Genomic DNA, 115,343 nt, shown 5'->3' on the forward strand with positions numbered 1-115,343 from the left:
CAGCGCGACATCTCGAAGGACGAGATCCGCGAGCGGCTGCTCTACCCGATGGTCAACGAAGGCGCGAAGATCCTCGATGAAGGCATGGCCCAGCGCGCGAGCGACATCGATGTGGTGTGGATCAACGGCTATGGCTGGCCGCTCTACACCGGCGGCCCGATGTTCTGGGCCGACACGATCGGGCTGGATACCGTGGTTGCGGGCCTCGAAAAGCACGGCCTGCCGGTGAGCGATTACCTGCGCAAGAAGGCCGACGCCGGCGAGAGCTTCAACTAGGCTTTTCGCTTAACCGGACACGAAAAGGCCGGCGCCCCACGCGGGGACGCCGGCCTTTTTACTGTCTGCGTTTCAGAGTTCGCTGGGCAGTTCGCGGATGTCCTTTTCGGGGTCGTCGACCAGCTGCGGCGTGACGTTCAGTTCCATCACGTTGCGCGCAGCAGGCGTGTAGGCCTTCCACTCGGGCAGCAGCGCGCTCGATGGAATGCCGGTCTTGGCGAAGGCGATCCACGCATCGCTCATCATGTCGGCCATTGTCTGCGCGTCCTCGCCCGTGCCGATGAGGGCCGCGCTCTCGACCGCGTTGTCGAACATCAGCGGGATGTCGAGCGTGTGCGGCGTGCGCAGCATTCCGCCGCCGATCGGCGTCTCCCACGTCAGGCGATAGACATAGACCGGCGCGCTCGCGGTCTTCGCCTGCTGGTCCGCCAGCAGATAGGTGCCGCGCACGAAGCGGGTGCCCATCGCGATGGCTGCGAGGTGGGTCGGCGAATAATCGGGGTAGCGCTTGCGATACGCGGCGACTGCCGCAACCGCCTGCTCGCCCATCGCCCCGGTCATCGCGTTGAGCGTGCCCTCGGTCAGCCGCCCGAACCACGGCTGCGCGGCGACGAACAAAGTCATCTCGTCCTTGTTGTAGCCGATCAGCACCGGGATATCGCGCGACTGTTCGGGCGCGGCGGGAAGGAAGGGATCGCGCGGGATGATCGTGCCATCGGCGATCGGCCCGAACTGCGGCCCGCGCCCCATCGCGCCCTCCGCCGGCGTGGCCTTGCGGACCGCCTCGACGATCTCGTCGCTGCGGACATTGCGCAGGTCTTCGAGCGTTTCGACGCCTGCCGCCTCCAGGATTTTCGCGGCGTAATCCGCCGCCTCGGCAGGCTTACCGCTGAACACGCCCGGGCCCGACTGGATCACCGCCTTGTCGAACAGGCCGTCGGCCGCAGGCATCGCCATCAGGTGGCTGACCTTCGATCCGCCTCCGGATTCGCCCATGATCGTGACGTTCTCCGGATCGCCGCCGAAGCCTGCGATATTGTCACGCACCCATTCGAGCGAGCGGACGAGGTCGAGGTTGCCGACATTGCCCGAGGCGGCGAAATCCTCACCGAACTTTTCCGCGAGGTTGAGATAGCCGAAGGCGTTGAGCCGGTGGTTGACCGTGACCACGACGACGTCGCCCTTCTCCGCCAGGTTGCGGCCGTTATAGGCGGGCCAGTTGCCCGACCCATAGGCGTAGCCGCCGCCGTGGAACCAGACCATCACGGGCCGCTTCTTCCCGTCGCCCGCCGCCGGAGTCCACACGTTGAGGAACAGGCAGTCCTCGTTGTCCATCTTCGCCTCGGTCGAGGTGGGGAAGATCGCCTGGATGCGGCGGGTCATTTCGGATTCGTTGGGTCCGCTCGCCGAATAGAGCTGCATGCACGGCGCGCCGTAGCCGGTCGCATCGGCCACGCCTTCCCACGCGGCGGGCTTCGCGGGCGGCTGGAAACGCAGATCGCCCAGCGGCGGCGCGGCGTAACGGACGCCGAGGAAGGCATCGATGCCGCCCTGCTCGAGGCCCTGGACCTTGCCTGCTTCGGTCTCGACTACCGGGGTCGCGGCGGGCGGCTCGGCACTGTCCTGCGCGGCGGCCGGAGCACCCAGCGCGAGCGTGGCGATCGATGCGAGCATCATGGCATTTCGTGTCATGTAAGGTTCCTCCCCTTGATGTGTCGTCGCGCGTGAAGGGGCGGAAAGCCGTCCACGGCCCCCGCCCCCTTGCACGACTGGTTCAGTCGATGCCGATTAGAAGCGCAGCTTCACGCCGACCTTGAAGGTGCGCCCCTTGGCGGTGCCGATGAACGGGTCGTAGCTATATTCGAGCCGCGCGGCCGGGGGATCGGTATCGAAGAGGTTCTCGATCCCGCCCTGCAGCTCCGCCTCGACCCCGGCGAGCGTCAGGTCGACCGTGGCGAAGAGATCGTGGACGAAGAAGTCGCCGATCTCGCGGCCGAAATTGGTCCCGCCGAACTCGGGCGTTTCGGCGCAGAACTGCAAGCCGTCGCAACGGTTGTCCGTCACTCCGCCGATATAGTTGCTCGACCAGGTCACGCTGACCGGATCGAACTGCAGGTTGACGTATCCGCTCGCCCGCCATTTCGACACGGTGCCCGGCGCGCGGTCGTAATTGGCATAGCCCGCCGCATCGTAGCCGGGGCTGAACAGCAGCCCGTTGAATTCGAAATCGCTGAATTCGTACTTGAGCGTGTAGGTCGCGTTCGCGCCCAGATTCAGCCGAACCGGGCCGAGGTTGGTGCGGTAGTTGACGCTGAAGTCGAGACCGCTGGTGGTCACGTCGGGGCCGTTCACCGTCTGCGTCTGCAGGCGGCTGATGTCGTTCCCGATGGTCGTGCCCTGTGTGCAGACACCGCCCGCGAAGACCACGTAGTCCACAAAAGGACTGGAGCAGTCGACCAGCTGGGTGCCGTCCTGCCCGCCGGGCGCGACGTTGGCCGCGATCGCCTGGATCGGCAGGTTGGTGAACCGCCCTTCGAATTCGTAGGTCCAGTAGTCGACGCTGAAGTTGAACCCGCCGAATTCGAGGATCGCGCCCATGTTATAGGTCAGCGCGGTTTCGGGCGCGAGCGCGGGATTGCCCACGGTGTCGGTCGCCTTGAAGTTGCCACCGAGCACGTTGATCCCCGCCACCGCGCGAACCCCGGCGGTGCCCAGATCGGCCGGCAGCGGCCCGCGGAACGTATCGCCCACAGACCCGCGCAGGGCGAGGAAATCGGTCACCTGCCAGCGGGCCGAGAGCTTGGGATTGACGGTCGAGCCCACCAGCCCGCCGTAATCCTCGAACCGAACCGCGCCGGTCAGCTCGAACCCGTCGAACACCTCCATCTGCGCCTCGGCAAACAGGGCGTAGACATCCTGCGACAGGCGCGCATCGGGATACTGGCCGAGGAAGGTGAACGCGCCGACCGGGAAGTTGGTGTCGTTCGGATCGTCGAGGCACGAGCGGTCGCCATCGATCGCACATGGATACGCTTCGGGATCGCTGAACCGGTTGAGCGGATCGGTCGCGAAATTGGTCTGCCGGAACTGGCCGCCGAAGGCATAGCCGAGCGTTCGGCCGAACACCTCGAAATCGCCGCTGAACACCGCATCGACGATAAACTGCTCTTCGGTCGCACGCGTACCACTCTGCTGGGAGAGGTAGTCGATCACTTCCTGCGAGTTCTCGTTACCCGGAACATAGGCCGGATTGGTCAGGCCCAGCGCCGGATTGCCCGGCGCGGCGTTGATGAACGGGTTGAAGTACAGGCACCCGTTGGCACCCGGCGTGGTGCCAGTGCAATTGTCGCCACCAAAGCCGTTGAGCGCGCGCTGCAAGCGGTCGCTGACCATGTCGTAGGAGAAGGCGAGGCGCGAGCTGCGGATATAGGTGCCGAAGGTTTGCAACGACAGATTGTCGGTCAGGTCGAAGTCGAACCCGGCGGAAACCCGCCACGCATCGTTGATCGCCTGCCCCCGCCCGGCTCCGCGCTCGTCGAGCGGGTTTCCGCCCAGCGCAAAGGGCCGGAACAATACGATGGACGCAAGCACCGGCGTGAACAGGCGCGGCGGGGTGCCCGGCGCGAAGGTCTGTTCAAGAAAGGCCGCATAGCCCGGGTTGCTGGCGGGCACGGTGAACGCACTCGCGCTGCCCGGGCCGTTGGGGCCCTGGGTGATCGGATAGCTCGGCGAATAGCCAAGCTCCTTCAGCTCGGTATGCGAATAGAGCGCTTCGGCGGTGAAACGGACCGTGTCGGACAGGTCGACCAGCAGCTGGCCATAGAACTGATAGCGGTCTTCTTCCTCGATCAGGTTGACGAAGGGGATGTAGCTGTAGCGGCAGACCGGGAGCGGCGCGCCGACCGCGCGGGGGAACGCACCTTCGATTCCGCCCAGCGATTCACACGCATCCAAGCGATTGCCGTCGACCGCGAGGCCCAGCGAAGTCACCCCGCGTCCGGGGATGAACCCGAGCGGTGCATAGAGGCCCGGATTGCTGAGGAAGGAATAGCCGGTGGGATTGTCCGCGTAGGGCACCTGGGTGAAATCGCGTGCGGTCGTGGGCAGTTCGGATCTGTGCTGCCAGCCCGCCCCGATCATCAGGTTGGCCGCGCCCAGATCGAACCCGGCGAGCGCGCTGAGGCGATAATTATTGTCCGACCCGTCGACGAACTCGTAATCGCCGGCCAGCTCCACCCCGGTGAAATCGCGCCGGGTGACGAAGTTGGCGACGCCTGCGATGGCATCCGAGCCGTAGGTGGAGGCGGCACCATCCTTGAGCACCTCGATCCGGTCCAGCGCGAACAGCGGGATCAGGTTGGTGTCCGCCGCGCCGTCGCCCGGCTCGGTTGCGAAGCGGCGGTTGTTGAACAGCACCAGCGTCCGCTCGCGCCCCAGGCTGCGCAGGTTGATCGAGCCGACGCCCTGGCTGCCGCCCGCGCCGTACTGGTTGGAATCGCCGAGCACCGGGCCGACCGAGGGGAGGCTCTTGATGAACTCCAGCGGGCTGTCGATCCCGCGCGCTTCCAGCTCCGCCTGACCGAACACATCGACCGGCTGCGCGCCGTCTTCGCGCTGGCCCTTGATGTAGGATCCGGTGACCACGATCGTCACATCGGGTTCGGACTCGATCTGCTCGGCAAGCTCGGGCTGGTTCTGCGCGTCGCTGTCCGGGGTGGTCTGCGCCATTGCCGCAGGCGCGAACGCCAGGGCGCACGCGGTCCCCACCATGAAGTGCGATTTACCAATCATTTCTCTCTCCCCAACATCGCCGTTTTCCGGCGTTTTTATTCGGTCGGACTATTCGTCCTGTGTGGTGGCATCCTCCTCGGGGCCGTCCGGCAGCGCGTCCGCCGGGGCCATCCGCAGACCCGCGGTTTCGATCAGCGCCGCCGAGCCACCCGGGCTGTAGGCCTGCCATGTGAAGCCGTCGGCGCACGCGAAGTCTCTCGCCCCGGGCGCCATCTTTGCGAAGGCCACCCAGCAGCCGTTGACCGTGTCGGCGAGCGCGCGGTCGGCGGCGTCGGCGCGCTCCCCGCCCCAGCTCGACCGGTCGATCGAATCGAAGGTGAACATCAGCTCGGCCGAGTGGATCGGCCCTTCGCCCCATTCGCTCGCGCGGAAGGCGGGCGTGTGGTCGAAGCGGTAGAGGAAGGCCGGTGCGCCGGTGTCTCCCGCCAGCGCGGCGAGCGTGCGCGCGGCGGCAAAACCCTTCTCGCCCCTGTTGGTGCCAACCAGTACCGGCACGTCGGTTTCCTTGCCCGCCCGCAGTGCGGCGATGGTCGATGTCGGCTTGAAAGCCGGGTCCGGCGTGAAGAAGAAGCCCGCGCGCAGCGGCTCCGAAGCGGCGAAGGTCTGCGCGGAAATGCTGCGTAACTCGTCCGCTGTCACGTCCGGGCCGATGCCGATCGTCTCCAGCGCCTCGATCGCCATGCGCTCAGCATCCGCCTCCGGGCGGTCTGGCAGCAGCAGGCTGCCCGACTGCACGATTGCCTTGTCGAACAGGCCCTTCGCGGACGGCAGCGACAGCAGGTTGACGACGATCCCGCCCCCGGCCGACTGGCCAGCGACGGTCACCTGTTCGGCATCGCCGCCGAAGGCCGCGATATTGTCCCGCACCCATTCGAGCACGGCGACCGCATCCTGCAGCGCGTAATTGCCCTGCGGCTCATCCGGGTGCTGCGCATCGAGCGCGGGATGGACGAAGTTCGCCAGCGCCCCCAGGCGGTAATTGACGCTGACCGTGATGACGCCCTGCTGCGCGTTGGCCGTCCCGTCGTAAGAGCCGAGACTGCCCGCGCCGAGGAAGAACGCACCGCCGTGGAACCAGACCAGCACGGGCGCATCCTGTGCATTCTCCGGCGCGGTGATGGTGAGATAGAGGCAGTCTTCCGACTGGGCTCCGTTCACCCCGCCGAAATTCGCGACCGTGGTGTCGGTATCGACCGGCTGGGCGCAGGGCGGTTCGTGAGCGGTCGCTGCGCGAACACCCGCCCAAGGCTCCACCGGCTGCGGAGCGCGCCAGCGATTTTCTCCTGCCGGGGCAGCGGCATAGGGCACGCCTCGAAAAACCAGTACGCCGTTTTCGCGCGATCCCATGAGGGTGCCCGCGTCGACATCGACCTCCACACCGTCGATCGGGTCTGGCATTTGAGCGCCAAGAGCCTGCGGCACTAGGCCGGTGGCAACAACGGCCAAAGCCGCCAAAAACCGCGCCATTCTCCCCTCCACATCCTTATTTCCAACCGTCATAGCGCACCATTTACAATCTAACAACAAGCATATTCGAATATCGGGTACGATATCGAGACGGATTTTTTACAAGTCTGCACACGCCATGACGGCCACCCGCGGCATGCGCGGGCAGCGGAGCCACCGGGGCGCTGTCCTACACCTCGCCATTCGCGCTAGGACGGGCTGCACCGGATGGCCGGGGACCGGATTCGAAAGGCGCCCCCCCGGAAGGGGACGTTTTCTCCCCCTGGACAGTGTGTCAGGTGTGTCAGGCTGGCGAGCGGCGCGCAGCGCTCCTGCGGCTGGACACACCGATGATGATGGGAATATCCAAGCGACCATGGAACTGACCCGCGCCGAGCTGTTCGAACGAATATGGTCCGAACCCATTGGGTCGGTCGCCGCCCGCTATGGCCTGACCGGCAATGGCCTCGCCAAGATCTGCGACCGGCTCGACATTCCGCGCCCGCCGCGATCGCACTGGACCCGCAGCGCATCCGCGCGCGACCCGCGCCCCGACCTGCCCCCCGCCCCGATCGGCCTGAGCGAGACCTTCGCCCTCGGCCAACGGCAGCCGCGCAAGTCGCCCGGCACCCGCACACGCATGACTGCCGAGGAGCGGCGTCAGCACCTGATGGACACTGCCAGCGAGCTGGCGCTCAAGGAGGGGCTGTCGGCGGTGACGATCCGCGAGGTCGCGCGGCTTGCCGGGATCAGCGAAACCCAGGTGCACAACTGCTTCGGCGGGCGGACCGAGCTGCTGCTGGCGCTCGCGCGGCGCGAGATCGCGACCCAGGAAACCCAGCGGCGCAAGCGGATCGCGCGCGGCACGAACCATCAGACCCGGGTGATGCTCTCGACCATCGGATATCTGCACGAAGCTGCGCAGCGCGGGCCCTTGCTGCAAATGCTGCTGCGCACGCCCGAGGTCCGCGACGCGCTGAAGCCCGAATGGGTGGCGCAGAGCAATGCGGCGCGCGCGCCGATCCTCCAGCAGCTGGTCGGAAAGCGCAAGATGGACCTGCAGAGCGCGCGCGCATCGACCGCCGCACTGGCTGCGGTCAGCCTCAAGGCGGGCGGTATCGTGGCGAGCAGGCGCGCGCCCTTCGCGATGGTCGAGGAAATCTGCCTCACCGTGATCATGGCCGGGGTCCACAGCGGCGACACCCTCGCCGCGGAAGCCGACTAGGTTGCCGGGGCGACCGCGAACCCGTCTACCGAGGCGGTGACCAGCCGGCGGCAGGTCGCATGCGCGGTCTCGCGATCGATCTCCCCGCCGCGCACCAGACGCGCCAGCGCCTCGGGTATCCCGGCGGTGAGTTCGAGCAGGACGAACGCCTCGCGCGGCGCTAGGCTGAGCGCACGGCGCGTATCCTCGGCAACGCGCCGCAGCAGGCGGCGAAACTGCCGCTGGCTCTCCGCGCCGAGCGGACTGTCCTGATGCCGTTCGCGCAGGATCAGCTGCAGGATCGGACCGCTCTCGATCAGGTAGTCGAGATAGGCGGCATAGGCCGCGCTGGCACGTTCGCGATAGCCCGCCTCTGCGGAATCCAGCTCGGGCAGGATCCGCGCGGCAAGCCGGTCGAGGTGCTGCAGGAACAGCGCATCGATGATCGCAGGAACGCCGTCGAAATAGACGTAGAGGAGGCTGCGGCTGACCCCCACCCGGTCGGCCACCTCGCCGAGCGAGATGTTGAGTGTCCGGCCTTCGCGGATCAGCGTCTGCGCTGCGTCGAGCAGCTGCTGCTCGCGATCACCCTCTGCCGACATGGCTTCCATAGGCCCGCTGTGCCGCGCACTCACGAAATTGGCAAGGTCGCCACCCCCACTCTCCCACGCTTTATCACTATTGGTTTGACTGTCAGAGGTCGCCTCGTCACCCTGAACGCCAAGAGAGGGAGAACCGGGGTGAGCGAGGGTATCGGCAAGGGCATGACACGGCGCGGACTTATCAAGGCGGGATCGGCGGCGGGCGCGCTGGCAGTCACGGCCCCGGCGCTGGCCGCACGCCAGGCGACCGCCGCACCGGTTGCCGAGCCATCGGAGTGGCGCGAGATCACCCCCGCTTTGACCGCCTACATCGCCGGAGCGCGGGGGCACCGCATACCCGCCGCTATCCGAGAACGCGCGCGGCTCCACATTCTCGATACGCTGGCCGCGATCGTGGCCTGCCAGCCGCTCGAAGCGGCGAAGCTTGGGCGCAGCTATGCCGCTGCCATGTCGCCCCACGGGAAAAGCCCGATCCTCGCATCGCGCCAGACCGCCTCGCCCGTCGATGCAGTGTTCGCCTCGGCGATGACGGCGCACGCGGCGGAGATCAACGACTTCATCCCCTCTGCCTATGTCCAGCCGGGCCCCGCCATCGTGCCGGTTGCGCTGGAAGCGGCGCGCCAGAACGGACGCACCGGCGCGGAGCTGGTCGGCGCGGTGACCGCGGGGTACGAAATCGCGGGCCGGCTGCCCAAGGCGATCGGCACGCGCAACCTCTACCTCGCCGGGCTCGCCAACCATGGCGTTGCCCCCACCTTCGGGGCGGCGGCCGCTGCGGCCCCACTGATGGGCCTGTCGGCGGAACAGGTCGATCACATGCTCGCCTACTGTGCGCAGCAGGCGTCGGGGTCGTGGCAATGGCTGCTCGACGTGCGACACGTGGAGAAGGCCTTCGTCTTCGGGGGCATGGGCGCGCGCAACGGGATGCAGGCCGCGCAGATGGCGAAGCTGGGCTTCACCGGCGTGCCCGCCAGCTTCGACAACGAGAACGCCTGGTTCCGCTGGCGCGCGTTCCAGGGCGAAGGCGCGGACCATGCCTCGCTGGTCGAGGGCCTGCACGAGCATTACGAATTGTCGCTCTCAGCGATGAAACGCTATCCCGTAGGCGGGCCGACACAGCCCGCCGTCCGCGCTTTGCTCGACCTGCGGCAGACCGTGCGGCCCGACGAGGTGGAGAGCATCACCGTGGCCATGCCCGGCGAGGCGGCGACTTTCGAGCGCGCCAACATGCCTGCGCTCAACATCCCCTATCTCGCCGCGATCATCATGCTCGACGGACGGCTCGATTTCGTCTCCGCGCAATCGCTCGAGCGGCAGGAGAGCGACACGACGGCACAGGCCTTCGCACGCAAGGTCACGGTGGTGCGCGACGAGGCGCAGGAGACCGGCGAAGGCGAGGACCGCACCGAGAGTGCGCGGGTCACGCTGTTGCGCAAAGACGGGACGCGCGAGGAACGCTACGTGGCCTACGTCCCCGGCTTCCCCACCCACCCGCTGTCGAAAGCCGAGGTGGAAGTGAAGGCCCACGAACTGGTCGAGCCGGTGCTGGGCACGCGCAAGGCGGATCGCCTGGTCGCGCTATGCGATGGGCTGGACAGTGCCGAGAGCGTCGATCCGATCATCGATCTGATGCGCTTCGAGAGCGCCTGACGACGGACAAAAAAGGGGGGAGCACCACGCGGATGCTCCCCCAGTCGACATGAGAGGAAGCTTACTCGGCCGCTTCGGCCAGCGCTTCGCTCTTGCGGTACATCATGTGGTCGTAGTTGGTGCGGTAGAACATGTCCTTCACCTCCTCGTCGAACCCTTCGAGCGAGGCCTCGAACTTGCCGTAAGGGTCCTTCGTGCCTTCGGGGTGCGGATAGTCGCTCGAGAACAGGTAGAGCTCGGGCGCGGAATCGCGGATCATGTGGCCCACGTCCTCATTCGGGAACGGCGTGAAGCGGACCGCGCGCTTGAGGTACTCCGACGGCATCAGATCCATGTCCTTCAGGTACTGGTCGGTCTTGTTGAACGAGTACCAGCCGTGGTCGAGCATGCGCAGGAACTCGGGCACCCAGCCCGCCCCGCTCTCGATCACGCCGCCGCGCAGATCGGGGAAGCGCTGGAACACGCCATCATAGACCATCGCGGTGAGGAACTCCTGCGGCGCGTACCACAGGCACATGAAGTCCGGGAAACGCAGGTTCTCGCCCCCGCCGTGCAGATCCGCCGCGCGCTCACGCCCGTTGTTGCGGAACTTGGCCGGCTGGGTCTTCGTGCCGGGGCCGATGTGCAGCATGAAGGGTATCTTGTTGTCCTCAAGGTACTGCCAGAACGGATCGAAATCGGGGTGCCCGGGGCTCTTGTCGCCCGCCGGCCCTGCGCTGAACATCACTGCCTTCGCACCCGCGCTCACCGCGCGCTTCGCCTCGGCAAGGCCACGCTCGGGATCGTCGAGCGGAGTGAAGGCGACGCAATCCATGCGCGCGTCGGCATCGCAGAACTCCTGCTGCGCCTTGTTGAGCGCGGTGGCCGCAGCGTAGCGCTGGTCGTCGGTTTCCGCCTTGGTGATCGCGCCCAGCCCGAAGGTGGGGAACACCAACTGGCGTTCGAAGCCGAGCCAGTCGAGCGCTTCGACGCGTTCCTCCTTGTCGAACCCGCCATAGCCGAGCCAGCCCTTGGCGCCCTGGATCGGGTTCTCGAGCGCCTTGGCGCGCGCCTCGGGGTCGTTCTTGCGCGCCTTGGCGGCGTCGATCATCTTCACGATGCGGTCGCCGCCCTCGCGCTTCGAGTACACCTCCGAATACATCTCCTTGTACTCGCCTTCGAGATGGTCGGCGAGCCAGTCCTGCGTTTCCATCGTGTGCGAATCGGCGTCGTTCACGATCCGGCCCTTGGTATAGGTCATCAGCTTCTCCCTGCGTTGTCCCGAGCACATTGTCACACTAGTTGTTACGGTGTCAACAATGGTGAGCGGAAGCGCCTGCAAAGCGAAGTTTGGCACATTTCGCCGCAGCGGCTTGCTATCGCGGGCGCGGCTGAATATCCGGTATGGAAAACTTGGGGGAGGCTCAACATCGTCGATCTTGTCAAAATCCTTGCGCTCGAGCCGGTCGATGCCGCGACCTTCGAAGGGCGCTCCGGCCCGGCCATGGGCCCGCGCCTGTTCGGCGGCCACGCCATTGCGCAGGCGCTGCTCGCAGCATCGGCGGTGGAGGATGGCGCCCGCCTGCCCCACTCCCTGCATGCCCATTTCCTGAAGGCCGGATCGAGCGCGCATCCCGTGCGCTACACCGTCACCCAGCTATCTTCCGGGCGCAGCTTCGCGGTGCGCCGGGTCGATGGCTTTCAGGACGACCGGCTGATCTTCACCATGACCGTGTCGTTCCATGTTGAGGAGGCCGGCTTCGAGCACGCGGCACCAGCCCCCTTCCCGCTCGACATCGACGCCGCACTGGGTGGCCTGAAAGCCTGGCGCGCAGGCAATACTCAGGCGGCGAGCGCTCCGATCGTCGAGCGGTTGCAGAAGCGCCCGATCGAGATCGTCCCGATCGATCCGGGGCTGCTGTTCGGTTCCGAAGGACGCGAAGCGAAGACCGCGGTGTGGATGCGGATGCGCGAGCCGACCGGGGCGGACCCGCTGCTCCAGCGCGCGCTGCTTGGCTATGCGTCGGACATGATGTTCCTGCGCAACGCGCTGCTGCCGCATGGCATCCGGCCAGGGAGCGACACTATCCAGGCCGCCTCGCTCGACCATGCGGTGTGGTTTCACGCGACGCCCGATTTCGACAAGTGGCACCTGTTCGCCACCGAGAGCCCGTGGGCAGGCCACGCGCGGGGCCTCAATCGCGGGCATTTCTACGATCTCAATGGCCGGATGGTTGCCACCGTCGCGCAGGAGAGCCTGATGCGACCCAAAAGTGATGCACGAAAGGACTCTCAATGAGCACGTCCGAGCCCGCCCTCTTCACCTTCGTCAAACTGACGGTGGCGGATATCGACGCCGCGACCACCTTCTTCGAAAGCGGCTTCGGCCTGACCCATGCCGACACGGTCGACACACCGACCTTCCGCGAACACGTGATGACCGGCGCGAAGGGTTCGACGACGATCGTGCTGTTCCACTGGAAGGATGGCCGCGCGATCGACACCGGCAATGGCTACGGCCCGGTGGGCATGGTCTCGCGCGATCTCGATGCCGACCTGGCTCGCGCCCTCGCCGCGGGGGCGAAGCAGAAAGGCGAGACCGTTCAATTCGGCCCCGCCCGCATCGCCTTCGTTCGCACGCCCGAGGGCCACGAGATCGAGATCATGCAGATGGGCACAGCAGCCACCGCAGGCTGAGGAGGAGCGCGGCGTCCAAGGGCCGCGCTCCCCAATCGCCAGGCCCTACAGCCCGCGCCCCTCGGGCAGCAGCCGCTGGAGCAGTTCGCGCTCTTCCCCGTCCGGGTCCTGCACCACCTGCGGATCGAGATCGAAGATCATCGTCGCCCGGGTGCGCGTATCATAAGTCGGCCATTGCGGCAGCGCAGGCGTGTTCGGATTGCCGGTACGCGCGAAAGCGATCCACGCATCGGCCATCAGGTCCGCCATCCGCTGCGTCTCCGCCGTGTCGGGTCCGGTATAGCTGGTCGAGCGCGCGACATTGTCGAACACGAAGGCGATATCGAGCGCGTGCGGCGTCTCCAGCCGCCCACCCTCGACCGGGGTCTTCCAGTCGAGCCGGTACATGTAGACTGGCGCTGCCTGCGCGCTCTTGCGCTCCGCCTGCAACAGCGCGGTACCGCGATAATTGCGGAAGGTCGCGACCTGGAAGAACACGTCGCTGGGATCGTAGTCCGGGTGCGCCGCGCGCATACCCGTGATGACCTCATCGACATCGGCATCGCCGGTGAAGGCCTTCAGCTTCGCGGGCAGCTGCTCCCAAGTCAGCGTGAAGTTCTCCGGGCTGCCGAGGCCGCCCTGCAGCCGCATCTCGTTGTTGTTGGTGCCGACCAGCAGCGGGATGTCGGCGCTCACCGGGTTGGCATCGGGTGCGTAAGGCTGGCGGGTCAGCGATCGGCCATCCACCACCGGGCGATAGAACGCGCCGCGGCTGCGCGACTTCATCATTGCGGCGATGAAGTCCTCGATCGGCATGGCAGCAAGTTCTTCGACACTGGAGGCACCGGCGGTGGCCATCAGATCCTTCGCCAGCGGCGTACCCACGCGCGGGGTGAAGCCTGAGAGCGACATCGAACCCGACTGCGCAATGGCGCGCTGGAACAGCCCGCGCGCACCCTCCATCGCCATCAGCGTGGAGACCTTGGCGGCACCGCCGGACTCGCCGAAGATCGTGACGTTACCGGCATCGCCGCCGATCGCGTCCGCATGGTCACGCACCCATTCGAGCGCCCTGACGATATCGAGACTGCCCAAGTTGCCGCTATCGGCATATTTCGGATCGTCGGTCAGCCCGCCGAGATAGGAATAGCCCAGCGCGTTCAGCCGATGGTTGAGCGTGACCACGACCACGTCGCCCCGCTCGGCCAGTCGCGACCCGTCGTAGCCATTGCTCGAGCCGGAACCGGTGACGTAGCCGCCGCCGTGCAGCCAGACCATGATCGGGCGCTTCTTCCCGTCGCCGAGGCCGCGCGTCCACACGTTGAGGAACAGGCAGTCTTCGCTGGTGCCGACCGTGTTCGCCCACGAGGCGAATACGGGCACGTCGGGCGAAGGGATCTGCGGGCATTCGCTGCCGAACCGGGTGGCCTCCAGCGGCTGCGACCACGGCTGCGGGTCCGCCGCGCGCTGGAAGCGTCGCCCCTCGGTGGATGCCGCGTAGCGAACGCCGCGGAAGACGTTGACCGTGCCGCTTGCGCCTTCGCGCGAGCCGACCACCGGGCCGTAACTGGTCCGAAGGAGCGGCGCGTTATTGGCCTGCGCAGCGGGCGCGTCTGCCCCCGTGGTCGCGCAGGCCGACAGCCCGAGCGCGGCGGCGGTGGCAAGGCCCGCCCAAAGTTTGCGGATCGTCATTCCCCTCTCCCTCTTGTCTCAATCTTGCGAGTAATACGGCAGCGCGGTCAGGTCGGAGGCGCGCACGCCGCGCGCCCAGGCCGCGCGCCCGACCACGAATTGCTCTTCGGGCGCATCGGTCGGCTCCAGGCCCGACGCGCGGTAGGCCGCACGCATCGCGGCGCGCGCCCTGGCATCGAGCACGGGGATCGCTCCGTCCGGCGCGTGGGGATCATGCGGAAGCAGCCCGCCATTGCCGCCCGAGAGCCACTGATAATAGCGGTTGTGCTGCCACGGATGCCCGCCCGCGCGGATGACCGGAGCCTGCATCGCGAAGAAGTGCGACAGCGCAGGCTGTATCTGCCGGGCCAGCGCATCGACCTGCGCCATGTCGCCTGCGGCAGAGGCGGCGAGCCAGCGGTTGCCGATTGGCTGCGCAGGGGTCTGCACTGCTTCGGCATTCCATTGCCCGCTCCAGTTGATGTCGAAATGACGCGCCAGCAGCGGCAGGAAATCGAGATTGACCGGCCCCATCGACAGCCGGTCGCCCAGCCGCTGGCAGAGCTGCATGGTGGATGTCAGCGAGACCGGTTGCGAGATCTTCACCGCCACCACGTTGTCGAGGTCGGCAATCCGGTCGTACACGTCGAGCGGCTGGCCTGCTGGGCCAAGCGCCGGAAACGCGCGCCGCCCGGTTGCGGCATAGAGCATGACCGGAAGCTGCGTGGCGGTGATCCGCTGCGCCATCAGATCGTGCAGCTGGGCCGCGCTGCTATCGGCTGGAAAAGTCGAGGCGAGCAGCACCAGCTGTGTCCCCAGTTCCTCCAGCGCGCCAAGCAGGCGGAGGTCCGACTCCACCTTGCCGCTGGCGATGATGCCGTGGACCGGCAGATCATCGCCCGCCTCGTCGATCAGGATGCGATGGAACTGCATCCACCGTGGATCGCCGGGGAGCGTCCAGTTGATCATCGGCAGCGTGCCCGAGAACCCCTGCGCGATCGCATGGCGCACATCGTGGCGGATCGCGTCCTCGTCCAGCGTGCGCCCGTCCTCGCGGAAGGTCGGCAGGAACAGGTTCATCAACCCGCGCAGATGCGCCTTCGCCCACACCCGCTGGGGCGAATCCGCTCTGGGCGCGAGCCGGTCGCCAGCCGGATGCTGCGCACGCAAGGTCGACGCCGCCATCAGCGCAGCCGCCCCTGCAAGCGCGCTTCGCCGCGTGATGCGCAATCGCTCCAAATCCCGCCTCTCCCACTCATCGAACCGCACACATCAAGGAACCCGGCATTTGAACGAAAACCATTCGCCCACCTTAACCGGACCTCATAGGCATACCGCATTTACGAAAAGGGCTTAACACGCAAGTTCAATTGGTTCTAGTGTCAGCGCAAACGACAAAGGGAGACTCGGGGATGATGACGCGGCGACAGACACTCGGATCGGCACTCGCGCTCGGCGCTACCGCCATGGCGCGGCCAGCATTCGCGGCGGGCATGTTCCCGATCGTGGAGACGGCGCAGGGCAAGCTGCGCGGGCTGGAATCGGGCGGGGTCTCGATCTTCCGGGGCGTGAGCTATGCTGCCGACACGAGCGGCGCGAACCGCTTCATGCCGCCGCAGCCGGTCGAACCATGGGCGGGCGTGCGCGATGCGCTGCACTGGACCGACGTCGCCCCGCAGATCCCGGGCGACCGCCGCCATACCTATGCCGACCTGATCATGGTCGATCGCAATCCCTCGGGCATGGGGGAGGACAACCTGTCGCTCAACCTGTGGTCGCCCGGGCTCGATCCCAATGCGAAGAAGCCGGTGATCGTCGTGCTGCACGGGGGCGGGTTCTACTCCGGCTCGGGCAACTCGGTCGGCATGGACGGAGAAGCGATGGCGCGCTTCACCGACAGCGTGGTGATCGCGATCAACCATCGCCTCGGCGCGTTCGGCTTCCTCCACCTCGCCGAGTTCGGCGGCGAGGAGTTCGCCACTTCGGGCACGGTGGGGATGCAGGACATCGTCGCCGCGCTGGGCTGGGTGCGCGAGAACGTGGCAGCCTTCGGCGGCGATCCAAGCCGCGTGCTGGTCTACGGCCAGTCGGGCGGCGGCGCGAAGACGAGCGTGCTGATGGCGATGCCCGGCGGCAAGGGCCTGTTCCACCGCGCGGGCGTGATGAGCGGCTCGGCGCTGCGGATGATGCCGCCCGAAATGGCGAGCGCGACCGCGAAACGGCTGATGGACGCGCTGGAGATAGCACCCGCCGACTTCCGCAAGCTGCAGGAGGTGCCGTGGACCGTCCTCCTCGAAACGCAGGCCAAGCTGGAGGCCGCCGACCGCGCCAAGGGCGAAGCGCCGCGATCCTTCGCGCCCGTCGTCGACGGGATCGCCCTGCCCCGCCACCCGTGGGACCCGGACGCGCCCGATGTATCCAGTGACGTGCCGATGATTGTGTCCTCCGTACTCGACGAGCGCGCCTACCGCATGGGCGACTTCGCGATGGACGAGGCGCGCCTGACGCAGTTCGCCCGTAAGCACCTGGGTGACAGGGCCGCCGAAGCGGTCGCCGCCTATCGGGCCGAAGACCCGGACGCCCCGCCCTTCCTGCTCGCCGCGCGGCTCGAATCCGACCTCACCTTCCGCAAGTCGGCCTTCGCGCAGGCCGAACTCAAGGCGAAGCAGGGCGGCGCGCCGGTCTGGACCTATCTGTGGACCCAGCCGAGCCCGGCGGCGGACGGCCGCTTCGGCGCGGTCCACGGGATCGACGTCGCGCCCAGCCTGTACAACACGCGCGGCGCGCTCAACGGATCGAGCAAGGAGGCCAACACGCTCGCCGCAGCCATCGCGTCGAGCTGGGCCGCGTTCGCTGCCAATGGCGACCCGAACAACGAGCGCATTCCCGAATGGAAGCCCTACTCCCCGCCCGAGCGCACGACGCTGATCTTCGACGAAGACCTCCGGGTGGAGAGCGATCCGCGCGCCAGCTTCCGCCAATACTGGAAGCCCTGAAGCCCTTAGCCTGACACACCTGACACACTGTCCAGGGGAGAGAAAACTGCCTCTCCCCACGGGCAGGCCCGGGAACCCTGGCGGAATGTCAAAGGGCAGTTTCGGCTCTAGCGCGACGAGGCGATGTAGGACAGCGTCCCACCCCGCCCGGAGGCAAACTAGCCGGCCTCGATCGTCAGGCCATCATGCTGGACTGCGCTCACGAAGCGCATCGACGACGCCGGGATCGGCGAGGGTCGAGATGTCGCCAATCTGATCGGGCTGCCCCTCGGCGATTTTTCTGAGAACCCGGCGCATGATCTTGCCCGAACGCGTCTTGGGCAGGTCGGGCGCGAACTGAATGACGTCGGGCGTGGCGAACGGTCCGATCTCGCTGCGCACCAGATCGCGCAGTTCCTGGCGCAGGGCATCGCTGCCCTCCTCCCCGGCCTTCAGTGTCACGAAGGCATGGATGCCCTGCCCCTTGATATCATGCGGCATTCCCACGACGGCGGCCTCTGCCACCAGCACATGCTCGTCGAGCGCGTTTTCGACTTCGGCGGTGCCCATGCGGTGCCCCGACACGTTGATGACATCGTCGACCCGGCCGGTGATCCAGTAATAGCCATCCTCGTCGCGCCGTGCGCCGTCGCCGGTGAAATAGGTGCCGGGGAAGGTGCTGAAATAGGTCTGGAAGAAGCGATCGTGATCACCGAAGATGGTGCGCATCTGGCCCGGCCAGCTGCGGGTGAGGACCAGATTGCCCTCCGTCGCTCCAGCCAGCACATGCCCTTCGCCATCGACCAGTTCGGGGTGGACGCCGGGAAGTGGCAGGGTCGCGCTGCCAGGCTTGGTCTCGGTCGCTCCGGGGACCGGCGCGATCAGCGCCCCACCGGTTTCGGTCTGCCACCAGGTATCGACGATCGGGCACTCCCCGCGCCCGACGATGTCATGATACCATTCCCACGCTTCATGATTGATCGGTTCGCCCACCGTGCCCAGCAGACGGATCGAGGACAGGTCATGGCGGATCACCCACCGGTCGCCCTGCCGCATCAGCGCGCGGATTGCGGTCGGCGCGGTATAGAAGATCGTCACGCCGAGGCGCTGGCTCGTCTCCCACAAACGGCCGGGATCGGGATAGTTGGGCACACCGTCGAACATGACCGTGCGCGCGCCGTTGGAGAGTGGGCCATAGACGACATAGGTGTGCCCGGTGATCCAGCCGACATCGGCGGTGCACCAGAACAGATCGTCGGCGACATCCTTACCTTCCTCAGGGCCGAACAGCAGATCATAGGTCAGCGTCGACCACAGCAGATACCCGCCGGTTGTGTGCAGCACGCCCTTGGGCTTGCCGGTCGAGCCGGAGGTGTAGAGGATGAACAGCGGATCTTCGGCGTTCATCGCTTCGGGCGGGCATTCGTCGGAAACGTTCGAACACGCATCCTCCCACCAGATGTCGCGCCCCTCGCGCATCGCCACGTCGCCACCCGTCCGCTGCATGACGATGACCGTATCGACGCCGCTCGCCCGCTCCAGCGCGCTATCGACATTGGCTTTGAGCGGAATACGCTTGCCACCGCGCGTGCCTTCGTCGGCGGTGACGACCAAGGTGGCACCGCAATCGGCGATCCGGTCGGCCAGGCTGTCGGGCGAGAAGCCGCCGAAGACGACCGAATGGACCGCGCCAATCCGGGCGCAGGCGAGCATCGCAATCGCCGCTTCGGGCACCATCGGCATGTAAAGGATCACCCGATCGCCCTTGCCGATCCCGCTGGCTTTCAGAACATTGGCGAAGCGGCAGACCTGCCCGTGCAACTCCCGATAGGTGAGCGTGCGCCCTTCCCCCGGCTCGTCGCCTTCGAACACGATCGCGGGCTGGTCGCCGCGCGTATCGAGGTGGCGGTCGAGGCAATTGACCGAGACGTTCAGCGCGCCATCGGCAAACCAGCGAATGCCGAAATCGGCCTTGTCGAAGCTGCTCTCGTCCGCCTTCGTCGGGAAGACGCTCCAGTCGAGCCGGTGCGCTTCGTTCAGCCAGAAGGCGTCCGCATCGCTGTCGATCGATGCCTGCATGGCGCGAAGCCTGTCTGCCTTGTGCAACATGGTGATTTCTCTCTCCCCATAGGTCCGGCTTCGCGCGAGGAAGCGTCGGCCCGTTCCATTATCGAGGCTGAACATGCCGCCTCGCCCTTCCACCACATCAAGGATAAGCTGCGTGTGTTTCCACGCCGCGAATTGCGCCGCGCCGATATAGACCGGCGTGGTGCCGATCGTGCCCAGCAGCACGTCCGACCCGCCGAGGCGGAACTCATCGCGCGGATAGACCATCGGGCTTGAGCCGTCACAGCACCCGCCCGACTGGTGGATCAGCACGGGGCCGTGACGTTCGATGATCTGGCCCAGCAGGGCCGTGGCCGCGTCGGTGGCGATCACGCGGCGGACCACGCGGTCCTCCGGCGCGGCGGCGCTCGTCATTGGGTCATGTCGAGGACGACGCGCCCTTCGATCTGGCCCTGCCGCATCCGGTCGAACACCGCATTGATGTCGTCCAGACCGGCGGTCGAAATCGTCGCCTTGACCTTGCCATCGGCGGCGAAGTCGAGCGATTCCTGAAGGTCCAGCCGCGTGCCCACGATCGAGCCGCGCACGGTGATGCCGTTCAGCACCATGCCGAAGATGTTGAGCGGGAAATCGCCCGGCGGCAACCCGTTGAGCGCCACGGTGCCGCCGCGCCCGATCATGCCGACCGCCTGCTCGAACGCTTTTTCGCTCACCGCCGTCACCAGCGCGCCGCGCGCACCGCCGCCGGTCAGCCGCTTGACCACCGCCGCAGGGTCCGCCTCGGTGCGGGCGTTGACCGTCTCCACCGCGCCGAGCCTGCGGGCAAGGTCGAGCTTGGCATCGTCGACATCCACCGCGACCACGTTAAGCCCCATCGCGACCGCATACTGCACTGCCATGTGGCCCAGCCCGCCGATACCGGAGATCACCACCGCATCGCCCGGCTTGGTCTCGGTCATCTTCAGGCCCTTGTAGACCGTCACGCCCGCGCACAGCACCGGCGCGATCTCGTTGAAGCCGACATTGTCGGGCAGGTGGCCGACATAGTTGGGGTCGGCCAGAACATAGTCAGCGAACCCGCCGTTGACCGAATAGCCGGTGTTGAGCTGGCTCTCGCACAGCGTCTCCCACCCGCCGAGGCAGTGGGTGCAGTGGCCGCAGGCGGTGTAGAGCCAGGGCACGCCGACCCGGTCGCCTTCCTTCACATGGGTGACGCCCTTGCCCACGGCAGAGACGAAACCCACGCCTTCATGGCCCGGAATGAACGGCGGCTCGGGCTTCACCGGCCAATCGCCTTCGGCGGCATGCAGATCGGTGTGGCACACGCCCGAGGCCTGAATGGCGACCTGGATCATGCCCGGCGCAACTTCGGGCACCGGCACTTCCTCGATCCGCAGCGGTTCGCCAAAGGCGCGGACGACCGCGGCTTTCATGGTCTTGCTCATGGCAATTCTCCTGAGTCTTCACTTTCTGGAGGGCGCTGCGAAGGGCATGCGTCGCAGCGCCCGAGGGGGGGAGGGAGAGGGAAGCGCCTCAGAAGAAGCCGAGCTTCTTCGGGCTGTAGCTGACCAGCATGTTCTTGGTCTGCTGGTAGTGGTCGAGCATCATGCGATGGTTTTCGCGCCCGATGCCCGACTGCTTGTAGCCGCCGAACGCCGCGTGCGCGGGATAGGCGTGGTAGCAGTTGGTCCACACGCGCCCGGCCTTGATCGCCCGGCCGAAGCGGTAGCAAGTGTTGGCATCGCGGCTCCACACGCCCGCGCCGAGGCCATAGAGCGTGTCGTTGGCGAGGTTAAGCGCCTCGTCATGGTCCTTGAACGTCGTGACCGAGAGGACCGGACCGAAGATCTCCTCCTGAAAGATGCGCATCCGGTTGTTGCCCCGGAACACGGTCGGCTTGACGTAATATCCGTCCGCGATCTCACCCTCGAACCGTGCCGCCTCGCCGCCGGTCAGCAGCTCGGCACCTTCCTGCTTGCCGATGGCGATGTAGGAGAGGATCTTCTCCTGCTGCTCGGACGAGGCCTGCGCCCCGATCATCGTTTCCATATCGAGCGGGTTGCCCGCCTTGATCGCTTCGACGCGCTGGATCGCCCGTTCCATGAAACGCTCGTAAATGCTCTCATGCACCAGCGCGCGGCTGGGGCAGGTGCAGACCTCCCCCTGATTGAGCGCGAACATCACGAGGCCTTCGATCGCCTTGTCGAGATAGTCGTCGTCCTCGCGGCACACGTCCTCGAAGAAGATGTTGGGGCTCTTGCCGCCCAGTTCCAGCGTGACCGGAATCAGGTTTTCGGTCGCATATTGCATGATCAGGCGGCCGGTGCTCGTCTCGCCGGTAAAGGCGATCTTGGCGATCCGGCTGCTGCTGGCGAGCGGCTTGCCCGCTTCCACGCCAAAGCCGTTGACCACATTGACCACGCCGGCCGGCAGCAGGTCGCCAATCAGCTCCATCAGCACCATGATCGAGGCCGGGGTCTGCTCGGCCGGTTTGAGCACCACGCAGTTGCCCGCCGCCAGCGCCGGGGCGAGCTTCCACACCGCCATCAGAATCGGGAAGTTCCACGGAATGATCTGGCCGACCACGCCCAGCGGCTCATGGAAATGGTAAGCGACCGTATCGTGGTCGATTTCCGAAATGCCGCCTTCCTGCGCGCGGATGCAGCCCGCGAAATAGCGAAAGTGGTCGATCGCGAGCGGGATGTCGGCGGCCATGGTCTCGCGCAGCGGCTTGCCGTTGTCCCAGGTCTCGGCGATCGCGATCTGTTCGAGGTTCTCCTCCATCCGGTCGGCGATGCGGTTGAGGATCAGCGCCCGCTCGCCCGCGCTGGTGCGGCCCCAGGCGTCTTTCGCGGCATGGGCGGCGTCGAGCGCGGCTTCGATGTCCGCCGCCTGACTGCGCGCGACCTTGCCAACCGGCTTGCCGGTGATCGACGAGACATTGTCGAAATAGCGCCCGTCTTTGGGCGCGACCCATTGGCCGCCGATGAAGTTGTCGTAACGCTCCGCGAACGGGGCGGTCATCGATGCGGCGGGGCTGGTTTGCATGTCCATCAGTTGATCCTCTCGAATTTGCCGGGTGCTCCCGGTCGTGAGGATGATGGTTCCTTGAAAAGGCCCCGCTGCAAAGGGCGGGGGGGCGGATCGTCGGCGCAACTGTCTCGCTATCGAGACAGTTCTGGAGCAAGCTGTGTCAGCCGCGTGCCAGCCCCACCTTTTCCATCCGCCGATACAGCGTCGCACGCCCGATGCCGAGCGCCTTTGCCGCCCGTGTGGCATTGCCATCGGCCTGCGCCAGCGCGCGCCGCAGCACCGCACGCTCCGAGTCGCGGAACGATGCGGAGTCCTCTCCGCCGAGGATCTCCGCCGCGCTGCGCGATCCGGTCAGGCAGTCGTCCGACAGGTTGAGGCGATGGCGTGCGGCATAGGTCGCGCCGATCACCAGATCGTCCCGGTCGACCGCCAGCAACGCCGCATCGCCGCCCGGCAGGTTGGCATCGATGATCCGGTGCCCTTCGAAGAACTTGCGGAACACGCCGCTTTCGATCCTGCGCGCGGCATCCTGCACGATCTTCTGGACCAGCGCGCCCATCGCCGCGCTGTGATCGTCGCGGCAATTGGAGATGTCGAGCGCGCCCACCAGCCGTCCCGCCGCATCGCGCACCGGCGCGTCCATGCAGCTGATGCCGATATTGCGGGAGGCGAAATGTTCGTCGCGGTGGATCGTGACCGGCCGCCCTTCGACAAGACAGGTGCCGATCCCGTTGGTCCCTTCGCGGCTTTCGCTCCACACGCCGCCCGGCGTCAGCCCGACCTGGTCGAACATTGCCCGGTCGCCCGTCTGGCTTCGCGATTCGAGGATGACACCGTCCTTGTCCGACAGCATGACCGCGCAGCCGGTGGCGGCGACGGTCTGGAACAGCTGGTCGAGCAGCGGCCGCGCCACCTCCAGCATCAGGCCGTGGCGTTCGCGCCGCTGCGTAAGCTCGCTGCCGGAAACAAGTTCCCGCCCCTGATCGGCCCCCGCATCGAGCCCGTACTTGAGGCCCGAACGACACCAGCTGGCCGCAACAAACGATTGCGCGGCGCTGGAAGAAGAGTGCAGGACCTTCTCGACCGAGTCTTCGTGCTCGACTGCCATGGCGCACACGTACCGCATTTCGATCGCCTTGGCGACTTATGACGTTGTCATGAACCTCGGATAGGGCGGAGGAATGGGGTTCGAGTGCGCCCCCATATCTTCATGGTGCCGCTGCCCCTACCTAGAACCGCACTTCGACATGCACGTCCACCGTATGGCTGCGCTGTGATTGCGACCCGATGGTGGTGCGGTAGCCCGTCCCGATTTTCCAGCCACCAGCCATTTGCAGATCGAGCAGCAGGCTGACTTCGAGATTGTGCCGCGTGGTGCGTCCGACGAGGGTCGAATAGGTCCGCGACCCGAAGTCGGCATAGCTCAGCATCATGCTCGAACGACCAGCGAAGTCGTAACCGTATTCTCCGCGCAGTTCGGGCCGCAGCAGGCCGATCGGCAATTCTATCGTGTCGTACGCCCGCAGCCCCAGATTGGCGGAGAGATTGTCCACCCGCTGGTCGCCATAGGCGAGGCTGTAGGCACCGGCGTCGAATTCCGTGAACCCCTCGACCCGCGAACGGGAGAATTCGATCCGCCCGTAAGGCGACACCATCCAGCCATCGTCGCGCAATTCGTAGGCGAAGGTGAGCGAGCCGAACAGCTGGGTGCCGCCGACGTCTGCGGTCGCGATCCCCCCTGTCGGCGTCACGAAGCGGACCGACTGGAAGTCGAGAATGCTGCCGCCGAGCAGACCATCGATGAACAGGTTCGGCGCCGGCGTGTAGCTGCCGTAGAGCGACATGCTGTAGGCAGTGCCACGGCTCAGACTGCCGTTCGCCCCGATCTCCGTGCGATCGCGACCATACCCGGCACCCACGCCGCCGACGAAACTGTCCGAGAAGCGATAATCGATACCCGTGCTCACCCCGATCATGGTCGAGTCCAGATCGAGCATCCCGCCGCTATCCTCCGCGAAATTGACGAACCCGTTCGACCACACGGCAAAGGGCATGTCCTGCGCGCTCTCGCCAGCCGATCGACCCGATCCCGGGGCATGGGTCTCCGGCACCGCAGACTGCCTCCCCTCAGGCGCGAAGCGCGTCGGAAGCAGGTCCGCAAAATCGGTCTGACTGGCCAGGTTGTCGCTGCTGTTCAGACCAAAAATATCCCCCTGTCGCGTGCGCGGCGCGGCACGCTGATAGGCCATCCTCACATCCATGCTCCACGCGCGCCGCTCGCCCTCGGTGTGAAGCTGTTCGAGACGGCGCCCGAAATTGCGCTGCTGATTGTGGGCGAACCGCCGGGCAGCCTCTGCCCGGGCATCGATCAGGCCGGCGACCTCGCCATCGGTGGAGGGATCGGGCCGGTCGAATGCGGCACGCGTCACCGCAACAATGTAGCTCCGCGTGGTGCTATCGGCAGCGGTCACTACGACCGCGATCCAGGTGGTTCCGACCGGCAGCGCCACCGGAGCGCTCGCGCTACCCGTCGCGACGGTTTTTCCTGCAACCGTCACGCTCGCTCCGGCATCGGAGGTGACGGGCGTCAATGCGACCGCCTCGACCTCGTTGGGCACGAGCACCGTATAGTCGGTCCGATCCGGATCGAACGCCGGGCTCAATGTTCCCTGGCTGATCGCCAGAGCGGATAGCCGGGCGTCGCTTGAGGCGGCACGGGTGACCACCACGGTGTAGGCTTGGCTGGTGCCGTCTGCAGCGGTCACCACCACCGCGATAGGCGTCGTCCCGACAGGGATCGCGACAGGTGCGCTCTCGCTGCCCGAAGCGACCGCGCTACCCGCGACGGTGACTGTCGCCCCGGCGTCGGAAACAGTCGGAGTGAACGTGATCGTCTCGACATCGCTGCCGAGGGTCACCGTGTAGCCTAGCTGCGCTGGATCGAAGGCCGGACTGAGCGTCCCGTCGCTTACCGACAGAGCAGACAGGCGAGAATCGCTGGAGGCGGCCCGCGTGACCACCACGGTGTAGGTCTGGGTGGTGCCGTTGGCAGCAGTCACCACCACCGCGATCGAGGTCGCACCCACTGGCAGCGCCAACGGCGCGCTCGCGCTGCCCGAGGCCACCGCGTTGCCCGCGATGGTCACCGTCGCGCCGGCGTCGTAGACAGTCGGCGTCAGCACAATCGTGGCGACATCATTGCCGACGGCCACCGTATAGCTGGTTTGCGCCGGATCGAACGCCGGACTCAGCGCGCCCGCGCTTACCGCCAGCCCGGACAGGCGGGCATCGCTGGAAGCGGCGCGGGTGACCGCAATCGAATATTCCTGCCGAGTGCCATCGGCCGCCAGGACGACAATCGAAACGGACGTCGTCCCCACGCCCAGCTCGACCGGTGCACTCGCGCCGCCCGATGCTGTTGCGGCACCGTTCACGGTGATCGTGGCTCCGGCATCCGACGCGGTCGGCGTCAGAGTTATCCTCTCGACTGCATTGCCGACGGCAAGAGTGTAGCTCGCCTGCCCAGGATCGAACGCAGGACTCAGCGCTCCCTCGCTTACCGACAGCGCGGACAGTCGAGCATCGCCCGTTTCAGCGCGCGTCACCGCAACAGTGTAGCTCTGGGTGGTACCATCAGCAGCGGTCACGACGACCGGGATCGAGGTGGTTCCGACCGGCAGCGCCACCGGAGCGCTGGCAGTGCCAGAGGCAACCGCATTGCCCGCAACCGTGATTGTCGCGTCGGCGGCGGCTGCGGTCGGGGTCAGCGTAATCGTGGTGACATCGTTGCCTACCGCAACCGTGTAGCTCGCCTGCGCCGGATCGAATGCGGGGCTCAACGTCCCCGCGCTCACCGCCAGGGCAGACAGCCGGGCATCGCCGGAAATGTAGGTGTAGCCATTGGCAAGCGTTGCCGCGCCGCCGGGTGTCGTGACAACGACGTCGACGCTGCCTGCCGCATGGGCTGGCGTCAGCACGTCGATCCGCGTGCTGCTTGCAACGGTAAACGCGTTTGCGTCTGCACCTCCGAAGGTCACGCTGCTCACCTCCAGAAAACCCGTGCCGGTGATCGTAACCGCCTTGTTGCCGGGAGTCGGGCCTTCATCCGGCGCGACCCCGGTGATCGTGGGCTCGGGCATCACGCCGGTTGCGTAAATGCTGTAGCTGAAGGAGGGCGTTGCGGGATCGTCGCTCTCAATCGTGATCGTCGTGGTCACGCGGCCGCCGGTTTCCGGGGTAAAACCGATCTCGAACTCGTAGGAACCACGCGGAGCGATCGTCCTTGAGGATGCGCTCTGCATCGTGAACCCGGCGGCGGACGTCACCGTAATGGCCGAGACGGTGAGATCGGCATCTCCCTCGTTGAAGATCAGGAAGCGACGCGATGCCGAGGAGCCGACGATCACCTGCCCGAAATCGGTACCCGCTGTCGCCGATGTCGCACCATTGGCGATCGGCTGGACACCATCGCTGGTCGAATAGACACCGATCGTCGGCGGCCCCGCGCGGGTTACTGCCACGGTATATTGCCGCGTACTGCCATCGGCGGCAGTCACCACCACAGCAATCGAGGTCGTCCCGAGCGACAGGGCTACCGGCGCACTCGCGGTGCCCGAGGCGACCGGATTGCCAGCAACGGTAATAGTGGAGGCTGTGTCCGATGCGGTCGGGCTGAGCGTGATCGAAGCGATCGCGTTGCCCACCGTCACTGCGAAGTCCGTCTGTGCGGGGTCGAAGGCCGGCGTCAGCGTGCCCTCGCTTACCGTAAGGCCCGACAGTGCCGCATCTGCCGAGAGGTAACGATAGGCGTCGGTAGCGGTGGCCGCTCCGCCCGGCGAGGTGACGACGACATCGGCAGTGCCCACTGCATGCGCCGGGGTCGTCGCGTCGATCCGCGTGTCGCTGACCACGGTAAACGCGTCTGCATCCACCCCTGCGAAGGTGACGCTGTTTACGGTGAGGAAGCCCGTGCCGGTGATCGCGACACTCGTTCCGCCGGAGGTCGGGCCCTGGGAGGGCGTGACCTCCGTGATCGTGGGAAGCGGCGCTGCGGCGCTAGCGTACAGCATGTAGGTGAAGGAGGGCGTGGCAGGATCGTTGCTCGAAACGGCGATCGTCGCGGTAAAACTTCCCGCAGTCTCCGGCGCGAAACGGATGTCGAATTCGTAGGTGCCGCCCGGTGTGATCGTCCGCGACGGCGCGGCCTGCACGACAAATCCCGCCCCCGGGGTCGCGGTGACACCCGAGATCACCAGATCGGCATTTCCGCTATTGCTGATCAAGAACCTGCGCGAGGCAGAGGAGCCGACCATAACCTGCCCGTAATCGGTCCCCGACGTCGCCGAGGTCGAGCCGTCGGTGAGCGGCTGGACACCACCGACGGTCGAATAGACGCCGATCGTCGGCGGCGCGGCGCGCGTCACCGCCACGGTGTAGCTGCGGGTGGCACCGTTCCCTGCCCTCACCACCACCGCGATCGAGTTCGTGCCCATATTCAATGCGACCGGCGCGCTGGCACTGCCCGAGGCGACCGGACTGCCCGCCACGGTCACCGTCGCCCCGGCATCGGAGGCGGTGGGCGTTATGCGGATGGAATCGACCGCAGTGCCGACCGCTACCGAGTAGCTGGTCTGGGCTGCATCGAAAGCTGGCGACAAGGTCCCCTCGCTCACCGCCAGACCCGACAGCGTCGCATCGCTCGATGCCGCGCGGGTCACGGTAATGGTGTATTGCAGTATAGTGCTATCCGCCGCGGTGACGACAACCGGGATCGGATTGCTGCCGGCGGACAGCGGTACCGGCACGCTCGCACTGCCAGAGGCGACCACATTGCCAGCCACGCTGATCGTGGCACCGGCATCCGAAGCGGTCGGAGTCACTCTTATTGAAGCGACCGAACTGCCGACATCGGCAAGATAGTTCGTGTTGAACGGACTGAAGGCGGGCTGAAGCGTTCCCTCGCTCAGCGTCAGGGCCGAGAGGGTGGCATCGCTCGACGCCACTCGCGTCACTGCCACGCTGTATTGCCGTGTCGTGCCATTGGCAGCGGTTACCACCACCGCGATCGGGGTGGTGCCGACCGGCAGAGCGACAGGCGCGCTCGCGCTGCCCGAAGCGACCGCATTGCCCGCGACCGTCACGCTCGCTCCGGCATCGGAAACCCTCGGCGTCAGCGTGATCGTGTCGACCCCGTTGCCGACCGAAACCGCATAGCTCAGCTGCGCCGGGTCGAATGCCGGGGACAAAGCGCCAGCGCTCGGCACGAGGCTGGCAAGCGTCGCATCGCTCGACGGGGCGCGTGTTACCGCCACGGTATATTCGCGCGTGCTGCCGTCGGCCGCCGTGACGAGCACCGCGATCGCAGTCGTCCCCGCGCCCAGCGCCACCGGCGCGCTGGCGCTGCCGGAGCCGGTGATTGAGCCGGCAACCCTGATCGTCGCGCCCGCGTCCGAAGCGGTCGGCGTCAGGTTTATCGAGGTGACCGAATTGGCCACCGCAACCGAATAGCCAAGCTGGGCCACATCGAATGCGGGCGACAGTGCCCCCTCGCTCACAGTGAGCCCGGAGAGCCTCGCATCGTTCGAGGGCGCGCGCGTCACTGCCAGCGAATAGAGGCGGCTTGAACCGTCCGCAGCAGTCACCCGGACCGTGATCGACGTTACGCCAACCGGCAACGCGACCGACGCGCTCGCGCTGCCGGAAGTAACGGCATTGCCATTGACGGTGATCGTTGCACCCGCATCGCTCGCCGTCGGGGTGAGCGTGAAGGTGTCGACCGAATGTGCGACCTGCACACTATAGTTCTGCCCGGTTGGGTCGAACGCGGGCGACAGCGCCCCATCGCTCGGCACAAGGCTCGCCAGAGACGCGTCGCCGGAAAGGAAGGTGTAGGCACCGCTGGCGGTCGCAGTTCCGCCCGGCGAGGTGACCGCCACATCCACCACGCCCGCCGCATGCGCGGGTGTCGTCGCCTGGATCGTGGTATCGCTGGCGATGGTGAAAGCGCTCGCATTGGTGCCGCCGAACGTCACGCTCTGCGCGGTCAGGAACCCCGTGCCGTTGATGGTGACGCTGGCCCCGCCACCGGCCACGCCCTTGACCGGCGAGAGCGAGCCGATCGTGGGCACCGGCGCGGCTGCGGTGGCGTGGATCGCGAAGCTGAAGGTCGGTGTGTTCGGATCGTCGCTGGCGATCAAGACGACTGGATCGACGGTGCCCGTGGTGGTCGGCCTGAAGGGTATCGTCAGCTGATAGATCCCGCCGGGCTGAATCGTTTGCGAGGTAATCGCTGGAACCGTGAAGCCGTCGGAGGGCGTGACGGAGAGACCGGTCAGCGTCAGCGGAGCCCCGCCGGCATTATTGACCACGAAGATGCGCGTGCCCTGCCCGCCGATATTGACCTGACCGTAATCTGTGCCGGGCGTTGCAGCAGTGCTGCCATTGGCGACGACCGCCTGGCCGCCGGTCATGGAAAAGACCTTGATCGTCGGCGGCGCGGCGCGCGTGACCGGAACGCTGTAGACGCGCGAGGCACCATTGGCGGCAGTTACCCTGATCGTGACCGGGGTGGTGCCGACCACGAGGGAAATCGGCGCGCTCGCGCTGCCGGATGCTGTCGCGATGCCGTTCACCGTGATCGTCGCGCCAACACCCGCCGCGGTCGGCGTCACGGTAATGGTGTCGACGTCGTTCGCGACCCTCACCGTATAGTTGCCCTGCGCGGGATCGAAGGCTGGCGTCAGCGTGCCCGCGCTGACCGAGAGCCCCGCAAGCGTGGCATCGCTGGACGGCGCGCGGGTGACGGTGACCGTATATTGCCGGGTCGTGCCATCGGGGGCGGTCACTTCGACCACGATCGCGTTCTGACCCGCCGACAGTGCAACCGGGCCGCTCGCCTGCGCCGACGCGACAGCCGCGCCTGCCACCGTGATCGTGGCCCCGGCATCCGCAGCGGTCGGCGTCAGCGCGATCGTCGCGACAGCCTCGCCAACCGCCACCGTATAACCCGTTTGGGCAGGGTCGAATGCAGGGCTCAGCGTCCCCTCGCTGACCGACAGCGACGACAGCGTTGCATCGCTCGAGCCGAGGTAGGCGTAGCCGCCGGTGGCGGTCGCCGCTCCGCCGGCGGTGGTCACCACCACATCGACGGCACCCGCCGCGTGGGGCGGAGAGACCGCATCGATCCTGGTGTCGCTCGCCACGGTAAAGCTCGCCGCGTCGATCCCGTCGAACGTGACGCCTTGCGTCGTCAGAAACCCGGTGCCGGTGATCGCCACACTCGTGCCGCCGGCCTGGTCGCCCTCGTCCGGGGCAATCGTGCCGATCGTTGGCACCGGCACGGTCGCCGACCCTGTCATGCCGAAAGTAAACAGCGGCGTGTTCGGATCATTGCTCGCGATCGAAACCGTGGTCGGGAAACTGCCTTCGGCCTTGGGTTCGAAGAACACCTCGAAGCCTTTGAAGGCCCCGGCCCGAACCGTGCCCGATGATCCTGACGACAACCGGTACCCATCGCCGGGCGAGATGGAAGTGGCGAAGGTCAGGTCGACATTGCCCGAATTGTACACGATGAACTGCAGGTTGGCCGAGGCGCCGACATCGATCGTGCCGAAACTGGTCCTCGCCTCGGCTGCGGCACCATTTGAAAGCGGTAGACCGGAGCGGAAGATATAGATCTCGGGTGCGGGCTCTGCGACGATCCCGCTCACGGTAAAGCTGTACGTCGCGGTGGCCGGATCATTGCTGGCGATCCTCACCACCGCCTTGAATGAACCCGCGACGGCAGGATCCAGACGCACGGTGATCGACGCATTCCCATCCGGAGCGATCGAGCCCGGCGTGGTCCCGACCAGGCTGAAAGCACTGCCGCTGGTATTGTCGACGGTGATCGACGAAATCGCCAGCGCGGCCGCCCCGTCGTTATGCAGCACAAACGTGCCGTCGACCGCGCTGCCCCCGACAACGGCTTCGCCAAACACAGTTCCATCGCCGCTGCTCGGCGAGGTGTCCCCGCTCGCGATGGTTTTGCCACTGCCGGTTACGCGCAGGACGGGCCCCGAGGGCGGGTTGAAGGTCGCGGTGCGGATCTCGGACGGGCGATTGTACCTTCCCGATCCGTCGACCGCGATGTTGGCCGGCACCTGCACGCTGAACTGCCCGGATGCAGACGGGCTCACCGTGACAACGTAATTGGTCCCCGAACCGCTCAGGGTGGCGCTGGCATTCGTGGTGACCAGATCGCCGGCGGTGAACCCGGTGACGGGCGCCGAAAAGGTCACGGTCGCGGTGAAACTATTGCTGCCGGCATCCCTCAGCACGCCCAGCGTTACGGTCGGCCCCGCGGTCGCAATGCCGTCGCCGAACACCTGAAAGCTATAGCTGGGAACGTTCGGATCGTCGCTCGCCACGCTGACCGTCTCCGAGAACGGCCCGCCTCCGTCCGGATCGAACGCGACCGAGATCGTCCTGCTGCCGCCTGCCCCGATCACCCCGGTATTGTCCTGGGGAATCCGGAACACACTGCCCGGAGACACCGACACGTCGGTGATGGTCAGCGGAGCGTCACCGGGATTGTAGAGCAGGAAATATCGCAGGAGCTGACCGCCCGACTCCTCGACAGCCCCGAAATCGGTCGCCACGGTTCGCGTCGAGGAGCCGTTGGGAACGGCGACGGACGAGCCCTCGACCATGCCGTAAACCTGCAGCGCGGGCTGCGCCGCGGCGGCGGCAGGCAGAAACAGCGCAAGCGCCGCGATGATGACGGTGAGGATCGAGCCTCGGCGCGCCGGAGCGTTCGGCGTGAAGGCGCGCGGAAGCGATTGGCTGAGCTTGTGCAGTCTCGCCCAGACATGCCACCCGGCGCGACCCCAGCCGTGCCTTGCGCGTGTTCCCGATGCCACTTTTCCCACCCCTACAACGCGATCAATGCCGGGGCTCGATCGGCGTCACGTCCCCTGACGACCGATCCGCGTCTCTCCGGATTGAACCAGTTGGCTGGCGGTTTAAGATTTCGGTAAGGACCGAACCATCTACGGATCCATTGATATTCGGTCGATTTGGCCTCTGCTATGGTCCTGTTCGGAACCCGGACTGTTCCCTTTTGGAACGATCCTGCACGCCCCCGCCCGTCCCAAGCGACCGCACGGCCGATCGGGGATAAGGAAACCAGACGGTGAAGCAGCAATCGAATCCTCCAATGTCGGCAGAGGCTGCGTGACGGATAGGCCGGTCGAGATGGTGTCGGCGACGGTCGACGTCGTTATCGTCGAGGATCGACGGGAAACCGCCGACCGCTTGGCGCGGGCGGTGCTGCAGCTTGCTCAGGTGCGGACATGTTCGATCGCGCGATCGGTGCGCGAAGGGCTGTTCGAACTCTCACAAATAAAACCGCGTGCAATTCTCGTCGATCTCGGCCTGCCGGACGGCTCCGGCGTGGAGATCATCCGCGCCGCTCAGGCAGCCGACTGGCCGTGCGACAGTCTGGTCGTAACCGTATTCGCCGATGAGGATCGCGTGATCGAAGCGATTGCGGCGGGCGCGACCGGCTACATCCTCAAGAACGACCGGCCCGAGGAGGTCGGGCGCAATCTGCTGACCGTTCTGGAAGGCGGCAGCCCGATCAGCCCCCAGATCGCGCGCTATCTGCTCAATCTCGTCCCGCAGCCGGAGGAGCCGAAGGACGATGGGCTGGAAATCAGGCTGACCGCGCGCGAGAAGGATATTCTCCGGCTGATCGCCCATGGCTTCAAACGGCAGGAAGTCGCCGACAAGCTCAACATCACGGTCGGCACCGTCGGCACCCACATCAACAACGTCTACCGCAAGCTTGAAGTCGGCTCGAACACTCAGGCCGTGGCCACCGCAAACCGCCTCGGCCTGTTTTGAAAGAGCTGCTGAGCGAAAGGGGCGAGGTCGAAACTGCGCCACGCGGGGCGTTGCACACGTTCGCCCTCCTCCTCGCGATCCCGCTTTTCATCGGCGCGCTGACCACGCTGATCCAGCTGCTGGCGATCAATCCCTATCCCGAAATGACGCGGGGCGAGCGCCTCGACAGCGCCGAAATGTGCCTTCAGCACGCGGACGCGCAGGAGCCCGACTGTCAGGATTTTACGCCCGTCACGCTCCCCCATGTCACCACGCTGGAGCGCGATACGACGGTGGTGGGTGCCCACTATCGACTCACCTTCGACAGGCCTGCCAGCGAAGACCTGCAGGCCTTCGTCGCCCCGCGGGTGACCGATCATGCGCGGATCGAAGTCAACGGCATCAGGATGTCGCCCAACTCCGAGCCGGATGGCCCGCTGTGGCACGACTGGAACAGGCCGATTTACGGTGCTCTGCCGGAGCCGGTGCTGCGCCCAGGGAGCAACCGGATCGACATTACCCTGACGCAATCGGATATCGGCCGACTGGCGCTCTACCCCGTCTATGTCGGGGAAGCGGACGCGATCCGGCTGACCTGGCTGAGCCGCTTCGCCTTCAGGACCGGCATGGTCCGCATGAACATCGGTCTGGCCGCCATTCTCGGGGGCGCGTTCTTCGCACTCTGGCGAATGAACCGCCGGGGACAGGGGTTGGGCTGGCTCCCCCTGGCAATGGCGGGCGCGACCATTTTCGGCTGGCAACTCGCCTACCCCAACATGACCCCGCCGGGGCTTTGGTGGAGATTTGCCTCGATCCTGTCGATGCACGGGACCGCCTATTGCCTCTACATGTTCCTGCGCGACTTCTTTCAGGAACGCTCGAGGCTGGCGTTCATGGCGGTGCACGGCACCATGGCCGTCGGTCTGGCGATCCTGCTTGCAGGGCAGCCGGTTGCCGGGATCAGCGCCACCGGCGCGAGTTTCATCGGCGTCGCGATCGCGATAATCTGCATTCTCTGGATCCTGATAACGACGCCGCTCATCGCGCGCGCAGACCGGATCGCGCTGGTCCTGCTGTTCGGCCTCTCGGCAAGTTGCGCGGTGACCGCCTGGCTCGACTCCTTCCTGGTCCGTCAGGTCGTCCGGCTGCCGCTGGGTCAGGTCGCAGTGACGCTCCTGTTCGCCGGGATCAGCTGGACGCTGGTGCAATGGCTGGTCGAGATCAAACGCCAGCGCGACCGGCTCAGCGAGTCGCTGAGGGATCAGGTGCGCGCCAAGTCGGCCGAGCTGGACGAGATGTATCGTGCGCTTGGCCGGCAGAAGGAAAAGCAGGTCGTTGCCCAGGAACGCCAGCGGATCATGCTCGATCTGCATGACGGGATCGGCGGGCAACTGGTCAACACGCTCGCCTATCTCGAGAATTCCGGAAGGGACGATCCCGTGCTGCGCAACGCGCTGGAGGATGCGCTGGGCGACATGGCGCTGATGATCGACAGCCTCCACTCAGACTTGGAGATATCCGCCGCGCTGGGGATGATCCGCAACCGGCTGGAACCGCTGCTCGATCGGCACCATGCCCGCTTCGAATGGAAGGTCGAAGGCGATCCCCGGTTCGACGTTCCGACCCGCTCCAACGTCCTCGGGATGATGCGTATCGTGCAGGAAGCGATCACCAATGCGGTCAAGCACTCGGGGGCCGACGTCATCACGGTGCAGACCGGCGAGCGGGATATCTGGATCACCGACAATGGCCAGGGCTTCGATCCGGACGTCGAGGCCGATCGCCACCCCTCCGAAAACGGGCTGGGCCTGAAAGGCATGCGGCAGCGGTCCTCAGACATCGGTATTTCGCTGGAAATCGACACCTCGGACAAGGGCACATCGGTCCACCTGTTCTGGTGATTGCCGGTTGTCGATGAGCCCCTGGGCACGGCGCATCCGCGCGATATCCACCGGCAGAGTGCGATCAGCAAACAGAACTGTCGCTAGGCTGAGTGGCGGAGAGGGTGGGATTCGAACCCACGGTACGGTTGCCCGTACACCGCATTTCGAGTGCGGCGCATTCGACCTCTCTGCCACCTCTCCGCAAAAAAGGGGTGCACGGCAGCGCAGGCAATGCGCGTGCCGGAGGGCCGGGAGGGCGCAGCTAGCCTAATGCGCGGGCGCTGCCAAGCCCCTCTTGCTACGCACCTGTATGAAGCCCGATTCTCGCCCGGCGCACCGCTGCCCATTGTGCCGCGCCCCCCGGACATCTATCTTGTCACGAATGCCGCTTTCGCAGTTCTTTTCCCACCAGGCCGGCCGCCAGATCGAAGTGCCGTTCAAGCGCCAGGCGCGCTTTGGCGTCGGCGACGTGGTGCGCCACAAAATGTTCGATTTCCGGGGCGTGGTGTTCGACATCGACCCAACCTTCGCCAACAGCGAGGAATGGTACGAGGCGATTCCCGAACAGATTCGCCCCGAACGCGATCAGCCGTACTACCACCTCTTCGCCGAGAGCGACGATGCGTATTACGTCGCCTATGTCAGCCAGCAGAACCTTGTCGGCGATGGAACGGGCGGCCCGGTCGACCATCCCAATATCGACGAGATGTTCGATGAATTCGCCGACGGCCGATACCAGATGCGCCGGGGCATGACCCACTGAGGCTGGAGCGCCGGAGGATCAGCCCTCCGGCCCGCCTTCCTTCAGCCGGATCGCGCGACCGGCTACTGCCGGATCTTCCACCCCGACTTGAGCAGCGCGAAGGTCGCCAGCGCGAGCACCGCGTTGAGCACGAGCAGACCGCCCGCCGCCATCCACACATCGCCAGCCGTACCGCCGCCAATGTCGGTCTGCCCGATAAAGCCATAGCGGAAGCCCGAGATCACGTAGAAGAACGGGTTGAAGTGGCTGATCGTATAGAACGGCTCATGCAGCCGATCGAGCGTGTAGAACGTGCCCGACAGCAGGCTGAGCGGGGCGACCACGAAATTGGTCACCGCAGCGTTATGATCGAACTTCTCCGCCCAGATCGACGCCATCAGGCCGAAGAACCCGAGCATCAGCGCTCCCATCAGCCCGAACCAGACGATCGCCCAGGCGTGCGACAGCATCAGCTTCGCGCCGGGATAGATGAACACCGCCAGCGCCACCGCGCAGCCGACCAGCACCGCACGGGTTACCGCCGCACCGACGATCCCGGCCAGCAGCTCGCCATGCGAAAGCGGCGGCATCAGCAGGTCGATGATGGTCCCCTGGATTTTGCCCGACAGGAAGCTGAAGCTAGAATTGGCGAAGCTGTTCTGCATCATCGCCATCACGATCAGGCCCGGCGCAAGGAAGCTCTCGAACGGCACGCCCAGGATCTCGCGACCGCCCCGCCCCAGCGCGACGGAGAAGATCACCAGGAACAGCAGCGTGGTGAAGGCCGGTGCCCACACGGTCTGCGTCTGCACCTTGAAGAAGCGCCGCACCTCTTTGAGATACAGGCTCCACAGGCCGATCGTGTTTATCCCGTGGATCTTCGGCTCGCCCCATCCGGGCAAATTGTCGGGCGCCGCGCGGGCTGCGGCGAGGCTCTGTTGTGCGGGCGGTGCTTGATCGCTCATGCTGCGCGGCCTAAGCGCTGGCGAAACGGGTGGCAACCCACGGCCCGGATACCTAAGTTGCCTGTCTGGGCACAAAGCAGATGGATTTTCGATGAGTTGGACTGAAGAGCGCACCGCGACCCTCAAGCGCATGTGGGAAGGCGGCTCTACCGCGACCGAGATCGCCAAGGAACTGGGCGAGGTTTCGCGCAATGCGGTGATCGGCAAGGCGCACCGCCTGGGGCTGAAATCGCGCCCGTCCCCGGTCAAATCCGCGGAAAAGAAGGCCCCTGCAAGCAAGGCCAAGCCTGCGCCCAAGAAGAAGGCGGCTCCCGCGCCCACACCTGCTGCAGCGCCCAAGCCTGCGGCACCAAAGCCCGCCCCCGCGGTGGCGAAGGCGCCCGCGCCCTCGCCAGCCCCCGCCCCCGCCCCCGCACCGGCGCAAGGCCCTGCGGCACCCGCAGCTTCGACAGAGCAGGCCGCGCCGCGCTCCAACATGCCGCGAGTCGTTTCGGTCGGCCCGGGCGGTTTCCTGCGGCAGGGCCCCGGCGACCAGCAGCCGCCGATCCCGCCCGCACCGCCGCGCCGGCTGGTTCCGGCCAAGCCCGATCCGTCGATCGCGGACAAGACCAGCCTGCTCGATCTCAGCGACAAGGTGTGCCGCTGGCCGATGGGCCACCCGGGCGAACCCGATTTCCACTTCTGCGGCGAAGCGGTGAACCCCGGCTTCCCCTATTGCGTCGAGCATTGCGGCCGGGCCTATCAGGCGCAGCTGCCGCGCGGCAGCCGCCGGCCCCCGCCGCCGCTGCCCTATGGCGGCCCGCGCGTTCGCTAATGAAGGCCGCGCATTAGTATCAGATTTCTACAGCCCGGCTTTCGACCAGCGAAAGCCGGGCTGTTTCGCGTCGAACAGGAGGAAACACACATGGCCCTATCGCTTCATCAGGCGATCATTCCCAACTGGCTGCAGGTGCTCGGCGCGGTCGACGGTCTGCTCGACAAGGCCGAGGGCTACGTCGCGGACGGCAAGGCAGGCGAGAAGGAGCTTCTGGAGACGCGCCTGATCGACGACATGCTGCCGCTGGCCTACCAGCTCAAAAGCTGCTGGACGCATACGCACCTCGCGCTCACGGCGGTGCACGAAGGGCACTTCTCGCCCGACATGAACCCCTACCCGGAGGATTTCGCGTCCCTGCGCGAGATGATCGCGACGGCGCGCAAAACCTGCGAGCAGGCGAGCGAGGACGAGCTTGACCAGATCGCCGGAAACGACATGGTGTTCACCGTCGGCGACAAGTTCCGGCTCGACTTCACGGTGCAGGATTTCCTGCTCAGCTTCTCCAATCCGAACGTCTATTTCCATTCGGCGACCGCTTACGACATCCTGCGGATGCAGGGCGTGGAGATCGGGAAACGTGACTATCTGGGCGCATTGCGGATCAGGCAGCCGGGCTGATAGAGAACCCGCCTAGCGCTTTCGCGCAAACCAGATCGTGTGGCGTGGCCCCTTGTTGTTGGGCCGCGCGCGCACTTCGCGCACCTCGACCTCGAACCCGCCATCCTTCAGCCGTGTGGTGAATTTGTGGTCGGGCGCGGCGGACCACACCGCCATGATCCCGCCGGGGTTGAGCGCATCCTTCGCCTTGGCGATGCCGGTGCGCGTGTAGAGCCGGAAATTGCTGTCGACCACGATCCCGTCGGGGCCATTGTCGACGTCGAGCAGGATCGCATCGTACTTGGGGCTAGTGCCGTCATTGGCATCGTCGATCAGGGCCTCGACATTGCACAGGATCACCTCCCCGCGCGGATCGTCGAGGCTCTCTGCGCTCAGATGCGCAAGCGGTCCGCGCGCCCATTCGAGAATTTCGGGCACGAGCTCGGCCACGGTCACGCTGCCGCCCGCCGGCAGGTGCGCGAGCGCAGCGCGGTAGGTAAAGCCCATTCCGAATCCGCCGATCAGGATGCGCGGCTTGCTTGCCTCCAGCTCGGCCAGCGTAAGCACCGCGAGCTGTTCCTCGGAAAACTGCATCCGGGTGCCCATCAGCTCGTCCCGGCCGAGCATGATGATGAAGTCGCGCCCGTGGCTGACGAGGGTCAGCGTCTCCCCGCCGGGGATCTGGGCAGTGGCTATTGTTTCTCGTGGCAGCATGGGCGTTGCGATAAACGCTACCGCGCGCGGGCGATAGGCCGGAACACGGACCCGTCGGGAAAAGTTATCGAGACAACCCCCGAAGGAGAATTCCAATGACCACCACCGCCCGCATCGCCGTCGTCTCCGACGCCGGAGCCGATTTCGCCATCGAGGAGCGCGAGATCGCCGATCCCGGCCCGCACGAGGTGTTGATCGAGCTTGTCGCGACCGGCGTGTGCCACACCGACCTCGCGGTGCAGGCGGGCGACCTGCCGACCAACTACCCCGTCGTCCTCGGCCATGAAGGCGCAGGCAAGGTCGTCGCGACAGGATCGCATGTGACCGATATCGCGAAGGGCGACCACGTCGTCCTCTCCTACGGATCGTGCGGCCATTGCCGCCCCTGCCAGGAGGGCGATCCTGCCTATTGTGCCGACTTCAACCCGCTCAACTTTTTGAACAAGCGACAGGGCGACGATGCGCCGGTGTTCGCCGACGGGCCAAACGCCGCGTTCTTCCAGCAGTCGAGCTTCGCCACTTACTCGATCGCGCACGAGCGCAACGTGGTGAAGATCGACGCTGACGTGGACATCTCGCTGCTCGGCCCGCTGGGCTGCGGCATCCAGACCGGTGCGGGCGCTGTGATGCGGACCGCTCAGCCCAAGGCAGGATCGAGCCTGCTGGTCTCCGGCGTCGGCAGTGTCGGCATGGCGGCCGTGATGGGCGCGAAGGTAGCCGGATGCTCACCGATCATCGCGGTCGATACGAACGAGGACCGGCTGAAGATGGCGAAGGAACTGGGCGCGACCGATACGGTCCACGTGACCAAGGATACCGATGTCGCCGAACAGGTTCGCAAGATCACCGGCGAAGGCGCGGATTACGCGATCGAATGCAGCGGCAACGCGACGGCAGCACGCGGCGCGTGGGAATCGCTCGCCCAGCGCGGGACGATGGTGGTCGTCGGCGCGCCGCCCGCAGGCACGGAATATTCGTTCGACGCCAACGAACAGATTCTCTCGGGCCGCAAGATCGTCGGCTGCGTGGAGGGCGATTCCAAGGTGAAGCAGTTCATCCCGACCTTGGTCGATCTCTACCAGAAGGGGCAGTTCCCGTTCGACAGGCTGGTGAAGCGCTACCCGTTCGACAAGATCAACGAAGCGGTCGCCGACCTGCATGACGGCAAGGTGTTCAAGCCGATCCTCGAAATGGGCTGATCGGGCGACGGACGGCGGTTCGCAACTGGCACGGGCCGCGGGGGCAAAAGCCTTCGCGGTCCTGTGCGTATGTGCGTCAGGCGGCTGAGGCCACGCCGCCGAGCGGCGCGTCGATCTCCAGCCGCGCGACCGTGCCCGGGCCCACGGGCGCTGCGGCCATGGTGAAACGCCCGCCGAGCGATTGCGCCAGCGTGCGTGCGATCTTCAGCCCCAGACTTTCGGCACGCGCCAGGTCGAAGCCTTCGGGCAGCCCCACCCCGTCATCCGCCACGATCACCTCGGTGCCGCCTTCGAAGGGCGCGACCGTCACCACGATCAGCCCACCCTCGCGCGATCCGAAGCCGTGCTCGATGGCATTGTTGAGCGCTTCAGCGACGACCAGCGCGGTGGGGATCGCCTTGTCCGGCGGCAGCACGGTGTCCGCATTGGCGATGAATTCATATCCCAGCCCGGTGCGGCCGGACGCCGCGATCACATCGCGGCAGATCTGGTCGATATAGGCCGCCAGGCTCACCTGTGCGCCCGCAGGATCGTAAAGCTGGCGCTGGATGCGCCCGACGAGGCCCAGCCGCCGCGATGCCTCGTCCAGTGCCGCCCGCGCGCCCTCGTCGGTCATCCGGTTCTTCTGCAGCGAGATGAGCGAACCGACCATCTGCAGGTTGTTGCCGACGCGGTGCTGCAACTCCCTGAAAAGCACCTCGGTATTGTCCTTCAGCGCGATGCTGCGGCAGCGCTCCGCATCGAGATCGCGATTGGCGACCTGCATCCAGTGGATCAGCGCGATGTCGACCGAAACGATGAAGATGTAGAAGCCCAGCGCGAGCGCGGAGTTGAAGTGCAGTTCGAAACTGCCGAAAGGCGCGATGAAGAAGAACCACGCCAGCAGCCCGCACAGCACGGCGCACACCGTCCCCGGCCCCACTCCGAAAAAGAATGCGGTGACGATGACGGCGGGGAAAAAGGTGAGATAGGGGAAGCCGGGCGGCAGCCCGTCGCCGATGACGTATCGGATCGCCCAAGCGGCGAAGGTCAACAGCAAGGCGACGCCATAGCCGATCCACGGGCGATTGCGCGCGAGCGGCAGACGAGAGACGAAACGGCGCGCCGCGCCGGGTGATTTCGGGTTCATCGATTCTTCTGGGACGACGTGCGACACCTCCGGCAAATGCCAGCGCTTCAAGTCGGGCGCAAAGAAAAAAGGCTGCGGAAGCAATGCTCCCGCAGCCTTTTCTATATTCTCTGGCGAGAGACTTAGTCGTCGTCGCGCAGGAAGGCAGGCATGTGCGCGGGGCCGTCGCCACCGCCGTTATCGCCGCCCTTGTCGCCGCCACGGCCGCGACCACCGCCGCCGCCACGGCCGCCACGGCCACCGCGACGATCGCCGCCACGGTCACCACGAGGGCCACGATCACCGCCGCCTTCGCGCTTTTCGCGCGGCGGACGGGTGTCTTCGAGCTCTTCGCCGGTTTCCTGATCGACGACGCGCATCGACAGGCGGACCTTGCCGCGGTTGTCGATCTCGAGGACCTTGACCTTCACTTCCTGGCCTTCGGAGACGACGTCGGTCGGCTTCTCGACCCGCTCGTTCTTCATTTCGGAGACGTGGACGAGGCCGTCCTTGCCACCCATGAAGTTCACGAACGCACCGAAGTCGACGATGTTGACGACCTTGCCGGTGTAGATCTTACCGACTTCGGCTTCCTCGACGATGCCTTCGATCCACTTACGCGCGGCTTCGATTTCGTCGGCATTGCTCGACGAGATCTTGATCACGCCTTCGTCGTCGATGTCGACCTTGGCACCGGTTTCGGCAACGATCTCACGGATCACCTTGCCGCCCGTGCCGATGACGTCGCGGATCTTCGACTTGTCGATCTGCATCGTCTCGATGCGCGGAGCGTGCTTGGAGACGCCCGTACGCGCCGAGCCCAGCGCCTTGGTCATTTCGCCAAGGATGTGCGCGCGGCCGGCCTTCGCCTGCTCGAGCGCCTTGGCCATGATTTCCTGCGTGATGCCGGCAACCTTGATGTCCATCTGCAGCGAGGTGATGCCGCTTTCCGAACCGGCGACCTTGAAGTCCATGTCGCCGAGGTGATCTTCGTCACCCAGGATGTCCGACAGGACGGCGAAGTCGTCGCCTTCGAGGATCAGGCCCATCGCGATGCCCGAGACCGGACGCTCGATCGGAACGCCCGCGTCCATCATGGACAGGCAGCCACCGCAGACCGTCGCCATCGAGGACGAGCCGTTGGACTCGGTGATGTCGGACAGCACGCGGATGGTGTAGGGGAAGTCTTCATGGCTCGGCAGCACGGGGTGCAGCGCGCGCCATGCGAGCTTGCCGTGGCCGATCTCGCGACGGCCGGTGAAGCCGAAGCGACCCACTTCGCCGACCGAATAGGGCGGGAAGTTATAGTGCAGCATGAAGTGGTTGTACGAAAGGCCTTCCAGCCCGTCGATCATCTGCTCGGCATCCTTGGTGCCCAGCGTGGTGGTGCAGATCGCCTGCGTCTCACCGCGCGTGAACAGCGAGGAACCGTGCGTGCGGGGCAGCAGGCCCACGATCGCTTCGATCGGGCGAACCTCGTCGAGCTTGCGCCCGTCGATCCGCTGGCCGTCCTTGAGGATGGCACCGCGAACGATCTCGCTTTCCAGCTTCTTGACCAGCTTGATCGCGGTCATCTTCTGCTGGCCGTCGAACTCTTCGCTCGAATAGTGCGCCTTCACCTTCTCGCGCGCTTCGTTGAGCGCGTCCGAACGGGCGGACTTGTCGGTCAGCTTGTAAGCCTTGGCGATGTCGTCGCCGATCATCTGCTTGATCGCGGACTTCATATCGGCGTGATCGTCGCCCGAGGCGAGTTCCCACGGATCCTTGGCGGCCTGCTCGGCCAGCTCGATGATCGCACCGATGACCTTGCGGCATTCGTCATGCGCAAACATGACCGCGCCGAGCATTTCTTCCTCGGTCAGTTCCTTGGCTTCGGATTCGACCATCATCACCGCGTCGTTGGTCGCGGCGACGACCAGGTCGAGGCGACCTTCGTCGTCCAGAGCGGCGCTCTGGGTCGGGTTCAGCTCGTACTCGCCATTGCGGAAGCCGACGCGTGCCGACGCGATCGGGCCCATGAAGGGCACGCCGCTGATGGTCAGCGCAGCCGAGGCAGCGATCATCGCAACGATATCGGGCTCGGTCTCGCCATCGAAGCTGAGGACCTGCGCGATCACGTTGATTTCGTTATAGAAACCTTCGGGGAACAGCGGCCGCACAGGGCGGTCGATCAGGCGCGAAACCAGCGTTTCCTTTTCGGTCGGACGCGCTTCACGCTTGAAGAAGCCGCCCGGGATGCGCCCGGCGGCCGAGAACTTTTCCTGATAGTTGACGGTAAGGGGGAAGAAATCCTGCCCTTCCTTCACCTTCTTGGCGGCGGTCACGGCGCACAGCACCACGGTTTCGCCATAGGTGGCCAGCACGGCGCCGTCGGCCTGACGGGCAATGCGACCGGTTTCCAGAGTGAGGGTCTTTCCGCCCCACTCCAGACTGACTGTTTTCGTATCGAACATTGATTATCCTTTTGACCCGCCAGCCTTATTGCACGGCGGGGCCTACTGCCGGGGATACCGTCCCGGTCCGGTGCGGGGCTATTCTACGCCCCATTTCCCGCGTCGTGCCGGATTGCACGTGCGCGGATAGACGAAGGGGCAGCCCTTACCGAGCCGCCCCTCCGGAAAACTCTTATTTGCGAAGACCCAGCTTCTGGATCAGCGCGTTGTACCGCTCGACATCCTTCTTCTTGAGGTATGCGAGCAGGTTGCGGCGCTTGTTGACCATCATAAGGAGACCACGACGCGAGTGGTTGTCCTTGTGGTTATCCTTGAAGTGCTCGGTCAGGTTGCGGATCCGTTCGGTCAGGATCGCGACCTGCACTTCGGGACTGCCCGTGTCGTTGTTGCCCTGGGCGTTGTCCTTGATGATTTCCTGCTTGCGCTCGGCGGTAACCGACATTCATTTTACTCCGCGACATCTGGAAAATTGAAACCCCGCACGATTTTCATCGTGCCGCCTTCGATCTCCACCAGCGCCACCGGGACGCTGCCCGATTTCGCGAAATAGAGCCCGTCGGCGTGGGGCAATCCGGAAAGGACCCGGCCCTGGCGGGCCGCCTGCGCTTGCTCCGGATCGAGGGAAAGGGCCGGGATGTCGTCCAGCCCCGCCTCTATCGGCAGGAGTAGGTCTTGAAGCTGCGCGCCGTTACCGATTTCATTGAGTTTGTCCAGCGAAATCGCCTGCTCCTCGGCGAACGGGCCTGCGCGCGTTCTTCTCAGGTAGGTAACGTGCCCCCGCGTGCCAAGGGCCAGCGCGATATCCCGTGCAAGGGACCGGATATAGGTACCCTTGCTGACCGTCGCCTCCAGCGTCACGCTCTCGGCAACTTCGAGCGGGGCGGACGGATCGAACGGGTCCGGGCGGCCGGTGGTGGTCTGGAAGGTGGATTCCAGCGCGCCATCACTCCTCTCCCCTTGCGGGAGAGGATACCAAGGCTCGTGAGCTTGCTCGCTAGCCGGAGTTAGTGAGGGGGACGTCGCGCTATCACCCTCACCTGGCTGCGCTAGGTCGTTTTGCGACCAAGCTTCGCCGTCCTCTCCCGTCAGGGGAGAGGAAAGGCGTAGCGAGTGAATCGTCACCTTGCGCGCCTTCAGCTCGACGTCTTCCCCTGCCCTCGCCAGGTCGTAGGCCCGCTTGCCGTCGACCTTCAGCGCCGAAAAAGCAGGCGGCACCTGCTCGATCGGGCCGGTGAAGCGGTCGAGCACTCCCGCAACCGCAGCCAGCGGCGGGAAGCGGTTCGAGCGCGCCACAACCTCGCCCTCCGTATCGAGCGTGTCGGTCTCCTCCCCGAACTGGATCGTGAAGATATAAGTCTTGGTCGCATCGAGCATCCGGCCCGCCAGCTTGGTCGCCTCGCCCAGCGCGATCGGCAGCACGCCTTCGGCCAGCGGGTCGAGCGTGCCGCCATGGCCGATCTTGGTCTTGGCATAGCCACCTTCGCGCAAGGTTCGCTTCACCGCGCTGACGCCCTGGGTCGAACACATTCCGCGCGGCTTGTCGAGCACGATCCAGCCCGAGGGCGGCATCTTCTTGTCTTTGTCGTTCACGAAACCCCGCCTAGCCAAACCGCGCCGGATAGGCCAATTGCTTAGGTGTATGAGTGAGCCTTTCGACCTTCTCGTGATCGGTGGCGGCATCAACGGCGCCGGCATCGCCCGCGATGCTGCGGGCCGCGGCCTCTCGGTGCTGCTGGTGGAGAAAGACGATCTTGCCGCGCACACCTCCAGCGCCAGCACCAAGCTGGTCCACGGCGGCCTGCGCTATCTCGAATATTACGAATTCCGGCTGGTGCGCGAGAGCCTGCAGGAACGCGAGGTGCTGCTGCGCAACGCGCCGCATATCATCTGGCCGATGCGCTTCGTGCTGCCACACCATTCCGGCCTGCGCCCCGCCTGGCTGCTGCGGTTGGGCCTGTTCCTGTACGACCATATTGGCGGGCGAAAGCTGCTTCCGCCGACGAAGAGCGTGAACCTGCGAGAGCCGCCGCACGCCGCGATCCTCAAGCCCTTTCTCAAACGCGGGTTCGAATATTCGGACTGCTGGGTCGAGGATTCGCGGCTGGTCGTGCTCAACGCGGTCGATGCGAAGGAACGCGGCGCGGATATCCGCACGCGCACCGAATGCACCGGGCTGGCGCGCGATGGCGACCTGTGGCGCGCAACCCTGCGCGACGGTGCTGGCGAAACGCAGGTCAGCGCGCGGATGGTCGCCAACGCCGCCGGGCCGTGGGTCGATCAGGTGTTGCAGCGCGCGCTCCACCGCAACACCCCTGCCCACCTGCGGCTGGTGAAGGGCAGCCACCTGATCGTGCCCAGGCTGTGGGACGGGCCGCACTGCTACATCTTCCAGAACGGCGATGGGCGGATCTGCTTTGCGATCCCCTACGAACAGGACTTCACCCTGCTGGGCACCACCGACGAGGCGTTCGAAGGCGGCCCCAACGAGGTCGCGATCAGCGAGGACGAGGCCGCCTATATCTGCGCGTCGGTGAACGAATATCTCGCCACGCGGGTGCGCCCCGAAGACGCGGTGTCGAGCTATTCGGGCGTGCGCCCGCTGTACGAGGATGCGGCGGCCAGCGCTTCCGAAGTCACCCGCGACTACGTGTTCGAGGTCGATGATGAAGGCGGTGCGCCGATCCTGTCGATCTTCGGCGGCAAGATCACCACCTTTCGCAAGCTCGCCGAGCATGCGCTGGAAAAGCTCGCTGTCGGCGGGAAGCCGTGGACACACGACGCACCTCTGCCGGGCGGAGACATGCCGGTACGGGGCCATGCACAAGTGGTCGCCGCCTGCGCGTGGTCGGGCCTGCCCGAACATGTCCTTGCGCGGCTCGTGCGTGCCTACGGCATCCGGATCGCGGATATTATCGGTAGCGAAACGGCGCCGGCGGATCCTGGCGCAGAAATCGCGTCCGGCGTGTTCGAGGCAGAGTTGCGATACCTGCGCGATGTCGAGTTCGCCCGTACCGGCGAGGACGTGATTTGGCGGCGCAGCAAGCTGGGCCTCCATCTCGATGAAGCGGGCCGCGAGGCGATTGCTCGCTGGTTTGAAAGCTAGCCCGCAACCCAATCGGCAAGGCGCAGGAATTGCTCCAGCATCCATTCGACCGGCGGGCCGATGGTGTTGGAAATGATGCCGGTATCGGGAAACACCCACACCACCGCGATCAGCACCACGAACAGGATCATCCCGACCTGTTGCAGCTTGTTCCAGTACACCGCCCAGCTGCGCGGCAGCAGGCCTTCGACGATGTGCGACCCGTCGAACGGCGGGATCGGCAGCAGGTTGAAGAAGGCGAGGAACACGTTGATCAGGATGAAGAAGAACAGCGCGCTGGGGATCAGCGCGATGGCACCGTCTTGCGTGGAGACCTGCGGCAGGCCCGTATCGCTCGCCATAAGCATCGCCCCGTCGGGCGCGCTTAGGCCGAACAGCACCGCGCCGATCAGCGCGAGCAGCAGATTGGTCAGCGGCCCTGCGGCGGCGACCAGCATCATCCCGTAGCGCGGATTGTTCAGCCGACCGCGTACCACCGGCACCGGCTTGGCCCAGCCGAAGATCGGCCCGCCGACCAGCGCGAGAAAGCCCGGCACCAGCAGCGTGCCCACAGGGTCGACATGCCTGATCGGGTTGAGCGTCAGCCGCCCGCGATCATAGGCAGTGGTATCGCCCAGCAGCATCGCGACCCAGCCATGCGCCACCTCGTGGCACACGATCGCGACGATCAGCGCGGGGATCAGCAGCGCGGCAAAAGTGAGGGTGTCGGTCATACCCGCCTATCTGGGGTCGGCGGGGTCGGAAACGAAGTGCATCCGGCACACCGCAACGTAGCGCTCGTTCCCGCCGATCTCGGTCTGCGCGCCGTGCGTCACCGGCTCGCCGGCATCATCCACCCGCTGGTTCATCGTCGCCTTGCGTCCGCAGTGGCACACCGCCTTCATCTCGACGAGCTTGTCGGCAATGCCCAGCAGCGCTGCCGAGCCGGACCATAGCTGCCCCTGGAAATCGGTCCTCAGGCCATAGCAGATCACCGGGATATCGTGCCGGTCGGTCAGCCGGGCCAGCTGCCACACCTGATCGCGGGTGAGAAACTGCGCCTCGTCCACGAGCACGCAGGCGAGCTTGGGATCGGCCGGACCGCGCCCCGCCGCCTCCTCACGCACGCGCGCGGCGACATCGGTTTCGGGGGTGAAGCGGTGCGCATCGCTGGTCAGGCCGATCCGGCTGTTGATCGCGCCGAACGCCGGGCGATTATCGACCGCGGCGGTCCACAGTGAGACGTCCATGCCCCGCTCACGATAGTTGAACGCAGTCTGCAGGAGCAGCGCGCTCTTCCCCGCATTCATGCTGGCGTAGTAGAAATAGAGCTTGGCCATCGGCGGTGTCGCAGCGGGGCCGCCTACTCCTCCCCGTCGCCCGGATCGTCGTCCAGATCGCGCGCGACCTTGGGATCGTTCAGCAAGCGCTCGATCCGGTCGGCTTCCTCGAAGCTCTCGTCCGGGCGAAATTGCAGCTTGGGCGCGAACTTCAGGCCCAGCCGCTTAGCGACCTCTCGCTGGAAGAACGCGGTGTTGGTGCGCAGCGCCTTGACCACGACATCCTCGTCCTCGCCCAGCAGCGGCTTCACGTAGACGCTGGCGTGCTTGAGGTCGGGCGTCATCTTCACCTCGGTCACGCTGACCGAGTGCGCGCTCAGCGTCTCGTCGTGCACCTCGCCCCGAGTGAGCAGTTCGGACAGGATGTGCCGCACCCGCTCGCCCACCTTGAGGACGCGGACAGATTGCTGTTCTGCTGAAAATTGCTGGCGGGCCATCAGGTATCTCCTGTCGGTCTCGGGGTGGGAATTGCAGTGCTGGTTGCACGGGCGAGAAGCGCACCAGAAAGGTCGAACAACTCGGCCTCAAGGAAGATAACCTTGCGCCCCCGTCGTACCACGCGCCCCTTCCCGACCAGCGGGCCGGCCGGGACAGGCTTGAGCAAACTCATTGAGATTTCCAGGCTCAGCGGGGCTTCCACATGATCGGTCGCCCAGACATGGGCCCAGCCCATCACCTCGTCGAGAAAGCCCGCCACAAGGCCACCCTGGACGCTGCCTCGCTGCGTCACGAAACTTTCGGGCGCGTCGAAGCGCAAGGTGATCTCCTCGCGCTCCCTATCGAAACTGTCGAACTGCGTGCCCATCAGATCGGCATGCGGTGAGCCGAAGGCGTGCTTGCTATACTCGGTCACTTCTCGTCAGTTTCTCGCCGTTCGAGTGCCTTCGCGATCCGGTGCAGTGCATCGGAGCCTCGCCGGGTCTCGTAATAGATCCCGGCGAGGATGATCGCAGCGAAGACACCGATGACCAGGTCCATCACAGCGTCCGTTCACGCTCCTCGACTTCGAAGACTTCGAGCTGGTCACCCGGCTTGATGTCGTTCGTATCTTCGAGCACCACGCCGCATTCGAGGCCCGCGCGGACTTCGTCCACGTCGTCCTTGAAGCGCCGCAGCGAGGCGATGGTGGTCGACGAGACGATGACATCGTCGCGGGTGAGGCGGGCGTGGAGACCCTTGCGGATAACGCCTTCCTCGACCAGCAGACCGGCCGCCTTGTCCTTCTTGCCGGACTTGAAGACTTCCTTGACCGCTGCCCGACCAACGACGTGCTCGATCCGCTCCGGACCCAGCTCGCCCGCCATCTCCTTCGCGATCTCTTCGGTCAGGTGGTAGATGACGTCGTAATACATCATCCGCACGCCTTCGCGTTCGATCTGCTGGCGCGCCTTGGCGTTGGGACGCACGTTGAAGCCGATGATCGGCGCATTGCCGGCAGCCGCCAGCGTCACGTCGTTTTCGGTAATCGCGCCCACGCCCGAGTGCAGGATGCGGACCTTGATGTCGTCGTTCGAGAGGTTGGTGAGCGCGGTCTTGATCGCCTCGACCGAGCCCTGCACGTCCGCACGGACCAGCAGCGGGAATTCGATCGCCTTGTTGGCGAGCCCGGCGAACATCGCGTCGAAGTTCGTCGGTGCGAGCGCGGTGCGCTGCTCGTTCGCCTTGTCCTGACGATATTCGGCGACTTCGCGTGCGCGCTGCTCGTTCTCGACCACGGTCAGCTGGTCGCCCGCGTTCGGCACCCCGCCGAGGCCGAGGACCTCGACCGGCATCGAAGGCCCGGCTTCCTTGATCTGCTTGCCCTGGTCATCGATGATCGCACGGACGCGTCCGCTCATCGTACCGGCAACCAGAGCGTCGCCCTTCTTGAGCGTACCGCGGGTGACCAGCACGGAAGCGACCGGGCCACGGCCCTTGTCCAGCTGCGCCTCGATCACGGTGGCTTCGGCCATGCGATCGGGGTTGGCCTTGAGCTCCATCAGCTCGGCCTGCAGGGCGATCTTTTCGAGCAGCTCGTCGAGCCCGGTGCCCTTGAGCGCGGAAATCTCCACGTCCTGCACGTCGCCCGACATCGCTTCGACGATGACTTCCTGTTCCAGCAGGCGCTCGCGCACCTTCTGGGGGTTGGCGTCTTCCTTATCCATCTTGTTGATGGCGACGATGATCGGCGTGCCGGCGGCCTTGGCGTGGCTGATCGCCTCGACCGTCTGCGGCATGATGCCGTCGTCGGCGGCGACCACCAGCACCACGATATCGGTGACGTTGGCACCGCGTGCACGCATCTCCGTAAAGGCGGCGTGGCCAGGCGTGTCGAGGAAGGTGATCTTGTCGCCGTTCTTCGTCTTCACCTGGTAGCTGCCGATATGCTGGGTGATGCCACCGGCCTCGCCGCGGGTCACATTGGTGCCGCGCAGCGCATCGAGCAGGCTGGTCTTGCCGTGATCGACATGGCCCATGATCGTGACCACGGGCGGACGCGGCTTCAGGCTTTCTTCCGGATCGACATCCTCTTCGGCCTTGATGTCGATATCGGCATCGGAGACCTTCTGGATGTTGTGGCCGAACTGCTCGACCAGCAGTTCCGCAGTGTCCTGGTCGATCGTCTGGTTGACGGTGACCGCCATGCCCAGGCTGAACAGTTCCTTCACCAGATCCGCGCCCTTTTCGGCCATGCGGTTGGCGAGTTCCTGCACGGTGATCGCCTCGGGGACGACCACGTCGCGGACCTGCTTCTCGCGCGGCTTGGACGAGCCGCCGCCCTGCATCCGGCGTTCCTTCTCACGCGCACGCTTGAGCGCCGCGAGGCTGCGGGCGCGGCGACCCTCGTCCTCGTTGAGCGCCTTGGTGACGGACAGCTTGCCGGAACGGCGCTTGTCGGGCCGCTCTGCCGCGCGAGCGGGCTTGTCTTCCTTCTTGGCCTTTTTCTCGGGCTTCTTGGGTTCGGGCCGCTGCACGGGAGTGAACTTGCGCGCTGCGGGCACCGCCTTGCCGGTGGACGCGGGCTTGGCGGCCTCTTCGGGCTGCGCAGCTTCCGGCTCGACCTCGGCTGCGGGCGCTTTCGGCGGAGCCTTGGCTTCTTCCTCGGCCCGCTTGGCAGCTTCTTCTTCCGCCTTGCGGTTTTCCTCGGCGCGCTTTTTCTCGTCCTCGGCGGCCTGGCGGGCCTTCTGGTCGTCACGCTTGCGCGCCTCTTCAGCCATCCGCAGGCGATCTTCCTCGGCCTCGCGCTGAAGCCGGGCGACGCGTTCCTGCGGAGTCTCGTCGGCGGGCGCGGCCTTCTTGGGCGCAGACTTCTTCGCCGCGGGCTTGGGAGCGGGCGCAGGCGCAGGCGCAGGAGCGGGGGCCGGAGCAGGCGCGGGCGCTGCCTCAGGCGCTTTCGCTTCTTCGGCGGACGACGGAGCCGGTGCGGCCTCGCCGGGCTTGAGGATCTTGCGACGACGCTTCACCTCGACCGCGACCTTGTTGGTGCGTCCATGGCTGAAGGTCTGCTTGACCTCGCCCGATTCCACGCTCCGCTTGAGGCCAAGCGGTTTGCGGGTCCGGGTGTTGTTTTCGTCGTCGCTCATAAAACTCGTTTCTTCCTTCAGTCACATCGTCGCGAAAAGAGAGGCCCCCGTCTAGGTGGCCCCGTCCCCGCTCACGTCTTCGCGGGCACCCGCAGACGCATTCCTATAATGCAGCAGGCGCGTCAGGGCCTGATCGACCCGCTTTGCCGCCTCTTCGTCGGCGAGCGCCAGATGGACGACATTGTCGCGGCCCAATGCCACAGACAGCGCCGCACGGTCCAGTGGCAAGCGCGTACCGCCCTCGCCCGAACCTTCGCGATCCATCCCCACACGCCACGCTTGGTCCAGCTTGGCGGTGCCGCCGTCACTTGCATCGCTGGCGTGATAGAGCGCACTCAGCACTCCGCCGCGCGCATGCTCGGCAATCCGTTCGGACCCCAAGATAAGGTGTCCGCTGCGCATTTCGAGCCCCAGCCGGTCGGTCAGGGTGCGTAGCAACGCCGCATCGATCTGCGCGGGCAGATCGTCGGGCACGCGGGGAGGCGCGGATTTGAAAGCGCGGGCCAGCGCTCCCTTGAGCTTGCCCTTCTCCATCGCGGTTTCAAGCGCGTCGCGCGAAACGCCCAGCCATGCGCCGCGACCCGGCGCACGCGCGCGCGGATCGGGCAGCACGTCACCGTCGGGTGAGATCGCGAGACGAATCAGTTCGTCCCGCTCGCCGTGGCGTCCGGTCAGGATGCACTTGCGCTCCGGCGATTTCCCGCCGGGGCGCGTGCGCTCAGTTGTCGGCGTCAGAGACTCATTGTTCGGAGTCCGCATCGGCGGCCTCCTGGTCTGCACCCTCGGATGCGGTTGCGGGCTTGGCCGGTTCTTCATCTTCGAACCAGTGCGCGCGAGCAGCCATGATGATCTCGTTGCCCTGCTCTTCGGTCAGGCCGTATTCGCCCAGCACGCCGCCCTTGTCCTGCTCGCGCTGCGGACGGTCGCGCCGCATCGGCGGGCCATCGGCGTTCGCATTGTTGCGGCGACGCGGAGCTTCGCGTTTCTTGGCGATCAGCTCGTCGGTGGCGAGATCGGCCACATCGTCGAGCGTCTTGAGCCCGGCCTTGCCCAGCGTGACAAGCATCGCCTCCGATAGGTGCGGCAGGTCGGCCAGCGCGTCCTCGACGCCCAGTTCGCGGCGCGCCTCGCGGTGCGCGGCTTCCTGCCGTTCGAGCGCTTCGGTCGCGCGGCTCTGCAGTTCCTCGGCCAGTTCTTCGTCGAAGCCTTCGATCATCGCCAGCTCGTCCAGCTGGACGTAGGCGACTTCTTCCAGCTCGGCGAAGCCTTCGGCGACGAGCAGCTGCGAGAGCGTTTCGTCGACGTCCAGCTCTTCCTCGAACATCTTGGAGCGAGCAGCGAATTCCTTGCTCTGCTTTTCCGAGGCTTCTTCCTCGGTCATGATGTCGATCTGGTTGCCGGTCAGCTGGCTGGCGAGGCGCACGTTCTGGCCACGGCGACCGATCGCCAGCGAAAGCTGATCGTCGGGCACCACGACTTCGATGCGGCTTTCATCCTCGTCCAGCACCACGCGGCTGACGGTGGCAGGCTGGAGCGCGTTGACGATGAAGGTCGCCTCTTCCTCGCTCCACGGGATGATGTCGATCTTCTCGCCCTGCAGTTCCTGCACGACGGCCTGCACGCGGCTGCCCTTCATGCCGACGCAGGCGCCGACCGGGTCGATGCTCGAATCGTGGCTGATCACGCCGATCTTGGCGCGGCTGCCCGGGTCGCGGGCGGCGGCCTTGATCTCGATGATGCCGTCGTAGATTTCGGGCACTTCCTGCGCGAACAGCTTCTTCATGAAGTCGGGATGCGCGCGGGTCAGGAAGATCTGCGGACCGCGGTTGTTGCGCTCCACCTTGCTGATCAGCGCGCGGACACGTTCGCCGACACGGGCGGCTTCGCGCGGGATCTGCTGGTCGCGACGGATCACGCCTTCGGCGCGGCCGAGGTTGACGATCACGTGGCCGAATTCGACCGACTTGATGACGCCGGTGATGATCTCGCCCGCGCGATCCTTGAATTCGTCGTACTGACGCTCACGCTCGGCATCGCGGACCTTCTGGAAGATCACCTGCTTGGCGCTCTGCGCGTCGATGCGCCCCAGATCGACCGGCGGCAGCGGGTCGACGATGAAGTCGCCCACGGCGGCGCCGTCCTGCAGCTTCTGCGCCTGCTTCAGGTCGACCTGCTTGAAATAGTCCTCGACCTCTTCGACCACTTCGACGACGCGCCACAGGCGCAGGTCGCCGGTCTGCGGGTCGAGCTTGGCGCGAATGTCGTTTTCCGCACCATAGCGGTTACGGGCCGATTTCTGAATCGCCTCTTCCATCGCTTCGATGACGATCGACTTGTCGATCATCTTTTCCGAAGCGACCGAGTTGGCGATCGCGAGGAGCTCCGCGCGGTTGGCGGAAATGGCAGTGGCCATCAGTCGTCAGCCTTTTCTTGTTGGTCTTCTTGTACTTCCTCGGCACCCGTGGTGTCGAGCGGTCTGGTCGCGGCGATCAGCTCGTCGGTGAGGACGAGCTGCGCCGAATGGATCTGGTCGCGGGGTAGTTCGACGTCGCCCGCCTTGCGGTCGGTGATGGTGACCATGTCACCCTCTATGCCTTTCAGGCTCCCACGATAGTTGCGCTGGCCGTCATAGCCCTTGGCCATCGAGATCTTCGCCTCGTGCCCTGCCCAGTCGGAAAAATCCTTGGTGCGGGTCAGCGGGCGGTCGATCCCGGGCGAACTGACTTCGAGGTGGTAAGCCCCCTCGATCAGCACGTCGCCCTGCTCTTCGAGCGCGTCGATCTTGGCGGAGACGGCGCGGCTCAGCGCGGCGCATTGTTCGATCACCAACTGCCCGGTCGCCGGGTCTTCCGCCATGATCTGCAGCGCCTGCGTGCCATCGCCGGCTTCGGACGGCATCATCTTCACGCGCACGAGCTCGAATCCCAGGGCCTGCGCCTCGGGCTCGATAATCTGTGTCAGTCGCGCGATATCTGCCATTCGGTCTCCGTTTCGTTTCCGGTCTGCATGGCCATGCGGCTTGGCGCCGGTGCCTTTCGGCCCGGCCCAACACGGTGCCAGCAATGTCGGGATGGCCGCTAGTTAGGCGCAGTTCGGGCAAAATGCAACGCCGTTCGATGCTAATTTGCGGCTTGGTATGCACTACGGTGGAAAGACGCGCCGCTAGTCCCCGCCCCCGGGATAGGTCTTCAGGCTCGCGAAATAGCGGATCAGCGCCGCATGCAACAGCGTATCTTCCGCCGCACCGCCCAGTTCGACACCTCTCGCCGGGGCGTCGCTCGCACGGTGATAATCGCTGCCCATGAAGCTTTCGAAATCAGCCCGGTCGGCCAGCGCGCTGGAGACCAGCACGGCGGGCACGCCCTCGACCAGCAGCGCCCAGCCATCCTGCCGGGGCAGAAAGGCATCCTGTAGATCCGAAGGGACTATCTCGCGCCCCTGTACACGCGCGACCTCCGAAATACCGTAGTCGAGTGCGGTCTTGCCAGCGCCCAGCACCACCACCGGCGTCCCGCGCGGTGCGATCGCCATCGTGTCAAGGTTGAACGCCGCCGCGATCGTGGGCAGCGGAACCGGCGGATCGGCCACGAAAGCCTTCGCGCCGAGCAGGCCCAGCTCTTCCGAACTGGTGGCGAGAACGATCACATCGCGGTCGAGCGGGCCGTCGCGCAGCGCGATCCGCACCGCCTCGATCATCACTGCAAGGCCGCTGGCATTGTCGACCGCGCCATTGCACAGCCGATCGGTCGCATCGGGCGGGCCGCAATCATCGCCCAGATGATCCCAGTGCGCCAGCAGCACCACCGCGCCTGCGCCCGGAACCCGGCCCGGCAGGCGGCCGATCACGTTGGCGGTCTCGATCCGGTCGGTCTTCTGCGCGATGCTCGCCTTCAGAATTGTGTCATAGGCGATCAGGCCAAGGCCATCGGGATGCCGCTTCGCATTCCCGCCGATCGCGTCGCTCAGGCCGGCGCTTGCCTGGGGGGAGAGAAGCAGCACGGCAGGGCCGGAGGTATCGCTTCCCAGCCGCCAGCGCCCACGCGAGATCAGGCCGGCGGTCTTCTCATATTCCTCGGCCGTCTGCGTAGTGACGATAAGCGCCTTGGGCGCTGCAGCCTCGAATTTGGAGAACAATCGCGGAAGCTCGGCCGCAGGCACCCGCACTGCGCGATTGACCAGTGAGCGCGGCTGCAATTCTTCGAAGTCGGGATCGAGGCCCACGATCGGCACGTCGGCAAGGTTGGCGTCGTCCCGGCCGGGATCGACCGCGATCAGCCCCTGCGAAAGCGACACGCTGCGCGAGCCCCGCGTGACCGTGGCCGTGCTTGACCCCGCTTCTTCCGACGGCTGGCGGCGGACGAGGGTGAAATCCTGCGTCCAGTCGCCCTCGCCCGCACCCGGCTGCAGGCCGATTTCGGAATAGCGCTGGATCAGCCAGCGCTGCGTCTTCGCCTCCCCCTCGCTGCCGGGATAGCGGCCACCGAAATCATCGGCTGCCAGCGCGCCGATATCCTCCGCCAGCCGCCCCTCCACCACATCGAGCGAGGGGCCGGCGTGCGGCGCGGGCACGGTTGCGCATGCAGCAAGCGAAAGCGCCGCCGCACCCACTGCGATGGTGCGCGAAAAGGCGATCATGATCTGGTGGCCCCAAATCTCATGACCTAGTCGGCGGTCCAGCCGCCATCGACGCTCCAGTTCGCGCCGTTCACGTTGGCCATCGAATCGCGGCACAGGAACACCGCCATCTCGCCGATATCTTCCGGCTGGACGAACTTCTTGGTCGGCTGCTTGGCCAGCAGCACCTGGTCGATCACTTCCTCGCGGCTCATCCCGCGCGCCTTCATCGTGTCGGGGATCTGGTTCTCGACCAGCGGCGTCCAGACATAGCCCGGACTGATGCAGTTGACCGTGATTCCACTGGTCGCGAGTTCCAGCGCGACCGTCTTGGTCAGCCCGGCAATCCCGTGCTTGGCCGCCACGTAAGCCGACTTGTAGGGCGAGGCGACCAGCGAATGCGCGCTGGCGGTGTTGATGATCCGCCCCCAGCCACGCTCCTTCATGTGCGGCACCGCCAGCCGGATGGTGTGGAACGCCGCAGACAGGTTAAGGGCGATGATCTTGTCCCACTTGTCGACCGGGAACTCCTCGACCGGGCTGACATGCTGCATCCCTGCATTGTTGACCAGAATGTCGACCCCGCCGGCCTGCTCCATCATCGCCTCGATCGCGGCAACATCGGTCAGGTCGCTGTCGAAATAGTCCGCCCCGCCCAGTTCCTTGCGCAGCTGCGCGATCTCGCTTTCGTCCCCGAAGCCGTTGAGGATCACCGCCGCGCCTTCTGCATGCAGCGCGCGTGCGACTGCCAGTCCGATGCCGGAGGTCGATCCGGTAATAAGAGCCTTCTTACCTTCGAGGAACATCGCTAGCCTTTCGTGTATTAAGCACTGCGTATGGAGCCAATCGCCGCCTGGGTGCCGTGGTTCCGCTGGCAGGCGCACATTGCAAGGGTTTTTCTTCGTAATGCGCGCGGGGAGAAGACAGGGGGACAAGCGCGATGCGGCTCAATCCATTCAACACCGACAATATCGATGTGCGCGGCGGCGGTGGCAGCCGCTTCCCCGGTGGCGGTGCAGGTCAGCTGGGCTGCGGCACGATCATCATCGCCGGGATCGTCTCGCTGCTGTTCGGTACCGATCTCGGCCAGACAATCGCGGTTTTCGACAGTGTCGACCAGGCGACCAATGGTGGTCAGGTGGCCAATTCCCAAAGGAAGATGAGCGAGGAAGAGCTGTGTAGCAGCAGCCAGTACGCGACCGAGGCGTGCAACGCGCTGCAATCGCTCAATAAGACATGGGAGCCAGTCTTCGCGCAGGCGAATGTCGGTTTCGAACAACCGTTCCTCTATCTGTTCAGTGGCGGCGTGAATACCGAGGGGTGCGGCAGCGCAAGCTCTGCAGTCGGCCCGTTCTACTGCCCGGCGGATGGCGGCATCTATCTCGACACCGGCTTTTACGATGTGATGCAGCGCCAACTGGGTGCAGGCGGCGATTTCGCGCGGCTCTATGTGGTGGCGCACGAATACGGACATCATATCCAGAATCTGACCGGGCTCGCCGCGCAGGTGCGCAGTCTCCAGCAACGCTCCCCGCGCGACGCAAATGCGCTTCAGGTGCGTATGGAGCTGCAGGCCGATTGCTATGCCGGGGTGTGGGCGGGCAAGAACAGCGATCTTATCGAGCCGGGCGATTTCGAGGAAGGCATGGAAGCCGCCGCGGCGATCGGGGATGATGCCATTTCGGAACGCATGGGCGGCAGGGCCTCGCCCGAGAGCTTTACCCACGGTACCAGCGCCCAGCGCATGGAGGCATTGCGGCTCGGCATAAGAAGCGGCGATGATACGACCTGCGACCGCTATTTCGCGCCCGAGTCGTTCTAGGCGCGATTCCGCCAAGGGGGGCAGGCCGACAACGCCATGGACTTCATCCGTAACCTCATCACGCTGATCCAGCGGCTCCAGACGATCGTACGCGACGGGCAGAAGCGCGGCGACCTTCCCGGCATGGCGATGGCTCTGGTGCGCGAGGTGACCGGCAATAACGGCGAAGAGGATAGCGAGGCGAGCGGGCCTGCAATCTATCAGGGCAAGCGCGCACAGGCCGATCAGGGCACGCCCGAAAGGGCCTCTCGCGCGACCGCCCGCAACCGCGCGGCGCGCGATACCGACCTGCCCGAACCGGCGGTCTATCGCAGGCCCGAAGGCAGCAACGACGCGCCCGATTTCGAGCCTGCCCGGGCGCCAGCGCGCAATGCGGGCGAGGCTGAAGAGCAGTTCCCCCAACCTGCCGCAGCGCCGCTGCAAAAGGAGGACTACGACTACCAGCCCGCCTCCGCCACGCCCGAAGACACCGCGATCGAGCCGAAATACGAACCCGCCCGCGCCTCCGCGCCAGAGCCTGAGCCCGAGCTTGAAGAGGCGATGGAACTGAGCGCCGCCGCGGTCACGTGGGACGATGACCCTCAGCCCGAGCCACCGCCACCCGCGCCCAGCCCTGCGCCGCAGGAGATGGTGCCAACTGAAGCGGTGGAGGTCTCGGCCACGCCGGTCACGGCAGAAGCGAAGGAGGACGACGACGACGAGTGGTTCGACCTCGAAGACTGGCAAGGCACAGCGCTGAAGGTCGCGGGTGTCGGGGCCGCCGCCGCCGCAACCGCAGCGGGCGCAATGGCGATCAAGGACCGTTTCTTCGACCGCGACGACGAAGAAGGTGGCGATAAGGACGGCAGCGAGGAAGACCGGCCTGAGGCTGCCGCGAGCCGCTCCGCTATCCCACTCCCGTCAGGCGATGAACCGCTGGTGCAGGATGCGCCTGATGCCGATGCAGAGCAGCGCTCCGAGGATGAGGGCGACGGTGACAGCGACGACGACGAGAATGGCGGTCGCAAATGGGCTGCCGCTGCCGCCGTTGCCGCTCCTGCCGTCGCCGCCGTGCTTCCCAAGGCGTCCGGCGAGGAGGAAACGCAGGAGGAAGAACCCTCCACTTCCGAAAGCGAGCGACCCTCGCCCCCTCCCCCCGAGCCACAGCCGGAACATCGCCAGCAGGTCGAGATCATTCCTGCCGACCCGCGCAATCCGGCAACCCAGCCCGCCTCCCAGTCGCTCGCCAGCCCCGGCATCCGCCTCTACGGCACGATGGACGCCGCGATGTACGCCGAGTTCAGCGAGATGCTGTCCGAACAGGAACCGGGCGGGCCGATCGTGATCGCGCTGACCACGATGGACGGCGATCCCGAAATCGCCCGCAGCATGGCCGAGGATATCCGCCTGCTGCGCGATCGCGGGCGGCGCGAGATCATCTTCCTCGGCAAGACCGCGGTATATTCCGCAGGTGTGCTGTTCATGGCCGCCTTTCCGGTCGGCCAGCGCTACCTCACCCGCGCGACCAAGCTGCTGATTACCGAGAACAAGCGCGCGCAGCCGATCCAGCTGCCGGGCGGATCGCTGCGCAGCGTGGCCAGCCAGCTGGAACATGCCCGGCGCGAGATCCAGCGCGAGATCGACCAGGAAGACGACGACTTCCGCGCGATCTCCGAAGGGTCCAATGTCAGCGTGCAGGAACTGCGCGAAAAGGCGCCGGGCGACTGGCACATCACCGCCAGCGAGGCCAAGGCCATGGGGCTGATCGCCGAAGTCGTCTGAGAATCGGCTGTCCGCGCCCAAAGCAAATCTACGCAGGCGCAGGTTTGAATTTCGCTGCCCCGCCGCCATCTTGGGTTGCATGACAAAACTCTCCCTGCTCGACCTTCTCCACGTCACCGAAGGTGGCGACGTCCGCCGCTCGCTCGCCAACGCCGTCGACATGGCACGCCATGCCGAAGCACTGGGGTTCGAGCGATACTGGTGCGCGGAGCATCACGGGATGGAAGGGATCGCCAGCGCCGCGACATCGGTGGTGATCGGCCATGTCGCTGCCGGGACCGAGAAGATCCGCGTCGGCGCGGGTGGGATCATGCTGCCCAATCATTCCCCGCTGGTGATCGCGGAGCAGTTCGGCACGCTCGACGCGCTCTTCCCCGGGCGAATCGATCTGGGGCTGGGCCGCGCGCCGGGCAGCGACCAGCGGGTCGCCGCCGCGCTGCGCCGCAATCTCGACAGCAATCCCGATGCCTTCCCGCGCGACGTGGTCGAGCTGCAAAGCTATTTCGCCGATGACGGGCGCACCGGGATCAGGGCGACGCCGGGTGCGGGTGCCGACGTGCAGCTCTATATCCTCGGCTCCAGCCTGTTCGGCGCGCAGGTCGCGGCGATGCTGGGCCTGCCCTACGCCTTTGCCAGCCACTTCGCGCCGCAGGCGCTGGATGACGCGCTGAAGATCTACCGCGAACGGTTCGAGCCGTCCGCTGTGCTGAGCGAGCCCTATGCGATCTGTGGCTACAACGTCTTCGCCGCCGATACCGAGGAAGAGGCGCAGCTGCTCGCCAGCTCGATGCAGCAGAGCTTCGTACGCCTGCGGACCGGCCAGCCGGGCAAGTTGCCGCCCCCCGTCGAAGGCTATCGCGAGAGCCTGCCGCCGCAGCTTTCGGGGATGCTGGACGGCGTACTCTCGGCCACTGCGATCGGCACGCGCGATCAGGTGCGCGAGCAGATGAACGCCTTCGTGGAGCGCACCCAGGCCGACGAGCTTATCATCGCCGGGTCGATCTACGACCACGAGGCGCGCAAGCGCAGCCTGGCCCTGGCCGCAGAAGCCTTCGCGGGCGAACCCGCCGCGGCCTGACCTCGAAAAAAGAGGGCGGCGCACGTCTGGGGGAAACGTGCACCGCCCTTACTGATGCTGCTCCCAGCGTCAGTTTGTCCTGCCGACCTCGCGCATCGCCTCATCGAGCGCGCGCAGCGCCTCGGTCCGCTCTCGCCGCGACAGATCGCGATCGCTCTCGATCTCGCGGCGGGCGCTGGCAATCGCGTCTTTTGCGCTCACCATCATGGCGGTGCGGCAGAACACCATCACCTTCTTGCCATCGGGACCGATACGCTCGGTCACCGCTTGGTCGCTCCCGTCGCAAGCGAAGGTGAATTCGGGCATCTCGGCAGCGGCCTGGGCGAGCGCGAGGCGGGTCTCGCGCTCGATCATGCCGCTCTCGCCAAGGCTCCGGCGCATCTCATCCAGTTGCTTGCGCAGGTCGCCATTTTCTCCGAGCCGCTTGCGCAGAAGCTCCATCTCGCTCCGCAGCTCGCGCTGCATGCGGTCGGTATCGACCCTTGCATCGCGCAGGCTGTCGAGCCCGGCTTCGATCTTGGCCCGCTCCTCTGGCGTCGCGGGGCGACCATTGACGGTGTAGGTGGTCCGCTTGGTGCGCTTGCCAGAGTCGTCGGTCGTCACCTTGCGTTCGACGCGGACCACACGCTCTGCGTCATCGCCATCGTCTCCGTCAGAGAGCACGAAGACAGCGGGCGCTTCCGGTGCGGCGGGTGCCTCCGGCGCGGCAGGCGCATCCGGCGCAGCCGGAGCCACGGGCGCGAGCGGTGCCACCGGCGCTACCGGGGCGAGCGGTGCCGCAGGAGCCTCGGGCACGCCCAGCGCCTCTGCATAGGAAATCGATGCGGTCAGCGGCACGGTGGCAAGCGCACCGATCATCAGCGTGCGTGCGGCAATCCGCCGACGCGGGGAAATATCGGACATGGTCAGGCTCCTCAGACGGTGGATAATCGATTTGTCCCCCAGCACAGGGCACGCCATCGGCGCGGCCAGCGCCAGGCTGGCGCGCCTGTCGCTGCGGGTCGCGAAGGACGCGATCGTGGTTGCGTAGGCTTCGCGCCGGCGCGCATCGCAGCGGGCGACGACACGGGCATCGCATGCCGCTTCCTGATCGCGCCGCATCGCACGCCAGCCGACCCAGCCGAGCGGGTTGAACCAGTGCAGCGCGAACAGCGGCTGGACCAGCGCGTTGACCAGCAGGTCATGCGCGCGGTGGTGCGCAAGCTCGTGCTCCAGTGCGAGATCGCGGCGGGTCTTCTCGGTATTGGCCATGAAGCCTTCGGGCAGCGCGACCACCTTGTCGAACACGCCGAACGCGACCGGCGATGCGGTGGCAGGCGATTCGATCAACCGCACGCTGCCGCGCGTGCCCACGCCGATGCTCGCTCGCAGAAGCTGGCGGCGCATGGCGAAATAGAGCGTGTAGCGGCGGATCAGGAAGACCAGCACTCCGGTCAGCCACACCACCATTCCGATCAGCGCCCAGTCTGTGGTCGGCTCGCTCGCCACCATGGGTTGCAGCAGCAGCGCACCACCGCCGGTTTCGGCGAGCGTGTGCTCTCCTATTGGCAGAAGAACCGCCGTGGGTTCCGGACCCATCGATGCCGGCAGCACAATCGGCGGAAGGACCAGCCGCGCGACCGGCAGCGCCCACAGCGCGTAGGCGGCCTGCGCCCCAAAATGACGCGACACGGGACGGCGCAGCACCAGCACTGCGGCGACTAGCGCGCCGGTCCACAGCAGCGTGTCGAGGGCGAAATCCTGCAGGTCGATGCTCATTTGCGCATCTCCTTCAGCAGGCGTTCGATCTCGCCGAGATCCTCATCGGTCAGCGCCTCGCTCTCGGCCAGGTGAGCGAAAAGAGAGGCCGCGCGCCCGCCGAACAGCCGGTCGACCAGCCGGCGGGATTCGCCGCCGACATAGTCCGCACGCTCGATCAGCGGGGTGTAGAGGAACCGGCGTCCGTCGGGCTCGGTCGCCAGTGCGCCCTTGCTCACCAGCCGGGCCAGCAGCGTCTTGACCGTGGGCATGGACCAGCCGCGCGCTTCGCAGACCTGATCGCACACATCGGTCGCGCTGACCGGATGGCGATCCCAGATCACCTCCATGATCGCGTGCTCAGCCTCGCTGATGCGTTCGCCCTTCCCTTCTTTCGAATCGGACATCGACCGTCTCCCTCCTCATCCGTCTACACCTGTAGCCATAACGACTACGGGTGTAAACATGAGCGGTGGATGAACGGTTCGTGAGGCGCTTTGCCCTCGCCCGGACAAGCGATCAGCAGACTTCTGCGGTGTTCTCCGGAATCGGGCCCGGCGGCACGCGCGCATCGCTCATCCAGAAAGGATCGGCAGCCAGCCGATGCCGGTCGCCATAGGCGGCGCGCAAGGCGGCGGCGAGCTGCGGATCATAGGCTTCCAGATCGCGATGGCCCAGGATCCGGCGTCCGTCGAAGACCTGCAGCCGGTTCGAATCGAACCAGAACTGCGCCCCTTCGGCCCAATATTCCTGCACCGTGGTCATGTTGTATTCCTCGAACCAAAGCTTGTTGGCCTGCGCATTGGCATACGCCGCCTCCACCTCGGCGTAGAGATCGGGGTCCGCGCCCTGGATGGCGAACAGGATGTTGTGCGCGAATTCGTGGACCAGAATGGTCTCACCGTAATAGCGGCTGGTCGGCAGGCCGAGGACATCTTCTTCCGAGCCGACCGTATGCTGCCCGCCGATCCCGCGTGCGCGCGCATCCCAATAGGCGCGGTCGGTCAGGCTGCCGATCCGCTCGTCATAATGCTTCTTCTCGCACCGGGTCAGGCGCGGATCGTCGGGGGCTGGCTTCTTCCAGTGCGCGTTTTCTGGAAGGTCGAGCAGCGCCTCGGTCTCGGCAATGATCGCGACGCGGTAGCCTTCCCGGCGCAACCAGTCCGCGAGATCGGGACGGAAGGCGAGCATATCCTCGATCATCGCCTCCGCCGCGACCATCGCATCTTCGGACACGACGCTGGAGGAGACCACGGGGATACCATCCGCATCGCGGTACTGCGTGTAGAAGTCGGGAATGCCGAGCGCGGGTGGCGGGGGTGAGGTGGCGACGCTCGCGCAGGCGGTCAAGGCCGCGATGCTGGCGATTGCGAGGAAGCGGAGGCTCATGCTGCCAAGCTACATCCGCAAAAATGAACGGCGGGCGAAACCGCCCGCCGTTCCAATTAGTACACCCGCTTCTTCGGCTTGATGTACTCGATATCGTCGGTCAGCGTGTATTCGTGCACCGGGCGGTAATCGATCTTCATATCGCCCTTGCCCGAACCCTTGGCACCGCCGCCCCAGCCGTCGAACCACGTCACCGTGTGCTTCATCCACTCGGCATCGTTGCGATCGGGGAAATCCTCGTGCGCGTGGGCGCCGCGGCTTTCCTTGCGGTTGTCGGCGCTGGTCATGGTGACGCTGGCCTGCGCCATCAGGTTGTCCAGCTCCAGCGTCTCGATCAGATCGCTGTTCCAGATCAGCGAGCGGTCGGACACGTGGATGTCCTGCATCGAAGCGTTGACCTCGGCGAGGTGCTTCTTGCCCGCCGCGAGCGTCTCGGTGTCGCGGAACACGGCAGCATGCTTCTGCATGGTCTTCTGCATGTCTTCGCGAATCCGCGCGGTCGGCAGGCTGCCCTTGGCGTGGCGGAAGTGGTCGAGCCGGGTAAGCGCCAGATCGGCACTGTCGGCGGGAAGCGCATCATGGCTCGCGCCCGGCTTCATCGTTTCGGCCAGACGGTGGCCGATCGCGCGGCCGAACACCACGAGGTCGATCAGCGAATTGGAGCCAAGACGGTTTGCCCCGTGGACCGAGACGCAGCCCGCCTCGCCCGCAGCATAGAGCCCGGGCACGACATGGTCGGGATTGCCGTCCGGCCCGATGGTCACGACTTCGCCGTGATAGTTCGTCGGGATGCCGCCCATGTTGTAGTGGACGGTCGGCGTCACGGGGAGCGGTTCGCGCGTCAGGTCGACGCCGGCGAAGATCTTGCCGCTTTCGGTGATGCCCGGCAGGCGCTCTGCCAGAACCTTGGGATCGATGTGATCGAGGTGCAGGTAGATGTGGTCGCCATCCTTGCCCACGCCCCGGCCTTCACGCATTTCCAGCGCCATCGAGCGGGAGACCACGTCGCGCGACGCCAGATCCTTGGCCGAGGGAGCATAGCGTTCCATGAACCGCTCGCCTTCGGAGTTGGTCAGGTAACCGCCTTCGCCGCGCGCGCCTTCGGTGATCAGCACGCCCGCGCCGTAGATGCCGGTCGGGTGGAACTGGACGAACTCCATGTCCTGCAGCGGCAGACCAGCGCGCAGCACCATGCCGCCACCGTCGCCGGTGCAGGTATGGGCGCTCGTGGCGGTGTAGTAGCAGCGGCCGTAGCCGCCAGTCGCCAGCACCACGGCATGCGCGCGAAAGCGGTGGATCGTGCCGTCATCCAGGCACATCGCGATCACGCCGACGCAGCGACGGTTCGCACCCTCGCCCGTCATGATCAGGTCGATCGCGAAATATTCGATGAAGAAGTCCGCGTCGTATTTCAGGCTCTGCTGGTAGAGCGCGTGGAGCATCGCGTGCCCCGTACGGTCCGCCGCGGCGCAGGTGCGCTGCACGGGCGGGCCTTCGCCCATGTTCTGCATGTGGCCGCCGAACGGACGCTGGTAGATCGTGCCGTCCTTGTTGCGGCTGAACGGCACGCCCGCGTGCTCCAGCTCGTACACCGCCTGCGGAGCTTCGCGTGCGAGATATTCGATCGCGTCCTGGTCGCCCAGCCAGTCAGACCCCTTCACGGTGTCGTACATGTGCCAGGTCCAGTGGTCGGGCGTGTTGTTGCCCAGCGACGCGGCGATCCCGCCTTGCGCCGCCACGGTGTGCGAACGCGTGGGGAAGACCTTGGAGATGTTCGCGGTCTTGAAGCCGGCCTCTGCCGCGCCCATCGTCGCGCGCAGGCCCGAACCGCCCGCGCCGACGACGACCACGTCGAAATCATGGTCGATGATCGGATAGGCTTCGCTCGCCTTGCCGGGCTGTGCGGTGGTCGTGTGGGTATCGGTCGCCATCAGGCGGCTCCTGCAAATGCGATGCTGGCGATGCAGAAGATGCCGAACACGGCCCCTGCCACCGCCACGAGATTGAGAAGGGCGATCAGCGCGAAGCGGCTGCCGCCCTGGTGGATATAGTCCTCGATCAGAACCTGCAGGCCCAGCCGCGCGTGCCAGAACGTGCTGACGATCAGCAGGATCAGCGCCGCCGCCGCGATCGGCGAGGAGAGCCAGCCGGTCACCGTGCCGTAGTCGTAGGCGGGCAGCAGCAGGAAGCTGACCAGCAGGAACAGCACCAGCACCAGATTGCCGATCGCGGTGAACCGCTGGAGCAGCCAGTGATGCGCGCCCTCGTGGGCCGAGCCGAGGCCGCGCACGCGGCCGATGGAGGTTCCGTTACCCATGGGAAATGCCTTACTTGAGGAGGATGATCGCCCAGAAGGCGATGGTCAGAAGGACGCCGAGGATCGGGGCCAGCGTCGACCAGGTCTTGTTGATCGTCAGCTCGTACCCCGCGCCGATATCGAGCACGAAGTGGCGCAGACCGCTCATCATGTGGCTGAAGAAGGCCCAGGTCAGGCCGACCAGCACGATATAGCCGGGGATCGAGGTCGCAACGGCGGAGAAGGTGGCATACGCCTCCGGCCCGCTCGCCATCGCGCCCAGCCACCAGAGCAGCACGGCGAGGCCGACCAGCGCCATTCCGTCACCGGTGACGCGGTGCAGGATCGAGGTGAACATGTGCGGGCCCCACTTCCAGATCTGGAGATGGGGAGAGAGTGGTCTGTTCGACATGGTGGCTTGCGGATCCAATCTGGCCGGTGCGGTAGGTCTTGCGCCTCCACTTAGCGGATGCGCGGTCAGGTTCAAGCGAGTCAAAAGCATGGGTGCAAAAGCACGGACCATGGGGTGAGCGCAAGCGCGGGGCTTGGTCGCGCGCATCAATCGGCCTAACAGGTGGCTCCATGACAGGCATTCTCGTCACAGGATCGAGCCGCGGGATCGGCGCCGCCATTCGCGAACAGCTGGAGGCGCGCTGCGTGCGCGTGGTCGGCCACTCGACACGCGGGATCGAGGAAGGCGAGATTGCCGCCGACTTTACAGAGCCTTCCGCACCTTCGACGCTGTGGGAAGAGGCGCTGCGGCAGACCGACGGCGCAATCGACGTGCTGATCAACAATGCCGGGCTGTTCGATGGAGTCCCGCTCGACACCTCGGACATCGAATGGCTCGATGCTTGGGAGGAAACGCTGCGGATCAACCTGACCGCCGCCGCGCAGCTCAGCCGTTTCGCGGTGCGCCACTGGCAGGAACGCGGCTGCGAAGGGCGGATCGTCCATGTCGCCAGCCGCGCCGGGCATCGCGGCGATTCGCCCGCGCACTGGCACTATGCGGCGGCTAAGGGCGGGATGCTGGCACTGCACAAGACCATCGCGCGCGCCTACGCCAAAGAAGGCATCTACAGCTTCGCGGTCACGCCGGGCTTCACCGATACCTCGATGGCGGGGGACTATCTGGAAAGCCGCGGCGGCCCCGGCCTGCTCGCCGATATTCCGCTGGGCCGCGTGGCCGAGCCGGAGGAAATCGCCAGCATCGCCACTTGGTGCGCGCTCGAAGCGCCGCCTTCGATGACCGGCGCGACGATCGACGCCAACGGGGCCAGCTATGTCCGCTAGACTGGCGGCGCTGGCAGCGCTGGCACTTGTCGCTGGCGGCTGCGCGCCCGCGCCCGAGTCGCCCGCCACCGCCGATCCTGTAGCGCACGACGTCGTCTCCTCACCGGACATGGCCGCCAGCTTTCCGCAGTCCGCGTTTCTCGAAAAATGCGAAGACTGGGACGAGTGGGACACACCCGCCCCGCCCTTCGAACTGCTCGGCGACACATGGTACGTCGGCACCTGCGGTATCTCCGCGCTGCTCGTGATCGGCGATGGCGAGCACATCCTGATCGACAGCGGCGTGGAGGATGCGGCACCGCTGATCCTCGCCAATATCCGCGCGCTCGGCATCGATCCGCGCGATGTGGGCTATCTGCTGATGAGCCATGAGCATTTCGACCACGTGGGTGCGCACGCAGCCCTCGTCGAAGCGACCGGCGCAGAGGTGATCGCCTCGCCCATAGCGGCACAGGTTCTGTCCAGCGGCGAGGCAAGCGCGGACGATCCGCAGGCCGCGATCCACCCTGCGATGACACCGGTGAAGGTCGACCGGATCGTGAGCGATGGCGAGGTGCTGACGCTGGGCGGCAAGGAATTCACCGCGCATTTCACCCCCGGCCACACGCCGGGCGCGATGAGCTGGACGTGGAATGCCTGCTCGCTCCCGTGGCAGCCACCCGTGTGCCGCCGCGTCGCCTATGTCGACAGTCTCTCCCCCGTCTCGGCAGACGATTACCGCTTCAGCGATCACCCGGCAGTCGTGGCCGATTTCCGGCGCAGCATTGCAAAGGTCGCCAAACTTCCCTGCGACCTGCTCACGACGCCGCATCCCTCGGCGAGCGGAATGCTCGACCGGATGGCAGATGGCGGGCTGCTGGATGGGGCCGCCTGCGCCGATTACGCGAAAGCCATCGAGAAACGGCTGAACGAGCGGTTGGCGAAAGAAGGCGAATGAGTGACCTAGCAGGTCCGGGTTCCGATCTGCCCTTCTCCTGCCGCTGCGGCGCGGTGAAAGGGGTGATCGAGAGGGCGGGCCCGCGCGAAGGCGATTTCGTCGTCTGTCACTGCACCGACTGCCAGACATTCGCCCGTCGTTTCGACGCGGGCGACAGAGTTATGGAAGAGCAGGACGCAGGCACACCGCTCTACCAGAGCCGCTGCGCACGGATGCGGGTGGAGAGTGGGCGGGACCGGCTGCGATGCATCCACCTGACCGAAGAGGCGACCCTGCGCTGGTACGCAGGCTGTTGCGACACGCCGCTGTTCAACTCGTACAAGAACGGCAAAATTCCCTATGTCACCACGCTTGTGGGCAATTGCGACGCCGGGGCACAAGCGCGGATGCTGGGGGAACCGATCGGGCACCTCTTTGTCGATGACGATCCGGCGTGTACCGGGCCGGTCCGCCGCCTTTCGATGAACACGCTGATGCGACGTTTCTTCGTCAGGATGGTCAAGGACATCGTCTCTGGCGACCGCCGCCGGAGCGCGCTGTTCGATCCCGAAACGCTGGAGCCCATCTCCACCCCCACCAGACCTGCCAAGGAAACCTCTATAAATGTCGGCTGACATCACCGCCGAAGAAGCCGGAATCAGCTGGAAGCTGACCGCACTGGTCGACCGCACCGCCGCCGAGGCCGCACTCGCGGCGAGCGTGGAGGACGCATGGGACTCCGATCTCGTGATGAGCGCGCACGAGGTCGAGGCCGACCGCTACGATCCGATCAATGCCGGGCTGTGGCGGATCGAGGCGTGGTATCCGCGCAAGCCCGACGCCGCGCTGCGCGCCACGCTCGACACGATGTTCGACGGCAACCCGCCCGACTTCACGCTGGAGAAGGTCGAGCCGGAGGACTGGGTCACGATCAGCCAGCAGGCGGTCGAGCCGGTCCGCGCGGGGCCGTTCCACATCCGCACGCCCGACCACGCGGCTGCGCCCGAGGGTATCGACCTGGTCATCCCCGCCAGCCGCGCCTTCGGCACCGGCCAGCACGAGACCACTGCGGGATGCCTCGCGATGCTCGGCTGGCTGCGCGCGCGCGGCGTCCACCCGCGTGACATCGCCGATATCGGCACCGGCACCGGCCTGCTCGCGATCGGTGCGCTCAAGCTGTTCCCGACCGCCAATGTGATCGCCAGCGACATCGACCCGGTGTGCGATGAAATCGTGCGCGAGAACGCCCACGGCAACGCGGTCCCGCTCGGCCAGCGGCCCGGCGCGCTGCATTACGTCACCGCGCCGGGGATGGACGATCCCGGGCTCCGGGCCCGCGCGCCCTACGATCTGCTGATCGCCAATATCCTCGCCGGCCCGCTGATCACGCTCGCGCCCGATTTCGCACGCGCGGTACAGCCGGGTGCCTATGTCGTTCTGGCCGGTCTGCTGACCACGCAGGAGGCGCGGGTGACGCGCGCCTACCTGCAACAGGGGCTGCGCCGCGAACATCGCATCGTTGATGGCGACTGGTCGATCCTGTGCCTGCGGATGCCCGCCAGATGAGAGCGATCAGGCTGCTCGGCTGGACGCTCGGCAGCCTGATCGGCGCGGTCGCGCTGCTGATCGCAGGCTTCTTCCTCTCCGCATGGGCGGGTTCCTCGATCCCGCGCAATGGCGGGTGGAGCGAGGCCGAAACCGGCATCCCAATCATGGTCGAAAGCAACGGCGTCCACACCGGGATCGTGATGCCGGTGGTCACTCCGGTGAAGGACTGGCGCGAGACCTTTCCCTCCACGGCCGAGCCAATGAAAAGCGGGATGCGGCCGACCCACGTCTCGGTCGGCTGGGGCGACCGCGAAGTATACCGCACGGTGGCGACCTGGGGCGATCTCAAGCCGGGTACCGCACTGCGGATCGCGACGCGTGGCGGCCCGGCGGTGATGCGGGTGGCGCGCTATTATCGCCCCTCCGGTGGCCCGAACCATCGCTGGCTGATCCTGCGCGAGGCGGAATATGCGCGGCTGGTGGCTGCGGTCGAAGCAGGCCTGCCGCCCATCGCGAACCCGAAGGATCGCGTCAGCCTGACAAGCTTCGATCCGCAGGCGCGCATCTACGACAGCACGGGCCACTACACGCCGTTCTACAGCTGCAATCAGTGGGTCGCCGACGCGCTGGCGGAGGCGGGAATCGAAATAGGCCTGTGGAGCCCGCTCGCCGGCGGCGTGATGAAGTGGATCCCGCAGGGCCCGGCGCAGCCCTGATGCGATCAAAAAGCAGATGACGCTGCGGCTTGCTTGCATTAGTGTAAGTAAGCCATGATCGACCTGCCGACCGCTTTCGATGTCTTCGCCGATCGCATGATCCGCGTCGTCGTGTTCGACGTGCAGCGCTATCTCGTCGCGGCGGGCCTGTTCACGATCGCGCTGCTGGTGTTCCGCAGCTGGGCGACCCGCAAGCGTATCCAGACCCGCCGCGCGACGCGCAAGGATTACACGCGCGAGATCGCGTCTTCGCTGCGCACGTCCTTCGTTTTCGCGCTAACCACCTTCCTGACGCTTGGCCTTCGTGAGATCGGGCTGGTGAAGATCAAGCTGGAAACCTTCACCCTGCTCACCGTCGCGTGGCAGTTCGTGCTGATCGTCCTCGCGCATGATGCCTATTTCTACTGGATGCACCGCGGGCTGCATCACAAGCGGCTGTTCCGCGCGACGCACCTGCATCATCACAAATCGCGCACGCCCACGCCGTGGACCGCCTACAGCTTCTCGAGCTGGGAGGCGGTGACCGAGGCGCTGTTCATCCCGATCTTCATGCTCGCGACCAGCACGATGGGCTTCGCGATGACCGGTCTCGCCGTGTTCCTGTTCCTGTGGCACATGATCTTCCGCAACGTGATCGGCCACCTCGGCGTCGAGCTGTATCCGGCGGGCTGGGTTGATAATCGCTGGACCGGCTGGTGGAACACGACCACGCACCACGACCTCCACCACAGTTCGGGCAACACCAATTTCGGCCTCTATTTCACCTGGTGGGACCGGTGGATGGGAACCGAGCATCCGCGCTATCGCGAGGAATTCCGCACGGTAACCGCCCGCACCCGCAGGGCGGCGCGCGAAGCCGGGGCCGCACCGGCCTAAGATCCCAGCGCGTCGCGGCGTGCCGCCAGCAAGCGCGCTTCGGCCGGTTCGGGATCGAGCGCCAGCGCTGCGTCATACTCTGCCCGCGCCTCGCTCAATCTTCCCGTGCTCGCCAGCAGGTCCGCCCGCACCGCGTGGAACGGCAGGAACTGCGTCAGCCGTCCGGTCTCGATCGCATCGAGCGCCGCCAGCCCCTCTTCGGCCGAGGTCGCGCGCGCCAGTGCCAGCGCGCGGTTGACCGCGACCACCGGCGTCGGACGCATCATCGCAAGCACATCGTATAGGCGGAGGATCGCAGCCCAATCGGTTCGCCCCGTCTCCCGTCGCAGGCAGTGGACCAAGTGAATCCCCGCTAGCACCTGAAGCGACCCCGGCTTGCCGATCGCGGTCGCCCGGTCGAGCGCAGCGCGCCCCGCTTCGATCCGCGCAAGATCCCATTGCGCAACGTCCTGTCCGGACAGGGGAATCATGGTGCCTTCGCGATCCACCCGCGCCGCCTCGCGAGAGCGCACGAGGCAGACCAGTGCCAGCAGCCCGTGCGCTTCCGCCTCCTGCGGCATCAGTTCGACCAGCAGCACCGCCAGCCGTTCGACTTCGGGTGCAAGCCCCTCGGTCTCCCCGGTACCCGCAGCATTGCGATAGGCGATCGCCAGCGCGGTCTCCAGCGTTTCCAGTACGGTACCGACCCGGAATTGCCATTCGCGGGACGGTGGCGTCTCGAAAGGAATATTGGCCGCCTTGATCTTGGCCTTGGCGCGGGTCAGCCGCTGGTACATCGCGGGCTCTGCAACGAGAAATGCGCGCGCTATCCGCGCGACCGACACACCGCAGATGACCCGCAGCGCCAGCGCGATCCGCGCCTCGCGGGCGAGCGCCGGATGGCAGCAGGTGAACAGCAGCCGCAGCCGGTCGTCGGGGATCGGCTCGGGAAAGGCGATCACTTCGCCCACCGAGTCCGAGTCCGGCTGGTCCGCCAGCACACGCGCCTCTCGATCGGCCCTGCGTAGTGCATCGAGAGCGCGCCGCCGCGCGGCAACGTAGAGCCACGCGGCGGCGTCGCGGATCGGCGCAGCCTCGCGCAGTGCCGCCTCGCACGCGGCGGAGAACGCGTCCTCCGCCAGGTCAAGATCGCGGAACCGCGCGGCGAGGGCCGCGACAACCCTCGGCCGCGCAGCCGCGAGCAGGTCTGCCAGCGGGTCCAGCGGCTAGTCCTGCCAGACCGGCCGCACCTCGACCGCACCCTTGCCCGGGATCGGGATTTTCCGCGCCCAACGGACCGCCTCGTCGAGATCGGCGGCCTCGACAATGTAGTAACCGCCAAGTTCCTCGTGGCTTTCGGCGAAGGGGCCGTCGTGCAGCGTGCCCTCGCCCCCGTTTTCGTAGCGGATGGTGGTTGCGGTGTCCGCGCCCTTCAGGCGATTGCCGCTGAAAGCGACCCCAGCGGCGTGCCATTCCTCAGCCAGCTTCATGTGCCCCGCCAGCGTGGCCTCCATCACCGCCGCGCCGTTTTCACCCATATAGGCGCTCTCGTCCTCATGAATTAGCAGCATGTATTGCATCGCATGTCTCCGCCTCGGCATCGCCCCTGCGGCGATACTCTACACCCGAGACGATGCTGCCGCCCGCTTTTCGACATACTCCGAAAATATTTTCCTACGAGGTGCCAGCCGGATGATCCTGCGGCGGGGCCCCCGCACCCGTGACCATCTCGTGATAGCCCGCCACCGCGCGCACGACGCCGTGCATCATCTCCATGCGCACCGGGATCGGCACCTGCGTGCGCCCGATCATCACCGCGACCGTATAGACGCTGCCATCGGGCGCGGTGAGAATGCCAACGTCGTTATAGCCCGCCTGATCGGCAGGCTGGCCCGGCTCCACGATGTCGAGCACCTGGCCCGTGCCCGTCTTGTGCGCGATGCTCCACCCATCCGGAAGTCCGCCCTTGAGCCGGTTCGGCCCGCTCTTCACCTCGCCCAGCCAGCCGAGGAAGCGCGTGGTGCTCGCGTCGGAGAGCAGCTCGCCCGACTCCAGCCGTGCGAGCGCGCTGGCGATCGCGACCGGGCTCGCCCCGTCGACCGGATCGTCGACATAGGCATCGAAGGCTGCCGCGCGCACATCTTGCGGCACCGTCTTGCGCACTTCGAAGAAGGTATCGCCCAGCGCATAGGCCTGACGCCACTCCAGCCCCGCGATCGCCGATTGCATCGGGCGTTCACCGGGACCGAAGCGGATATCCGCAAAACCCTTGCGCGCCAGCACCCGGCGCACCGCATCCGAGCCGCCGACCCGGCGCAGGACCATGTCGTTCGCGGTGTTGTCGCTCTGCGTCAGCGCGCGGGAGATGAAGTCGGCATAGCTGGTGGTGAAGCTGCCCTGCGCGGCGACGCTCTGCCGGATCGGGCTGTGAAACACCGCGAGATCGCCATTCCGCACCGTCGCCGTCTCGGAAAGGTCGAGCCGCCCTGCATCGGCCATGTCGAGCGCGCTCAGCGCGACCCACAGCTTGCTGACGCTCTGCTGCGGATACAGCTGCGTGCCTTTGAAATGCATCATCCGCCCGCGCGCCGGATCATACACCGCGATGCCGACCTTGCCCTTGAGACCGGTGCCCAGCGCAAACAGCTGATCGTCGAGCCATTCCTCTTGCGCCGAACGCTCGACCGTCAGGTCTTCCGCCGCCTGCTCGATCCGCTCGCCAACGCTGGGCACCCCTGAGGTTTCGTCGGCCTCGTCGCTCGGGCGACAGCTCGCCAATGCGCCAAACGCGAGGAGACAGAACGGGGCGGCAAGGAGGGTTCGCATCGCAGGCATATAGCCTCAACCCGTTGAAAATGAATGCCCTTAGCCAGCCGCCGCGACGATTTCGGTCCAGCCTGCCTCGTCGATCACCTCGATGCCCAGTTCCTCGGCCTTCTTCAGCTTGCTGCCCGCGCCCGGACCGGCGACCAGCAGGTCGGTCTTGGCCGAGACGCTGCCCGCGGCCTTAGCGCCCAGCCTCTCGGCCTGCGCCTTGGCCTCGTCGCGGCTCATCGTCTCCAGCTTGCCGGTGAACACGACCGTCTTGCCCGCGACCGGGCTTTCCACCGTCTCGACCTCGTAGACGGGCGGATCGACCTCGCCCGCTCCGGGTTCCGCGCCGATCAGATCGTCCCAAACCTGGCGGTTGTGCTCCTCGTGGAAGAAATCGGCGAGCGCGTGGCCCACCGCCGTCCCGATCCCGTCGGCACGCACCTCGTAGATCCGCCGCACCGCGTCGAGCATCCGCGCATTGAACGGGCTGACCTTCTCGTCCTCCCCGCGCGGATTTTCGATACGGTAGCGGTGGAATTCGGCCGCCTTGCCCGGCAGCTTGCGGATATCGCCCAGCCCCTTGAGCAGGTCGCGCGCGGTGACCGCTCCGACATGGCGGATGCCGAGGCCGAACAGCAGCCGCGCGGCGTCGGGCGCGCGCTTGGCCTCGATCGCTGCCAACAGGTTATCCACCGACTTGTCCTGCCAGCCTTCGAGCGCGAGGATCTCGTCACGCCGCTTGCGCAGGCGGAAGATATCCGCCGGACTTTCGAGCCACCCGCGTTCCAGAAATTCGGCGATGGTCTTCTCGCCCATCCCTTCGATGTCGAGCGCGCCGCGGCTGACGAAGTGCTTCATCCGTTCGAGCCGCTGCGCCGGGCAGATCAGCCCGCCGGTGCAGCGCACATCGACTTCGTCTTCCTCCGCCACCGCCTCGCTGCCGCATTCGGGGCAGGTCTCGGGAAATTCGAAACGCTCGCGTTGCGCATCGGGCGTAAGGTTCTCGACCACCTGCGGAATCACGTCGCCCGCGCGCTGGATCAGCACCCGGTCGCCCACGCGCAGGCCCAGCCGCGCGATCTCGTCGCGATTGTGCAGCGTGACGTTGGTGACGGTGACACCGCCGACCAGCACCGGCGCGAGCCGACCCACCGGGGTCAGCTTGCCCGTACGCCCGACCTGGATGTCGATCGCTTCCAGAGTGGTCTCCGCACGCTCGGCAGGAAACTTGTGCGCCAGCGCCCAGCGCGGGGCCTTGGCGACGAAACCCAGCCGTTCCTGCCAGTCGAGCCGGTCGACCTTGTAGACCACGCCATCGATCTCATAGGGCAGATCGGGCCTTGCGGACGCGATCGTCTCGTAATGATCGAGCAGCGCATCGAGCCCTTCCACTCGGGTAAATTGCGGCGAGACCGGTAGGCCGAACGCCTCGATCGCGCGGATGACATCTGTCTGCGTCTCACCGGGCACCTGCGAGGCTTCGCCCCAGCCATGCGCCCAGAAACGCAAGGGGCGTTTCGCGGTGACGCTCGCATCCTTCTGCCGCAGCGAACCCGCCGCGGCGTTGCGCGGATTGGCGAACTGGCGAGCTTTGGCGGGGTCGAACTCCTCGCCCTTCTCTGACGCAGCCGCCCGCGCCTCGTCCATCAGCCGCGTGTTGAGATCGGCGAAGGCGGCGCGCTCCATATACACCTCGCCGCGCACCTCGAACACGTCTGGCGCATCGCCTGTCAGCTGCGCGGGGATATCCGCAATATGCGCGACATTGGCGGTTACATCCTCGCCCACCTGCCCGTCGCCCCGCGTCGCCGCGCGGACCAGCTGGCCCTTTTCGTAGCGCAGCGAGCAGGAGAGGCCGTCGATCTTGTCCTCGGCGGTGAAGGCGATCGGCGTGTCGACTTCCAGATCGAGGAAGCGCCGCACCCGCGCGACCCACTCGCCCACCTCTTCGCCGTTGAAGGCATTGTCGAGGCTCATCATCCGCACCGCGTGCGTCACCTTCGACAGCGGCGATCCGGCGACCTCGTGTCCCACGCCCTTCGACGGCGAATCTGGCCGCACCAGATCGGGAAAGGCCGCCTCCAGTGCCTCGTTCCGGCGCACCAGCGCGTCATATTCCTGGTCGGTGATCTCCGGCGCATCTTCGGCATGATACAGCCGGTTGTGTTTGCGGATGGTCCGCGCGAGCCGCATCAGCTCGTTCGCGGCCTCGGCTTCGGAGAGGGGTTCGGCAAGGTCCTTTTGGTCGTCCATAGGGCGCTGCGATAGGGCACACCGGCAAGCTTACGGAAGCGATTTTCTGCCGCCTGCAACTGCCCGCTACATCTTCTCCTTGAGGCCCTTGCGGATCAGCCACCAGTTGGTGGGAAAGGCAGTCGCGAACCCGGCCAGCATGGCGATCTGCATCGCGAACCAGAACTCGGGCGTGTTCACCGGCGCCAGCCCGCCATAGCTGGGCGCGAACCAGGCGAACTGGATCAGCGCCATCAGCCCGTACATGCCCACCTGCCACGATGTGATCGAGAGGAAATCCGCCTTCACCGCGGCCGCGATTCCCTCCCCGACCGAAACGTCGCGCATCGGCTTGATGGTGAAATACTGGAAGGCGAGGCCCAGCACGAAAGCGACGATATAATCGACAATCCACACTGCGAAGATCTTTTCGCCAAACAGGGTGTGCCAGCCGAACCACACCGCGACCTGCGGGAAAGCAAAGGCAGACCATTCGGCGATGATGTCCCCCAAAGTGCACCCCGCCCCGCAATGCGACGCGCCCTTGGCGACCGAGGCCCAGAAGGGCAGCTCTTCCTGGGGCGCGTCGATCCCGCGCCCCTTGCGCCGTCCGAAAGCGAAATAGAGCGCCACCCACAGCACGCTGCCAAACAGCGCGGCGAGCGGCCAGACGAAATTCATCACCGCCATCTTCTGCGGATGGCGGATAACGTCGATGGCGATCCACAGCGCACACGCTGCAGCAATCAGTAAAGAGATCGTCGAGAGTGCGTGGAGCCAGTCGGGAAAGGTCGGGGCGTGCATGCAGGCCTAAGGCCGGATGGAGGCCCGAGGTTCCGCCCGCATCATACCCCCTCCAGCAACCGATCCGCCTGCGCGCGCGCCTCCGGGGTGATCTCCGCGCCCGAGAGCATGCGCGCGATCTCTTCCTGGCGCCCCCCGGCATCGAGCAGCTCCACCGATGTCTTGGTGACCGTGCCGCTGCTCGCCTTGGCGATCTGGTAGTGGACGCGGCCGCGCGCGGCGACCTGCGGCGAGTGCGTCACCACCAGCACCTGCCCGTCGCTGGCGAGGCGCGCCAGCCGTTCGCCGATGGCCGAGGCGACCGCCCCGCCCACGCCGCGGTCGATCTCGTCGAAGATCATCGTCGCCGCGCCGCCCTGTTCCGCCAGCGCAACTTTCAGCGCGAGGATGAAGCGCGACAGCTCGCCGCCGCTGGCGATCTTGTTGAGCGGCGCGAAGTCCGCGCCCGGGTTGGTCGCGATCAGGAATTCGACCGCGTCCATGCCCGTGGGGCCCCACTTTTCCTGCGGCAGCGGCTGCACGTCCGTCTGGAAACGCGCAGCGTCCAGCTTCAGCGGCGCGAGCTCGGCGGCAACCGCCTTGTCGAGCGTCTTGGCGGCGGCCTTGCGCGCCTTGCGCAGCCGCACAGCGGCCCCCTCGTACGCGTCGAACGCCTCGCGCTCGGCGATCCGCAGCGCATCGAGCTGTGCCTCGCCGCCTTCGATCGCGTCGAGCTGGCTGCGCATCTCGCGCATCTTGTCCGGCAGTTCGTCGACCTCGCAGCGGTGCTTGCGGGCGAGCGCGCGCAGGTCGAACAGGCGCGTTTCGGCTGCATCGAGTGCGGCGGGATCGTGGACCAGCGCCTCGGCCGCCTCTTCCAGCTTCTCCTCCGCCTCGGTCCCTTCGAGGATCGCCCGGTCGAGCGCCGCCAGCGCCTCCGCCAGCAGCTTGTGCTCGCCCGCAATCCGGTCGAGCCGCCGGGCGGCGGTGCGCAGCTCGCTCAGCGGCGATTCCGACCCTTCCCAGATATGGCGCAGCTCCTCCAGGTCGCCCGCCAGCCGCTCGCCCTTCTGCATCGCGGCGCGCTGCTCCGCCAGCCGGGCTTCCTCCCCCGCCTGCGGGGCAATTTCGGTCAGTTCGGCCAGATGCGCCAGCAGCAGGTCCTGTTCCGCACTGGCAGCATCGATCGCGGCGCGCGCTTCTTCCAGCGCGCCCGACGCCTTTTGCCATTCGCGCCAGTTGCGCGCGACCTTGGCGGTGTCGGCACCGGCAAACCGGTCGAGCAGCTGGCGGTGGCCGCGCGGATTCACCAGCCCGCGATCGTCGTGCTGACCGTGCAGTTCGACCAGAATCGGCGCGAGATTGCGGAGCAGTCCGACGCTGGCCGACTGGTCGTTGACGAAGGCCTTGGAGCCCCCGTCCGCCTTGACCTGGCGGCGGATGATCAGCGGTTCGCCCGGCTCGATTTCGACCCCCGCATCCTCCAGCGCCTCTGCCAGCGCGGGCGGGAGCGTGGCGAATTCGAAACTGGCGGTGACGCTGGCCTGATCGGCGCCGCTGCGCACCAGCGCGGTTTCCGCGCGGTTGCCCAGCACCAGCCCCAACGCATCGAGCAAAATCGACTTGCCCGCCCCCGTCTCGCCCGTGAGCACGCCGAGACCGCGCCCGAAATCGAGATCGAGCGCTTCGATAAGAACGACATTGCGGACGGCGAGTTGAGTCAGCATCGCGGAGACAGGATAGCGTGCGCGTGCGGGCACGTCACCGGCAAGCACTCATCCTCACAGCTCATGGATGTGCATAAGCGGCCCGATCGAACGCCGCCCCGGGATAGAAGCGCGATCAGTTGGCCAGCGCGACCTGCGTGTCGGCCGCGTGATCCTCGACCAGCGCATAGGCCTTGTCGTACCATTCGCTGCCGGGATAGTTCGCGCCGAGCACGGCGGCATACTTCTTCGCTTCCTGCGGGATGCCGAGCGCAAGGCTGGTTTCGGTCAGGCGATAGAGCGCTTCGGCAGCGTGGCTGGTGGTCTGATAGTTCTCGACCACGTTCTGGAAACGAATCTGCGCGGCAGTCCACTTGCCCGACTTCTCGTAGAAGCGGCCAATATCCATTTCCTTGCCCGCGAGGTGATCGCGCACGAGGTCGATCTTGAGCCGCGCGTCGGCGGCATATTCCGATTGCGGGAAGCGGCGCTCGACCTCGCGCAGCGCGACCAGCGCCTGCTCGGTAATCTTCTGGTCACGCTGAACGTCGCTGATCTGCTCGTAATAGCTGAGCGCGATCAGGTAATAGGCGTAAGGCGCATCCTTGTTACCCGGGTGGATCGACAGGAAGCGCTGCGCGCTCTGGATCGCCTTCGAATAGTCGCGCGACACGTAATAGCTGAAAGCGCTCATCAACTGTGCGCGGCGTGCCCACGGCGAGTAGGGATGCTGGCGCTCCACTTCGTCGAACAGCGCAGCGGCCAGCTGAGGATTGCCGCGGTCCAGCCGCTGCTTGGCGGTCGCGTAAAGCGTTTCCACGTCGCGCGCGACATAGGCGGTATCACCCGGGCCGCCGCTGCCGCTGCCGGCACAACCGGACACGAGAGTGGCAATGGTACCGAGGGCGAGCGCGGCGGCGATGGTCTTGGCGTTGGCTGTCATGGTCGCGCGGTATAGCGACCACCGCCATGAACGCCAAGTGAAAGGCTGGGCCAGTCTTGCTCAGCTCGCAGGGCGTTCCCCGTGACCAGACAATTCGCCACCCTCGGGCGCATCCCACAGCAGATGGCGTCCCTCCAGCGCGACGAGGTTCTTGTCCCGGATCACTTCGCCCTTGGTCTTGTAGCCAAGCAGCTGTTCGGCATCGAGATGCGGGTTCACCGCCAGCACGCGCAGTTCTTCAGAGGTGAAGTCGGACAGGCCGCGGGCCCGCTCCTGCCCCTGCTGGTCGTAGATGTGGAGCACGTCGCCACGGCTGAAATCGCCCTCGATCGAGAGAATGTCCTCGCGCCGGATCGCGCGGTTTCCGTCTGCGATCTCATCCGCCAGCTCGTCCGAAATGCCGATGCTGCCCGCCATCTGAAGCCGGTTGGCGATCCACCGCTCCCACCCCGTAGTCGGCGTGTCGTGGGCGATGAACTTGGTGGCGCGACGCTCCCCGTCGAGCACGGAGCTGAGCGGATTATCGTGTTCGCCATGCGCGATATAGGTGGTGACGCCTGCTTCCTGCGCGATGTTGGCGGCCATCAGCTTGGTCGTCATCCCGCCGGTACCCAGCGTGCTCTTGCCCTTGGTCGCCTCCATGAAGGGCGCGACATCGGTGACTTCCGAGATGAACTCGGCACCTTCCTCGTCCGGGTGGCGATCGTACAGACCGTCGACCTCGGTCAGGATGATGAAGTTCTTCGCATCGACCATCTGCGCGACCTTGGCCGCCAGCCGGTCGTTGTCGCCGACACGGATTTCCTCGGTGGTGATCGAATCGTTTTCGTTGATGATCGGCATCACCCCGGCTTCCAGCAGGCGGAACACCGTGTTGCGGGTGTTTAGGAAGCGGCGGTGATCCTCGAAATCGCCCAGCGTCAGCAGCACCTGCGCGATTTCGAAATCGAATTCGTGCCCGATCTGCTTGTACGCATTGGTCAGGATCGGCATCCCGCATGCAGCGGCGGCCTGCTTGTCGCTGACCCCGGCCGTCTCGGGCCGCTCACCCACTATCTTGAGCCCCAGCGCGACTGCGCCCGAGCTGCACAGGATGACATTGGTGCCACGTTCGCGCAGCTTGGCAACGTCTTCCAGCATCCGCTGGATGAACCCGAAACGCGGCGTCAGACGTTCGGTGTTCGCAACCAGGGTGGAACCGATCTTGACGACAACGGTGTTCGATTGCGGCATGTTTGATCCATCTTGGCGGCCAAAAGAGTGGCGCGGACATAGGCAAGGGTGTTGCATCGCACAACCCACTGGAAAAAATTGCACGACTGTGTTATAAAAGAATAAACACATTGAAAAGGCACGATCGAGCGCCCTAAAGCACGCGCGCTCCGATCGCCTCGGAAAACAGATGGAGAGATATTATCTTTCAAGACATACTTTTGATCGGCTGCGGAAAAATGGGCGGAGCGCTGCTCGAATACTGGAAGCGGGGTAGCGAAAGCTTCACCATCGTCGACCCGTTTCTGGATAAAGCGCCAGAGGGTGTTACGCTCGTCAAGGAGCGCAGCGAACTGGGCGACAAGCGCTTCGACGTGATCATCGTCGCGATCAAGCCGCAGATGATCGACGACATCCTGCCCGACTATGCGCCGGTGCTGTCGGATAACGGCTACGTCATCTCGATGGCCGCAGGCGCAGGGATCGCGCGCATTTCCAAGGTTATGGCCAAGGGAGAACAGCCCGCTCCGGTCATCCGCATCATGCCCAACCTGCCCGCCTTCGTGGGCAAGGCGACCAATGGCCTGGTTGCAGGCCCTGGCGTCACCGAAGACCAGCGCAAGCACGCGCATGCGATGATGGAGCGGACCGGCACCGTCGTCGAAGTCGACGACGAGGACCAGCTCGACCGCGTCACCGCAGTCGCAGGTTCCGGCCCCGGCTACGTCTTCGAACTCGCCCGCGCCTATGTCGCGGCGGCCGAAGGCATCGGCTTCTCCCACGAACAGGCCCGCGCACTGGTGCTCGGCACGCTCGAAGGCACGATCGCGATGGCGATCGACCAGGACGGCCAGACGCTGGAGGAGTTGCGCAATTCGGTCACCAGCAAGGGCGGCACCACCGCTGCCGGGCTCGATGCGCTGAACGGCGACGGCGCGGTATCGCGCAAGTTCGAACAGACGCTGGAGGCGGCCTACAAACGCGCCGTCGAGCTGAGGTAGCGCCCGTTCGGAACCCGGGGCACACCTTGCCCGTCTAATAAGCAGAGCTTCAAAAATAACAGATCCGAAGAGGACCACCATGAACGACCAGACACTCGATCCGGCGATCCACATCCACGAACTCGGCAGCAACGCGCGCGCCGCGGCCAAGGGCCTGCTGACCGCGAGCACCGAGGCCAAGAACACCGCCCTCACCGCAGCGGCCAAGGCGCTGCGCGACCATCAGGACGAGCTGCTCGAAGCCAATGCGAAGGATGTCGAGAGCGTTGCGGGCAAGAAGCCCGAGAGTTTCGTCGACCGGCTCAAGCTCACGCCCGACCGGATCGAAGGCATGGCCAGCGCGCTCGAACAGATTGCCGAACTGCCCGACCCCGTGGGTCGCCAGCTTGCCGAAATCGACCGGCCCAATGGCCTCAAGATCGAACGCGTCGCCGTGCCCATCGGCGTGATCGGCATGATCTACGAATCGCGCCCCAATGTCGGCGCGGACGCCTCGGCGCTGTGCCTCAAGAGCGGCAATGCGGTGATCCTGCGCGGCGGTTCCGAGAGCCGCAATTCGACGCGGGTCATTGTGCGCTGCATGCAGGAAGGCCTGAAAGCCGCCGGCCTGCCCGAAAATGCGGTGCAGACCGTTGGCACGACCGACCGCGCCGCGGTGGCCGAGCTGCTCAAGGCGGACCAGTTCGTGGATCTCGTGATCCCGCGTGGCGGGCGTGGCCTTGTCGAGCTGGTGCGTGACCAGGCCTCCGTGCCCACGCTCCTCCACCTCGATGGCAACTGCCACACCTATGTCCATGAAAAGGCAGACCTCGACAAGGCAGCCGAAGTCATCCGCAACGCCAAGCTGCGCCGCACCGGCGTCTGCGGTGCGACCGAAAGCATCGTGGTCGACAAGGCGGTCGCCGAGCAGGCGATCCCCAAGATCGCGGCGATCTTCGGCGACGACTGCGAGCTTCGCGGCGACGAGACCGCCGTTTCCATCGCGCCGAGCATCAAGCCCGCGACGGACGAAGACTGGGGCACCGAATATCTCGACCCCATCGCAAGCGTGAAGGTGGTCGATGGCCTCGACGAGGCGATCGACTGGGTCGACACCTATTCGAGCCACCATACCGACGCGATCATCACCGAGGATGACGATGCGGCGCGCAAGTTCATGACCAGCATCGATTCCGCGATCCTGATGCACAACGCTTCCACCCAGTTTGCCGACGGCGGCGAGTTCGGGATGGGCGCCGAAATCGGCATCGCGACCGGCAAGATGCACGCACGCGGTCCGGTCGGCCTCGAACAGCTGACCAGCTTCAAGTACCTCGTCCACGGCAACGGCCAGACGCGGCCGTAAGCCGCGCGACCTACGCGAAAAGTGCCGCCGATGCCTCCCGGGGCCTCGGCGGCTTTTTCGTGGGCGTCAGATATTGGTGCTGCACGGGATCAGGCTCGGCAGCAGGAAGGTATAAGGCCGCATCCGTTCGGAATTGCGCGCGACGATCTGCTCTTCCACGTCCTGTAGTGCCGCACGGAAGCGCGACAGCGGGCCGCCCTTCCCCGTGATCTGCGGATCCTGAAACCACTGCGGATAGGGAAAGTCGGGCGAGAGATAAGTGCCCAGCGGACGGTAGTAGAGCGAGCCCAGCAGGAAGAGCACTTTGAGCTGCTGCAACGCCAGAACCTCGGGCGGCATCATCGCCAGCCAGCCCGTCTTGGTTCCGCCCTTCTGCGTGTCGGGGGCCGGTTGCCAGAACGCGCCCGTCACTGCCGGTGCATATTCCATGATCGCCTTTTGCGGGAAGTTGACCGAGGCATGCTGCGCGCTGGCGGTGAAGATCGTCATCGTGCAGATATCGACCAGCTCCTGAATGGTGCTCGGCGCGGAGAAGCCCTTCAGCTTGCCGCTGTCGGCAATGGCCGCCGCCCATGCCTGCAACTCGGTATCGCCGGTCACATCCTTGTCCGATGAATAGTAGGTGCGCACGTAAGCCTTCGCCCAGCTCTCGATCGCGTTCCACACCAGCAGGCCGTCGTCGCGATAGGGATAGTCGCCCAGCGCGGAATCCGCGCCGACGCCGCGCGCGACGATATCCTGCGGCAACATCCCCTTGGCGAAATCGAAGCTCAGCCGCGCCTGCACGGCGGCCTGCTGGCTGGTCTCGATCGTGCCTGCGAAGATGTGGTCGATCGGGCCACCGGCAACGATCAGGCTGTTCGCGGCGGCATCATTGATGAACAGCGTGCCTTCGAAATGGCGCACCAGCAGTGCGTTGATCGGGTGGACATCGGGAAGCTGGCGATGGGTTGCGATGGCTATCGCCTCGATCACCAGATGGGTGCGCGCGAGATGGGCGAACAGCTCGTGGTAATTGCCGTCCGCCACCTGCACGACCAGCTTGGCCATTTCCCAGCCCCACTGCTTTTCCGCGCTCATGCTCGGCGTCATCACCGGGCTCGCCGCGTTAGAGGGATCGCAATTGATCGCGACCGGGACCAAGCTTTGCCCACCCGGCGGCACCGCGAACAGGGCGACGGGGCAGGTCAGGTATTTGGCCGACCCATCCCACTCGCCCGGCTCGATGATCGAGAGCGGCGAATAGTCGCACTGGAACAGGCGCCCCTCCTCCAGCGCGGCATCCAGCGTGTCGCCGGGCACGACCGCCGCATATTGCCTGGCCGTCACCGCGCATTTCTTCGGCACCTTCGTCACTGCCTCGATCAGCATGCAGTTCGGCCCCGCAACGCGCAGGTTGGCGAATTCGAGATCGTCCTGGAATGTGTAGGCGATCGCAGGGGTGGAAATCGTCTTGAAGTTATCGAGATAGGTCTGGAGCGAACGGGGGCGTTCCTTCCCCAGCGCCGCCTTGGTCGCGCCGCGCAGTTCGATGACGCCCTTCAGCTTGGTCGCGTGGTTCTTCAGGTCCGCAATGGCGACTTCGGCGTCGAACATGTGAACGCAGTCGGTCGCCAGAGCGACGATGCCCTTGCCCCCCGTGACATCGCCCGCGATCTTCGCCTCCAGCGCGGCGACATCCTTCTCGATCGCGGCGACCACCACCCGGTCCGCCGCGACCAGCGCGGGGTCGAGCGCGGAGAGGCCCTGTTCGATCAGCGATTGCTCCACCTCGATCTGGTTGATCGCCACCTCGATCAGGATCTTCACCAGCTTCAGCCACCATTCGAGCGTCGGCATCTCTGCCGTGGGCAGCGTCTTCACCACCGGCACGCCTTCGAGCGACGGAACCGCGTCGGTCCACTCGTAGGTCGCCTGACTGGCGGCGAGCTGCGCCTCCCGGGCCTTGCGCTGCGCGGGCGTAACGTTCTGGGGAAGCGTGGGATCAGCCGGTGCCTGGTGAGCCATTGTATTTCCGTCCATTTCCGTCGATTTCAGTTGAGACCGCAGAAATGCTACGTCACAATGGTTAATAGGGGGATTACGGCGGACGGGCCGGGCACCCCGCTTAATTTTTGTTTAGACGTTTGCGGGTTATCTGGGGGCCATGGACGGGGTGAAAACGATACTGCGCAATGCCGCGATTCCGGACCTTCCGCAGGAGGTTCGGACCGATTTCGTCGTGGCCAGCGCGACCACTGTCCAGAAGCAGGGGCGCTGGCTGTTCGTCGGGCTGCTGCTGACCTGCCCCTTCGCCGCGCTCGCCACGCCCGAGGCTGCCGGCTGGTTCGTGCGCTGGGGCCTGCCCAGCCTGATGGCGCTCTATTGCCTGATGGGCCTGAACGACCTGTTCAAAGACAACCAGTTCGCGCAGAAGCCCTGGCGGGCCGAGCGGTTCATGGTCCAGAGCTGGGCGTCCTCGCTCATCGGCGCGCTGATCTCCACCACCTGGGCGGTCGCCTGCTGGTCCGCGGCGGACCCGGGCGTGCGACTGCATTTCCCCGTGATCCTGGTGATGGGTGCGCTCGCCACGGCGTATTGCATGGCAAGCATTCGCGCAGCGGCGCTGACCCATCTGGTGATCGACATCGGCGCGATCGCAACGCTGATGCTGCTGACCGGATCGACCCTCGACATCGCGACCGCGGTGAGCCTGTGCGTCGCCGGGGTGTTCCAGTGGCGCATGATCAACGCGCACCACAATCAGGTGATCGAGTTGCTGATGCTCGAACGCAAGAGCCAGCAGCTTGCCCTGACCGATCCGCTGACCGGGCTTCTCAACCGCCGCGCCTTGCTCGACTTCGCCGAGGGTCTGGGCGAGCAGAGCGGGCAGTCGCGATTGCTGCTGATCGACATCGACTGCTTCAAGGTCATCAACGACACGCATGGCCACGATGTTGGCGATACCGTGCTGCAGGAAGTCGCGCGCCTGATCCAGGCGCATGCGGGCGACGGGGTCAGCGCGGCGCGGCTGGGGGGCGAGGAATTCGCCCTGCTCGGCACGAGCGAGGCGCTGCCGCCGGGCAAGGCGATGCAGCTGCTCGCCGAAATCCGCGAGGCGGAAATGCCGCATGGTGGGCAGTGCACGATCAGCATCGGCGTGGCCGAGGGTGCCCTGAGCGACGATTCCACCTGGCGCGAACTCTACCACCGCGCGGACAAGGCGCTCTACGCGGCCAAGAGCCAGGGCCGCGACAGGACCGTGCACGAGCACGAGCTGGAAACCCTCACCGTGCCGCCGGTCGAATGCGCCGTCTCGCCGGATGGCGTGCCGGAGCGCAAGGTTGCCTAGGCTCTACCCGGCAAGCACCTTCCTGCCGGGCACGCGCAAACGCGCATGCAGGCTTCCTGACACACCTGACACACAGTCCTAGGGGTCAAAAACAGTCCCTGCCCATGCGCCACGAAGATGGCCGGTTAGTTGCGCGCGATCGTCCAACGGGCAGGCGCGCGCGAAACACGCAGATCGACGATTTGAAAGAGCGGCTGGCAGCCTAGGGTCAGGCAGCCGTGTAGGACAGCGCTGCGTGCGAAGGGGGGGGCCCGCACCTTCCTCGATTGAAATACCCCGTGGGGGTATATATAGCTTTCGCTTCAGGCTCACTCTTTCGCAGGCCCACCAATGGCATCCCTTTCCCGCCGCCACCTCATCCGCAGCACCGTCGCGCTCGCCGCCGCGAGCACCCTGCCCATGCCCGCCTGGGCACGTGGTGCCTCGCTGAGCCGCGCGCAGAACGGCTTCGGAGAGCTTTCGGGCGAGGATATCGAGCTTGCCATCGGCGATCATCACTTCATGACCGGTGGTCGCTCGGGCCACGCGGTCGCGGTCAATGGCAGCGTGCCGGGGCCGCTGATCCGCCTGCGCGAAGGCCAGAACGTGCGCCTTCACGTGACCAACAATCTGGCCGAGGACAGCTCGATCCACTGGCACGGCCTGCTGGTGCCGTTTCAGTTCGACGGCGTGCCCGGCGTCAGCTTCCCCGGTATCCGCCCGGGCGAGCGGTTCACCTACGATTTCCCGATCCGGCAGAGCGGCACCTACTGGTGGCACTCGCACTCGGGCCTGCAGGAGCAGGCAGGGCACTACGGCCCGATCGTGGTCGAAAGCGCCGATCCCGATCCGCGCTACGACCGCGACTACGTCGTGCTGCTGAGCGAGTTCACCCCGATCCATCCGCACGAGATCATGCGCAAGCTCAAGGTGGGCGAGCACTACTTCAACTATCAGATGCAGACCGCGACCGAGGGCGAGATGTCCGGCGCAATGCGCCGCATGTGGGGCCAGATGCGGATGAACCCGCGCGACATCTCTGACGTGACGGGCAGCACCTACACCTTCCTCATCAACGGCCACGGCCCGGCGGACGACCTGCAATTCGCGTTCCGCGCGGGCGAGCGCGTGCGTCTGCGGATCATCAACGGATCGGCGATGACGTTCTTCAACGTGCGCATCCCGGGCGTGCCCATGACGGTGATCGCCGCCGACGGGCAGGACGTCGCCGAGGTCGAGGTGGACGAATTCCAGATCGGCGTCGCGGAAACCTACGACGTGATCGTCAGCCCGCCCGACGGCAGCCACGCGATCGTGGCCGAGGCAATGGACCGCAGCGGCATGGGCGTCGCCAGCCTGACCAGCCACGCGGGGCACAGGGCCACGCCGCCCGCGCTGCGTGAGCCGGTAACGCTGACCATGGCCGACATGGGCATGATGGACCACGGCGGCATGGCCGGGATGGAGGGCATGGACCACTCGATGCGCGATACCTCCACCCTGCCCGCCGATGTGAAGGTCGGCCCCGGGCTCGACATGGTCTCGCCCATGCCGATGGACCGCATGGACTTCCCCGGCCTCGGCCTCGACACGGTCAAGCACCGGGTGCTGCGCTACACCGACCTCAAGGCGAAGCGGATGAACCCGCATCGCGAGGTGGACCGGGAGATGCAGATCCATCTCACCGGCAACATGGAACGCTACATGTGGAGCTTCGATGGCAAGAAGTTCACCGCCGTCACCGACGATCCGATCCGCTTCGGGTTCGACGAACGCGTGCGCGTGACGCTGGTCAACGACACGATGATGGCGCACCCGATCCACCTGCACGGCCATTTCTTCGAACTGGTCAACGGCGCGGACCATATGCACCAGCCGCTGAAGCATACGGTGATCGTCCAGCCGGGCGGCACCGCGACCTTCGACCTGACCGCCAACGAGCCGGGCGACTGGGCCTTCCACTGCCACCTGCTCTACCACATGCATGCAGGCATGATGCAGGTGGTGACCGTGCGACCCTTCCCCGCAGGAGACGGCGCATGATCCGCGCGATGCTTCTCGCCGGGGCCGTGCTGCTGCCCACCCCGCTCGCCGCGCAGGACCATTCGGGCCATGGCAGCAAGAGCGAACCCGCGCCGGAGATGGATCACTGCGCGATGGGCCATCTGCCGCCCGAACAGTGCGGCAAGCAGGAAGAGCGCGAACCGGCCCCGGCGATGGACGATGGCATGGAGGGCATGGACCATGGCTCTCACGGAGCGATGACCGACACATCCGCGCCGGGAGCCGCGCCGGAAGACGCCATCCCCGCGCGTGCGCTGGAGGGGCCGCGCCATGCCGCCGATGCGATCTGGGGCCGCGAGGCAATGGCGCCCGCGCGCGAGGAACTGGCCCGTGGCAATGGGGGCATGACCACCGGCATGGTGCTGGTCGAGCGGCTCGAGGCGCGCATTCCCACCGATGGGGGCGAGACCGGTTACCTGTGGGATGCGCAAGCCTGGTACGGCGGCGACCTCAACCGCTTCGTGCTCAAGACCGAGGGCGAAGGCGAATTCGGCGGCGCGGTGGAGGATGCGGAGATCCAGGCGCTCTACAGCCGCGCGATCGGGCCGTTCTTCGATCTGCAGGCGGGTGTGCGGTTCGATCCCGAGCCTGACAGCCGCACGCACCTGGTGCTCGGCGTGGCGGGGCTGGCGCCTTACATGTTCCATGTCGACGGCGCGCTGTTCCTGTCCGACCGGGGCGACCTGACCGCGCGGGTCGAGGCGGAATACGACCAGAAGATCACGCAACGCCTGATCCTGCAGCCCCGGATCGAGGCGGAGTTCGCCGCGCAGTACATTCCCGAGCGCGAGATCGGCGCAGGCGTCACCAAGGTCGAGCCGGGGCTGCGCCTGCGCTACGAGATCGCCCGCGAATTCGCGCCCTATATCGGCGTCGAATACGAGGCGAAGCTGGGCGAGACGGCGGACATCGCGCGCTCGGACGGCGAGGATCCGGACGGTTTCAAAGTCCTGATCGGCGTGCGCGCCTGGTTCTAGGCGGTCTAGGCGGACGCGGCTCGCCCGCTCCGCCCGCCACGCGGCACCCGCGCGGCGTGGAAAATCGCTGTCCTACAGCCGCGCGGCCGGGGCATAGCTTCGCGCCCTCCCCACCGCTCAAGGACCGCCACCCATGAGCTTCCGCCCATGACCCGCAAAGCCGACAACCGCGAGCAGCGCCTGCCCGTGCCTGCTGGCGAGCTGCCCGACTTCACCCCCGTCCCCCGCCAGACCGACCGCCACGATGGCTGGACCGAAGATCGCCAGCGCCGCTTCATCGCCGCGCTCGCCGATACGGGCTCCGTCCACGCCGCGTGCAAGGCGGTCAACATGAGCCAGGCCGGCGCCTACCACCTGCGCCGCCAGCCGGGCGCGGAGAGCTTTCGCGCCGCATGGCAGGCGGCGATCGACCTCGGCGTGCAGCGGATCGAGGATGTCGCGATGGACCGCGCGCTCAACGGCGTCGACGTGCCCGTCTACTCCTACGGCAAGCTGGTCGGCACGCGGACCATCTATAACGACCGCCTGCTGATGTTCATGCTGCGCAACCGCGCGCCCGATCGGTTTGCGGAAGGGCGCGCAAAAGGCCTCAACGCGGTCGGCCAGATGGAGCTGAAGCGGCTCAAGAAACAATGGCGCGAGGAGTACGAGCGCGAGCGCGCGCAGGGCGGCGAGCAGCGCGTGTATGATGCAATCGACGCCAAACTGAAAGCGCTCCACCAGCGCCGCCTCGACTCCATGAGCCCCCGCGCCCGCGCGGCCTGGGACGCCTTCAAGGCCATCGAGGCCGAGGACGAGGCCGCAGGCTACCGCTGGTGGGAGGACCCGGAGCACCCTAAGTACGATGCGGGGGAAGAGGAGGAGGACGAAGGCGACGACTGGGAGGAGCGGGCGCTGCCTTCGCCGGGTTGGCGGTGCCGTGTGCCCGAGGAAGAGGAGCCGGAGGAGAACCCTAGGTGGAGGACGGTGAAGGATGGGGGGTGGGAGTGATCATTGACCGGACCGATGCGTTTAATTTCGCTTCCAATTGCGACAGCTTGTCGCTTGTGCGCTCCCACTCCTTCTCTACATCTTTTTGCAGTGATTTGAGTATTTTCCGCTGCGCCGCCTTTGCCTTTGGGAAAAGCATCGATTGTAAGTGACTTGGATACAGTCGGTCGCGGATCGACCCGGTCGTAAGGACATCGATATACATCTTGTAGAATGGCGTCCTTAGGAGCGCGACCAAGTATTCTGGGTCTATCCCGTCGACACGCACAATTCGATAATCGGGGCTAATTAGCCCACCCTCACGATTTTTTGTAACGACTCCGATACTGCCGATGTTGGCTCGCATTGGATTGAAGGCGATATCGCCTTCATGAACGACCTTATTCTTCCCCTCCAGGTCCTCGCCTTTAACAGTCTCCCTAACCGTTAATTTGCCATCGCTTGAGACTGAAAGCAGGTCATATTCCTTGTCCAATTCTTCGTCTGTTTTAGGCCGAAATCTTTCCGTTACCTCCTGAATCTTCAATCCGATCTTTTCCATATCCGGGGCCAATTCGGACAGCTTGAAATCCATGATGTAGGATGTCGGGTCAAGCCGGTCTGTCAGCTGCGAGAATTTCTTGGTGAACGAGAATTTTCTATTCTCGTCCGTTCCGCGAACCGTCTGATCCCTGCGGCGAAACGCCTTGGCGGCGTAAAGGCGTTCAGCGTAGTCAAAAATATCCAATTCTGACAGACTGTCGGCGACCCCATTACGGAAATCCTCCAGCACAAAATCCAAATCTGTCTTTTTGTTACCTGATTTTGTCAGCCTTCCGTTTGGTTCATAACCTATATTTTCAGTTATCCCCATGAAAACATCATAGTCTAATTCCGGATATTTCGATACCAACTCTTGGTACCCGGAGATACTTTCTTCGCCCAAATTCTTTTCAATTATTTTTCTAGAACTTTCAGAGTGCTTCTGGACGTAGAGAATAACCGTATTCACGGTAGGGACGCCGGACTGAACAAATGCGTGCGTTGGCAGAGAAACGACGGCATTGACCTTTGCGTGGCGCGCTATGAAGCCGCGCAAATCGGAATATGTGTCAGCGCTTAACAAGCCCGTTGGGAGAACGATGGCCATACGCCCTTCTGGACGCAATAGCTCCATCGCCCTTTCAACAAAAAGGACCTCGGTTTTTTGAGACTTTCTCTGTCGTTTTTTCGATCCGAATATGTATTTTTTCAGGACCTTCTGCTCTTTCTCAGAGCCTGTCTTCAAAAGTAGTTGGGAGATATCAGCTGGTTGCGCTTGACGCGCTGGTGCATCGCTGATTCCGGGGTTTCGCCAGAAACGACCGAGGAATAAGCGATGTGGACCGATACCTCCCGGCAGCAGCATAGCCGCCCGGGTCTACGTTATCCAAGCGATTTGCGCGATGCCGAGTGGGCCTTGATCGAGCCTCTGTTGCCGCCCGCGAAACCTGGCGGCAGGCCGCGCTGCGCCGACCTGCGCGAGGTGATGAACGCGATCCTCTATCTGGCAACAAGCGGTTGCCAATGGCGGATGCTGCCCAAGGATTTCCCTCCGCTCTCGACGGTTCAACGCTATTTCTATGCCTGGCGCGACAGCGGCCTATGGCAGACGATCAATCACCTGCTGGTGATGGCTGCGCGCCAGATCGAAGGGCGCGAGGCCAGCCCCAGCGCCGGGGTGATCGATAGCCAGAGCGTCAAGACCACCGAGAGTGGCGGCCCACGGGGCTACGATGCGGGCAAGAAGATCATGGGACGCAAGCGTCACATCATCACCGATACGCTCGGACTGATGTTGTTCGTCACCATCCACGCTGCCAGCATTCAGGATCGCGACGGGGCGGTCGATCTCATCAAGGCAATCCGCTACCGCTTCCCGTGGCTGCGCCACCTCTTCGCCGATGGGGGCTACGCAGGCGACAAGCTCATCGGCGCGCTTCAAGGGCATGGGCAATGGACGCTCGAGATCGTGCGCCGCTGCGACACCGCCAGGGGCTTTGTTCTGCTCCCGCGCCGCTGGGTGGTCGAGCGCACCTTCGCCTGGCTCGGCAGATGTCGACGGCTCGCAAAGGACTGGGAAAGAACTATCGAAAGTTCCACCGCATGGACTACCATCGCCCACATCCGCCGCCTCACCCGCCTCATCGCAAGCCACTGCCAGATCGCATAAACTTCTGAGTCAGGCTCTCACGTGCCCCAAACGGAGGATTCGCGAGTATAAGTGAACAGCCAGAATTATTGTCGGATTTCTTGTAAGGAGAGATCGGGTATGGCTTTCCAGTCAAATCTTGGCTTGCGAGCGCGTTGCCTCGCATGACACAACGCCCATCTCCCCAGAGCAACATGTTCATCCTTGCGGTTCTGGCCGCTCTCGGCTCGGCGTCAATCCCGAAGATTTGCTTGCTCTTAACATCTTCGATCAAGGACTCTCGAGTTTCGCCAAGACGTTGCAGCGTTCCCGCAGGAATTAGCTCAACCTCTTCGCGCATCCGCTCGTACGCATTAATTAGAAAACCCCCTGAGCCACAGGCAAAGTCAAGGAGCGTATCCGACAGTGATACTTCTGCAAGATCACACATAAACTCAACTAGCGGTCGAGGCGTAAAGTATTGACCGAGACCCTTACCACGGAGCTGCGAAGGCAAGAATTCTTCGAATGCCCGCCCCTTAAGATCGACATCTTCACTGCGTACACTGAAGGGCTGAAGCTTCTCCAGCAAGTCAGCCACGGTTCCCGGTGATAGTTCAATATCAGATTTTTTCTCAGCCAAGAGAGGGAACGCTGTTGGAACAACCTCATCAAAGTGAACATTGATGATCCGACTGGCCTTCTTGGTTGATGTACCAATCGCCTTTTCAACCATACCTTTCGTCAGAGGCTCGTGCTCAGAATTAGAAGCACGAAGGGCCTCGTCCGCTGCGGATAGCAAAAGCATCTTGCCAAGCTCGTCAAATGCGGCAGCCGGGTCGAGCTTATCGCCATCTCGTATCGTATTGTGCAACCCTTTGAAGAAGCGCCGATAGTCTCTGATTTTTTCACGATCAGGAGCATTCAGGGTCTCGGGCCGCTCGGCTGATGAAGCAACTACTTCACTCGCGCCTATTATCCGCGCAAGGCGCTCAAATGACTCGGAATTCAGCTTATCTATGGTGCCTGATAATAAGTCTACACGCCTATTAGCATGATAGTATCCTCTAAGAAGATACTCCCTGCCATTGGTAATGAAGCTAAAAGGGCATTGAAGCGCAAACGCGTACGAGTCCGTCTGGCCTGTGGCACCAATAACAGGCTCGGTAGGCTTCTTTGCCTCAACAACGATCAGATTTTCGCCGCTATGGCAAATTACAAGGTCTGCCTCTTTGGTCTTTTTTTCCCGACCTAAATGCATCTGGACTGGGACAGCCCAATTCATTTGCTCGTCGTCGTAACCGAGAATTCTGGAAAAAAGCGGCGCGACAATCTTGGTTTCGACATCACGCTCTGACCTCAGATTAGGCATGCCTACTCCTCCCCCATCCGCAGCGCAGCAATAAACGCTTCCTGCGGAATGCTCACATTCCCATATTCCCGCATCCGCGCCTTGCCCTTCTTCTGCTTCTCCAGCAGCTTCTTCTTGCGGCTGATGTCGCCGCCGTAGCACTTGGCGGTGACGTCCTTGCGCAGGGCGGCGATGGTTTCGCGGGCGATCACCTTGCCGCCGATCGCCGCCTGGATCGGGATCTTGAACAGGTGGCGCGGGATCAGGTCTTTCAGGCGCTCGCACATGCCGCGGCCGCGTTCTTCCGCCACGCCGCGGTGGACGATCAGCGATAGCGCGTCGACCGGCTCGTTATTGACGAGGATGTTCATCTTCACGAGGTCGCCTTCGCGCAGGCCGATCTGCTCGTAATCGAAGGAGGCGTAGCCTCGCGAGATCGACTTCAAGCGATCGTAAAAATCAAAGACCACCTCGTTCAGCGGCAGCTCGTAGGTCACCTGCGCGCGGCCACCCACGTAGGTGAGGTCGGTCTGGATGCCGCGCCGGTCCTGACACAGCTTGAGGATGCTGCCCAGGTATTCGTCGGGGGTGTAGATCACCGCCTTGATCCACGGTTCCTCGATCACCTCGATCCGGTTGGGGTCGGGGTAGTCGGCGGGATTGTGCAGCTCGATCACCTTGGCATCCTCGGTCTTCGATTTGCCGAGGTGGATGCGGTAGACGACCGATGGCGCGGTGGTGATCAGGTCGAGGTCGTATTCGCGGCTCAGGCGCTCCTGAATGATCTCGAGGTGCAGCAGGCCGAGGAAGCCGCAGCGGAAGCCGAAGCCCAGCGCGGCGGAGCTTTCCGTCTCGAAGGTGAAGCTCGCATCGTTGAGGCGCAGGCGCGCGATGCTCTCGCGCAGCTTGTCGAAATCGGCGGCGTCGACGGGGAACAGGCCGCAGAACACCACCGGCTGCGGCTCGCGATAGCCGGGCAGCGCCTTGGTGGCGCCGTTCTTGACCGTGGTGATGGTGTCGCCGACGCGGGCCTGCTCCACCTCCTTGATCTGCGCGGTGATGAAGCCGATCTCGCCCGGGCCGATCTCCGCCAGGTCGACGCGCTTGGGGGTGAAGGCGCCCACCCGGTCGATCAGGTGCTGCGTGCCGCCCTGCATGAACTTGACGTTGAGGCCTTTCTTGAGGACGCCGTCGATCACGCGCACGAGGATGACGACGCCGAGATAGGGGTCGTACCAGGAATCGACCAGGCTGGCGGTCAGCGGCGCGTCGCGGTCGCCCGTGGGCGGCGGGATGCGCGCGACGATCGCTTCGAGCACGTCCTCCACGCCGATGCCGGATTTGGCGCTGGTGAGCACCGCGCCACCGTTCTGCCAGGTGCCGGTGGCCTGGATGCCGACGATCTCCTCGATCTCCTCCGCGACCCGCTCGGGCTCGGCGGCGGGCAGGTCTATCTTGTTGATAACGGGCAGGATTTCGTGGTCGTGCTCGATCGACTGGTAGACATTGGCGAGCGTCTGCGCCTCGACCCCCTGCGCCGCGTCGACCACCAGCAGCGCGCCCTCGCACGCGGCGAGGCTGCGGGAGACCTCGTAGGCGAAGTCGACGTGGCCGGGCGTGTCCATCAGGTTGAGCTGGTAGGTCTCGCCATCATTGGCGGTGTAGCTGAGGCGCACGGTCTGCGCCTTGATGGTGATGCCCCGCTCGCGCTCGATATCCATGTTGTCGAGCAGCTGCTCGCTCATCTCGCGCTCGGTCAGCCCGCCGGTGAGCTGGATCAGCCGGTCGGCGAGCGTGGACTTGCCATGGTCGATATGGGCGATGATGCTGAAATTGCGGATCTTGGAAAGGTCAGTCATTATCCCGCCGCAATAGACACGCGCGCTGCGCCTGTCAGCATGTTTGAGGGCATGCACGATCTGTCCCGTGCAGGACAGCGGCAATTGAGTGCGCCCTCAGGCCGAGCGCCGCTGTTCGCGCTGGATCGAGCGCTCGACCTCGGGGGCCGGAAGATCGAACTGGCCGCGCTGGTCGCGCCGCAGACGCTGGGCGAAGCGCACACCGATGCGGTTCTCCGCACACCAGCGCACCTCCGCATCGACCGCCAGCCGCTCGCTCAGCGCGACGCGGAAAACCGTGCCCTCGGGCACGTTCCACAGACCTTCGATCAGCGCGCCCTGTGACGAGATGTTGCGGATCGTGCCATTGTAGAAATCCTCGCCGTGCTGCAGCACCACCCGGCGCAGCATCGCCTGGCGCGGCTCGCGCGCGGCGCGCGGACCGCTGGGGCGGGCCTTCAGCCCTTCTTCCAGCCGCGCATCGGCCTCTGCAGTGGAGAGCGGCTTGGAATAGATATAGCCCTGGATGTGGCTGCATCCGTGCATCCTGATCAGCTCCAGCTCGTCGAGCGTCTCGACACCCTCGGCGGTGGTGTCCATTCCAAGCGCATTGGCAAGGCTGGAGATCGCCGCGATGATCGCGCCATTGCGGCTGCCCGGCATGGTCGCCCCGCGCACGAAGCCCTGATCGATCTTGATCTTGTCGAACGGCGCGTTCTTCAGATAGCCGAGCGAGGAATAGCCGGTTCCGAAATCGTCCAGCGCCAGCCGCACGCCGACCGCCTTGAGCGCGGCGAAGGTCGCATCGGTACCCTCGCTGTCGTCGAGGAACACACTCTCGGTAATCTCCAGCTCCAAACGCGAGGGGCAGATGCCCGCCTTGGCAATGGCGTCGGCAATCACCCCGGGCAGCGCCGGATCGGCAAACTGCAGCGGCGACACGTTGACCGCGCAGCGCACCGATTTCGGCCAGCGAGCCAGATCGCTGCAGGCCTGGCGGATGGCCCATTCGCCCATCGCCACGATCAGCCCCGCATCTTCGGCCACGGGGACGAATTTTTCCGGGCTGATCCAGCCCTGCTTGGGATGGTTCCAGCGCATCAGCGCCTCGAACCCGCTGATCTCTTCGGTCGCCGTGTTGACCACCGGCTGGTAATGCAATTGCAGGCCGCCGGTGTCGATCGCCAGCCGCAGCTCTTCTTCCAGCTGGTTACGCTCGCGCGCGGCGACGTGGAGATCGTCGGAGAACACGCGATAGCGCCCGCGGCCAGCGTCCTTTGCCGCATACAGCGCAAGATCCGCGCTGCGAACCAGCCGCTCGCTGGTGCCGCCATGCTCGGGCGCGATCGCAATGCCGACCGACGCGCCGATGACGGCACGGTTGCCATCGATCGAATAAGGCTGCGAGAGCGAGTGAATGATATCGTTGCCCAGCTGTTCGAGGCGTGCCTTTTCGCAACGCTTCGGGATCAGCACCTGGAACTCGTCGCCGCCGATCCGGCCGACCGTGCCGAGATCGCCGACCACCTTTTCCAGCCGCCGCGCGACCTGGTTGAGCAGGGCATCACCTGTCGGATGGCCGAAGGTGTCGTTGACATGCTTGAACCGGTCGAGGTCGAGCATCAGGATCGAGCACACCCGCTGGGCCGGATTGCGATGGGTCAGCAGCTTGGACAGCGCCTGGCTGAGCGCGTGGCGGTTGGCGAGCCCGGTCAGCGAATCGTACAGCGCCAGGCGAGAGGCATGTTCGGCGCTGCGTCGACGCTCGGTCAGATCGGTGCCCGAGCCGCGGAAACCACAGAAATTCTCAAACGAATCGAAGATCGGACGACCGTTGACCGACCACCACACCGTGCCGTCGCCAGCGCGCCCCTCGCCCCTGACCGGCAGTTCGTGGAACGGAGAGTGGGCGGTGAAGTGGAACTTGATCGTGCGTTCGGCGTCGCGGTCGCCGGGATCGACCTCGAACACGCTGGTGAACACCTTGCCCAGCAGGTCTTCGTGATCGAAGCCATAGCGCTCGGCAAAAACTTCGGAGATGTAAACGATCCGCCCGTGCTTGTCGGTTTCCCAGAACCAGCCCTGCCCGGTCGCCTCGTAATCGCGCAGGATGTCGATCGAGCGATTGCGGCTGCGCTCTTCCGCCTGCCGCTCTTCCTCGCTGCGCCGGTCGTAGCGTTCCTGGAACAGGGCGATGCCCACCGCGACAAGGATCGCAAGCGGAAGGGCAACCACGGCCATGTGATCGTTATAGGCGATGGAGTGAACCGCAATCGGCAGCCATATCCCGATCTTGACGAACAGCATCGGGAACGGCCGCCCCGCAAGGAATACCGCGGCCATACTTCCCGCAAGGATCAGCGTAGCGATCCCGAAGCCCAGTGGCAGGCCTCCATGGAACATCCATTCGGCATAGGCATAGCCGACCAGCAGGTGCGGGATCAGGCCGAAGGCGGTAGTCACCGACAGGCGCCGAACCCTGCCTGTGTCGCGAACGAGCCGGGAGAGGGAGAAAAGCAACGCCGAAAGAAGCACTGCGACCAGCGAGGTGATCGGCGGATAGGATTGGGCAATCAATCCGTTGCCCAGCGCGCCTGCCAGAGCCATTGCGCCCAGCACGGGCCATTGCGAGGGCAGCGCGGGTGCGTCGTCGCTCAGGCTCAGCCCTCGCGCGCGCGCGAAAGCATCGGCTTCGTTGCTTTTGGTGGGCAGGCCGCTGCGACGGCGCTCGCTAGCGGTCGCGTCGCCTTCAGGCGATCGCACCGCTGCCAATGCCCGTCTTTCCGTACGCGTACCCTGCTGCATCCTGAACCCTATGCCTGAAACCGGCTGGAGAAGGATTAACCATCGGGGTTAGCGGCAGGTTAAAGCCGGTTTTGGCGGCCCATGAAGGGCCAACAGACGCCGCGTGCTTGTGTTGCGGCGCAGCAAGCGCCATCACTGCGCCCCCGAGAGGGAAAAACCGCCTTTGCAGGCGGCGCGAAGCGTCGAAACACGGCGTCTTTTTCGATTTTTGTTTATAACTTTCAAGGCCTTGAAGAATGATGCGCTTTACGGACATGGACCTGCGCCTGCCCGGCTGGGGCCTGTTTGGCGGTACCGCGCGCAGTCAGCCGAGCAAGCACCTGCGGGGCAAGCCGGGCGGCCCGTTGAGCGCGGATGTATCCTTCGAGACGGTTGACGGGATTGAGCTGCGGGTGGCGCGCTGGCGGCTCGATGCGCCCTGCGCGCACCCCCCGCTGCTGTTCTTCAACGGGATCGGCGCGAACATCGAAGCGGTCGCTCCCTTGGCGGAAACGCTGACCGACCGGGGTTTTATCATGTTCGACATGCCGGGCACGGGGGAATCGCCCGATCCGGTGCTGCCGTATAATCCCTTTACCATGAGTTCGACGGCCGCAGGCGTGCTGAAGCGCTTCGGGCTTGAGACGGTCGATGTGATGGGGATGAGCTGGGGCGGCGCGATGGCGCAGCAGTTCGCCCTGCAATACACCAGCCGCGTACGGCGCGTGGTGCTGGCCGCGACCTCTCCAGGCATGCTGATGATCCCGGGCGACCCGGCGATGTTGGCGCAGATGGCCGATCCCTTCTCTGGCATCAACGCCATGCTGCGCAGCGAATACCTGATGGCGCTGGAGAATGCGGACGAGACAAGGCGCGCGCGCCATTCCATCGGCAATATCACCGCGCCCAGCAGCACCGGCTATTTCTATCAGCTGATGGCGCTGGCCGGGTGGACCTCGCTGCCTGCCCTCCCCTTCCTCGACAAGCCGGTGCTGGTGATGATGGGAGAGAACGATCCGATCGTGCCACTCGCCAATGGCAGGCTGCTCGCCGGTGCGATTCCCGATGCCCGGCTGGAAGTGTTCGAAGGCGCAGGCCACCTGTTCCTGATGACCCACCCCGAGCGGGCGATAGACCTGCTGCGCGAGTTTCTGGGTTAGCGCAAACGGCCACCACCCCGCCGCAGCAGGACCGGATCACTTCCCCGACAGCGCCTCTCCGGCGGCAATCATTGCGTCTGCCATCTGTTCGGATTCGGCCACGCAGCGGGTCTGGATGCTCTCGTAGTCCTCCGCCACCTCGGCTGCCAGTTCCTCGGTCATGACCGATCGCAGGCTGTCGACGCCCAGTTGCGAGGTCAGCTTGCCGGAGAAGTAACCGACCAGCGCATAGAGCCCGGTCGCAATCGAGTAGTCGCGGTCCTTTTCGTCCTCGTATTGGCCGAGCGCGATGGAGTACACCATCAGACACTGCGCATCGTCGCGCACGGATGCGGCGGCCGGTGCGGGCAATGCTGCGGAGGCCGCGGCCAAGGTCGCGATGGCGACGCCCGTTTTGCGAAAGGTCATGAAAATCCTGCTCCCCATATGAAATTCTATCTGGCCAGCGCGCGCCGCCGCTCGTCTTCCTCCAGCACGCGCAGCGCGGTCCGAAATTCGAGCGCTGCGGTACAATGCTCGGGCGGGACGGCCTTGGCGTACCACACGGCATAGCGGCGGTCCGGGATCAAGGATAGCGCGACGGCGAAGGGTGCCCGGGTCGCCTCGGCCACCTGCCTCCCGGCGTCCAGATCCACCCCCAGCGGCGGCAGCGCCCTCATCCGCGCGAACTCACCGCGCATGCTCGCCTCGATCCTGTCGGACTTGGCGTTGTCGAGATGGGAATAGCGCTCGATCCCCTTCAGGCTTTCGCGCAGATCCGACACGCCGATCATCAGTTCGATGCACCGCTCCGTGTCCTCGTACACCGTCTGGCTCATCCGCGAGGAGAGGCAGCGCACTGCATCGGGGTTCCGGTCCACGTTCTCGCTGGTCGTCGCGGCGACGATCGCCGGGCAGTCGTCGGAACCGACCGGAGTCGCTCCCGACAGCAGCAACAGAACTAGGAAGCCAGATGGCATGGCGAAATTCCTTTCGCCAGCAAGCCTAGCCCCGGGTCACCGGCCGGAGCCAGTGACAAGGGCGGTTAGGTTTCTACACCCGCATCGGCATCAGGACGTACAGCGCCGGGCTGTTCTCGTCCCGACGGATCAACGTGGGAGCACCCGCATCGGCGAGGTGGAGTTCCACCGTGTCGCTGTCGATCTGGCCGAGGATATCCTTCAGGTAGTTGGCGTTGAAGCCGATCTCGAACCCTTCGGCCTTGTACTCGGCGGCGATCTCTTCGGCTGCCGTGCCGTTGTCGGGACTGGTGACCGACAGGGTCACCTTGTCCTCGTCCAGCCCCATCTTGACCGCACGGGTCTTTTCCGTGGCGATGGTCGCGACACGGTCGACGCCCTGGAAAAAGGCCTTGGGGTCGAGCCTGAGCAGCTTGTCATTGCCGGTGGGAATCACGCGGCTGTAATCGGGGAAGGTGCCGTCGATCAGCTTGCTGGTCAGGACCACCCCGCCCTCGCCGCCCAGCGCGAAGCGGATCTTGCTCGCCGAAAGGTCGATCTGGACGTTTGAATCGAGTGCTTCTTCAAGCAGCTTGCGCAGTTCGCCGACCGCTTTGCGCGGGACGATCACGTCGGGCATGCCTTCCGCGCCTTCGGGCCGGTCGAGCGTGTAGCGCGCCAGCCGGTGGCCGTCGGTCGCCGCGGCCTTCAGGACCGGGCGCGCCTCGTCCGACACGTGCAGGAAGATACCGTTCAGGTAGTAGCGCGTTTCCTCGGTGCTGATCGCGAAACGGGTGCGGTCGATCATCTCGGCCAGCTCGCGCGCGGGCAGCTCGAAACTGGTCGGCAGCTCGCCCTCGACGATCACCGGGAAGTCGTCGCGCGGCAGGGTGGGCAGCTGGAAGCGGCTGCGCCCGGCCTTCACCACCATGCGGTTGTCGGCGGTTTCCAGGCTGACCTGGCTGCCATCGGGCAGCTTGCGCGCGATGTCGAACAGCAGGTGGGCGGAGACGGTGATCGCACCGGCGCTTTCGACGCTCGCGGCGGTCATGGTTTCGACCACCTGCAGGTCGAGGTCGGTCGCCATCACCTTCACGCCGCCGCCTGCGTCGGCGTCGATCAGCACGTTGCTGAGGATCGGGATCGTGTTGCGGCGCTCCACCACGGACTGCACGTGGGACAGGCAGCGGAGCAGCGTGGCGCGTTCGATGGTGGCCTTCATCGGTCCTTCTCTCGTCTCATAAGCGCTTGGAATGCGGCGCGACTCCCCCTCGAGTCTGCCTTGGCGCGAGAAATCTTATCCGGTTTCCTTATCGCGCCTGCACTTAGGGGCAAGCTGCAAGCGCGAGTCCACCCGGATTGCTGGGGATAAGGGGTTGAGGGCGGTTAGGCTAGCCGTTGGTGTTGTCGATGCGCGCCAGTCCCGCCCCGCAACACCTAGCCGAGCATCGCCATCCCGCCATTGACGTGCAGCGTCTGCCCGGTGACGTAGGCTGCTTCGTCGCTGGCAAGGTAGGCCACGGCAGCGCCGATTTCGTCGCCTTCGCCCATGCGGCCCGCCGGAATGCGCGCTTCGATGGCCGCCTTCTGCTTGTCGTCCAGCGCATCGGTCATCGCGGTGCGGATGAATCCGGGGGCAACGCAGTTGACGGTGATTCCCCGGGTGGCGAGTTCCTGCGCAAGGCTTTTCGACATGCCCGTCAGGCCGGCCTTGGCCGCCGAGTAGTTCATCTGCCCGGGATTGCCCGTCGCGCCCACGACGCTGGTGATCGAGATGATCCGGCCATGACGCGCCTTCATCATCGGGCGCGCGGCGGCGCGCATCAGGCGGAAGGCGGCTTCCAGATTGATCCGGATCACCTGATCCCACTCGTCATCCTTCATCCGCATGGCGAGATTGTCTCGCGTGATCCCGGCATTGTTTACCAGGATGTCGACCTTGCCGAGCGTGTCGATCGTCGCGGGGATCAGTTCCTCGACACTGGTCGAATTGGACAGGTCGCAGGTGATCTCGACATGCGCGCCGCTATCATGCGCGTATTCGTCGTTGAGCTGGTCGCGAAACGCGCGCAGCTTGTCGCCGTTGGAGCCCGACAGCGCAAGGCGCGCGCCCTGCGATGCGAGGGCACGGGCGATCGCCGAACCGATCCCGCCGCTTGCGCCGGTGACCAGCGCGGTCTTTCCTTCAAGTGAGAACATCAGGCCAGTTCCTTCGCCAGCGCTTCGAGGTCTTCCATGGTGATCGCACTGGTCACCTTCGCGTCCTTGTCGGTGCGGCCGACCATGGGGCCGAGCACCTTGCCGCCCAGCTCCACGAACTGCTCCACCCCGTCCGCGCGCATCGCCAGCACGCTTTCGCGCCAGCGCACGCGGCCGGTGATCTGATCGACCAGCAGGGCCTTTTCCTCGTCCGAGTCGGCCACTTTCGCGGCGGTCACATTGGCGTAGAGCGGCAGGTCCATCGCCGAAGGCGGCGTGTTTTCCAGCGCCAGCTTCATCCGCTGCGCGGCGGGCTTCATCAGCGAGCAGTGGAACGGTGCAGAGACCGCGATCTTGATCGCACGCTTGGCCCCGTATTCCTTCGCCATGTCGAGCACCCGGTCGATCGCCTGCGCGTGGCCCGACAGCACGACCTGCGAGGGGTCGTTGTCGTTGGCGATCTCGCAAACCTGACCTTCGGCAGCGGCTTCGGCCAGCTTTTGCGCGGTTTCGATATCGGAGCCCAGCAGCGCGGCCATGGAGCCGACGCCGATCGGCACGGCATCCTGCATCGCGATGCCGCGCAGGCGCAGCAGCTTGGCGGTTTCGGTCAGCGAGAAGGCGTTGACCGCACACAGCGCGGTATATTCGCCCAGCGAATGCCCGGCGACGCAATCGCCCGCATCCTTCAGCTTCATACCGAAGTCCTTCTCCAGCACGCGCAGCGCGGCGATGGCATTGGCCATGATCGCGGGCTGAGCATTGGAGGTCAGCGTGAGTTCGGCATCAGGCCCTTCGCGCATCAGCGTGAACAGCTTCTGGTTCAGCGCGTCGTCGACTTCCTGAAAGGTCTCGCGCGCGGCGGCGCTGGCTTCGGCGAGGTCGGCACCCATGCCGACCTTTTGGCTCCCCTGCCCGGGGAAGATGAAAGCTCGCATAATATCTCCTTGTTGCCTGCGGCCTAGGAACCGCGAGCGGGGCTGGCAAGGCCGAAGGGGACGATCCGATTGGCGGCGGTATGGCCGATTTCGGCCCGGCCGAGGTATGGGATACCCGCCCGCGCGCACCAGAACTGTGCGATTTCCTCTGCGCTCATGCCGAATTCCCGGTCGTTCTCCGGCACGTTGCTGACTGCGCCCAGCCTCAACCCCGCGACCCGTGGCAGGGTGTTGGACAGGCTGAAGAACAGCCGGTCGACCGCGTAGAGATGCTCGCTCACCTCCTCGACCATCACCACATGGCCCGAAAGATCGGGCAGCATCGGTGTATCGACCATCATCGCCAGCGTAATGAGGTTGAAGGCCACCGTGGGCGTCTTGCCGTCAAGGCTCGGCTCCAGCCCGCTGCCATCGCCCGAAAACCAGCGCAGCACGCGGCGCACCGCCTCGCGCCCATGCTCGCTGCGTGCGCTGACCGGCATCGAGCCGTGGACCGGCTGGCCGATCCCTGCGCGGTAGAGCGCGGCGAGCATGTAGCCCATGTCCGAAAAGCCGACATAGGTCTTCTGCCGCGCGGCATCGTTCATCTGCGCCACCGCCGCCTGTGCGATCCGGTTCGATCCGTAGCCGCCCTTGGCGAACCACACCGCGTCAAACTGCGGATCGTTCGCGCAGTCGAGCAGCGCGGTCAGCCGTTGCAGATCGGTCCCGGCGAAGTGCCCCCAGCTTTCGAAGCATTGCGGGTGCACGTAGACGCTGTGTTCGGGAAACTCATCCGCGACCAGCTGCTCGATCGCGGCGGCATGGTCGGGCGTGATGGCGGTGGCGGGCGCGCAGATGGCGATGCGGGTCATGTTTTCGCTGTACCCGCCAAACCCACCCCCGTCATCCCCGCGCAGGCGGGGATCCCGCTTCCTGCGACCAAAAGCGTCACCCCCGCCTGCGCGGGGGTGACGAGTTGGTCTAATGACAATAGTGCTGACCTCATGACCGACCTGCCCGACCCCACCGCCGACCTGACCGCCCGCCCCTGGTTCTTCTGCGGGATCGGCGGATCGGGCATGCAGCCGCTCGCCGCGATCCTGAAAGGGCGCGGGGCGGAGGTCGCGGGATCGGACCGCAGCTTCGACCAGGGCCGCACGCCAGAGAAATTCGCCGCGCTGGAGCGCCAAGGCTTCCAGCTATTCCCGCAGAACGGCAGCGGGATCACGCGGCCCGAGCAGGTGCTGGTGGCGAGCGCAGCGGTGGAAGACACCGTGCCCGAAGTCGTCCGCGCAAAGGAGCTCGGCCTACCGCGCCTGACCCGCGCCGACCTCAACGCAGCGCTGTTCAACGCGGCAGAAACCGGCGTCGCGGTCGCGGGCACCAGCGGCAAGTCGACCGTCACCGGTATGCTCGGCTGGATCCTGCACCATGCGGGCAAAAACCCCACGATCATGAACGGCGCGGTGATGAAGAACTTCGTCAGCGACGACCGCCCCTTCGCCAGCGCGGTGGTCGGCGATGCGGATCTCTATGTGTCGGAGGTCGACGAAAGCGACGGCTCGATCGCGCAATACAAGCCTGCCGTGGGCATCCTGTTGAACGTGTCGCTCGACCACAAGAGCATGGACGAGTTGCGCCAGCTTTTCGGAGATTTCCTCGAGGCGTCGGACCGCAGCGTGGTCAATGCCGACGACGAGGAAGCCTTCCGCCTCGTCGCCCACGCCAATGCCCCGCTGACCTTCGGCGTGACCAATGGCTGCGCGGCACTCGGCATCGTCGAGGGCAGCATTGCAGAGGGGCCGACGCGGCAGGCTGCGATGGTCCACGACAAGCGCGACGACAGCCAGCACGCGCTGACGCTGAACCTGCCGGGACGGCACAACCTGTCGAACGCGCTGGCGGCCATCGCCGGGGCGAATGCGGCGGGCGTTTCGGTGGCCGATGCGGTCGCGGCGCTGGCCGAGTTCAAGGGGCTGGCAAGGCGGTTCGATATCGTCGGTACGTCCTCCTCAGGCGTGACCGTGATCGACGACTTCGGTCACAACCCGGAGAAAGCCGCGGCAACCCTGCGCACGCTGAAAGCACACGAAGGGCGCGTGCTCGCCTTCTTCCAGCCGCATGGCTACGGGCCGCTCAAACAGATGGGCGGCGAACTGGCCGAGACCTTCGCCCGCGAACTCGGCCCCGAAGATATCAGCCTGCTGTGCGACCCGGTCTATTTCGGCGGCACGGTAGACCGCTCCGAGGGCAGCGAGCGGATCGTCGACCTGATCGCGAAACACGGCGGAAAGGCGATTCACATCAACACGCGCGAAGGCTGCGGCGACTGGCTGGTGGCGAACGCCCGGCCCGGCGACCGCATCGCGATCATGGGCGCGCGCGATGACACGCTGAGTGTGTTTGCGAAGGATGTGCTGGAGCGCTTGGGGTGACGATTTATCTCCGCAGCTGGATTGCCTATTCAATTTGGTTGTCGTCTTGGCTTGTATTGGCCAGCTTACTGATTTTTGCCCCGGAGCTGCTTTTCGATAAGCCCTATATCGGTGGAGGAATCTTCGCTCTGTTTCTCGGTATACCGTTACTCGTTCGGTATGCTTCGCCGTGTCCCCATTGCGGGGAGCCCGCATTCGGACAACCAGGCGGGATCAGTCATCTGGGTCTTAGCGCAATTCCTCCTCGCCGAAGGTGTGAGTTCTGTGACGAAGACTTACATTCTTAGGGTCACGCCATCTTTTCCCATCATCGAGCCTCGCAATGACCATCTACCAGCGCGCCCGCCGCCATGCGCTCAAAATGCTGCTCGGCGTGGCGATCGGCGTGGTGTTCATCATCGCGGTCGATGCGTGGATCGGCCATTCGAGCGTCGCCTTCGCGATCGTGATCTTCGGCCTTTTTATGGCCAATATCGGCATCCTCGGCTTCAACTGCCCGAACTGCCGCAAGAACCTGTTCTTTCGCGGCCCGCTGATGCTGCCGTGGCCGAACAAGACCTGCAGCCGCTGCGGCACGGACCTTGCGAAGGAGCCCTGGCGCGGCGCCTAGTGCGCGCCCTCGCCGCTTTCCTCGCCATCCTCGTGCCCCACGCCGAACACCTTGTGCAGCACGAAAAAGATCACCGTACCCAATACCAGCCCGAGTAGCGCGGACGAGGTCGCATAGGCCACCCAGCCGAGCACGCCGCCCAGCGCGCCGGTGGTACTCTCCACCGCATGCTCCAGCCCGTGCGCCGCGCCGTAGAGCGGCTGGAAGCCCAGTTCGTGCGTGCCGTGCAGGATGATCCCCCCTCCGACCCACAGCATCGCCGCCGTTCCCACAACCGACAGGATCGTGAGGATATGCGGCATCGCGTTGAGCATCACCTTGCCCACCTTCTTCGCGAAATCGCCGGGCTTCTTCATCAGGTGCAGGCCGATATCGTCCAGCTTCACGATCAGCGCGACCGCGCCGTAAATGCCCACGGTCACTGCCAGCCCGACCAGTGCCAGTACCACCGCACGCGTCACGAAGGTTTCCGCCGCCACCTCGTTCAGCGCGATCGCCATGATCTCCGCCGACAGGATCAGGTCGGTGCGGATCGCGCCGTCGACGCGTTTCTTCTCGAACGCCTTCTCGTCCTTGATGGGCTCATCCACGGTCTTGCCATGCTTGTCGCCTGTCAGCTTCTCGACGATCTTCTCCGCCCCTTCGTACGAGAGGTAGCAACCGCCCAGCATCAGGATGAAGACAATCGCCTGCGGCAGAAACTCGCTCAGCAGCAAGGCACCGGGCAACAGGATCAGAAGCTTGTTCTTGATACTGCCCAGCGCGATCTTGCCGATAATCGGCAGTTCACGCGCGGGCGAAAAGCCGGTGACGTAGCTGGGCGTCACCGCCGCATCGTCAATCACCACGCCCGCAGTCTTGGTGCCCGCCCGCCCAGCCGCCGCCGCGACATCGTCGACCGAGGCCGCCGCCGCGCGTGCGATTATCGATACGTCGTCAAGCAATGCTGCCAAGCCACCGGGCACGCTATTCTCCTAGTTCAGTCTATAATCTCAAGCGTATGACGGCGGCCTCGAGCGTCCGTTCCGACCGTGCTTTGAAAAACGTGCGTTGCGTCAGCACGTCGCGTCTGCCTGAACACGGCAATAAGGTTGTCGGCCTCATCGAATGTGCAGAATACCTCGAGGGCGCGATCGGCCGAGACCATCGCATTGCCGACTCTACCGAAGGTCAGGAAACCCTCAGAAAGGTGGGAGTCACGACATGACTGGACAGTTGGCAGATCGGTTGCCTCGGCAAGGAATACCGCACTGGAAGAGGTTCGAGAGGGAGCCCCGCAAGCAACGAGCTGACATGCAGCGAGAATCGTGGCTGCAAGTGTCGGAAGTTTAGACATAGACATCCCCTGAGCTTGCGACCGACACAGTGACTGCCCGCCGCGACACCATCCCACAAGCCTTGCATTATCCCACGATCCAGCTATGTGCCCCGCTTCCCTGCTGTGGGTGACGGCCCGCAGTGGGGAAACCAAGAAAGCCGGAGGGGCCCCGCGATCCGCGCGGGATTAGCCAGCGATCGGCAGCAATGTGAAAGGAAAAGGCATGGCTCTGTACGAGCATGTATTCCTTGCGCGCCAGGATTTGAGCCAGTCGCAAGTCGACGCTCTGGCCGCGCAAGCCACCGAGATTATCGAGTCGAACGAAGGCAAGGTCACCAAGACGGAGACCTGGGGTCTGAAGAACCTCGCCTACAAGATCGACCGCAACCGCAAGGCCCACTTCGTTCTGCTGAACATCGAAGGCCCCGGTGCGATGGTCGCCGAACTCGAGCGGCAGACCCGCATCAACGAAGACGTCATCCGCTACATGACCATCCGCGTGGACGAACACGAGGAAGGCCCCTCGGCGATGATGCGCAAGAACGAACGTGATTCCAAGAAGCGCCGCGAGCGCTCCGATCGGGGAGACGACTAATGGCCCGCCCGTTTTTCCGCCGCCGCAAGACCTGCCCGTTCTCGGGCAAGAATGCTCCGGTCATCGACTACAAGGACGTGCGTCTGCTGCAGGGCTTCATGTCCGAGCGTGGCAAGATCGTGCCCAGCCGCATCACCGCCGTCAGCGCGAAGAAGCAGCGTGAACTCGCCAAGGCGATCAAGCGCGCGCGCCACATCGGCCTTCTTCCCTACGTCGTGAAGTAAGAGGAGCAGAGACATGGATATCATCCTCCTCGAACGTATCGGCAATCTGGGCAGCATCGGCGACGTCGTGACCGTCAAGGACGGCTACGCACGCAACTTCCTGCTGCCGCAGAAGAAGGCGCTGCGCGCCAACGCCGCCAACAAGAAGGTCTTCGAAGCGAACCGCGAACGCCTGGAAAAGGAAAACGCGGAACGTCGCGGCGAAGCCGAAAAGGCTGGCGAGAAGATCGCCGGTGCCGAAATCGTCCTGATCCGTGCGTCGTCGAACGCCGGCCAGCTGTATGGTTCGGTCAACGTGCGCGACATCGTGGCGGGCCTCGAAGCCCAGGGCCACGAAGTCGACAAGCGTCAGGTCGTGATGGGCAGCCCGATCAAGACCATCGGCATGCACGACGTCACCGTTGCGCTGCACCCCGAGGTGCACGTGATCGTGAAGGCCAACGTCGCCCGTTCGGACGACGAAGCCGAACTGCAGAGCCAGGGCGTCGACGTCCTCGCCCAGATGTTCGAAGACGAACAGCGGGAAATCGAGGAAGCGGCTTCCGAGAACAAGATCGACCCGAATCTCGAGCCGGGCGAAATCCCTGCCGAGCTGATGGAAGACGGCGTGAGCACGCCCGAAGGCCAGTCGACCACCGAATCGCTGATCGAAGCGACCGAGCCGGAAACGAGCTCGGACGAGGTTGCGCCCAAGGGCGAATAAGCCTCGCGCATCGCGCAGCTAGTAAAAGGGCCGCTCGCACCCCGGTGCGCAGCGGCCTTTTTCTTGGGGATCGGTGCTGGGCGCCCCTCGCCCGGCCCGCCTGCGATCGTGCCGGCCCGAGCGCGATCTCGCGCGTCGCCGCTTGACCCTTATCCCGGGAAGGTTAGACGCCGCGCCATGCTATCCATCGAACAGGCCCTCGACGCGCTTCAGGCGCATTACGACGCAAGCATCGCCGCGCTGCGCGCCGACATCATCGCCTTTGCAGAAAACGGCACGCTGCCCGCCGAAAGCGCGCGCAAGGACCGCTACACCTACCCACGCTTACTGCTCCATTACGACGGAAGCGAACCCAAGGATTCGCAGAGCCGGGCGTTCGGCCGGTTGGGGACCGAGGGCACCTATTCCACCACGGTCACGCGCCCGCAGCTGTTCCGCGCCTATCTGCGCGCGCAGCTGGAACTGATCGAGAGCGACTACACGATCCAGCTCGATGTGCAGCCTTCCGACCAGGAGATCCCCTTCCCCTACGTGCTCGACGGCGAAGCGACCGCGCGGCTTCAGGGGATCAGCCCGCAGGATATCGCGCGCCACTTCCCGCACACCGACCTCGCCGATATCGGCGACGAGCTGGCCGACGGGATCGAGCTGGACGAGCCCGACCAGCAGATACCGCTGTCGCTGTTCGACGGGTTGCGGACCGATTTCAGCCTCGCGCGTCTGGCGCATTATACCGGCACCGATCCGGAGCATTTCCAGCGCTTCGTGCTGTTCACCAACTACCACCGCTATGTCGACGAATTCGTCGACTGGGCGGGTGCACGGCTGGGCGAGGACGGATGCGGCGCGCTGGCCGGCCCCGGCGGACTCTACCTGACAGAACCGACCGAGAACGCGAAGGACCAGCTGTCCGACGCGGCATGGCGGCGTCACCAGATGCCCGCCTATCACCTGATCGGCGAGGATGGCGACGGGATCACGCTGGTCAATATCGGCGTCGGCCCGAGCAATGCGAAGACCATCTGCGACCATCTGGCGGTGCTGCGACCAGAGGCGTGGCTAATGATCGGCCATTGCGGCGGGCTGCGCTCCAGCCAGAAGATCGGCGACTATGTGCTCGCCCATGCATACCTGCGCGACGATCACGTGCTCGACCCCGTGCTGCCGCCGGAAATTCCGCTGCCTGCGATCGCGGAAGTGCAGCAGGCGCTGGCAGCGGCGGCGGAAGAGGTCTCCGGCCAGCAGGGCAGCGATCTCAAGCAGCGCCTGCGCACAGGCACCGTGGTCACCACCGACGACCGCAACTGGGAACTGCGCTACGCCATGTCGGCGCGGCGCTTCTCGCTCAGCCGTGCGGTTGCGATCGACATGGAAAGCGCGACCATCGCCGCGCAGGGCTTCCGCTTCCGGGTGCCCTACGGCACGCTGCTCTGCGTCAGTGACAAGCCGCTGCACGGCGAGATCAAGCTGCCCAAGCAGGCTAACACCTTCTACGAGGAAGCGATCGCCGCGCACCTGCAGATCGGCATCGCCGCCGTGCGCCACCTGCGCGAGGAAGGCCCGCGCCTGCACAGCCGCAAGCTGCGGGCGTTCAACGAACCGCCGTTCAGATAAAAGGCGCCCCGCGGACGAACCGGGGGCGCCTCAAGATTGCTCGACGGGTGCGGAGCGCGGCCTACTGGCTGATGTAGTTCTGGTAACTGCCTCCGGAGTCCCTGAAGACCTCGATCTGGGCTTTCATGTTGCCCATCATGATCCCACCGTCCGAGATGATGTAGGATTGCAGGACCACGTTTCCGTCGGTCCCGCGATAGGCCTTCGCCGCCGGCGCGGTGTCGTTGAAGCCGCGCAGCTTGTCGTCCAGCGCGGCATCGCTGTCGTAGCCGGACGGACGGGAGAACTGGGCCACCAGCACCAGCCCGCGGCACTGGCCATCCTCGCACACGCGATACCAGGCATAGGCCTTCAGACCATTGGCGAAGGTGACCTGATACAGGTCGGTATCATCCTCGCGCGGCGAGCTTTTCCAGGCCGCGTCCATCGCATCGAGGACCGCTTCCAGGTCGGCATCGTCCATGGTCTTGAGCAGGCGCGTTTGCTGATAGGTCTGCGCGCTGGCGGCGACCGGAGACAGGGCGAGGCTCCCTGCGGCGATGGCAAGAAACAGTGTTTTCAAGATTTCCCCCTCTTTTCCCGAAGGTGCAGAATAGCAATTTCGTGCCGGATGCAAAGCCGCACGATTTGCAGGAAGCCTATTCCGTGGCCTCTTCACCGAACACCTGATCGGCCACCTGATCGACCGTGGTCTCGTACTTGCGCAGGCCGTAGATAAATGACCCAGTAGGGATGCCCTCGAGCCCGGTCGCGACATCCCACGAGATCCACGGATCCCCCTCGTCGTCGAGCCAGGTGGAGGCGAAGCGGACGTGCCGGTTGATCGCCAGCGCGTCCTCCGGCTTCCACGGTTTTTCGCTGTCGAAGCCGGTGGTGAACATCAGCGAGGTGCAGTCCTTGCCCTCGTTGCAGCCGTAGAAGTAGATGAAGGACACCATCGAGGCGAAGGTGCTGGTGATCATGGGATCGCCATTGCCATCGGTGTCGAGCTCCGCCCGGTAGCCCGCATTTCTGAGCGCGCTGACGACGCTTTCAGGCGCATGCGCGCCCACCATCGGTGCGCTCGACTGCGCCGATGCCTGGCCAGCCAGGCCCGCCGCCAGCACCATCGCCGTTGCCAGTTTCCGCATTACTTGCCCCTTTCTGTTGACGATCCCGAACCGTGTCGGCTTAGCCCGCGCCCTTGGTCTTGGTTGCGCCGATCTTGGCGCTCTTTTCGATGAATTCGATGATCTGCCCGGCAATGTCCTTGCCCGACGCCGCCTCGATCCCTTCGAGCCCGGGCGAGGAATTGACCTCCATGATCACCGGCCCGTGGTTGGACCGCAGCATGTCGACACCGCACACGTTCAGCCCCATGCGCTTGGCCGCGCGCACAGCCGTGCTGCGCTCCTCGGGCGTGATCTTGATCAGCTGCGCGCTGCCGCCACGATGCAGGTTGGAACGGAAATCGTCGGGCGCGCCGGTGCGCTTCATCGCGGCGACCACCTTGCCGCCGATCACCAGCGCGCGGATATCGGTGCCGCCCGCTTCCTTGATGAATTCCTGCACCAGGATGTTGACGTTCGCCCCCCGGAACGCCTCGATCACCGACTTCGCCGACGACATCGAATCCGCCAGCACGACGCCGATGCCCTGCGTGCCCTCCAGCAGCTTGATCACCACCGGCGGGCCCTTGACCGCGCGAATGATCTCCTCTGCCTTCTTGGGATCATTGGCATAGGCTGTCAGCGGCAGGCCGAGGCCGTGCTTGGCGAGGATCTGCAAGCTGCGCAGCTTGTCACGGCTGCGCCCGATGGCGACGCTTTCGTTCAGCGGCCAGCAGCCGCGCATTTCGAACTGGCGCAAAATCGCGAGGCCATAATTGGTGATCGAGGCCCCGATACGCGGAATGACCGCGTCGTACCCGATGCACGGCTCCCCATCATAATAGACTTCGGGCTTGTGGCTGGCGATGTGGACCGTGCAGCGCAGCGTGTTGAGCCAGTCGATCTGGTGGCCACGTGCCTCCGCCGCTTCGATGAGGCGCTTGTGCGAATAGAGATTTGGATTTCGGGCGAGCAGCGCGATTTTCATGGCCTGATCCTCAGGGTTTGTGACCTTTCACTGGCTCCCGTCCGGGGGTCTGGAGCCAGGAATTGCCCGAATCGACGAGAAAGCGTCGACGCAGTGCGCTCCTCCCTATCAGCATAGGGAACTTCATGTCGCTACGATCCGCGAGGCTGATCTCCGCACGGAAGGTGATATCACCAATCGTGAGCGGGGTCTTGATCACATAGCGCAGCTGGGTCTCGCCGTTGGAGCTGGTGATCCCGCGCACATCGACGTGCACCGCCTCGCACACCTGCTGCACCTTGGTGCCGGGGAAGAGCACCTCGAAGCGGACGAATTTCTCGCCATCGCGCCGAAACTCCTCGAGCACGCTGCCGTGGAGCGAGGAGGTGCGTGCGCCGCTGTCGATCTTGGCGGGCACGCGCTTGAGGCCGAGTTCGGGCAGCCCGACCAGTTCGCGCCAGCCGACGGTGATCATGCGATCACCGCCAGCCACGCGCCTGCCGCCGGTGCGATCACCATCCGCTGGGCTTGCCCGCGTTCTGCTTGTCGAGCCATTCCTTGAGCGGGGCGAAATATTCCATCATCGCCTTGCCGCTCATCTCGCGGCTGCCGGTAAACGCTTCCAGCGCGTCGGGCCACGGCTTGCTGGCACCCATTTCGAGCATGGCGTTCAGCTTTTCGCCCACTTCCTTGTTGCCGTAGAAGGAACAGCGATGCAGCGGGCCCTTCCATCCCGCCTGATCGCACGCCGCCTTGTAGAACTGGAACTGCAGGATGCGTGCGAGGAAGTAGCGGGTATAGGGCGTGTTGCCGGGGATGTGATATTTCGCGCCCGGATCGAAGGCGTCGTCGGGCCGCTCGACCGGCGGGGTGATGCCCTGATATTCGCGCTTCAGATCGTGCCACGCGGAGTTGTAGGTGGCCGGGGTGATCGATCCGTCAAACACGCCCCAGCGCCACTTGTCGACCAGCAGGCCGAAGGGCAGGAACGCGACCTTGTCCATCGCCTGACGCAGCAGCAGGCCGATATCCTTGTCCGCACTGGGCACATCGGCGCGGTCGAGCAGGCCGATCTGGACCAGATATTCCGGCGTGATCGACAGCGCGATGAAATCGCCGATCGCCTCGTGGAAGCCATCGTTCGCACCGTTGAGGTAGAGGTAGGGCTGGTCGTTATATGCGCGCTGGTAGTAGTTGTGGCCAAGCTCGTGATGGATGGTGACGAAGTCGTCCGCATTCACCTTGATGCACATCTTGATGCGGATGTCGTCCTTGTTGTCCACATCCCACGCGGAGGCATGACACACGACTTCGCGATCTTCCGGCTTGGTGAACATGCTGCGTTCCCAGAA

General features: G+C 65.3%; 97 protein-coding genes and 1 tRNA gene (2 of these 98 running past the window's edge). 36 read left to right on the forward strand and 62 right to left on the reverse strand.

All coding sequences use genetic code 11. The features are described 5' to 3' along the window. Window positions 1–276, forward strand: partial view of a 3-hydroxyacyl-CoA dehydrogenase NAD-binding domain-containing protein gene (locus VO57_013220; protein XBL69081.1) — the end only. The gene continues 1,761 nt to the left of window position 1, outside the view; 276 of the gene's 2,037 nt are visible here — the last part of the coding sequence; its start codon lies off the left edge, out of view; its stop codon occupies window positions 274–276. Between the two features lie 72 nt (window positions 277–348). Here VO57_013220 and VO57_013225 read toward each other — a convergent pair whose 3' ends face one another. The 3 genes from VO57_013225 to VO57_013235 all read right to left on the reverse strand — a co-directional run bounded on the left by VO57_013225 (window position 349) and on the right by VO57_013235 (window position 6,465). Beyond that, window positions 349–1,968, reverse strand: a complete 1,620-nt coding sequence (locus tag VO57_013225; protein ID XBL69082.1) for a carboxylesterase/lipase family protein — start codon at window positions 1,966–1,968, stop codon at window positions 349–351. Between the two features lie 96 nt (window positions 1,969–2,064). Then, entirely contained in the window at window positions 2,065–5,067 is a 3,003-nt protein-coding gene (locus VO57_013230; protein XBL69083.1) for a TonB-dependent receptor, read from the reverse strand. Window positions 5,068–5,115: 48 nt separating this feature from the next. Further along, window positions 5,116–6,465 (reverse strand): carboxylesterase family protein, encoded by a 1,350-nt coding sequence (locus tag VO57_013235; GenBank protein ID XBL69084.1) that lies wholly within the window; start codon window positions 6,463–6,465, stop codon window positions 5,116–5,118. A 424-nt stretch (window positions 6,466–6,889) separates the two neighbouring features. On the opposite strand from VO57_013235, the gene VO57_013240 reads away from it, so the two are divergent. Then, a complete protein-coding gene (locus VO57_013240) occupies window positions 6,890–7,738 on the forward strand; it encodes a TetR family transcriptional regulator (GenBank protein XBL69085.1) in 849 nt (282 codons plus the stop codon). Here VO57_013240 and VO57_013245 read toward each other — a convergent pair. Next, on the reverse strand, window positions 7,735–8,328 hold the full coding sequence (locus VO57_013245; GenBank protein XBL69086.1) for a TetR/AcrR family transcriptional regulator: 594 nt from the start codon (window positions 8,326–8,328) through the stop codon (window positions 7,735–7,737). The genes VO57_013240 and VO57_013245 overlap by 4 nt on opposite strands. Before the next feature lie 129 nt (window positions 8,329–8,457). Here VO57_013245 and VO57_013250 point away from each other — a divergent pair, with 129 nt between their 5' ends. Then, window positions 8,458–9,969 carry an MmgE/PrpD family protein gene (locus tag VO57_013250; GenBank protein ID XBL69087.1) on the forward strand — a complete coding sequence of 504 codons (1,512 nt, stop codon included), beginning with the start codon at window positions 8,458–8,460 and terminating at the stop codon, window positions 9,967–9,969. A 61-nt stretch (window positions 9,970–10,030) separates the two neighbouring features. Here VO57_013250 and VO57_013255 read toward each other — a convergent pair whose 3' ends face one another. Then, window positions 10,031–11,209: an amidohydrolase family protein gene (locus VO57_013255; protein ID XBL69088.1), complete on the reverse strand. Its 1,179-nt coding sequence runs from the start codon at window positions 11,207–11,209 to the stop codon at window positions 10,031–10,033. A gap of 243 nt (window positions 11,210–11,452) precedes the next feature. On the opposite strand from VO57_013255, the gene VO57_013260 reads away from it, so the two are divergent. Both VO57_013260 and VO57_013265 read left to right on the forward strand, forming a co-directional pair. Further along, window positions 11,453–12,247, forward strand: coding sequence for an acyl-CoA thioesterase domain-containing protein (locus VO57_013260; GenBank protein ID XBL69089.1), 795 nt, complete (start codon window positions 11,453–11,455; stop codon window positions 12,245–12,247). Next, a complete protein-coding gene (locus VO57_013265; GenBank protein ID XBL69090.1) occupies window positions 12,244–12,645 on the forward strand; it encodes a VOC family protein in 402 nt (133 codons plus the stop codon). The genes VO57_013260 and VO57_013265 overlap by 4 nt, the downstream gene beginning before the upstream one ends. Before the next feature lie 45 nt (window positions 12,646–12,690). Here VO57_013265 and VO57_013270 read toward each other — a convergent pair whose 3' ends face one another. Further along, complete coding sequence (locus VO57_013270) at window positions 12,691–14,316, reverse strand: carboxylesterase family protein (GenBank protein ID XBL69091.1); 1,626 nt, start codon at window positions 14,314–14,316, stop codon at window positions 12,691–12,693. Between the two features lie 18 nt (window positions 14,317–14,334). After that, window positions 14,335–15,480, reverse strand: a complete 1,146-nt coding sequence (locus VO57_013275; protein ID XBL69092.1) for a dihydrodipicolinate synthase — start codon at window positions 15,478–15,480, stop codon at window positions 14,335–14,337. A 227-nt stretch (window positions 15,481–15,707) separates the two neighbouring features. Here VO57_013275 and VO57_013280 point away from each other — a divergent pair, with 227 nt between their 5' ends. Next, window positions 15,708–17,291, forward strand: a complete 1,584-nt coding sequence (locus VO57_013280) for a carboxylesterase family protein (protein ID XBL69093.1) — start codon at window positions 15,708–15,710, stop codon at window positions 17,289–17,291. A gap of 183 nt (window positions 17,292–17,474) precedes the next feature. Here the strand turns inward: VO57_013280 and acs are convergent, their stop codons facing one another. The 5 genes from acs to VO57_013305 all read right to left on the reverse strand — a co-directional run bounded on the left by acs (window position 17,475) and on the right by VO57_013305 (window position 32,269). Then, a complete protein-coding gene (acs, locus tag VO57_013285) occupies window positions 17,475–19,751 on the reverse strand; it encodes an acetate--CoA ligase (protein XBL69094.1) in 2,277 nt (758 codons plus the stop codon). Then, window positions 19,748–20,782, reverse strand: a complete 1,035-nt coding sequence (adhP, locus tag VO57_013290) for an alcohol dehydrogenase AdhP (protein XBL69095.1) — start codon at window positions 20,780–20,782, stop codon at window positions 19,748–19,750. Before adhP ends, acs begins: the two co-directional genes overlap by 4 nt. An 88-nt stretch (window positions 20,783–20,870) precedes the next feature. Further along, complete coding sequence (gene adh, locus VO57_013295) at window positions 20,871–22,391, reverse strand: aldehyde dehydrogenase (protein XBL69096.1); 1,521 nt, start codon at window positions 22,389–22,391, stop codon at window positions 20,871–20,873. 139 nt (window positions 22,392–22,530) lie between these two features. Further along, the gene (locus tag VO57_013300) at window positions 22,531–23,478 is read right to left on the reverse strand and encodes a GAF domain-containing protein (GenBank protein XBL69097.1); all 948 of its coding nucleotides are present in this window, start codon (window positions 23,476–23,478) and stop codon (window positions 22,531–22,533) included. Between the two features lie 121 nt (window positions 23,479–23,599). Next, window positions 23,600–32,269 (reverse strand): cadherin-like beta sandwich domain-containing protein, encoded by an 8,670-nt coding sequence (locus VO57_013305; protein ID XBL69098.1) that lies wholly within the window; start codon window positions 32,267–32,269, stop codon window positions 23,600–23,602. Window positions 32,270–32,582: 313 nt separating this feature from the next. On the opposite strand from VO57_013305, the gene VO57_013310 reads away from it, so the two are divergent. After that, window positions 32,583–33,254 carry a response regulator transcription factor gene (locus VO57_013310; GenBank protein XBL69099.1) on the forward strand — a complete coding sequence of 224 codons (672 nt, stop codon included), beginning with the start codon at window positions 32,583–32,585 and terminating at the stop codon, window positions 33,252–33,254. A 50-nt stretch (window positions 33,255–33,304) separates the two neighbouring features. After that, window positions 33,305–35,134, forward strand: a complete 1,830-nt coding sequence (locus VO57_013315; protein XBL69100.1) for an ATP-binding protein — start codon at window positions 33,305–33,307, stop codon at window positions 35,132–35,134. 93 nt (window positions 35,135–35,227) lie between these two features. On the opposite strand, the gene VO57_013320 is transcribed toward VO57_013315, so the two are convergent. After that, window positions 35,228–35,317: transfer RNA gene (locus tag VO57_013320), tRNA-Ser, on the reverse strand. 181 nt (window positions 35,318–35,498) lie between these two features. On the opposite strand from VO57_013320, the gene hspQ reads away from it, so the two are divergent. Beyond that, window positions 35,499–35,879: a heat shock protein HspQ gene (hspQ, locus tag VO57_013325; protein ID XBL69101.1), complete on the forward strand. Its 381-nt coding sequence runs from the start codon at window positions 35,499–35,501 to the stop codon at window positions 35,877–35,879. Window positions 35,880–35,941: 62 nt separating this feature from the next. Here hspQ and VO57_013330 read toward each other — a convergent pair whose 3' ends face one another. Next, window positions 35,942–36,823 (reverse strand): ABC transporter permease, encoded by an 882-nt coding sequence (locus VO57_013330; protein ID XBL69102.1) that lies wholly within the window; start codon window positions 36,821–36,823, stop codon window positions 35,942–35,944. 91 nt (window positions 36,824–36,914) lie between these two features. On the opposite strand from VO57_013330, the gene VO57_013335 reads away from it, so the two are divergent. Together VO57_013335 and VO57_013340 are read left to right on the forward strand one after the other, a co-directional pair. Beyond that, window positions 36,915–37,637 carry a GcrA family cell cycle regulator gene (locus VO57_013335; GenBank protein ID XBL69103.1) on the forward strand — a complete coding sequence of 241 codons (723 nt, stop codon included), beginning with the start codon at window positions 36,915–36,917 and terminating at the stop codon, window positions 37,635–37,637. 90 nt (window positions 37,638–37,727) lie between these two features. Beyond that, on the forward strand, window positions 37,728–38,258 hold the full coding sequence (locus VO57_013340) for a DUF1993 domain-containing protein (GenBank protein ID XBL69104.1): 531 nt from the start codon (window positions 37,728–37,730) through the stop codon (window positions 38,256–38,258). 12 nt (window positions 38,259–38,270) lie between these two features. On the opposite strand, the gene VO57_013345 is transcribed toward VO57_013340, so the two are convergent. Beyond that, window positions 38,271–38,951, reverse strand: coding sequence for a spermidine synthase (locus tag VO57_013345; GenBank protein XBL69105.1), 681 nt, complete (start codon window positions 38,949–38,951; stop codon window positions 38,271–38,273). 95 nt (window positions 38,952–39,046) lie between these two features. Here VO57_013345 and VO57_013350 point away from each other — a divergent pair, with 95 nt between their 5' ends. Next, window positions 39,047–40,150 (forward strand): NAD(P)-dependent alcohol dehydrogenase, encoded by a 1,104-nt coding sequence (locus tag VO57_013350; GenBank protein ID XBL69106.1) that lies wholly within the window; start codon window positions 39,047–39,049, stop codon window positions 40,148–40,150. A gap of 76 nt (window positions 40,151–40,226) precedes the next feature. Here the strand turns inward: VO57_013350 and VO57_013355 are convergent, their stop codons facing one another. The 4 genes from VO57_013355 to truB form a co-directional block, all read right to left on the reverse strand. Continuing rightward, complete coding sequence (locus VO57_013355; GenBank protein XBL69107.1) at window positions 40,227–41,279, reverse strand: histidine kinase dimerization/phosphoacceptor domain -containing protein; 1,053 nt, start codon at window positions 41,277–41,279, stop codon at window positions 40,227–40,229. A gap of 122 nt (window positions 41,280–41,401) precedes the next feature. Continuing rightward, on the reverse strand, window positions 41,402–43,711 hold the full coding sequence (pnp, locus tag VO57_013360) for a polyribonucleotide nucleotidyltransferase (protein ID XBL69108.1): 2,310 nt from the start codon (window positions 43,709–43,711) through the stop codon (window positions 41,402–41,404). Window positions 43,712–43,883: 172 nt separating this feature from the next. After that, window positions 43,884–44,153, reverse strand: a complete 270-nt coding sequence (gene rpsO / locus VO57_013365; protein XBL69109.1) for a 30S ribosomal protein S15 — start codon at window positions 44,151–44,153, stop codon at window positions 43,884–43,886. Window positions 44,154–44,158: 5 nt separating this feature from the next. Further along, entirely contained in the window at window positions 44,159–45,301 is a 1,143-nt protein-coding gene (gene truB / locus VO57_013370; GenBank protein ID XBL69110.1) for a tRNA pseudouridine(55) synthase TruB, read from the reverse strand. A gap of 49 nt (window positions 45,302–45,350) precedes the next feature. On the opposite strand from truB, the gene glpD reads away from it, so the two are divergent. After that, window positions 45,351–46,814 carry a glycerol-3-phosphate dehydrogenase gene (glpD, locus tag VO57_013375; protein ID XBL69111.1) on the forward strand — a complete coding sequence of 488 codons (1,464 nt, stop codon included), beginning with the start codon at window positions 45,351–45,353 and terminating at the stop codon, window positions 46,812–46,814. On the opposite strand, the gene VO57_013380 is transcribed toward glpD, so the two are convergent. From VO57_013380 to VO57_013430, 11 genes are all read right to left on the reverse strand, one after another. After that, window positions 46,811–47,527 (reverse strand): site-2 protease family protein, encoded by a 717-nt coding sequence (locus VO57_013380; protein ID XBL69112.1) that lies wholly within the window; start codon window positions 47,525–47,527, stop codon window positions 46,811–46,813. The genes glpD and VO57_013380 overlap by 4 nt on opposite strands. 6 nt (window positions 47,528–47,533) lie before the next feature. Further along, window positions 47,534–48,133, reverse strand: a complete 600-nt coding sequence (locus VO57_013385) for a thymidine kinase (protein XBL69113.1) — start codon at window positions 48,131–48,133, stop codon at window positions 47,534–47,536. A 23-nt stretch (window positions 48,134–48,156) separates the two neighbouring features. Further along, window positions 48,157–48,570: a 30S ribosome-binding factor RbfA gene (gene rbfA, locus VO57_013390; protein ID XBL69114.1), complete on the reverse strand. Its 414-nt coding sequence runs from the start codon at window positions 48,568–48,570 to the stop codon at window positions 48,157–48,159. Next, a complete protein-coding gene (locus VO57_013395; protein XBL69115.1) occupies window positions 48,570–48,938 on the reverse strand; it encodes a PaaI family thioesterase in 369 nt (122 codons plus the stop codon). The genes rbfA and VO57_013395 overlap by 1 nt, the downstream gene beginning before the upstream one ends. Before the next feature lie 44 nt (window positions 48,939–48,982). Next, entirely contained in the window at window positions 48,983–49,111 is a 129-nt protein-coding gene (locus tag VO57_013400) for a hypothetical protein (GenBank protein XBL69116.1), read from the reverse strand. Then, complete coding sequence (gene infB / locus VO57_013405) at window positions 49,111–51,696, reverse strand: translation initiation factor IF-2 (GenBank protein XBL69117.1); 2,586 nt, start codon at window positions 51,694–51,696, stop codon at window positions 49,111–49,113. The genes VO57_013400 and infB overlap by 1 nt, the downstream gene beginning before the upstream one ends. A 51-nt stretch (window positions 51,697–51,747) precedes the next feature. Further along, a complete protein-coding gene (locus VO57_013410; protein XBL69118.1) occupies window positions 51,748–52,455 on the reverse strand; it encodes a DUF448 domain-containing protein in 708 nt (235 codons plus the stop codon). Beyond that, window positions 52,436–54,109, reverse strand: a complete 1,674-nt coding sequence (gene nusA, locus VO57_013415) for a transcription termination factor NusA (protein XBL69119.1) — start codon at window positions 54,107–54,109, stop codon at window positions 52,436–52,438. Before nusA ends, VO57_013410 begins: the two co-directional genes overlap by 20 nt. Further along, window positions 54,109–54,675, reverse strand: coding sequence for a ribosome maturation protein RimP (gene rimP / locus VO57_013420; protein XBL69120.1), 567 nt, complete (start codon window positions 54,673–54,675; stop codon window positions 54,109–54,111). Before rimP ends, nusA begins: the two co-directional genes overlap by 1 nt. 183 nt (window positions 54,676–54,858) lie before the next feature. Further along, window positions 54,859–56,331, reverse strand: coding sequence for a M28 family peptidase (locus tag VO57_013425; protein ID XBL69121.1), 1,473 nt, complete (start codon window positions 56,329–56,331; stop codon window positions 54,859–54,861). A gap of 26 nt (window positions 56,332–56,357) precedes the next feature. Continuing rightward, window positions 56,358–57,116, reverse strand: coding sequence for a 3-hydroxybutyrate dehydrogenase (locus tag VO57_013430; GenBank protein XBL69122.1), 759 nt, complete (start codon window positions 57,114–57,116; stop codon window positions 56,358–56,360). A gap of 134 nt (window positions 57,117–57,250) precedes the next feature. On the opposite strand from VO57_013430, the gene VO57_013435 reads away from it, so the two are divergent. The 3 genes from VO57_013435 to VO57_013445 all read left to right on the forward strand — a co-directional run bounded on the left by VO57_013435 (window position 57,251) and on the right by VO57_013445 (window position 60,971). Beyond that, window positions 57,251–58,132 (forward strand): neutral zinc metallopeptidase, encoded by an 882-nt coding sequence (locus VO57_013435; protein ID XBL69123.1) that lies wholly within the window; start codon window positions 57,251–57,253, stop codon window positions 58,130–58,132. A 36-nt stretch (window positions 58,133–58,168) separates the two neighbouring features. Beyond that, complete coding sequence (locus VO57_013440; protein ID XBL69124.1) at window positions 58,169–59,893, forward strand: ATP-dependent Clp protease proteolytic subunit; 1,725 nt, start codon at window positions 58,169–58,171, stop codon at window positions 59,891–59,893. A gap of 79 nt (window positions 59,894–59,972) precedes the next feature. Beyond that, the gene (locus VO57_013445) at window positions 59,973–60,971 is read left to right on the forward strand and encodes an LLM class flavin-dependent oxidoreductase (protein ID XBL69125.1); all 999 of its coding nucleotides are present in this window, start codon (window positions 59,973–59,975) and stop codon (window positions 60,969–60,971) included. Between the two features lie 69 nt (window positions 60,972–61,040). Here the strand turns inward: VO57_013445 and VO57_013450 are convergent, their stop codons facing one another. From VO57_013450 to sdhC, 6 genes are all read right to left on the reverse strand, one after another. Continuing rightward, window positions 61,041–62,729: a M56 family metallopeptidase gene (locus tag VO57_013450; GenBank protein ID XBL69126.1), complete on the reverse strand. Its 1,689-nt coding sequence runs from the start codon at window positions 62,727–62,729 to the stop codon at window positions 61,041–61,043. Beyond that, the gene (locus VO57_013455) at window positions 62,726–63,115 is read right to left on the reverse strand and encodes a BlaI/MecI/CopY family transcriptional regulator (protein ID XBL69127.1); all 390 of its coding nucleotides are present in this window, start codon (window positions 63,113–63,115) and stop codon (window positions 62,726–62,728) included. Before VO57_013455 ends, VO57_013450 begins: the two co-directional genes overlap by 4 nt. Window positions 63,116–63,227: 112 nt before the next feature. Beyond that, window positions 63,228–64,097 carry a glycoside hydrolase gene (locus VO57_013460; GenBank protein ID XBL69128.1) on the reverse strand — a complete coding sequence of 290 codons (870 nt, stop codon included), beginning with the start codon at window positions 64,095–64,097 and terminating at the stop codon, window positions 63,228–63,230. Between the two features lie 56 nt (window positions 64,098–64,153). Further along, window positions 64,154–66,028 carry a succinate dehydrogenase flavoprotein subunit gene (gene sdhA / locus VO57_013465; protein ID XBL69129.1) on the reverse strand — a complete coding sequence of 625 codons (1,875 nt, stop codon included), beginning with the start codon at window positions 66,026–66,028 and terminating at the stop codon, window positions 64,154–64,156. After that, window positions 66,028–66,414, reverse strand: coding sequence for a succinate dehydrogenase, hydrophobic membrane anchor protein (sdhD, locus tag VO57_013470; protein XBL69130.1), 387 nt, complete (start codon window positions 66,412–66,414; stop codon window positions 66,028–66,030). Before sdhD ends, sdhA begins: the two co-directional genes overlap by 1 nt. A gap of 10 nt (window positions 66,415–66,424) precedes the next feature. After that, window positions 66,425–66,805 (reverse strand): succinate dehydrogenase, cytochrome b556 subunit, encoded by a 381-nt coding sequence (sdhC, locus tag VO57_013475; protein XBL69131.1) that lies wholly within the window; start codon window positions 66,803–66,805, stop codon window positions 66,425–66,427. A gap of 170 nt (window positions 66,806–66,975) precedes the next feature. Here sdhC and VO57_013480 point away from each other — a divergent pair, with 170 nt between their 5' ends. The 6 genes from VO57_013480 to VO57_013505 are packed head-to-tail and all read left to right on the forward strand — an operon-like array spanning window position 66,976 to window position 71,742. After that, on the forward strand, window positions 66,976–67,686 hold the full coding sequence (locus VO57_013480; GenBank protein XBL69132.1) for an SDR family oxidoreductase: 711 nt from the start codon (window positions 66,976–66,978) through the stop codon (window positions 67,684–67,686). After that, a complete protein-coding gene (gene bla, locus VO57_013485; protein XBL69133.1) occupies window positions 67,676–68,623 on the forward strand; it encodes a subclass B3 metallo-beta-lactamase in 948 nt (315 codons plus the stop codon). The genes VO57_013480 and bla overlap by 11 nt, the downstream gene beginning before the upstream one ends. Beyond that, entirely contained in the window at window positions 68,620–69,237 is a 618-nt protein-coding gene (locus tag VO57_013490) for a DUF6151 family protein (GenBank protein ID XBL69134.1), read from the forward strand. Before bla ends, VO57_013490 begins: the two co-directional genes overlap by 4 nt. Further along, the gene (locus VO57_013495; protein ID XBL69135.1) at window positions 69,227–70,168 is read left to right on the forward strand and encodes a 50S ribosomal protein L11 methyltransferase; all 942 of its coding nucleotides are present in this window, start codon (window positions 69,227–69,229) and stop codon (window positions 70,166–70,168) included. Before VO57_013490 ends, VO57_013495 begins: the two co-directional genes overlap by 11 nt. Further along, window positions 70,165–70,866 (forward strand): DUF2459 domain-containing protein, encoded by a 702-nt coding sequence (locus VO57_013500; GenBank protein XBL69136.1) that lies wholly within the window; start codon window positions 70,165–70,167, stop codon window positions 70,864–70,866. Before VO57_013495 ends, VO57_013500 begins: the two co-directional genes overlap by 4 nt. A gap of 54 nt (window positions 70,867–70,920) precedes the next feature. Continuing rightward, on the forward strand, window positions 70,921–71,742 hold the full coding sequence (locus tag VO57_013505) for a sterol desaturase family protein (GenBank protein XBL69137.1): 822 nt from the start codon (window positions 70,921–70,923) through the stop codon (window positions 71,740–71,742). Here VO57_013505 and VO57_013510 read toward each other — a convergent pair. The 8 genes from VO57_013510 to proB form a co-directional block, all read right to left on the reverse strand. Further along, window positions 71,739–72,944 (reverse strand): DUF6596 domain-containing protein, encoded by a 1,206-nt coding sequence (locus tag VO57_013510; protein XBL71343.1) that lies wholly within the window; start codon window positions 72,942–72,944, stop codon window positions 71,739–71,741. The two genes, VO57_013505 and VO57_013510, sit on opposite strands and share 4 nt — an antisense overlap. 3 nt (window positions 72,945–72,947) lie before the next feature. Further along, on the reverse strand, window positions 72,948–73,292 hold the full coding sequence (locus VO57_013515; protein XBL69138.1) for a YciI family protein: 345 nt from the start codon (window positions 73,290–73,292) through the stop codon (window positions 72,948–72,950). A 103-nt stretch (window positions 73,293–73,395) separates the two neighbouring features. Then, the gene (locus VO57_013520; GenBank protein XBL69139.1) at window positions 73,396–74,499 is read right to left on the reverse strand and encodes a serine hydrolase; all 1,104 of its coding nucleotides are present in this window, start codon (window positions 74,497–74,499) and stop codon (window positions 73,396–73,398) included. Between the two features lie 87 nt (window positions 74,500–74,586). Beyond that, window positions 74,587–76,788, reverse strand: a complete 2,202-nt coding sequence (gene ligA, locus VO57_013525) for an NAD-dependent DNA ligase LigA (GenBank protein XBL69140.1) — start codon at window positions 76,786–76,788, stop codon at window positions 74,587–74,589. A 66-nt stretch (window positions 76,789–76,854) separates the two neighbouring features. Next, a complete protein-coding gene (locus VO57_013530; protein ID XBL69141.1) occupies window positions 76,855–77,571 on the reverse strand; it encodes a DUF4396 domain-containing protein in 717 nt (238 codons plus the stop codon). 41 nt (window positions 77,572–77,612) lie between these two features. Further along, window positions 77,613–79,277, reverse strand: a complete 1,665-nt coding sequence (gene recN / locus VO57_013535; protein XBL71344.1) for a DNA repair protein RecN — start codon at window positions 79,275–79,277, stop codon at window positions 77,613–77,615. Window positions 79,278–79,392: 115 nt separating this feature from the next. Further along, entirely contained in the window at window positions 79,393–80,199 is an 807-nt protein-coding gene (locus VO57_013540; protein ID XBL69142.1) for an outer membrane protein assembly factor BamD, read from the reverse strand. A gap of 60 nt (window positions 80,200–80,259) precedes the next feature. Then, window positions 80,260–81,432, reverse strand: a complete 1,173-nt coding sequence (proB, locus tag VO57_013545; GenBank protein XBL69143.1) for a glutamate 5-kinase — start codon at window positions 81,430–81,432, stop codon at window positions 80,260–80,262. A gap of 200 nt (window positions 81,433–81,632) precedes the next feature. Between proB and VO57_013550 the strand changes: the two genes are divergently transcribed. Further along, the gene (locus VO57_013550) at window positions 81,633–82,412 is read left to right on the forward strand and encodes a pyrroline-5-carboxylate reductase (GenBank protein ID XBL69144.1); all 780 of its coding nucleotides are present in this window, start codon (window positions 81,633–81,635) and stop codon (window positions 82,410–82,412) included. Between the two features lie 79 nt (window positions 82,413–82,491). Next, entirely contained in the window at window positions 82,492–83,757 is a 1,266-nt protein-coding gene (locus VO57_013555; GenBank protein ID XBL69145.1) for a glutamate-5-semialdehyde dehydrogenase, read from the forward strand. Between the two features lie 66 nt (window positions 83,758–83,823). Here the strand turns inward: VO57_013555 and VO57_013560 are convergent, their stop codons facing one another. Beyond that, on the reverse strand, window positions 83,824–85,764 hold the full coding sequence (locus tag VO57_013560; protein XBL69146.1) for a lipoxygenase family protein: 1,941 nt from the start codon (window positions 85,762–85,764) through the stop codon (window positions 83,824–83,826). 139 nt (window positions 85,765–85,903) lie between these two features. Between VO57_013560 and VO57_013565 the strand changes: the two genes are divergently transcribed. From VO57_013565 to VO57_013580, 4 genes are all read left to right on the forward strand, one after another. Beyond that, window positions 85,904–87,088, forward strand: coding sequence for a diguanylate cyclase (locus VO57_013565; GenBank protein XBL69147.1), 1,185 nt, complete (start codon window positions 85,904–85,906; stop codon window positions 87,086–87,088). Window positions 87,089–87,418: 330 nt separating this feature from the next. Further along, a complete protein-coding gene (locus VO57_013570; protein ID XBL69148.1) occupies window positions 87,419–89,110 on the forward strand; it encodes a copper resistance system multicopper oxidase in 1,692 nt (563 codons plus the stop codon). Next, complete coding sequence (locus VO57_013575) at window positions 89,107–90,108, forward strand: copper resistance protein B (protein XBL69149.1); 1,002 nt, start codon at window positions 89,107–89,109, stop codon at window positions 90,106–90,108. Before VO57_013570 ends, VO57_013575 begins: the two co-directional genes overlap by 4 nt. Window positions 90,109–90,255: 147 nt before the next feature. After that, window positions 90,256–91,098, forward strand: coding sequence for a hypothetical protein (locus tag VO57_013580; GenBank protein ID XBL69150.1), 843 nt, complete (start codon window positions 90,256–90,258; stop codon window positions 91,096–91,098). Here VO57_013580 and VO57_013585 read toward each other — a convergent pair. Beyond that, the gene (locus tag VO57_013585; GenBank protein ID XBL69151.1) at window positions 91,061–92,485 is read right to left on the reverse strand and encodes an N-6 DNA methylase; all 1,425 of its coding nucleotides are present in this window, start codon (window positions 92,483–92,485) and stop codon (window positions 91,061–91,063) included. The genes VO57_013580 and VO57_013585 overlap by 38 nt on opposite strands. Between VO57_013585 and VO57_013590 the strand changes: the two genes are divergently transcribed. Continuing rightward, the gene (locus tag VO57_013590) at window positions 92,456–93,289 is read left to right on the forward strand and encodes an IS5 family transposase (protein ID XBL69152.1); all 834 of its coding nucleotides are present in this window, start codon (window positions 92,456–92,458) and stop codon (window positions 93,287–93,289) included. The two genes, VO57_013585 and VO57_013590, sit on opposite strands and share 30 nt — an antisense overlap. On the opposite strand, the gene VO57_013595 is transcribed toward VO57_013590, so the two are convergent. The 4 genes from VO57_013595 to VO57_013610 form a co-directional block, all read right to left on the reverse strand. After that, entirely contained in the window at window positions 93,261–94,619 is a 1,359-nt protein-coding gene (locus VO57_013595) for an N-6 DNA methylase (GenBank protein ID XBL69153.1), read from the reverse strand. The genes VO57_013590 and VO57_013595 overlap by 29 nt on opposite strands. A 2-nt stretch (window positions 94,620–94,621) precedes the next feature. After that, on the reverse strand, window positions 94,622–96,457 hold the full coding sequence (gene lepA / locus VO57_013600) for a translation elongation factor 4 (GenBank protein ID XBL69154.1): 1,836 nt from the start codon (window positions 96,455–96,457) through the stop codon (window positions 94,622–94,624). Between the two features lie 96 nt (window positions 96,458–96,553). Next, window positions 96,554–99,199 carry an EAL domain-containing protein gene (locus VO57_013605; GenBank protein ID XBL69155.1) on the reverse strand — a complete coding sequence of 882 codons (2,646 nt, stop codon included), beginning with the start codon at window positions 99,197–99,199 and terminating at the stop codon, window positions 96,554–96,556. Then, complete coding sequence (locus VO57_013610) at window positions 99,186–99,497, reverse strand: hypothetical protein (protein XBL69156.1); 312 nt, start codon at window positions 99,495–99,497, stop codon at window positions 99,186–99,188. The genes VO57_013605 and VO57_013610 overlap by 14 nt, the downstream gene beginning before the upstream one ends. On the opposite strand from VO57_013610, the gene VO57_013615 reads away from it, so the two are divergent. Continuing rightward, window positions 99,478–100,380, forward strand: coding sequence for an alpha/beta hydrolase (locus VO57_013615; GenBank protein ID XBL69157.1), 903 nt, complete (start codon window positions 99,478–99,480; stop codon window positions 100,378–100,380). The genes VO57_013610 and VO57_013615 overlap by 20 nt on opposite strands. Before the next feature lie 36 nt (window positions 100,381–100,416). Here VO57_013615 and VO57_013620 read toward each other — a convergent pair whose 3' ends face one another. From VO57_013620 to VO57_013645, 6 genes are all read right to left on the reverse strand, one after another. After that, window positions 100,417–100,788 carry a hypothetical protein gene (locus VO57_013620; GenBank protein ID XBL69158.1) on the reverse strand — a complete coding sequence of 124 codons (372 nt, stop codon included), beginning with the start codon at window positions 100,786–100,788 and terminating at the stop codon, window positions 100,417–100,419. 26 nt (window positions 100,789–100,814) lie between these two features. Continuing rightward, window positions 100,815–101,339 (reverse strand): hypothetical protein, encoded by a 525-nt coding sequence (locus VO57_013625; GenBank protein XBL69159.1) that lies wholly within the window; start codon window positions 101,337–101,339, stop codon window positions 100,815–100,817. Window positions 101,340–101,412: 73 nt separating this feature from the next. After that, window positions 101,413–102,540 carry a DNA polymerase III subunit beta gene (dnaN, locus tag VO57_013630; protein ID XBL69160.1) on the reverse strand — a complete coding sequence of 376 codons (1,128 nt, stop codon included), beginning with the start codon at window positions 102,538–102,540 and terminating at the stop codon, window positions 101,413–101,415. A 215-nt stretch (window positions 102,541–102,755) separates the two neighbouring features. Continuing rightward, window positions 102,756–103,517: a 3-oxoacyl-[acyl-carrier-protein] reductase gene (gene fabG / locus VO57_013635; protein XBL69161.1), complete on the reverse strand. Its 762-nt coding sequence runs from the start codon at window positions 103,515–103,517 to the stop codon at window positions 102,756–102,758. Further along, a complete protein-coding gene (gene fabD / locus VO57_013640) occupies window positions 103,517–104,455 on the reverse strand; it encodes an ACP S-malonyltransferase (protein XBL69162.1) in 939 nt (312 codons plus the stop codon). The genes fabG and fabD overlap by 1 nt, the downstream gene beginning before the upstream one ends. A 23-nt stretch (window positions 104,456–104,478) precedes the next feature. After that, window positions 104,479–105,309, reverse strand: a complete 831-nt coding sequence (locus VO57_013645) for an LD-carboxypeptidase (protein ID XBL69163.1) — start codon at window positions 105,307–105,309, stop codon at window positions 104,479–104,481. Between the two features lie 132 nt (window positions 105,310–105,441). Here VO57_013645 and VO57_013650 point away from each other — a divergent pair, with 132 nt between their 5' ends. Then, a complete protein-coding gene (locus VO57_013650; protein ID XBL69164.1) occupies window positions 105,442–106,872 on the forward strand; it encodes a Mur ligase family protein in 1,431 nt (476 codons plus the stop codon). A gap of 322 nt (window positions 106,873–107,194) precedes the next feature. Next, window positions 107,195–107,482, forward strand: coding sequence for a hypothetical protein (locus tag VO57_013655; GenBank protein ID XBL69165.1), 288 nt, complete (start codon window positions 107,195–107,197; stop codon window positions 107,480–107,482). Here the strand turns inward: VO57_013655 and VO57_013660 are convergent. Next, entirely contained in the window at window positions 107,479–108,447 is a 969-nt protein-coding gene (locus VO57_013660; protein XBL69166.1) for a DUF808 domain-containing protein, read from the reverse strand. The genes VO57_013655 and VO57_013660 overlap by 4 nt on opposite strands. Before the next feature lie 576 nt (window positions 108,448–109,023). On the opposite strand from VO57_013660, the gene rpsF reads away from it, so the two are divergent. The 4 genes from rpsF (at window position 109,024) to VO57_013680 (ending at window position 111,936) form a co-directional block, all read left to right on the forward strand. Next, window positions 109,024–109,395, forward strand: coding sequence for a 30S ribosomal protein S6 (gene rpsF, locus VO57_013665; GenBank protein XBL69167.1), 372 nt, complete (start codon window positions 109,024–109,026; stop codon window positions 109,393–109,395). Beyond that, window positions 109,395–109,619: a 30S ribosomal protein S18 gene (rpsR, locus tag VO57_013670; protein ID XBL69168.1), complete on the forward strand. Its 225-nt coding sequence runs from the start codon at window positions 109,395–109,397 to the stop codon at window positions 109,617–109,619. The genes rpsF and rpsR overlap by 1 nt, the downstream gene beginning before the upstream one ends. A 13-nt stretch (window positions 109,620–109,632) precedes the next feature. Continuing rightward, the gene (rplI, locus tag VO57_013675; GenBank protein XBL69169.1) at window positions 109,633–110,322 is read left to right on the forward strand and encodes a 50S ribosomal protein L9; all 690 of its coding nucleotides are present in this window, start codon (window positions 109,633–109,635) and stop codon (window positions 110,320–110,322) included. Window positions 110,323–110,499: 177 nt separating this feature from the next. Beyond that, window positions 110,500–111,936 (forward strand): AMP nucleosidase, encoded by a 1,437-nt coding sequence (locus VO57_013680; protein XBL69170.1) that lies wholly within the window; start codon window positions 110,500–110,502, stop codon window positions 111,934–111,936. A 61-nt stretch (window positions 111,937–111,997) separates the two neighbouring features. On the opposite strand, the gene VO57_013685 is transcribed toward VO57_013680, so the two are convergent. From VO57_013685 to VO57_013705, 5 genes are all read right to left on the reverse strand, one after another. Continuing rightward, entirely contained in the window at window positions 111,998–112,498 is a 501-nt protein-coding gene (locus tag VO57_013685) for a YbjN domain-containing protein (protein XBL69171.1), read from the reverse strand. A 76-nt stretch (window positions 112,499–112,574) separates the two neighbouring features. After that, window positions 112,575–113,066 (reverse strand): YbjN domain-containing protein, encoded by a 492-nt coding sequence (locus tag VO57_013690; protein ID XBL69172.1) that lies wholly within the window; start codon window positions 113,064–113,066, stop codon window positions 112,575–112,577. A gap of 40 nt (window positions 113,067–113,106) precedes the next feature. Beyond that, complete coding sequence (gene rimK, locus VO57_013695; protein XBL69173.1) at window positions 113,107–114,012, reverse strand: 30S ribosomal protein S6--L-glutamate ligase; 906 nt, start codon at window positions 114,010–114,012, stop codon at window positions 113,107–113,109. A 10-nt stretch (window positions 114,013–114,022) separates the two neighbouring features. After that, entirely contained in the window at window positions 114,023–114,466 is a 444-nt protein-coding gene (locus tag VO57_013700; GenBank protein XBL69174.1) for a RimK/LysX family protein, read from the reverse strand. 37 nt (window positions 114,467–114,503) lie between these two features. After that, window positions 114,504–115,343, reverse strand: partial view of a M2 family metallopeptidase gene (locus tag VO57_013705; GenBank protein XBL69175.1) — the 3' portion only. Its footprint extends 1,011 nt past the window's final position; the window shows 840 of its 1,851 coding nt (coding positions 1,012–1,851); its start codon lies beyond the right edge, outside the window — the gene reads right to left on this strand; the stop codon is at window positions 114,504–114,506.

Source organism: Citromicrobium bathyomarinum, assembly GCA_001306305.2.
Lineage (GTDB): Bacteria > Pseudomonadota > Alphaproteobacteria > Sphingomonadales > Sphingomonadaceae > Alteriqipengyuania > Alteriqipengyuania bathyomarina.

Coding starts and splice junctions, on each gene's coding strand:
- VO57_013225 (XBL69082.1), bottom strand. CDS start 1,968: ATGACACGAAATGCCATGATGCTCGCATCGATCGCCACGCTCGCGCTG.
- VO57_013230 (XBL69083.1), bottom strand. CDS start 5,067: ATGATTGGTAAATCGCACTTCATGGTGGGGACCGCGTGCGCCCTGGCG.
- VO57_013235 (XBL69084.1), bottom strand. CDS start 6,465: ATGCCAGACCCGATCGACGGTGTGGAGGTCGATGTCGACGCGGGCACC.
- VO57_013240 (XBL69085.1), top strand. CDS start 6,890: ATGGAACTGACCCGCGCCGAGCTGTTCGAACGAATATGGTCCGAACCC.
- VO57_013245 (XBL69086.1), bottom strand. CDS start 8,328: ATGGAAGCCATGTCGGCAGAGGGTGATCGCGAGCAGCAGCTGCTCGAC.
- VO57_013255 (XBL69088.1), bottom strand. CDS start 11,209: ATGACCTATACCAAGGGCCGGATCGTGAACGACGCCGATTCGCACACG.
- VO57_013260 (XBL69089.1), top strand. CDS start 11,453: ATGGGCCCGCGCCTGTTCGGCGGCCACGCCATTGCGCAGGCGCTGCTC.
- VO57_013265 (XBL69090.1), top strand. CDS start 12,244: ATGAGCACGTCCGAGCCCGCCCTCTTCACCTTCGTCAAACTGACGGTG.
- VO57_013270 (XBL69091.1), bottom strand. CDS start 14,316: ATGACGATCCGCAAACTTTGGGCGGGCCTTGCCACCGCCGCCGCGCTC.
- VO57_013275 (XBL69092.1), bottom strand. CDS start 15,480: ATGGCGGCGTCGACCTTGCGTGCGCAGCATCCGGCTGGCGACCGGCTC.
- VO57_013280 (XBL69093.1), top strand. CDS start 15,708: ATGATGACGCGGCGACAGACACTCGGATCGGCACTCGCGCTCGGCGCT.
- acs (XBL69094.1), bottom strand. CDS start 19,751: ATGACGAGCGCCGCCGCGCCGGAGGACCGCGTGGTCCGCCGCGTGATC.
- adhP (XBL69095.1), bottom strand. CDS start 20,782: ATGAGCAAGACCATGAAAGCCGCGGTCGTCCGCGCCTTTGGCGAACCG.
- adh (XBL69096.1), bottom strand. CDS start 22,391: ATGGACATGCAAACCAGCCCCGCCGCATCGATGACCGCCCCGTTCGCG.
- VO57_013300 (XBL69097.1), bottom strand. CDS start 23,478: ATGGCAGTCGAGCACGAAGACTCGGTCGAGAAGGTCCTGCACTCTTCT.
- hspQ (XBL69101.1), top strand. CDS start 35,499: ATGCCGCTTTCGCAGTTCTTTTCCCACCAGGCCGGCCGCCAGATCGAA.
- VO57_013330 (XBL69102.1), bottom strand. CDS start 36,823: ATGAGCGATCAAGCACCGCCCGCACAACAGAGCCTCGCCGCAGCCCGC.
- VO57_013335 (XBL69103.1), top strand. CDS start 36,915: ATGAGTTGGACTGAAGAGCGCACCGCGACCCTCAAGCGCATGTGGGAA.
- VO57_013340 (XBL69104.1), top strand. CDS start 37,728: ATGGCCCTATCGCTTCATCAGGCGATCATTCCCAACTGGCTGCAGGTG.
- VO57_013345 (XBL69105.1), bottom strand. CDS start 38,951: ATGCTGCCACGAGAAACAATAGCCACTGCCCAGATCCCCGGCGGGGAG.
- VO57_013350 (XBL69106.1), top strand. CDS start 39,047: ATGACCACCACCGCCCGCATCGCCGTCGTCTCCGACGCCGGAGCCGAT.
- VO57_013355 (XBL69107.1), bottom strand. CDS start 41,279: ATGAACCCGAAATCACCCGGCGCGGCGCGCCGTTTCGTCTCTCGTCTG.
- pnp (XBL69108.1), bottom strand. CDS start 43,711: ATGTTCGATACGAAAACAGTCAGTCTGGAGTGGGGCGGAAAGACCCTC.
- rpsO (XBL69109.1), bottom strand. CDS start 44,153: ATGTCGGTTACCGCCGAGCGCAAGCAGGAAATCATCAAGGACAACGCC.
- glpD (XBL69111.1), top strand. CDS start 45,351: ATGAGTGAGCCTTTCGACCTTCTCGTGATCGGTGGCGGCATCAACGGC.
- VO57_013380 (XBL69112.1), bottom strand. CDS start 47,527: ATGACCGACACCCTCACTTTTGCCGCGCTGCTGATCCCCGCGCTGATC.
- VO57_013385 (XBL69113.1), bottom strand. CDS start 48,133: ATGGCCAAGCTCTATTTCTACTACGCCAGCATGAATGCGGGGAAGAGC.
- rbfA (XBL69114.1), bottom strand. CDS start 48,570: ATGGCCCGCCAGCAATTTTCAGCAGAACAGCAATCTGTCCGCGTCCTC.
- VO57_013395 (XBL69115.1), bottom strand. CDS start 48,938: ATGGGCACGCAGTTCGACAGTTTCGATAGGGAGCGCGAGGAGATCACC.
- VO57_013400 (XBL69116.1), bottom strand. CDS start 49,111: ATGGACCTGGTCATCGGTGTCTTCGCTGCGATCATCCTCGCCGGGATC.
- infB (XBL69117.1), bottom strand. CDS start 51,696: ATGAGCGACGACGAAAACAACACCCGGACCCGCAAACCGCTTGGCCTC.
- VO57_013410 (XBL69118.1), bottom strand. CDS start 52,455: ATGCGGACTCCGAACAATGAGTCTCTGACGCCGACAACTGAGCGCACG.
- nusA (XBL69119.1), bottom strand. CDS start 54,109: ATGGCCACTGCCATTTCCGCCAACCGCGCGGAGCTCCTCGCGATCGCC.
- rimP (XBL69120.1), bottom strand. CDS start 54,675: ATGGCAGATATCGCGCGACTGACACAGATTATCGAGCCCGAGGCGCAG.
- VO57_013425 (XBL69121.1), bottom strand. CDS start 56,331: ATGATCGCCTTTTCGCGCACCATCGCAGTGGGTGCGGCGGCGCTTTCG.
- VO57_013430 (XBL69122.1), bottom strand. CDS start 57,116: ATGTTCCTCGAAGGTAAGAAGGCTCTTATTACCGGATCGACCTCCGGC.
- VO57_013435 (XBL69123.1), top strand. CDS start 57,251: ATGCGGCTCAATCCATTCAACACCGACAATATCGATGTGCGCGGCGGC.
- VO57_013440 (XBL69124.1), top strand. CDS start 58,169: ATGGACTTCATCCGTAACCTCATCACGCTGATCCAGCGGCTCCAGACG.
- VO57_013445 (XBL69125.1), top strand. CDS start 59,973: ATGACAAAACTCTCCCTGCTCGACCTTCTCCACGTCACCGAAGGTGGC.
- VO57_013450 (XBL69126.1), bottom strand. CDS start 62,729: ATGAGCATCGACCTGCAGGATTTCGCCCTCGACACGCTGCTGTGGACC.
- VO57_013455 (XBL69127.1), bottom strand. CDS start 63,115: ATGTCCGATTCGAAAGAAGGGAAGGGCGAACGCATCAGCGAGGCTGAG.
- VO57_013460 (XBL69128.1), bottom strand. CDS start 64,097: ATGAGCCTCCGCTTCCTCGCAATCGCCAGCATCGCGGCCTTGACCGCC.
- sdhA (XBL69129.1), bottom strand. CDS start 66,028: ATGGCGACCGATACCCACACGACCACCGCACAGCCCGGCAAGGCGAGC.
- sdhD (XBL69130.1), bottom strand. CDS start 66,414: ATGGGTAACGGAACCTCCATCGGCCGCGTGCGCGGCCTCGGCTCGGCC.
- sdhC (XBL69131.1), bottom strand. CDS start 66,805: ATGTCGAACAGACCACTCTCTCCCCATCTCCAGATCTGGAAGTGGGGC.
- VO57_013480 (XBL69132.1), top strand. CDS start 66,976: ATGACAGGCATTCTCGTCACAGGATCGAGCCGCGGGATCGGCGCCGCC.
- bla (XBL69133.1), top strand. CDS start 67,676: ATGTCCGCTAGACTGGCGGCGCTGGCAGCGCTGGCACTTGTCGCTGGC.
- VO57_013490 (XBL69134.1), top strand. CDS start 68,620: ATGAGTGACCTAGCAGGTCCGGGTTCCGATCTGCCCTTCTCCTGCCGC.
- VO57_013495 (XBL69135.1), top strand. CDS start 69,227: ATGTCGGCTGACATCACCGCCGAAGAAGCCGGAATCAGCTGGAAGCTG.
- VO57_013500 (XBL69136.1), top strand. CDS start 70,165: ATGAGAGCGATCAGGCTGCTCGGCTGGACGCTCGGCAGCCTGATCGGC.
- VO57_013505 (XBL69137.1), top strand. CDS start 70,921: ATGATCGACCTGCCGACCGCTTTCGATGTCTTCGCCGATCGCATGATC.
- VO57_013515 (XBL69138.1), bottom strand. CDS start 73,292: ATGCTGCTAATTCATGAGGACGAGAGCGCCTATATGGGTGAAAACGGC.
- ligA (XBL69140.1), bottom strand. CDS start 76,788: ATGGACGACCAAAAGGACCTTGCCGAACCCCTCTCCGAAGCCGAGGCC.
- VO57_013530 (XBL69141.1), bottom strand. CDS start 77,571: ATGCACGCCCCGACCTTTCCCGACTGGCTCCACGCACTCTCGACGATC.
- recN (XBL71344.1), bottom strand. CDS start 79,277: ATGCTGACTCAACTCGCCGTCCGCAATGTCGTTCTTATCGAAGCGCTC.
- VO57_013540 (XBL69142.1), bottom strand. CDS start 80,199: ATGACAGCCAACGCCAAGACCATCGCCGCCGCGCTCGCCCTCGGTACC.
- proB (XBL69143.1), bottom strand. CDS start 81,432: ATGCCGCAATCGAACACCGTTGTCGTCAAGATCGGTTCCACCCTGGTT.
- VO57_013555 (XBL69145.1), top strand. CDS start 82,492: ATGAACGACCAGACACTCGATCCGGCGATCCACATCCACGAACTCGGC.
- VO57_013560 (XBL69146.1), bottom strand. CDS start 85,764: ATGGCTCACCAGGCACCGGCTGATCCCACGCTTCCCCAGAACGTTACG.
- VO57_013565 (XBL69147.1), top strand. CDS start 85,904: ATGGACGGGGTGAAAACGATACTGCGCAATGCCGCGATTCCGGACCTT.
- VO57_013570 (XBL69148.1), top strand. CDS start 87,419: ATGGCATCCCTTTCCCGCCGCCACCTCATCCGCAGCACCGTCGCGCTC.
- VO57_013575 (XBL69149.1), top strand. CDS start 89,107: ATGATCCGCGCGATGCTTCTCGCCGGGGCCGTGCTGCTGCCCACCCCG.
- VO57_013580 (XBL69150.1), top strand. CDS start 90,256: ATGACCCGCAAAGCCGACAACCGCGAGCAGCGCCTGCCCGTGCCTGCT.
- VO57_013590 (XBL69152.1), top strand. CDS start 92,456: ATGTGGACCGATACCTCCCGGCAGCAGCATAGCCGCCCGGGTCTACGT.
- VO57_013585 (XBL69151.1), bottom strand. CDS start 92,485: ATGCTGCTGCCGGGAGGTATCGGTCCACATCGCTTATTCCTCGGTCGT.
- VO57_013595 (XBL69153.1), bottom strand. CDS start 94,619: ATGCCTAATCTGAGGTCAGAGCGTGATGTCGAAACCAAGATTGTCGCG.
- lepA (XBL69154.1), bottom strand. CDS start 96,457: ATGACTGACCTTTCCAAGATCCGCAATTTCAGCATCATCGCCCATATC.
- VO57_013615 (XBL69157.1), top strand. CDS start 99,478: ATGATGCGCTTTACGGACATGGACCTGCGCCTGCCCGGCTGGGGCCTG.
- VO57_013610 (XBL69156.1), bottom strand. CDS start 99,497: ATGTCCGTAAAGCGCATCATTCTTCAAGGCCTTGAAAGTTATAAACAA.
- VO57_013620 (XBL69158.1), bottom strand. CDS start 100,788: ATGACCTTTCGCAAAACGGGCGTCGCCATCGCGACCTTGGCCGCGGCC.
- VO57_013625 (XBL69159.1), bottom strand. CDS start 101,339: ATGCCATCTGGCTTCCTAGTTCTGTTGCTGCTGTCGGGAGCGACTCCG.
- dnaN (XBL69160.1), bottom strand. CDS start 102,540: ATGAAGGCCACCATCGAACGCGCCACGCTGCTCCGCTGCCTGTCCCAC.
- fabG (XBL69161.1), bottom strand. CDS start 103,517: ATGTTCTCACTTGAAGGAAAGACCGCGCTGGTCACCGGCGCAAGCGGC.
- fabD (XBL69162.1), bottom strand. CDS start 104,455: ATGCGAGCTTTCATCTTCCCCGGGCAGGGGAGCCAAAAGGTCGGCATG.
- VO57_013645 (XBL69163.1), bottom strand. CDS start 105,309: ATGACCCGCATCGCCATCTGCGCGCCCGCCACCGCCATCACGCCCGAC.
- VO57_013650 (XBL69164.1), top strand. CDS start 105,442: ATGACCGACCTGCCCGACCCCACCGCCGACCTGACCGCCCGCCCCTGG.
- VO57_013655 (XBL69165.1), top strand. CDS start 107,195: ATGACCATCTACCAGCGCGCCCGCCGCCATGCGCTCAAAATGCTGCTC.
- rpsF (XBL69167.1), top strand. CDS start 109,024: ATGGCTCTGTACGAGCATGTATTCCTTGCGCGCCAGGATTTGAGCCAG.
- rpsR (XBL69168.1), top strand. CDS start 109,395: ATGGCCCGCCCGTTTTTCCGCCGCCGCAAGACCTGCCCGTTCTCGGGC.
- rplI (XBL69169.1), top strand. CDS start 109,633: ATGGATATCATCCTCCTCGAACGTATCGGCAATCTGGGCAGCATCGGC.
- VO57_013680 (XBL69170.1), top strand. CDS start 110,500: ATGCTATCCATCGAACAGGCCCTCGACGCGCTTCAGGCGCATTACGAC.
- VO57_013690 (XBL69172.1), bottom strand. CDS start 113,066: ATGCGGAAACTGGCAACGGCGATGGTGCTGGCGGCGGGCCTGGCTGGC.
- rimK (XBL69173.1), bottom strand. CDS start 114,012: ATGAAAATCGCGCTGCTCGCCCGAAATCCAAATCTCTATTCGCACAAG.
- VO57_013700 (XBL69174.1), bottom strand. CDS start 114,466: ATGATCACCGTCGGCTGGCGCGAACTGGTCGGGCTGCCCGAACTCGGC.